Here is a 113,306-nt window from a genome sequence, read left to right on the forward strand (position 1 = left end):
GCTGCCGGCCAGGCCGCGCAAGCCCTTGCGCTGGTGGTCGGCCCGTTCGCCGCGGTAACCGAGCGCGGCGCTGTAGCTGAAGGCGCCGACCTGGCCACCATAGCCGAGGCCGCGCATGGTGCTGGCAAAAAAGCCGTTGGCCATGGTGTAGTCGAGCACGATGAGGGGCATCGCCTTGGTCCGGTCGTCGCCCGCATAGGGGCTGCCGGCGGCCACGCCGGCGCCGACGGTCAGGACGTTGCCGCTGGTGTCGCCGGCACTGTCGCCGGCCGCCAGCGCGGACAGGTGCAGGCACAGCAGGCCGGCCAGGGTCAGCAGGGTGGATGATTGCATGGTGGTTTCCTTCAGATGGAGAACCGAGTCCCGTATGGCTCGATTGACAGTGCGCATTATGAAAAGTTGCCTTGAAGTAAAGCTGAACCTTGCCTGAGGAATGCATGAAGATTGCATGAAGAACCGTTCTTTACCTGTTCTTCAGCTTGCGATGGTTTAATACCGTTCATGAAAATATTGTTGATCGAAGACGACATGGACCTGGGCAACGGCGTGCGGATTGCCTTGCGCGACCAGGGCATGCAGGTGGTGTGGGTGCGCACCCTGGACGACGCGGCGCGCAGCATCGAACACGACAGCTGCGAGCTGGTGCTGCTCGACCTGGGCCTGCCCGATGGCGACGGCCTGGACTTGCTGGCGCGGCTGCGTGCGGCGCGCTTGCCGGTGCTGATCCTCAGCGCCCGCGATACCCTGGAGCAGCGCCTGCGCGGCCTCGATGGCGGCGCCGACGATTACCTGGTGAAACCGTTCGTGCTGGCCGAACTGCTGTCGCGCGTGCGCGCGCTGGCGCGCCGCAGCTACGGTTTTGACGGCGATACCATCGAGCTGCGCGGCCTGCTGCTGCAGGTGCCGACGCGCCGGGTCAGCGTGCACGGGCGTGCGGTGGAACTGACGGCCAGCGAATATGCCTTGCTGAAAACCCTGCTGATGCGCGCCAACCGCGTCATCACACGCCGCGTGCTGGAAGAACATATCTTGCCGGGTGGCCTGGCCAATGCCAGCAATACGCTCGACGTGCATATGGGGAACTTGCGCCGCAAGATAGGCGAGGGCTATATCCGCACCGTGCGCGGGGTCGGCTATGTGATCGACCAGCAGGGCGACACGGCATGAGGGGCCTGCTGCTGCGCGGCTGGGCCATGTTGCGCCGGCCGACGCTGGTGCGCCGCCTGCTGATGGCGCAGATGCTGATGCTGACCGTGCTGTGGAGCATGGCGGTGGCTTTTGTGCTGGTCGAAGGCTCCGATGAAGACAGCAGCATCAGCCGTGGCGCGCTGCGCGCCGTGATCAGCGTGGCCGACAACCTGGCCGACCAGCCGCAGCGCCAGCACGACAGCCTGCTCGCGATCGATGAGGCGCTGCGCGAAGAATTCGTCGATGGCGAACTGCCGGAACTGGCGCCGCTGACGCTGGTGTGGCGCGATGGCCAGCTGATCTACCGCTCGCCCGGCGCGCCGGACGGCATCCGCAGCGCCGGCCCGGTCGAGACCGAAGTGGTGCGGATCAAGGGCCAGCCCTGGCACACGCGCACGCTGGCCGAGGGCGCCACGCGGGTGACCATACTGGAAGCGGGCGGACCGTGGCAGTTTTTCATCACCATCAATTCACGCGGCTATTATCTGCTGCCCTTGCTGATCAGCCTGCCATTCCTGCTGCTGCCGGCCTGGCTGTCGATCCGCCTGGCCCTGCGGCCTTGGCGCAAGGTGGCGCAGGAAGTGTCGGCCCGCGGCCCGCGCGACCTGCGTCCGCTGGCCTTCAAGCCGCCGCATGGCGAGCTGGCGGCGCTGGTCGACAGCATCAATGCCTTGCTGCAGCGGGTCGACGCCAGCGCCGCGCGCGAACGCAGTTTCATCGCCGACGCCACGCACGAGCTGCGCACGCCGCTGGCGGCGATGCGCATCAATGTGGAGGCCTTGCAGGGCCAGGCACGCGATCCGCGCCAGCAGGAATTGCTCGACGGTATCTTGAACAGCAATAACCGCGCGGCGCGGCTGGTGGGGCAGTTGCTGCAGCTCACGCGCAGCGAGGTGCAGGCCGAAGCCGGTGAGCAGGCCGCGCCGCAGGCGCTCGACGTGTTGCTGCAGGACCGGCTGGCGGCCCTGTCCTGCCTGGCGCAGGCAGGCGGCATCGAGCTGGAATTGCAGGCCGCCGTGCCCCTCTGCGTACCGGGCCAGCGGGAGAGCCTGGTGTCGCTGATCGACAACCTGGTGGAAAACGCCGTCAAGTACAGTCCGCGCGGCGGCAGCGTGACGGTGGCGCTGCATGCGCAGGGCGATCACGCCGTACTGCACGTGGCCGACCAGGGGCCCGGCATTCCGGCCGCCCTGCATGCGCGCGTGTTCGACCGTTTTTTCCGCGCGCCCCAACAAGACCAGCCCGGTAGCGGCCTGGGCCTGTCCATCGTCGCCGCGGTGGTGGCGCAGCATGGCGGCGGCATTGCGCTGCACCAGGCCGATGGTGGCCAAGGGCTGCTGGTGGAAGTGCGCTTGCCGCTGGCGCGCATGCCTGCGCCACGGATTGCATAAGTATTATTATCTGTGCTTGAAATGCAACATGTGATGGCGCTGCGCGCAGCCGCGATGCATAATGCGGAACGTTAAAAAAACACCGTTATGCGCCCATCCCTGTCCCGCCATCTGCAGTACCCCGCCTTTGTCGGCCTGTACCTGCTGTTTGACTGGGCCACTTACATCGATCCGATGTATGGCCTGAACATCACGCCCTGGAATCCCGATCCCGCGCTGGGCCTGGTATTCTGGCTGATCCATGGCCGCAAGGCCGCATTGCCCTGGTTCGTCGCCCTGCTCAGCGCCGAAGTGCTGGTGCGCGGCCTGCCGGCCGGCCTGCCATTGACCTTGCTCTGTTCGGCCTGGCTGGTACTGGGCTACGGCATGATCGGCGAAGCCCTGCGCCGCCGTTTCAGCAGCAGCAATATGTTCGACAACCGGCGCCGTTTGCTGGCCTGGGCCGGCATCGTGATGGCCGGCACCTTGTTCAATGCCGTCGGTTACATGTCGCTGCTGTCGCTGACGGGGCGTATCCCGTCCGGCGAGTGGGCCACCGCGCTGCTGCGCTTCGGCGTCGGCGACACGGTGGGCATGCTGGTGTCGATGCCGCTGATCTGGGTGCTGGTCAGCGAGCGCGGCCGTGAACGCCTGCGCAATGCCATCTGGCGCTGGGAAACCCTGGCCTACCTGGCGCTGGGCGGCTTCGTGCTGTGGAGCGTGTTCGGCTCCATTTTGCGCTGCGAATACAAGCATTTCTATTTCCTGTTTCTGCCGGTGATCTGGGCCGCTTCGCGCCAGGGCCTGTATGGCGCCGTGCTGGCCGTATTCGCCCTGCAGCTGTGCATCATTACCCTGGTGAAATGGTCGCATGCGGTGCATATCCAGTTTTACGAGTTGCAGCTGCTCGACGCCATGCTGGCGCTGGTGGGCTTTTTCATCGGCATCGTGGTCGACGAGGTGCGCCAGGTTTCGCATGAACTCAAGCACACCATGCGCCTGGCCGCCGCCGGCGAAATGGCGGCCGCCCTCGCGCATGAGCTGAACCAGCCGCTGACGGCCCTGTCGACCTACGGCAAGGCCTGCGAATACCTGCTGGAGCGGGGCGAGAGCGGACCGTTGTTGCAAAACGCCATCGGCCACATGATCGTCGAATCGGGGCGGGCGGCCGAGGTGGTGCGCCGCCTGCGCGATTTCTTCCGCACCGGCGCGATGCAGCTCGAAGTGGTCGAGGCGAGCGCCCTGATCGCCGGCATCGCGCGCCAGTTCACGCCGCAGTTCCATGAGCACGGCATCGAGCTGGTGCTGGCGCCACCGCAGCCGCTGGCCATCAACGCCGACCGGCTGCAGCTGGAGCTGGTGCTGCGCAACCTGCTGGCCAACGCCCAGGACGCAGTGCTGGGCCAGCCGCGCAGCCGGCGCCGCATCACCCTCAGTGCCGAGCGGCTCGACGGCGGCCGGCTGCGCCTGTCGGTGGAAGACAGCGGCCCCGGCATTTCCAGCAGCCTGGCGGCGCGCTTGTTCGAGCCGTTTGTATCGAGCAAGGCCAGCGGCCTGGGACTGGGGCTGGTGCTCAGCCGCAGCATCGTCGAGGCGCATGGCGGCCAGTTGTGGGCCGAAGTCGGCAGCCACGGCATTTTTCGCTTTATCCTGCCGCTGGCGCGTGCCACCGCGGCATCGCCCGGAGAGCCCGCATGAGCAGTGATTTGACCGTATTTATCGTTGATGACGACCCCGCCGTGCGCGATGCGCTCGGCTTGCTGCTGGGCGTGCGCGGCTACCGCACCGCCCTGTTTTCCTGCGCCGAGGATTTCTTGCTGGGCTGGCAGCGCGAGTGGGCCGGCTGCGTGCTGATCGATATCCGCATGTCAGGCATGGATGGCCTGTCGCTGCAGCGCCGGCTGCTGGAACTCGGTTGCCTGCTTCCCGTGATTATCGTCACCGGCCATGGCGACGTGACCCTGGCGCGCCAGGCCTTCAAGGCCCAGGCCAGCGACTTCCTGGAAAAACCGTTCGACCACGACAAGCTGCTGGCGGCCATCGCCGAAGCGTTTTCGCGCGAGGCGGCCACGCGCGGCCAGTTGCGGCGCCAGCAGGAAGGGCTGGACTTGCTGCGCAGCCTGACGCCGCGTGAAAGGGAAGTGATGCAGCTGGTGGTGACGGGCCGCCACAACCGCGACATCGCGCCCGTGCTGGGCATTTCCGTGCGCACCGTGGAAGTGCACAAGGCGCGCGTGATGGACAAGCTGGGGGTCGACAATGTGGCCGACCTGGTGCGCATCAGCATGCTGGGGACCGACTAGCCCCCACGTATTATTTGATGGCTTGCAGCACCTGTTCGACCGTAATCGCATCGACCCAGTCGTTGCGCCTGGCCACCGTCAGCACGGTGCTGTTGGCGCTGTCGAACGGCGCCCATTCCGGGTTCTTCTTGCGCATCAGCGCCACCACCGGCACGTGCACGGCATTGGCCAGGTGCATGATCGACGTTTCCACTGAAATGATCAGGTCGCACTGCGCCAGCATGGCCGGCAGCTGGAAGAAGTTGTCGACCGCGCTGAAGGCCTGCGTGCGCGCCAGACCGGCTGCCGCCACGGCGGCGTTCACCTTGGCCAGGTCGTGCGGCATGGCGTTGATCAGGAAGCAGGCGCCGGCCCATTTGGGCTGCTGCTGCATGCGCTGGATCAGCGCGCTGATGCGCTCCAGGGGCCAGCCGCGCTTGTGCGACTTGGCAAACGGATTGAGCAGCACCAGCGGCCCCTGGCGCTGGTCAAAGCCCCAGTTGGCCAGTTGCTGCCGGGCCTGCTGCAGTGCCTCTTCGGGCAGGTGCACATAGGGGTAGCGTTCGGCGACGGGAATCTCCAGTGCCGTCAGCTGGCGGAACCAGTCGGCATAGACGGCACTGATATGGTGTTCGCCCGCATCCTGGCCCGCATACGGCGTCAGCAGGGCGTCGAGCTTGCGGTAGGCAAAATAGTGCATCGGGCGCAGGATGGTCACGCGCTTGCGCATGCCGATCACCAGGCCGTCCGGGCTGATGGCGCGCGCCAGGTGGGCATAGCGCTGCGGGCGGATATGCGCCAGCGACACCACCACCGGATAATGCTCGGCCTGCGCCTCGCGCACGCTTTCCTGGTACAGGGCCGGGCTGTAGGTCTTGCGGTACACCTTGGCGAACAGCCCCGATTGCTCGACCCAGTCATACAGCGAATAGGTGCGCAGGCTTTCCCATTGCGCCGCGTCGTCGGTGCGCCGCACTTCATCGATCCACAGGTGGATCTTCAGGTGCGGATAGGCGGCGGCAAAGGCGCGAAAGCCGTTTTGCATATAGGTGTAGTCTCCCAGCGCCAAATGGGCGACAAAGAGGATCTTGTCCGACTGGGCGAGCAGTGCGGCGGGGATCAGAGGGGTCATGGTGCAATGCGGTGTGGTGGAGTGAGTCGGGCAAGCCAGGCCGCCGGCGTCCTGCGATGGCGGTGACTGGCGGTTTCATTATTTGTCGATGGGACAATACCACGACTCAGTGCACACACTCAATGGGGGATCACCGATGAGCTCTATTAATCATGTGCCGCGCTGGGCATGGCGCAGCAGCGCCCACAGCATGGCCATCGGGAACACCAGCATGATGATGCCGATATTCAAGGTGAGCGAACTGGTGGTCAGGCCGAAGATGCTGTAGCAGGTGCACAGCACCACGCCGCCCAGCGCAAACGGGTGGCCGCTGGCCGCGCCGTGGCGCAGGGCGCGCGCAAACAGGCAGAAGGGTAACAGGAGCAGGCCGAACAGGGCCAGCAGGCCCAGCGTGCCGCGCTTGACCAGCACGTCGAGATAGTCATTGTGCGCATTGGTGATGCTCAGGGAGGCTGCGTTGAGCTTGCCTTGGGCGACCATCGCCTGTTTTTCTGCCATGTAACCGTTGCGTCCCATGCCCAGCACCGGGTTTTCGGATGACAAGTGCCACGCCGTGCGCCACATCACGAAGCGTTGTCCGATCGACGTGCCGGCATTGCTGGCATCGTTGAATTTTTCCACTTGCGTCATGGCAATGGAGGCGCGCTCCTCGATCGGCGAATGGGGCAGATAATAGCCCACCGTCAGCAACACGGCCATGGTGGACAGCGTGATGGCCAGGTAGCGCAAGCCATGGACGCGGGCGTTCTGGATGGAGATGATCAGCACGCAAACAGGCAAGGCCACCCAGCCACCGCGGCTGCCGCTGAGGATGGAGCCGAATACGCCAGCCAGGCAACCGGCCAGCAGCAAGGCGCTCCAGGCCAGGGCACGGCGCCGCGCCCTGGCCCATTCCAGGCCGGCCAGCGACAACATGCCCAGCAGCATGCTGACATTGCCGTAATGGATGGCATTGCTGGTCGAGCCCTGCGGGCGCTCCATGTCCTGCATCGTGAATTGCCACAGCGCCAGCGCGGCGCCGGCGATGGCGCCGACGGCCACGCCGCTCCACCAGGCTGCGGGCCGCGGCGGATACGCCAGCAGCAGCAGCAGCACCGGCACCACCAGCAGGGCGCGCAGCGGCATGTCGAATTCGCGCCCCGGATCGCCGTGGTACAGCATGCTGGCGACAAAGACCAGGCAATACGCCAGCAGCGCCGCGATCAACAGCCAGTCCTGGCGCTGCAGCCCCAGGCGCGGACGCTGCCACAGCAGGCAGGTGCTGCTCAGTAACAACACCACGGCGCCGAGCGAGTAGCCGCTGCCGACCGACAGGGACAAGGCTGAAAAAAGAAAAACGCAGACAGAAGTTAAACGCAGCATTGCAGGTCCCTGGAAATTCCGGTAAAAATGGTTACTGTAACAACATCGAGGCAGGCGCCATTGTAGACGAAAGCCCTGCGTTGAAAGAGCGTTCCAGGCTTGTCAAAGCGCTACGGCTTGATGGTTTTCATAGGGGAGAACGCAAAAAACCATGGTTTGCACCATGGTTCTTTTTTTGTAAGCAATAGTAACTTGCCTCATTGCCGGCATGACCGGCTTGCGGCCGGCCAAGCCCGGAGACTTTATTTTGCCGGCGCGCGGGTGGCTACGCCCGTGTCGATCGCCGCTTGCGACACGGCTGGCGCGACCCAGCTGCGCAGGCGTTCGTCGAATGGCGACGGGATCAGCTGCAATGGCGTCAGGGCGCTGGTTTCGTGGCCCGGCAGCGGCTCCTTGGCCAGTGCGGCGATCGCGCGCACGCAGGCCAGCTTCATCTCTTCATTGATGGTGGTGGCGCCCACGTCGAGCGCGCCACGGAAGATGTACGGGAAGCACAGCACGTTGTTGATCTGGTTCGGGTAATCCGAGCGGCCGGTGGCGACGATGGCGTCGTCGCGCACGGCGTGCACTTTTTCCGGCGCGATTTCCGGATGCGGATTGGCCAGGGCGAAGATCAGCGGCTTGGCGGCCATCGATTCGACCATCTGCGCGCTGACCACGCCGCCTTTCGACACGCCGATAAAGATGTCGGCGCCGACCATGGCGTCGGCCAGGTCGCGGTCGCTGGTGTCATTCGCGTAGCGCGCCTTGTTCTCTTCCATGCTGGCGTCACGGCCCGGGTAGATCACGCCCTGGCTGTCGCATACTTTCAGCAGGGACTTGTTCAGGCCCAGCGAGACCAGCAGGTCCAGGCAGGCGATCGAGGCCGCGCCGGCGCCCGAGACGGCCACTTTCACATTGCCGATGTCCTTGCCGACCAGTTCCAGGCCGTTCAGGATGCCGGCCGCGACGATGATGGCGGTGCCATGCTGGTCGTCATGGAAGACGGGAATCTTCATGCGCTTGCGCAATTGTTGCTCGATATAGAAGCAGTCCGGCGCCTTGATGTCTTCCAGGTTGATGCCGCCGAAGGTCGGTTCCATGCGCACCACGGTGTCGATGAACAGGTCCGGGTCGTTCTCGGCCAGTTCGATGTCGAACACGTCGACGTCGGCGAACTGCTTGAACAGGCAGGCCTTGCCTTCCATCACCGGCTTGCTGGCCAGCGGGCCGATATCGCCCAGGCCCAGCACGGCGGTGCCGTTGGTGATCACGGCCACCAGGTTGCTGCGCGAGGTGTAGATGCCGGCCGAACGCGGATCTTCCACGATCGCTTCGCACGCAAACGCCACGCCCGGCGAATACGCCAGGGTCAGGGCGCGGGCATCGCCCAGCGGTTTGGTGGGGGTGACGGAAATCTTGCCGGCGCGGGGCTCGGCGTGATAGGCGAGGGCGGCTTCTTTCAGGTTGAAGGCTTCGCCGGTTTGCTCGGCGTGCTTGCTTTGGGCAGTAGACATAAGAATTCTTGGTGGGGCGCGAGAGCCCGAGTGGTAAGTCCGGACCATGTTATGCAAGCGTTTGCACGCTGTCAAGGCTCTATTTGTGACAATCCCATGAAAAGCGCTTTGAGCCAAGGGCAAGCGTCAATGCAAGCGTTTGCTCGGTTTTTGACGGCACACGCCGTTTGTGCGATAAAATCACGCTATTGCATCCGGAAAACCCATGACAAACAAGAACCCCACCCTAAGCGACGTTGCGCGGGCCACCGGCGTGCACTTTTCCACCGTGTCGCGCGTGATGAACCCGGAAACGCGGCAAAAGGTCAGCGCCGAAGTCGCCAAGCGCGTGCTGGCCGAAGCTGCCCGGCTCGGCTACCGCCCGAACCGCGCCGCCTCGACCCTGGTCACGCGCAAGTCGCGCATTATCGGCGTGGTCTTGCCCGACATTACCAACGCCGTGTTTCCCCCGATTCTGCTGGGCATCGAGGAAGGCTTGCGCAAGCACGGCTACCTGGCCATCGTTGCCAATGTCGGCGCCGACGAGGAAGAACAATTGTTCGTCATCAATCGCCTGCTGGGCCAGCAGGTCGACGGCCTGATCCTGGCCACCGCGCGGCGCGACGACCCCGTCATCAAGATGTGCATGGCCCAGAACGTGCCGGTGGTCACCGTCAACCGCAGCGACGAAAATGGCGTGGCTTCCTGCGTGGTCAGCGACGATGTGGTCGGCATGCGCCTGGCCGTCGGCCACCTGCTGGCGCTGGGCCACCGCCATATCGCCCATATCGCCGGCCCGGAAAACCTGTCCACCGGCCATGTGCGCCGCACGGGTTTCCTGGCCGCCATCGAAGCCAGCGAACTGGACGCTTCGCAAGCGTTCGTGTTTGAAAGCAGCGGCTATTCGCGCGAATGCGGCAAGGCGGCGTTGCTGGAACTGCTGCGCCAGTCGCCGCAGACCACGGCCGTCGTCACCGGCAGCGACCTGGTGGCGATCGGCTGCTACGACGCCATCCGCGAGCTGGGCCTGAACTGCCCGGAAGATATTTCCGTGGTGGGCCACAACGACATGCCGTATATGGACATGATCCGCCCGCCACTGACCACCATCCGCATCCGCCACCACGGCATCGGCGCCGAAGCGGCGCGATTGATCCTGCAAACCATCGACGCGCCCGATTCCTCGGTGGTCGACGTGCGCCTGAAACCGGAACTGGTGGTGCGCGAATCGACGGCGCCGCCCCGCTCTTGATGCAGTCCCGGAGGCCGCAAGGTGGTACACTGGCGGCCCTCCCTGTTTTCCTAGCCCTCATCGCCATGACCAAAACCAACACGCCTTCCCCGAAACGCCGCGAAGAGGGCGTTGCCAAGCTGACCGTCAATCCCTTTCTGGACGCCGAATTCTATGCGCGCATGCGCGACTACACCGAGCGCGACGCGGCCATCATCAAGGAACTGAAGGCGATCGCCGAAATCCGCGCCGGCAACAAGCAACCCGACCCGCGCCTGGCGCCGTCGCTGCAGGCCCTGCGCGAGACCGTCAAGAAAGGTTTGACCTTTGGCGAGATGCTGGACCGCATTGCGGCCGGCAAGGAAAAAGGCCTGTGGGAACCGTGGATGACCACCTTCGGCATCGAGATCCGCGCCGTCAACTACGGCGCCGGCCCGCGCAACGCCTGCCTGGTGCTGGACCTGGCCGCCAACGCCCCGGCCCATGCCATGTTCGCCAAGGCCGGCATCCAGAACTGGCGCAGCCTGGCCGCCGACGACTGCTCGGTGGTACGTTCCGAAAAAGCCACCGAGACGTCGCCGTTGAAAGTGTATGCCGTGTTTTACCTCGATCCGGCAGCCTGAACCAGCAGCCCTGTCGCCAACGCAATCAGCATGACGCCCGACAGCCGCTCCAGTAGCGGCAGGGCCCGTGCAAAGCGCTGGCGCAGGGTGGCGCTGCCGATCGCCAGCGCCACCGCCATATCCCACGCCAATACGGCAAATACCATCCACGCGCCATACGCCACCATCGCCCCCGCGCTGGTGTGCCGGCTGGCCAGCACGGCCGCCAGGCTGACATAGAACAGCGCGTTCTTCGGATTCAGGATGGCCGACACAAAGCCCATCATCAAACCGCCGCGCCAGTGCGCCTTGCCGGTGCCGGGCTTTGCTTCCAGGCTGCTCTTGCCCGCATGGCGCAGGAACAGCCAGCCCAGATAGAACAGATAGGCGCATCCCGCCAGCTGCACCACCATGAAGGCCACGCTGCCGGCCCGCAGCACCGACAAGCCGCCAAACGCCGCCACGATAAACACGCCATTGGCCAGCGCAATGCCGATGCAGGCGCCGCTGGCGCCGCGCCAGCCATGCGCCAGCGAACTGCGGGCAACAAGAAAGAAATCGGGACCGGGCGACAGCAGCGCCAGAAAGTGGGCGCCGGCGATCAAAAGAAAATCTTGCATGACAACGCGACTCCGTCAATAGTGAGGAAGCGAGTATGCGGATGAGCTGGCGGCGTGTATTGAAGAAAATTGCGCGGGCTATCTAACTGCGGTAGCGACCCGGCGTAATCCCCGCATGGGCCTTGAACACGCGCTGGAAATGGCTCTGGTCGGCAAAGCCCAGCTCATGGGCCAGTTGTGCCAAGGCCGTCCCTGACTGCAGGCCGCTGCGCGCGCGGTTGATATGGGCATTGAGCTGATATGCATGCGGCGTCATGCCGGTGGCGGCGCGAAAGGCGCGGATCAATTGATAACGGCTCAGTCCTGCAGCTTGCGCCAGTTGCTGCAGGCTGGCCAGGGGCTGCGCCTGCAGCACAGCAAGCACGGGTTCAAGCTGCCGCGGTACGGGTTTATATGCCGAAGGCAGCGCATCGGCAGCGGTGCCGGCGCAAGCGGCCAGAAACGCCAGCAGCGCCAAATCTTTTTCTTCTGCGCCTGCTGCTGAAAACAGCAGCGCATTCATCGCGCAGAACTGCGCATAGAGATCAGGGCAATGCAATACTCGCGCCGTGTCGCCATCGAGCGCCGGCGCATGCTGTTGCAGCCAGTGCGCATCGAGGTGCAGCATCTGGTAGCTCCACGCCATGTCGGGCAGGGGATTGCAGGCATGGACGCAACCGGCCGGCACCAGCACCAGGCTGCCCGGCGCCAGCCTGACTGCCGCATCGCCACTGCCCGTAAATACGCTGCCGCCCGCATCGACGGCGCCGATGGAGAACGTCGGGTGGCTGTGGGCCTTGTAGCAGGCGCGGCTGTGGCAGGCGCGGCGGGTTACGATGTGGGGCAAGACGGGGTCGCGCCAGAAGGTGGCAGTGCTGTCGCTGGCACGCATCTGTGTCAGCCAGCGGGTGGCCGCAGGTACAACAGTTGATGCTGGAGGTCGAATAACACGGGCATTTGCATGAAGAAGTCCGTGCCCAGTATGCCATCGGCCTGGAACTCATCTGGCAATGGCATCAGCAAGGGCGAGACACTTTTGCCACCCGGCAGCGCCAAGGTGATGCTGCGGCAGGGCAGGTCGGGCCCCAGATCGAAAGCGCATTGTGCAACCTGTGAAAACGCTACGGCAGCCGAGCTCCTGATAATGGAGATGGAGGCGGCCGTGTCGAGCACCAGGCGATAGGTTTTCTTGCCATCGGCAAGGTGCAGCAGCAGTCCTTCGTCTATCCGTTCATAGGTGACTGCCATCCAGCCGGCCGGTGGCGGACCAGCATCGCCTGCGCTGATTTGCAGCGTTCCTGCGGGCAAGTCGAACACCACTTGCTTGCCCTCGAAAAAACGCAATCCCAGCACGGACATATTGGCCGGCAAACCCTTTTGCGTTCCCAGCGACAAGCCCCACGGCGTCAGGATGACGCCTTGCAGGGCGGCGAATGGCAAGCCGTTGACATCCAGTGCGGGGATGAGAAATTCATCCGATAACTGGATTTTACCGGCCAGGTCGATGCTTTTCTGCTGTTTCCCCGTATAGGCCAGTCCCGTCAGCGATTGTGCAACCTCCGGTGTCAGATGCAGGCTGGTGCCCGCACCCGTATCGAGCACAAAGGGCACCGTCTTGCCGTCCAGGCGCAGCTGCACCATGGGAATGCCCTTGGCGAGCGTGACGGGCAGCACTGTCTGTGTAGCGGCAACGGTGGTTGATGCGCACAGCAGCAACAGGCATAAGGTAACGATTTTTTGCATATGCATGCTGCCTGGCCTACATCAGTATCACATCATACTGTTCCTGATGATAAGCATTCTCCACCTGCAGCGAAATCTTCTTGCCGATAAAGTCCCCCAGCATCGCCAGGTGCTGCGATTCTTCTTCCAAAAACAAATCCACCACTTCCTGCGACGCCAGGATGCGGAATTCGCGCGGGTTGAACTGTTTCGCTTCCCGCAGCAGTTCGCGCAGGATTTCGTAGCAGATGGTGCGCGAGGTTTTCACTTGTCCCTTGCCGGCGCAGGCGGGGCAGGGTTCGCACAGGATGTGGGCCAAGGACTCGCGCGTGCGCTTGCGGGTCATTTCGACCAGGCCCAGGGGCGAGAAGTTGCTGACCGAGACTTTGGTGCGGTCGCGCGACAGCGTGCGTTTGAGTTCGGCCAGCACGGCGTTGCGGTGCTCGGCGTTGTCCATGTCGATGAAGTCGAGGATGATAATGCCGCCCAGGTTGCGCAGGCGCAGCTGGCGCGCGATGGCGTGGGCCGCTTCCAGGTTGGTCTTGAAGATGGTGTCGGCAAAATTGCGTCCGCCGACAAAGCCGCCTGTGTTGACGTCGATGGTGGTCATCGCTTCGGTCTGGTCGACGATCAGATAGCCGCCGGACTTGAGGTCGACTCTGCGGCCCAGCGCGCGCAAAATTTCTTCTTCCACGCCATACAGATCGAACAGCGGGCGCTCGCCCGTGTAATGCTGCAATCGCGTCAGTTCGCTGGGGGTATAGATTTCGGCGAATTCGCGCAGCTTGACGTAGTTCTCGCGCGAGTCGACCTGGATGGTGGCCGTCTCGTCGCCGACGAAGTCGCGCAGCACGCGCTGGGCCAGGTTCAGATCCTGGTGCAGCAGGCTGGTGGCGGGGCGCGTGCGAGCGCCGTGGACGATGGTGCTCCAGGTCTTGCGCAAATAATCCACGTCCGCTTTCAGGTCGGCGTCGGAGGCGTCTTCGGCCATGGTGCGCACGATGTAGCCGCCTTTTTCGTCCGCCGGCAGCAGGCTTTGCAAGCGCGTGCGCAGCAGTTCGCGCTCGGACTCTTTTTCAATTTTTTGCGAGATGCCGATATGCTTGTCCTGCGGCAGGTAGACCAGCATGCGGCCGGCGATCGAGATCTGCGTCGACAGGCGCGCGCCCTTGGTGCCGATCGGGTCCTTGATCACTTGTACCGTCAGCACCTGGCCGTCGAACAGGATTTTTTCAATCGGGGCAGGGGTGGTGTTCTGGCCGTCGTGGCCGCGCGCTTCCCAGATGTCGGCCACGTGCAGGAATGCCGCGCGTTCCAGGCCGATGTCGATAAAGGCGGACTGCATGCCCGGCAATACCCTGACCACTTTGCCGGAATACACATTGCCGGCCAGGCCGCGCGTGAGCGTGCGCTCGATGTGCAATTCCTGCACCGCGCCTTGCAGGATGAGGGCGACGCGGGTTTCTTGCGGCGTGATATTGATCAGGATGTCTTCGTTCATGGAGGCGCAAAAGTGGAGGCAACGAATGACATCATACGCCCTATCAGGGCAGGGGCAAACCCGCTTGCCGCAGCAATTGCGCCGTCTCGTACAGGGGCAGGCCCATGATGCCGGAATGGCTGCCTTCGATATGCTCGACGAACAGCGCGGCGCTGCCCTGGATGCCGTAGGCGCCGGCCTTGTCGTACGGTTCCGGCGTGGCGCAATAGGCGGCGATCGAGGCGGCGGACAGCACGCCGAAGCGTACCTGCGAGATCTGCGTGCGCTGCTCGGCGATGCCGTTGCCATGCACGGCGATCGAGGTCAGCACCTGGTGCGTGCGGCCGGACAATTGCTCCAGCATGGCGATGGCCTCTGCGCGATCCGCCGGCTTGCCGAGGATAACGCCGTCGATGGTGACGGTGGTGTCGGCCGCCAGCACCGGGCGTGGCGGCAGGTGGCGCAGGCGCACCACATTGAGCGCAAAGGCCGCCTTTTCATTGGCGACGCGCGCCACATAGTCGAGCGCCGATTCGCCGGGCAGCACTTCCTCGGTCACGTCGGCGCCGCGCGGGCCGTCGCTGCGCAGCAGCAGCAGTTCGAAGTCGATGCCGATCTGGCGCAGCAGTTCGCGCCTGCGCGGGCTTTTCGACGCCAGGTAGATCTTGTTGTCAGCCGGTTTCATGGGAGGTGAAAAAAATCAGACGCGGTGATAGGGATGGTTTTGCGTGATCGACCACGCGCGGTACAGCTGCTCGGCGAGGATCACGCGCACCACGCCGTGCGGCAGGGTCATGCTGGAGATACGGATCATGCCTTCGGCCCGTGCCTTCAAGGCAGGGTCGAGGCCATCGGCGCCGCCGATCAGGAAAGCCGTGTCGCGGCCATCCTGCTGCCACGCCATCAACTGCTGCGACAGGCCGACGCTGGTCAGGTCCTTGCCGCGTTCGTCGAGGGCGATGATGCGCACGCCCTTGGGTAACGATGCTTCGATGCGTTCGCGTTCCAGCGCCATCGCGGTGGCGGCGGTCTTGCTGCCGGAACGCTCGACGGGCTTGATTTCCTTCAGCACGATGCGCAATTCCGGCGGCATGCGCTTCGCGTATTCGGCGAAGCCCGTCTCGATCCAGGCCGGCATTTTATGGCCGACCGCAGCGATGATAAGCTGCATGAACGCTTACTCTTCGACTTTTTTGATACGCTTGATGACGGTTTTCGCCGGTGCCGCATCGGCTGCCGGTTTGGCCGCGCGCGGTGCACGGACTTTTTTCTCCGGCAGCGCTTTCAGGGCCTTGACGGCGGCCGTCTCGGTCTTGGTTGGCGCCACTTTCACGGTCTTGCCGACGGCTTTGGAAGCGACGGCTTTCTTGGCCGGTGCTTTCTTGGCGGCGGTGGTGGCGGCAGCTTTTTTGGCCGGCGCTTTTTTCTCGATCACTGGCGTCGCTTCGACATTGGCCTTGCTTGCTGCCAGGTGGCCGCTGACCTTTTTCGGCTCGTCGCCTGCGGCTTTTTTCGGCGCGCGTTTGGCGGCGCCCAGCTTGACCGGCTTGTCGCCCCAGATTTCTTCCAGGCGGTAGTAGGCGCGGATCGGCGCTTGCATGATGTGGACGATCATGTCGCCCAGGTCGACCAGTACCCATTCGCCGGTGTCTTCACCTTCCATGCCGATGATTTCGCCGCCGGCTTCCTTGACCTTGTCGCGTACCGAAGCGGCCAGCGCCTTGGTCTGGCGGTTCGAGGTACCGGAAACGATGGCGATGCGGTCGAACAGGCTGGTCAGGTGGACCGTGTCGAATACGGCGATGTCTTGGCCTTTGACGTCTTCGAGGGCGTCAACGACGAGGGTTTGCAGTTTTTTGATGTCCATTTAGCTTTTGTATAAATTGTGTTGTTCAATATAGTCTAGCACTAGCGGGGAAACAAGCTCGTTTGCCGGAAACCCCCGTTGTAATGCCGCACGTATTTCGGTGGCGGAGATATCCACCGCGAAGTCTTGTGCCAGATAAGTCAGACCGTGCGGCGTGTTGCGGATGCTGCTGAGCGTGCCCAGGCGGCGCGCAAACTCCTGCGCGACTGCCGGCGGCATCGCCGTGCCATTCAACGCGAAGCCGGGGCGGGCCGCGACGCAGATATGGGCGTATTCAAATAATTGCTGCCATGCGCGCCAGGTATCGAGCCGCTGCAGCTGGTCGGCGCCCATCAGGAACACGATGGATGCTTGCGGCCCCAGTTCGGCGCGCACCTGGCGCAGGGTATCGATGGTGTAGCTGGGCTGGCCCTGCTCGCTGCGTTCGATTTCCTGCAGATCGATCATCACCGGCAGCGGCAGGCTTGAGAACGCCAGCCGCGTCATCTCGGCGCGCTGTTCGCAGGTGGCGCCCAGGCGGCCCTTTTGCCACGGCGCGCCGGCCGGTATCACGCGCAGTGTATCGGCCTGCAGCAAACGGGAAAAATACGACCCCAGCGCGACATGGCCCGTATGCACCGGATCGTAACTGCCGCCCAACAGCGCAACGCACGCCGCAGCATTTTTCGTCACGTTCGCAGCCAGTCGCGATGCACGAGAAAGTCGGTGTACAGCGCCGCCTCAGGGCTGTTCTCTTCCGGATGCCAGTCGTAGCGCCACTTGACGATGGGCGGCATCGACATCAGGATCGCCTCGGTACGTCCACCCGACTGCAGGCCGAAATGCGTGCCGCGGTCGAACACCAGGTTGAACTCGACATAGCGGCCGCGCCGGTAGGCCTGGAAATCGCGTTCGCGCTCGCCGTATTGGGTGTCCTTGCGGCGCGCCAGAATAGGCACATAGGCGTCGATGAACGCATCGCCGGCGCTGCGCATCATGGCGAAGCTGTCGTCAAAGCCCAGGGCGTTGAAGTCATCGAAAAAGATGCCGCCCACGCCGCGCGGCTCCTTGCGGTGTTTCAAATAAAAATACTCGTCGCACCAGGCCTTGAACTTCGGATGCAGCCCGTCGCCAAACGGTTCAAGGGCATCATGGCACACCCGGTGAAAGTGCTTTACATCGTCCACGTTACCGTAATACGGCGTCAGGTCCATGCCGCCGCCGAACCACCATACCGGTTCATTGTCGGCGTTCACCGTGCTGAAAAAACGCACGTTCATGTGCACCGTCGGCGCGTACGGATTGCGCGGATGGAGCACCAGCGACACGCCCATCGCTTCCCACGGTTTGCCACCCAGTTCAGGGCGCGCGGCAGCCGCCGATGGTGGCAACGCGGCGCCGGTGACGTGCGAAAAATTCACGCCGCCCCGCTCGAACACATTGCCTTCCTCGATCAGGCGCGAAATGCCGCCGCCGCCTTCCGGACGCTGCCAGCTGTCGGTCAGGAAAGGCTTGCCATCCTGCGCTTCGAGCGCCTGCACGATACGGCTTTGCAAATCGAGCAAATAGGCTTTGACAGCCGAAGGGGAGGGAGTGGACGACATCGCGTGGGCCGACGAGGCCGAAATAAAAAAGTGAGGACGGATTGTACCCTGTAACGGATTTTTGTGATAGCAAAACCGGCGATGCTGTTGCCGGTCATGCCTTACCGTGGCGGCTTGTCCTGTATCACCTGCACCTCGAACTGGGGCGCATCCGTGCCTGGCTGGCGGGCATCCTCCACCATGCTGGCCGCGCGCTGTTGCAAGTCCGTGCGTTCGACCGTGTCGGCCGGCTGCGCCAGCGGCGCCACGGGCGCTGGCTGCTCGCGCCTGAACCATGAGCGCCCCGCAAACGTCAGCATCGTCAGTATCGCCAGCAGCAGCACCGCGGCCAGGATGGTGGAAGGACGCGGGCGGGGTCGGCCATATTGGGCTGGCGGCTTGCCGGCGGCGTCGACGATCATGCGCGCCAGCGGCGCGCCGTTCGCGCGCGTGCGCGCCTGCAGCTCCTTGTATTGCAGCGGCGATAGCGTGCCCTGTTTCAGCATATGGCGCAAGGCCGCGACGGGCGTGGCGGCCAGCTGATCGGCTGGCAGGCTGTCATGGGCAGCATCGCGCTGGCACTGGTTGATCAGGTTCATGTCGTACAGCGCGTCGACCGCTTCGCGGTTCACCTGCTGCAGCGCGGCGCTGGCCAGTTCCGTGCGCTGGTCGCCGGCAGGCAGCTTGCGCAGCATCCTGAAAAAACGGTCCCCGGGCACCAGTTCGGCGCCCAGCAGCCAGGCCAGCGTCCTGACCTGATCGGCATTCATCGCCAGTTCGGGCACATCGATGTCTTCGGCGGCGTTGTGCGCGCGCTGCAGGTCGATGATTTGCAGCTCGCCCAGCGTATCGTCGTATTCGTCGCTGGTGATCAGCTCCAGCTGCCGCAGTTCGCCGAGCGGTTTGAGACGCGGATCGGTGCTCATGGCCGCAGGCCGCCGGTAGCAACACCGTACATCACGGACATCACCAGGATCATGCCCAGCACGATCAGCGCGCCTTTCCAGGCCGGCGGCCGCTTGTACGGGATGCGGTCATGGCCATGCCGCAGCCTGGACGCTGCCATGATCTCGCGCGCCAGTTCGCTGCCGTGCGCACGCACGCGCACCTCCAGCGCCTCGAACTGCTGCGTGGATAGCACGCCGTTGACCACCAGCCAGCGCATGGCGATCCAGGGGGAATACAGGATGCGGTCGCCCGGCACCGCCGCGTGCGCGGCGTCGCGCTGGAACTGGTTCAGCAAATCGAGTTCATATAAATCGTCGATCTCGCGGCGGTTATAGTGCCGCACGCCGTCGGCCAGCAGCGCCTGCTGCCCGGGCGGCAGTGTGGGCATGCGCTGGTCAAGGTCATTTTTCGGAAGCAGATCGGTCAGCAGCAGCCAGCCCAGGGTACTCGCCAGGTCGGCGTCCTGCGCCAGTGCCGGCATGTCGACCGGATCCTCGGGCGGGTGCAGGCGCTCGCAGGCGGCCACGTCGCGTTCGGCGTTGGCGTCTTCCAGTTCCTGCGCGCTGATCAGGCCGAGCCGGTGCAGCTGCTGCAGCGACGGATGCGGTGGTTCGGTATGCATGAATTTACTCTTTTATTTTGGCCTGGCGCAGCTCGCCGGCAAATTGCGGCGTGACCGACCAGCCATTGCCAGCGGCGTCACGCTGGAAGGTAAACTCGCCTTCCTGCATCACCGCCACGCCGCCGTTGAGCATGCCCAGCAGGGCGTCATTGCGTTCGATCAGCAGGCGGCAGGAATAGACGCCGGGCGAGATTTCCTTGCACGGCGCCAGCGGTTCGATTTCGGCGATTTCGCGCGTGCGTTCCATCGATTGCGTCAGCGAAAACGCCTGCCGTGGCCGGGGCATGATGCGCGCGCCGTCCATGCCGGCGCGGAAAGCCTGTTCCAGCGCTTCGCGGCCCAAGGGCTTGGCCTGCTGGGCAAAGTCGCCATCCTCGATGGTGCCAAAGCGCGCCCGGACCAGCATGGGCTGCGCGCCCGCATAGCTGATGCGGTTCTTGCTGCCGCTGTCGTCGCGCGCAACGGTATAGGCATAGTCGACCTTTTCGCCATCGAGTGCGATCGTGGCCAGGCAGCCGCGGATATTGTGCGACGAGGCGTAACCGGCTTCCTTCACGTCCTGCAGGCTGGCCTTGCCCACCCCTTCCGGCGCAGCCTTGTTGAGCATGCGCGTCACGGTGGAGATCGTGTCGGTGGCGTCGCACTCGGGGACGGAATTGCTGCTGAACAGGTACCAGACCATGCCGGCCAGCGCCAGCGGCGCGGCGATCAGCCAGGCCAGGCGCGAACCGGGAAACAGGCCATCAAGCACTACGCCGCGCACCGCCTTTTTGTGCTCATCCTGGCGCGCTTGCGTGTGCCGGACCACGCGTTTTGCATCATCGCTGCCACCGGCCTCGATGCGCTGCACCGTGCTTTTGAACTGCGCGCGCGGCAGCAGTCCCACATGGGCCATCCAGTTCAGCGCTTCGCCCGGCGTGGGCAACAGAACCTCGTCCGGCAGGTGCTGCAGCGCCTGTTGATGCAGCTCTGGCGCAATGATCGCTTCGTCGCGCAGAGCATCGAGCGACTCGCGATTGAGCACCTCCACCACCTGCTGCAGGATCGACAGGCGCAGCGCCAGTTCGTCGCCGCTGTAGTGGCGCGCCACGCTCAGCGACAGGCTCGTCACATCCTCGGACGCGATGATCTGGCGCCGGTACAGCCACAGCAGGGCATCGGGCAGCGGCGTGCCGATGGCCAGCTGGGGCAACTCGGGATGGGCCAGCGCCTGCTCGCGCTGGCGGCGCGTGAGCAGCTTGAGCACATGCAGCGCTTCGATGGAAGTATGCGGGGAAGCAGGTTGATTGCTGGTCATCGGGAGTGGGTTTATCAAGAATCAAGATGATAAACTTTACAACATAATCTCGTTTCTCCAGCGCACTATTGAAGCTGAGCCTGATCCAGTTCGTCCCTGAACTGCGGCGTGACCGACCAGTGCTTGCCATCCTTGCCGCGCTGGAAGGTGAAGTCGCCTTGCTGCAGCACCGAGAGACCCCACACGATGCTTGGCGCAATGCGCGGCAGATCGTTGCGCTCGACCAGCAGCCGGCAGGACTGGATGCCGGGCGCCACCTCGTGGCAGGGCGCGATGGCTTCGACATCGGCAATTTCGCGGTAGTGCTGCGGCGACAGCAGCGTGCCGAGATCCGGGAACAGCAGCGGTTTGCCGCGGATAGTATCCATCCCTGCCAGCATCGCCTGCAACAGTGCCTCGCGCCCGATCGGCCCTGCCTGCTGCACAAAGTCGCCATGCCAGGCGATCTGGCCGAAGCGCGCCTGTATCAGCGCCGGCTGCGCATAGTCGTGGACGATACGGCTTTTGCGGCGGCCTTCCACACGCGTCACGGTATACGCGTATGACATGGATTTGCCGCTGGTGGTGACATTGGCCAGGCAGCCACGGGTTTTCTGCGACCACGCGTAGCCGGCCTGTTTGATATCGTGCAGGCGCATATCGCCTGTCGTCATCGTGGCCACGGTTTCCTTGTCGTCGCAGCGCGGTACCGCGTAGCTGCCGAACCAGTACCAGGCCAGGCCGGCAACGAGCAGCAAGGCAAGCGTCAGCCAGGTCAGGGGACTCAGCGGCGCATCGTTGTCTGGTGCGGCAATCCCGGTTGGATCGGTCATGGGGAGGGATGGCAATGACATCAAATTGAAAACGGGCCGGGACGGATGAACTCCGCGCCGGCCCGCCGTGTGATCGTTATGGGACGATCAATGCTTCAAACCGCGCCAGCCGATATCGCGGCGGTATTGCGCGCCGTCGAAATGGATTTTCTCCACGGTTTCATACGCCTGCTTCTGCGCCATCTTGACGCTGTCGCCCAGGCCGACCACGCACAGCACGCGCCCGCCGTTGGTGACCAGGCGCTCGCCCTCGATGCGGGTACCCGCATGGAAGGTCACAGCGTCGTGGGTTTCGGCCGGGATATCGCCAATCGGCGTGCCCTTGACCGGATCGTCCGGGTAGCCGGCGGCGGCCATCACCACGCCCACGGCGGTGCGGCGATCCCATTCCAGTTCCACCGCGTCCAGGGTGCCGTTGACGGCGTGTTCCATCACGGTGACCAGATCCGTTTTCAGGCGCGCCATGATGGGTTGCGTTTCCGGGTCGCCCATGCGGCAGTTGAATTCCAGCGTCTTGGGCGTGCCCTTGTCGTCGATCATCAGGCCGGCGTACAGGAAACCCGTGAACGTGATGCCGTCCTTCGCCATGCCTTGAATTGTCGGCACAATGATTTCGCGCATCACGCGCGCATGCATGGCCGGCGTGACGATGGGCGCCGGCGAATAGGCGCCCATGCCGCCCGTGTTCGGGCCCAGGTCGTGGTCTTTCAGGCGTTTGTGGTCCTGGCTGGTGGCCAGCGGCAGGATGTTCTTGCCGTCGCACATGACGATAAAGCTGGCTTCTTCGCCGGCCAAAAATTCTTCGATGACGATGCGCGCGCCGGCGTCGCCGAACTGGTTATCGGCCAGCATATTGTCGACCGCCTGGTGCGCTTCTTCCAGGCTCATCGCCACCACCACGCCCTTGCCGGCGGCCAGGCCGTCGGCCTTGATGACGATCGGTGCGCCCATGGCATCGATATAGGCGTGGGCCGGTGCGACTTCCGAAAACGTCTGGTAGGCGGCCGTCGGGATGCCGTGGCGCTGCATGAAGGCCTTGGCGAAATCCTTCGACGATTCCAGCTGCGCCGCTTCTTTCGTCGGGCCGAAGATCTTCAGGCCGCGCGAGCGGAACAGGTTGACGATGCCGGCGGCCAGCGGCACTTCCGGGCCGACCACGGTCAGGCCGATATGTTCCTGCTGAACGAAATCGGCCAGCAATTGCGGATCGCTGATGTCGAGATTGACCAGGCGCGCATCGCGCGCGGTGCCGCCGTTGCCCGGAGCGACATACACCATCTGTATGCGTTCGGACTGGGCCAGTTTCCAGGCCAGGGCGTGTTCGCGGCCGCCAGAGCCGACTACCAGAATTTTCATAAGGACCGTTCGTTCAGTGTGGGGTTGCAGGGCGCCGGAAGCGCCCTTGAGGCGTACTGCTTGTTTTTTGCTTAGTTCTCGATCAGGGCGTTGGTAAACACTTCCTGCACATCGTCCAGCAATTCCAGCGCATCGATCAGCTTTTGCATCTTGATCGCGTCGTCGCCCGCGTACACGGTTTCGGTGGACGGTTTCATGATCACTTCGGCCACTTCGGCCTTGAAACCAGCCGCTTCCAGCGCTTCCTTGACGGCGGCGAAATCGTGCACCGGGGTCACTACTTCGAAGCCGCCTTCTTCATCGGCGATCACGTCGTCGGCGCCCGCTTCCAGCGCCGCTTCCATCAGCTTGTCTTCGTCGGTGCCCGGCGCAAACAGCAGCTGGCCGCAGTGCTGGAACATGAAGGCGACCGAGCCTTCGTTGCCCATGTTGCCGCCGTTCTTGTTGAAGGCGTTGCGTACTTCGGCCACCGTGCGCACTTTATTGTCGGTCATGCATTCGACGATGACGGCCGCGCCGCCCACGCCGTAGCCTTCGTAGCGCACTTCTTCGTAGTTGGCGCCATCGACGCCGCCGCTGCCGCGGTTGATCGCGCGCTGGACGTTGTCTTTCGGCATATTGGCGTCGGCCGCCTTGTCGACCGCCAGGCGCAGGCGCGGATTGGTGATGGCGTCGGGACCGCCCATGCGGGCCGCCACCGTGATCTCCTTGATCAGGCGCGTCCAGATTTTGCCGCGCTTGGCATCCGTGGCAGCCTTTTTATGCTTGATGTTGGCCCATTTGCTATGTCCTGCCATGTCGAATCTTCCTTAGACGGGTGTTCAATTGTGGCCGACATTTTAGCATAGTGGCACCCCCGGCCGCCTGCCGGCCAGGTCATGAAGCCGACATATTGTGTTGCTAAAGTGACGCGCATTCGGATTACTTTATGGAAAGAAAATCATGGCAAGTCAGATCAACAGGCGTCAATTCCTGAAATTGGGTGGCTTCATCACCGTGTCGGTGGCCACCGCCGGACTGACCGCCTGCGGCAGCAGCGACTACAGCGACGCCGGCGTGCCGCTGGCCTCGGGCAGCGACTGGAAGTTCCCGCAAAGCGTGGCCTCCGGCGATCCGCGCCCCGACAGCGCCATGCTGTGGACCCGCGTGGTGCCCGCCAGCCTGGACGCCGTCGCGCCGGCCCCGGCCAGCGCCGCCGAAGTGGCGGTGCGCCTGATCGTCAGCGCCACCGACAATTCGGCTTCGCTGGGCAGCAACAAGGCCTTGAGCGGCGCCAATATCGTCGACGCCAAGCTGCCGCTGAAATCCGACTTCGACAACACCCTGCGCCACAAGGTCACCGGCCTGCAGCCGGGCCAGGTGTATTTCTACCAGTTTATCGCCGGCGACGTGCGCTCGAACGTGGGCCGCTTCAAGACGGCGCCCGCCGCCACCGCCGACGTGGCGCAGCTGCAGTTCGCCTACCTGACCTGCCAGGACTGGAGCATCAACCACTGGGGCGCGCTGGGCCATATCGCCGCCAATGAAAGCCTGGACTTTATCGTCCACCTGGGCGACTACATCTACGAAACGGTCGGTGAAGCGTTCCAGAGCGGCGCCGTGGAAAGCCGCCACGACCAGCTCAAACTGCCGGACGGCACTTATAAAAGCGGCAGCAGCGGCGCCAAATACGCCACCACCACCGCCGACTACCGCTATCTGTACAAGAAATACCGCACCGATAGCCGCCTGCAGGCCGTGCACGAGCGTTTTGCCTTTATCGCCGTCTGGGACGACCACGAATTTACCGACGACGCCTGGCAGGATGCGTCCACCTACGAAGGCATCGTGGCGGCCGACGGCAGCGACCTGCACCAGCCCACGCGCCGGCGCAGCGCCAACCAGGCCTGGTTCGAATACATGCCGGCCGACGTCACGTTCGACTCGGCCGCGACCACCTTCCAGAATATCCAGATCTACCGCGATTTCCAGTTCGGTAAACTGATGCAACTGATCATGACGGACGAGCGCCTGTACCGCGCCGACCATGCGATTCCGGAAGCGTCGATCAATCCCGCCACCGGCAAGGCGCTCGGCAGCATCGGTAGCCGCTACCTGGTGCCGCAGCAGCTGTTCGACAGCGTGGAAGCGCAAAAGATGGCGGCCGCGACGAAAGCCGGCGCCGACGCCCTGGGCGCGGTCGGCATGCTGGGCACCACCCAGCGCGAATGGTGGAAGACCAGGATGAAAGCGGCCACCTCGACCTGGAAACTGTGGGGCAATGAAGTGTCGCTGCTGCGCATGGGTTTGAATGGCGTCGATGCGATCGCCACCCTGATTGCGCTGAGCGCCATGAGCACGGTCGGCGCGGCGATCGCCTCGACCCTGCCGCTGGTCGGCGGCAGCGTGCCGCTGGCGAACGCCATCGTGGCCGCCTCGACGGCCGGCGCCAGCACCAGCGTGGCACAGGCGGCGGCAATGGCGATTGCCGGCGCGGGCAGCAATACGGCAGCGCAGGGCGCGGCGGCGGTCGGCGCGGGCCTGTCCGCGGCGCAGGCCGGCATCACGGTGGCGGCCTTCAACAGCGCCTCGCCAACGGCCGCTGCGCAAGTGATCGCCTTTGGCTGGATCAAGCCCGATGTGCAGGCCAAGCAAGCCGCCTCCACCTTTGTCACCGGTTCCGGCAAGGCGGCCTCGCTGGCGCCGTTCTTTACCCGTTTCCTGCTCAATTGCGACCAGTGGGATGGCTACAACAGCGAGCGCAAGGCGCTGATGGCGCATCTGAAAACCAACGCCATCGGCAACGTGGTGGCGCTGACGGGCGACATCCACTCCTTCTTTGCCGGCACCGTCAGCGACGATTTCGATGCCACCGGCGGCGGCACGCCGGTGATGGTCGACCTGGTGTCGGCCGGCGTCAGCTCCGACTCATTCTTCAGCTATCTGAAGTCCGCTGCGGCGGAACTGGGTGATATCGGCACCCTGGTCAGCTACCCGCTCGCGATTCCCGTCACCGGCATCGGCACCGTCAACCTCGATATCAACCTGCTCGACTACACCATGGGCAAGACGGCGCCGACCGTCGACAGCCTGCTGGAACAGCTGCGCGTGCAACTGCGCGGCGCCCTGGCGGCCAAGGGCGTGCCCGAAGCCCAGCTCGACGCGACCGTGACGGCGGTGCAGGCCGGCCTGAAGGCGAGCACGGACTTCAGCGGCACCTTGCTGGGTCTGGCGCAGCAGTTGTCGGGCCTGGGCAACAACCCGTGGATCAAGCATCTGAACACCGATGCCCAGGGTTATACGGTGGTGACCCTCACGCCAGGCAAGCTGGTGGCCCAGTTCAAGCAGGTCAATAAACTGATCGGCACTGCCGCGCCGGCGACCGTGATTGCGCGGGTGACCACGGCGACCGTCACGGCGGGAGCGGCGGCGGTGGTGGTGGCGTAATTCAATCCACCGCGAGGGCCGGGGGCGGATCCTGAGGAACTAGGCGTTCCCGTCCGCCCCCAGTATTTGCCGTTGGGGTTGTAAGCCGCCTTTAGCTTTTGCCATTACAATCTGGTCATGAGCACCAGTCCCTTGCCCGCGTCATCCTCCATCCCCCGCTCCGTCTACCTCGGTGGCCTGGCCATCGCTGTCGGCGGGGCGGTGCTGTTTTCCACCAAGGCCATCGTCGCCAAGCTGCTGTACCGCTACCAGATCGATGCGGTCACGGTGATCGCCTTCCGCATGATCTTTTCGCTACCGGTGTTTGCGGTGATTGCCTGGTGGCAGATGCGCACCGAGCCGCCGCTGGCGTGGCGCGACCGCTGGCAGCTGGTGGGCCTGGGCCTGGTCGGCTACTACCTGTCCAGCTATTTCGATTTCCTGGGGCTGCAATATATTTCCGTCGGCCTGGAACGGCTGATTTTGTTCCTCACGCCCACCTTCGTGCTGCTGATCAGCACCGTCTATTTCAAGCACGCCATCAGCCGCCTGCAGTGGCTGGCGCTGCTGACCTCGTATTGCGGCATCGTGCTGGTCTTCGTGCATGACCTGCAATCGGGCGCCAGCAATATCGTGCTCGGTTCGACCCTGGTACTGGGTTCGGCCTGTTCGTATGCCGTCTACCTGCTGGGCTCTGGCGAACTGGTGAAACGCATCGGCGCCATGCGGCTGGTGTCGTACGCGATGTGCGTGGCCAGCTTTGCCTGCATCGCCCAGTTCTTTATCCTGCGCCCGGTCGGCATGCTGATCCAGCCGGCGCCCGTGTATGGCTGGTCGCTGGTGAACGGCATCTTTTGCACCGTGCTGCCGGTGTTCATGACCATGATCGCCGTCGAGCGCATCGGCGCGCCCGTCGCTTCGCAGGCCGGCATGATCGGCCCCGTCTCGACCTTGTTCCTGGGCGCCATGATCCTCGACGAAGCGATCACCGGCTGGCAGCTGGCCGGCACCGGCCTGGTATTGGCCGGCATCTACCTGCTTTCCAAGAAAAAATAATCCTTCCAACCAAAGAGACGGCACCACCATGAAAACACGCATCGCCCTGATTGCCCACGACAAGAAAAAAGATGACATGATCACCCTGGCGGGCGAATACCGGGACTTCCTTGCCAGCTGCGAGCTGACGGCCACCGGCACCACGGGCGGACGCCTGATCAACGAGCTGGGCCTGGCGGTCGAGCGCAAGCATTCGGGCCCCTTCGGCGGCGACCTGCAGATCGGCGCGCTGCTGGTCGAAGGCCTGATCGATTGCGTGATCTTCCTGCGCGACCCGATGACGCCGCAGCCGCACGAACCGGACATCAACGCCCTGGTGCGCGCCTGCGACGTGCACAATGTGGCGTGCGCCACCAATCTGTCGACGGCCCATCTGGTGCTGTCGCAACTGCAAGCGCTGGCCAAAGCCGAAGCAGTTTGATTCATCATCCGAGGAGACGACAATGAGTGAAATAATTACCACCAAGGCGATCCGCATGCACCGCACGGGTGGCCCTGAAGTGATGGAGTATGTCGACGTGGAGCTGGCGCCGCCCGGCCCCGGCGAAGCGCGCGTGAAGCATGAGGCGATCGGCCTCAATTTCATCGACGTGTATTTCCGCACCGGCCTGTATCCGCAGCTGCTGCCGGCCGGCCTGGGCGTGGAGGGCGCGGGCATTGTCGAGGCGGTGGGCGAGGGCGTCACCGACATCAAGGTGGGCGACAGGGTGGCGTATGCGGCGCGCATCAATGGCGCGTATGCCGAGCAGCGCAATATCCCGGCGGCGCTGCTGCTGGCGCTGCCCGACCGCATCGGCTTCGACACGGCCGCCGCCATGATGCTGCAAGGCCTGACGGTGCAATACCTGTTTCACCGCACGGTGGCGCTGAAGGCGGGCGACACGATTCTGTTCCACGCGGCCGCCGGCGGCGTCGGCCTGATCGCCTGCCAGTGGGCGAAAGTGCTGGGCGTGAACCTGATCGGCACGGTCGGCTCGGACGACAAGGCGCAGCTGGCGCTGGCCCATGGCGCGGCCCACGTCATCAACTACAACACGGAAAACTTTGTCGAGCGCGTGCGCGAGATCACGGGCGGCAAGGGCGTCTCGGTGGTGTACGACTCGATCGGCAAGGATACCTTCACCGGTTCGCTGGACTGCCTGGCGCCGCTGGGCATGATGGTCAGCTTCGGCAATGCCTCCGGCCCGGTGCCGGCATTTACCTTGAGCGAACTGGCGTCGCGCGGCTCGCTGTTCATCACGCGCCCGGCCCTGTTCAGCTATGCCTCGGACCGCGAAAAGCTCGAAGAGATGTCGGCCTCGCTGTTCGGCGTCGTCAGCAGCGGCGAAGTGCAGGTCGAAGTGCGCCAGCGCTACAAGCTGGCCGATATCGCCCAGGCCCATCGCGACCTGGAAGGGCGCAAGACCTCCGGTTCCACCATCATCGTGCCATGAGCGGCGACGACGACGGCAACCCGAAATTCGGCCGCCTGCTGATCGTGCTGCTGCTGGCCGTGGCGCTGGTGGGCGCGATCACGTTCGCGACCGAAGCGTATTACATGTAAATCCGCGGACGTAAAAAAACCGGCTGAACGCTTGCGCGCACCAGCCGGTTTTTTATGGATAGATGATTTATTCGACCTTGACTTCCACCTTGCGCGGCACGCCGCTGCGGCCCGGGAAATCGGCAAAGGCGCTGGCCACCATGGCCGGCATCACTTGCGGCGTGGCGCGCTTGCCGCTGGTCGAATGCACGCTCACGTCATACAGTTTCTTGCCCGTGTTTTCATTGATCGTCACGCGCAGTTCGCGTTCGAATTTATGGCGCACGGTCTCTTCCACTTCCATCGGACCACCCCAGAACGGGCTGTAGCCGAAGCGGCCATAGCCGGGCCAGGCGCCGTAGCGATAGCCATAACGGCCAGGCCAGTAGCCGGGACCGTACCAGAACGGATCGGTGGCCTGCAGCACGCGCTCAGGCACATCCATGGTGCCGAAGCGCATGCTGATGCGCAGCTTGGCGCTGTCCGGGCCCGACGCTTCGCCAAAGCCATGCTTGGCCAGTTCGGCGCGCACCAGGTTCTGGTAGCTGCGGTATTCCAGCGTGTCTTCCTCGGCGGGCGGCGCCACGAAGACATACGATTTGTCGTTCTGCTGGGCCGGCCAGTCGTGGAACGCCGTGACATCGCTGCGGATGGTGGTGGCGCAGCCGGTCAGCAGCACCGTCAGCGCAGTCATTAATATGGCCAGGTATCTCATTGCCGAATCTCCTCAATATGTATCCACCACTTGGCAGACGCAATTCATCGCTTTACAGTGTAAGACTACGCCATTCCAGTGCTGATTATTATTACAGATTGTTACCCTGTGTGTTCGCTGGCTCGCAATTGCCGATATTCATTTGCGTAAATGGCGCAAATCAAGGCCAAATCAGGCACGCCGGGGGCTGGTATTGGTAAAATAGGCTTTTGCCTCCGCTCCCATTCCATCCCTATGCGCACAGACAGCCCTCAGACGATTTACCGCCAGGACTACACGCCGCCCAGCTATCTGGTCGACACCGTGGAACTGGGTTTCGATCTCGATCCCGCCCGCACGATAGTGGCGAGCCGGATCCGCATGCATCACAATCCCGACAGCACCAGCCGCAGCATCGAACTGCACGGCGAGCATATCGAACTGGTACAGGTGCGCCTGAACGGCAAGGTACTGAAGCCCTCGCAATACAAGCTGACGGCCAGCATGCTGACCATTCCGAAAGCGCCTGACGACGTCGAACTCGATATCGAAACCATCCTCGCGCCGCAGGACAATACGTCCCTGTCCGGCCTGTATGTATCGAACCATAACTTCTTCACCCAGTGCGAAGCCGAGGGTTTTCGCCGCATCACCTTCTTCCCGGACCGCCCGGACGTGATGGCGAAATACACCGTCATGCTGCGCGCCGACAAGGAGCAATATCCGGTGCTGCTGTCGAACGGTAACCTGATCGAAGAGGGCGACCTCGGTGACGGCCGCCATTACGCCAAGTGGGAAGATCCGTTCAAGAAGCCTTCCTATCTGTTCGCGCTGGTCGCCGCGCGCCTGGTCTGCCAGGAAGAGCGCTACACGCTCAACTCGGGCCGCGAAGTGCTGCTGCAGGTATGGGTCGAAGACGGCAACCTCGATAAAACCGACTACGCCATGCAGTCGCTGAAAAACTCGATCCGCTGGGACGAAGAGCGCTTCGGCCTGGAGCTGGACCTGGACCGCTTCATGATCGTCGCCGTCGGCGACTTCAACATGGGCGCGATGGAAAACAAGGGCCTGAACATCTTCAACACCAAATACGTGCTGGCCAACTCGCGCGTGGCCACCGACGTCGATTACGCCGGCATCGAAGCGGTGGTGGGCCACGAATATTTTCACAACTGGACCGGCAACCGCGTGACGTGCCGCGACTGGTTCCAGTTGTCGCTGAAAGAAGGCCTGACGGTGTTCCGCGACCAGGAATTCTCGGCCGACATGATCGGCACCGACACCGGCCGCGCCGTGACCCGCATCGACCAGGTGCGGACCCTGCGCCAGGCGCAGTTCCCGGAGGACGCCGGCCCGATGGCGCACCCGGTGCGCCCCGACTCCTTCGTCGAGATCAACAATTTTTACACCGTCACGATCTACGAAAAAGGCGCCGAAGTGGTGCGCATGTATCAGACCCTGGTGGGCCGCGAGGGCTTCCGCAAGGGCATGGACCTGTATTTCGAACGCCACGATGGCCAGGCCGTGCAGTGCGACGACTTCCGCGCCGCCATGGCCGATGCCAACGGCCGCGACTTCAATCAGTTCGAACGCTGGTACAGCCAGGCCGGCACACCCATCGTGCAAGCCGAAACGCGCTACGACGCCGCCGGAAAAACCTTCGAGCTGACCCTGCGGCAAAGCTGCCCGGCCACGCCCGGCCAGGCCGAAAAGCTGCCGTTCCATATTCCCGTCACCGTGGGGCTCTTGGGCGCCGATGGCCGCGACCTGCCTTTGCAGCTGGAAGGCGGCGACGTCATCGCCGGCACCAGCGCCGTGCTGGAACTGACCGAAGGCTGGCAGACCTTCCGCTTCATCAATGTGGAAGAACTGCCCGTGCCGTCGCTGCTGCGCGACTTTTCCGCGCCGGTGGTGCTGGAATATGCCTACACCGACGCCGAACTGCTGCACCTGTTCCGCCACGACAGCGACCCTGTCAACCGCTGGGAAGCGGGCCAGCGCCTGGCCATGGCGCGCCTGCTGACACTGACGGCGCAAGTGGCCGCCGGCGAAACGCTGGCGCTGGACGACACCTTTATCGAAGCGCAGCGCGCCTTGCTGGCCGACGAGACGCTGGACCCGGCCTTCCGCGAGCTGGCCCTGATCCTGCCGTCGGAGACCATCATCGCCGAGCGCATGGCGCAGGTCGACCCGCAGGCGATTCACACGGCGCGCCAGTTCATGCGCCGCACGATTGCCGCCGCACTGAAACCGGAACTGCTGGCGCAATACCACGCCAACCAGACGCCGGGCGACTACAGCCCCGACGCCCTGTCGGCCGGCAAGCGCGCGCTAAAAAACCTGGCGCTCGCTTACCTCTTGATCGCGCCCGAAGCGGACGAACTGGCGCTGGCGCAGCGGCAGTTCGACGGCGCCGGCAACATGACCGACCGCGCGGCCGCGCTGGGCGCCCTGATCCACTCCGGCGCCCAGGAAGCGTCGCAAGCGGCCCTGACCAGTTTCTACAGCGACTTCCAGGGCGAAGCGCTGGTGGTGGACAAATGGTTCGCCATGCAGGCGGCCGCACCGACCACCGACCTGGCGGCCGTGCGCGAGCTGATGACGCATCCGGCCTTCACCTTGAAGAACCCGAACCGCGCGCGCAGCCTGATCTTCAATTTCACCAACGGCAATCCGTCGCAGTTCCACGCGCCGGACGGCAGCGGCTACGCCTACTGGGCCGAGCAGGTGATCGCGCTCGACGCGTTAAATCCGCAAGTGGCGGCGCGCCTGGCGCGCTCGATGGACCGCTGGCGCCGCTACCTGCCGGCCCTGCAAACCCATATGCGCGCCGCGCTGGAACAGGTCGCCGGCCAGGCCAGCCTGTCGAACGACGTGATGGAAGTCGTTTCCAAGGCGTTGGCGAACTAATACTGCAGTCATTATTAAAACAAAAGGGAAGTCATGAAACGCATCAGTCTTACGCAATATCTGGTTGAAGAACAGCGCTCGAACAACAGCATCCCGGCCGAACTGCGCCTGTTGATCGAAGTCGTCGCGCGCGCCTGCAAGACCATCAGCCACGCGGTGGGCAAGGGCGCCCTGGGCGAAGTGCTGGGCACGGCCGATACGGAAAACGTGCAGGGCGAAGTACAGAAAAAACTCGACATCATCTCCAACGAGATCCTGCTCGAAGCGAACGAATGGGGCGGCCACCTGGCGGCGATGGCGTCGGAAGAAATGGAATCGATCCACCCGATCCCGAACCGCTATCCGAAGGGCGAATACATGCTGCTGTTCGACCCACTGGACGGTTCGTCGAACATCGACGTCAACGTCTCGATCGGCACCATTTTCTCGGTACTGAAAGCGCCCGATGGCATGGGCCAGCCGACCGAACAGGACTTCATGCAGGCCGGCACCAAGCAGGTCGCCGCCGGCTACGCCGTGTACGGCCCGCAAACCATGCTGGTGCTGACCTTCGGCAATGGCGTCAACTGCTTCACGCTGGACCGCGAAATGGGTTCGTGGGTGCTCACGCAAAGCAATATCCAGATTCCGGCCACCACCAAGGAATTCGCCATCAACATGTCGAACGCGCGCCACTGGCACCCGCCCGTGCAGCGCTACGTCAACGAACTGCTGGCCGGCGAAACCGGCCCGCGCGGCACCAATTTCAACATGCGCTGGATCGCCTCGATGGTGGCCGACGTGCACCGCATCCTGAACCGCGGCGGCATCTTCATGTACCCGGCCGACCTGCGCGACACCTCGATGCCGGGCAAGCTGCGCCTGATGTACGAAGCGAACCCGATGGCCTTCATCGTCGAACAGGCCGGCGGCGCCGCCACCGACGGCCAGCAGCGCATCATGGACATCGCCCCGCACAAGCTGCACCAGCGCGTGCCGGTCTACCTGGGCTCGAAAGACGAAGTCGCCCGCGTGACCGCCTACCACCAGGAATAAGCAGGCGCTTTCCCCCACACTCTGCAAAAAAGTTCGTGTTGACACTAGCAAATTTTGTGCTTTGTTTGTAGAATGTGGGTCTTCGCCGCTTTAGCTCAGTTGGTAGAGCAGTTCATTCGTAATGAAAAGGTCGCCAGTTCGATTCCGGCAAGCGGCACCAAAGATTCATTAAAAAGCCCGTTTATCTGTAAAGGTAAGCGGGTTTTTTGTTGTTTGTTCAAATACGGCAGTCTGGCCTGATGGTGATTTCGGCTGTTTTCAAGGAGCGTGAGATGGGTAGAATTGCGGTCCTGGCAGGTGTTGCCCACGACATCGCGCATCATGCGGCCAGCAGCCTTGCCTATCTGTCGCCGCATCTCGCCCTGGCGCTGCGCGCGGCACACCAGCAAACGACGCAGATGGAACTGCTCGATCCTGCGCCTTATCCCGCGCTGGTCGCCGAACATCCGCCCTTGCGCAGTGCGCTGGCGGCATTGCATGTCACCGCAATGCAGATCTTGCAGACGCATGGTCTGCAGCCAGACAATCTGTCGGCCATGGTGTTTCATGCAACGCCGTCACCGTGGAACCAGCAGGGATATGGCCTGCATACGCGCATGGTCATCGTTGCGCGTAGTGGCAAGGTGTTTGATTCTGGGTGGTTGTCATAGCGCATCAGGCGGGCGCGCTGTGTAAGTACTGTATTGTCATCCGCTGGTCGCTTACGTACGCTAACACCCACAGCCCAAGCCAATCTCCACGTTAAGATACGTGCACGCACCGCCCCGGTGACGATGATCAAGCAACCCCGCCATGCCAACCACTGCTGTTGCACCCGACGCCCCGTTTTTCATCGCGCTCAATGCCGGCTCCGGCCATGACGAGACGGAGGAACGGCGTTCGACCATCGAGTCGGTGCTGGGCGCCGCTGGCCGGCAGTTTCATCTGACCATGATTGATGAGCCGGGCACCATCGACGAGGTCGCCGCGAGGCTGGCGCAGCAAGCTGCGGATGCTGGCGGGGTGCTGGTGGCGGCCGGTGGCGATGGCACCATCAATGCCGTGGCGCGCCAGGCGATCGCGCATGGCTGTGCGTTCGGGGTGCTGCCGCAAGGCACGTTCAATTATTTTGGCCGCACCCACGGCATACCCGAGGATTTGAGCGAGGCGGTACATGCGCTGCTCGTGGCGCGGCTGCATCCGGTGCAGGTCGGCATGGTCAATGACCGCGTGTTCCTGGTCAACGCCAGCATCGGCCTGTATCCGAAGATGCTGGAAGAGCGTGAAGTGGACAAGAAGCAGTTTGGCCGCAGCCGCCTGGTAGCGGGGCTGTCGGCCCTGAAAACCATCCTCAGCCCGCATCGCCGCTTGCGCCTGGTATTGAATCTCGACGGCAAATTGCAGCGCATGCGTACCGCTACGTTTTTTGTCGGTAATAACCGACTGCAAATGGAGCAGGTCGGCATTGCGCCACTCAGCGCCGCGCTGGAAGATGGTCACCTGGCTGCCGTGGCGCCACGCACCAAAGGCAAGCTGGGCATGTTGTGGCTGATGCTGCATGGCGTGCTGGGCCAACTGGGGCGCCTGGATCATGCCGAGCAGCTGGCCACCTTCAGTTTCAAGCACATGCAGGTGAAGGTGCGCACCTTGTCGCGGCGCCGCAAGATCAAGGTGGCGACCGATGGCGAGGTCAGCTACATGAGCAATCCGCTGGAGTTTCGCGTGCTCGATGAGCAGTTGTTGCTGTTGAAGCCTCATGCGTCACCGGTGTCCGAATCACCTCCTGGCCGGCCGCCCGCATTCGCCCCCGGACTGGTTGATATCCGTTAGCGGACGCCGCCTTGCAGCTTATTGGCACTGCAGCAGTGGTGCCCAGGTGCAGTGCTCTCGATACCATTCGGGATAAAAGATGATGACATGCTGATTCGGCGGCAAGGCAGGCAGGTTTGCTATCTGCGCTTCCATCGTCTTTCCGGTTTCGAGGTCGATCATGCCGAAATTGAAATCTGGCAAAGCCGGGTCTTGCGGAACGCGATAGTCTTTTTGCCAGAATATGGCAAGTTGGCGGCCATCGGGACTTTGTCCCATCACCGAGTAAGTGAGGTTACGGAACTTGGGCAGCATGAAGACCTCGGCTGTCCTGGTGTCGACCACGACATTCGCGTCATGATATAGCCGGTCATCCGAAAGGCGCCTTTGCTCGCCGTGGACCTCGCCGACAAAACGCGATGACCATGCCGAGCTGTCACCGCTGACAACAAACCAGCCAATATTGTTATTGCCCAGGTCCGCAGTGACCAGCCACCCGGCATTATTGCCAAGCAGATCAAGCGCCCTGAATTCCTCAATGGACCGCGTTCTGTCCCCATGCGGGTATTCTTGCTCGAACCGCAAGGCGACATGCTTGTCCTTGTGGATCAGGGTTTGATAGGTCATCGTATCCGTGCCGCCGTGTTCGTAGCGTTTCTGGCTGTAGGTCACGGTATGGTGCCTGAGGCTGTTTGCCATGCCCGGCGCCAGGCGCGGCAGCGCTACCGGCTGCGCGCATGAGAGCATGCTGCGATCCTGGTGGGCGCGGGCCAGGTTCTCGCTGTCAGTGCCTGGACGGATATCGCCGATCAGACTGGCACAGACGAAGTTGTCCGGACGCATGTAAATTTCAATAATGGTGCCATCGGCCTGCTCCACTTTTACCGGCAAGGTCGCGCGGTACCAGGTGGCGCGGCCTTCGCCGGCTATCCATTCGAGCGTGATGGAGCGTTCTTTTTTGAATGATTCCACGCTGCCAAATAGATTGGCGCTTTGATCCGGGATGCGTTCCCTTGACACGGCATGATGTCCGGTGTTGCTCAGCACCACAGGCGAGATGACTGGCTTGCCTGAATAATTATAGATGGCGTACGCACCCTTGTCGTCCGAGCTGCAGGCGCTCAATGCAGCTGCGGCGCACAGCAGCAAGATCGGGTCAGGACGCCGGGCCAGGCGCTTCATGCCAGCAACAAGCCCGCCTGATATTAAGCTCACTAACAATCCTTTCATATGGACGGCCCCGGTGTTGCCACGCAGGGCAGGTATCGTCATCAACCCCGCGACACGGCGTGCCTGGCCCATGCACATTACCCTAACACAACTCCTGTCAATGTTAATGATTGGTCAATTGTGCGGGCAAGGGGGGGTAGCCAATGCTTTAAATCCACTGATCATTCTCCACCGTCCGCTCGTCCGCCGCGCCATCGCCCGTGTTGACCACGCCGCGCGGCTCGATCAGCAGCAGCCGGGTTTCGGCGGCGGCGCCGGGCTTGTGCTCGACGCCCCTTGGTACCACCGCCATCTGGCCGGCGGTCAGCACGATGACGTGATTGTCCGCATAGCCGGGGCCGCGCAGGGCGATGTGCAACTCTCCTTTCAGCACGATAAAGGTCTCGTCAGTATCGGCATGACGGTGCCACTGGAAGTCGCCTTGCACTTTCACCACCTTGAACTGGTAGTCATTCATTTCGGCGACCACGCGCGGCTGCCAGTGGCCGTCGATCAGGTCGATTTTGGCTGACAGGTCGATCGACTGGCCCTGGCCGCGCGTGCTGGTGATAATGGACATGCTGTGCTCCGTTGAAGTGGTGATCCACTCAGAGTACGCAGGCGCCGCCAGCCCGTATTGAACGATCGTGGGTGTTTTTAAAGGGCTATGTCATCGAAAGCAGTGGGAACGCCAAGCAGTTGCTGAGGTCTAACTGATCAGGTATTTCCTTCCAGGAGCCGATCGTGGACACAGCCCAGTGGCAGATTTTCGCCCAACAATTTTCACAACTATCGCATCGCCAGCGTATTGCCAGCAGCAACTTGTTGCGCAGCGGCGCGCCGCAGGAGGCGGCTGTCTCCCTGATTGAGCAGATAGCACAAGCGCAACTGCATTGCCCCGCCTGCCAATCGACCCATTTCCACCGCCACGGCCAGGCCCACGGCCTGCAACGCTATCGCTGTGTTCCTTGTGGCAAAACGTTCAACGCCTTGACGGGCACGCCGCTGGCACATTTGCACCATAAAGAGCGATGGCTGGTTTATGCCGACTGCCTGCTCAACTCGTTTTCGGTGCGCAAGGCCGCCGCGCAAGTAAATGTCCATCGCAATACCAGCTTTCGCTGGCGCCATCGTTTTCTCGTGCTGGCCAAGACCGACCGGCCACGCTGTCTGCACGGCATTGCCGAGGCCGACGAGATGTATGTACTGGAGTCGCAAAAAGGTTCACGGCATCTGACGCGGCCGACACGCAAGCGGGGTGGGACTGCCCGCAAGCGCGGCATTTCGGATGAGCAAGTATGCATCCTGGTGGCGCGTGACCGCACCGGGCAAACCGTCGATTTCGTCACTGGCCTGGGCCAGCTGACCAAGGCCAAGCTGCACGCCTGCCTGCCGCCGGTGATCGACCGCGACATTTTGTTGGTCAGCGATGGCCATCCGGCCTATCCCGTGTTTGCCAGGGAGATCGGCATCCAGCATGAAGCCGTCAACTTGCGGGCCGGCATCCGTGTGCGCGGCACGGTGCACGTGCAGAATGTCAACGCGTATCACAGCCGGCTGCGTGACTGGCTGCGCGCCTTTCATGGCGTCGCGACGCGCTATCTGCCCAACTACCTGGGCTGGCGCTGGATACTGGACGCCAGAAGAATCTTGTCCCCCGAAAGCTTGCTCAGGGCCACCTTGGGTACATTCCCTCATTTGATGGTGACATAGCCTTTTAAAGTCTGCCGGCAAAGCGCAGCCAGCGCCCCGGCGTCAATCCATAGGTTTTCAGGAAGTGCCGGTTCATGTGGCTCTGGTCGGCAAAGCCGGCGGCCGTGGCGGCGTGGGCCAGCGTGCCGCCGGCCAGCAGCAGGCTGCGCACCAGATCGAGGCGGCGCATGGTCAGGTAGCGGTAAGGGCTGGTGCCATAAAACACGCGAAAGTCATGCGACAGGCTCCAGCGATCGCGCCCGGTGGCCGCTTCCAGTTCGCCCAATGTGACGGCGCGCGTGCAGTGCGCCTGCAGGTAATCGCGTGCGCGGCGCGCCGCAAGGTAGTCGCCTTTTTCCCGTTGCGCGGGCGTGCCGGAAACCAGCGCCAGCGCATGTGCCAGTTCGGCCAGCGCCTCGCCCTGTTCCAGCGGTTCAAGCAGCTGGCCGGCCTGCGGCAGCAGGGCGGCGGTCGCCACGGCCAGGCGCGGATCGGTCGAAATGCCGCCTTCGAGAAAGGGTAGGGCACGTCCGCCCAGCACGTCCTGGAACAGCGCCGGTTCGATATACACCATGCGGTAACGAAAGCCCTCCATGGTGCCGGCCTGGCCATCGTGCGCCTCGTCGGGGTGCAGCACCATGGTATTGCCGGGCAGGCTGTTGCGCTGGCTGCGCCGGTAGCTGAACCGCTGCACGCCGGCCAGCGTGCGGCCGATGGCGTAGGTGTCGTGGCGGTGCATGGCATAGGCTTTGCCGCTGAACCACGCTTCGATGCGTGTCATGCCTTCTACCGGTTCGGCGCACCGGACCCAGTCCTGGCGCGCTGGCGCTGCCTGCTTCATGATGGTTTCCTCTCGCTCAGGAAGACTGTACCCGCGCCACACGCGGCTGTCCACGAAAAGCCGGGACTAGGTGCGTGCGCCCACATACGCATGCCCCACCACCGGTTAAGGTAATCCTTCATGGCATGCCATTTCGCGCATGCCCACCAGCAAAGGAGCTCACCATGGCAGCAAACCTACCAGACACCCCCCTCGACGCCAAGCGTATCGCGGTATTGATGACGGACGGCTTTGAACAGGTCGAATTCACGGGACCGCGCGATTTCCTGCAGGAGCATGGCGCGGTGATCACCATCGTCTCGCCCAAGGCCAAGGGCAAGCAGGTGGTCGGCATGCATCACAAGGATGTGGGCGATTCGTTTGATATCGACCTGACCGTGGCCGAAGCGCAGGCGCGAGATTATGATGCGCTGCTGCTGCCGGGCGGCGTGGCCAATCCCGATGAACTGCGCATCGACCCGGTGTCGGTGGCGTTCGTCAAGGAATTTGCCGATGCGGGCAAACCGATTGCGGCGATCTGCCACGGTCCCTGGACCCTGATCGACGCCGAAGCTGTCAAGGGCAAGCAGATGACCAGCTGGCCAAGTCTGCAGGCCGACTTGCGCAACGCCGGCGCCGTGTGGCGCGACGAGAAAGTCGTGGTTGATGGTAATCTGGTCACCAGCCGCAAGCCGGACGATATCCCGGCTTTCAATGAGGCCTTCCTGACCGTGCTGACGCAAGCCAGGGCGGCCAGGGCGTCATGAACAACTAGTCTCCGACTTTATCCAGGCAAGCGATTCCATGAGCATCTCTCCCGACATTGAGCGCCCGCGCATCGCGGCATCCCGCAGACTGTGGCCGGTGCTTGCCATTGCGGCGGGCGCCGTGCTGGCGTGCGCCATGGGTGCGCGGGCCTGGAGCCATTGGCTGGCGCAGCCGCTGATGGTAAAAACCTGCAGCACCGCGCGCGGTGAGCAGTCCGAGGTGCAGCTGGACGATGGCAGCCGGCTGTGGCTCGATGGCGCCACCCGGCTCGAAGTGCGTTACTACCCGTATCGCCGTGAAGTGACGCTGTTCGATGGGCAAGCCCTGTTTTCCGTCGAGGACGATGCCACTCGTCCTTTCCAGGTAAGGGCCGGGCCACTGCGCGCCACTGTGACTGGCGCGCGCTTTGCCGTGCGCCATGCGCCGGATGCCGCGCACCATGAACAGGTGCGCGTCGCCGTCGAGCTGGGCAGGGTGCGGGTGGACAATGTGACGGCCAAGTCCGCGGACCATGCCGTGCAGCTGACGGCCGGCCAGCAGGTGTGGGGCACGGCGCACGGCGTGTCGTCCGTATCGCTGCTCGCTGGCGCCGACGTGGCGCCGTGGCGCTGGTGATGCCCAATTGATTGCGCACCGCCTGGCCATGCGCCATCAGTTCCGAGTCGGCTGCCGTGGCGTCGCCGTGTGGTGGGCGGGTTCGACCAGCCGGCGCGACCAGTCCTCCAGCGCGCCCGTCTGCACGCGGCGCGCAAACGTGGCGCGCCAGTTGGCCGTCAATGCGTCGATGGCCGCCGCCTCTTGCCACTCCTGCGCCAGCCCTGGCGCCTGCGGATCGACCGGGAACAGCGCCGCGATCAAGCGCCGCAGCGGCCAGCCGGGGCAGGGCCGTTCCAGCAGGTCGAAGCGGTCGCCGGGCGCCAGCCAGCCTTCCTGCAGCACGCGGTAATACCAGCCGGTGGCGCCAGACATTTGCATCGCCAGCGCGGCGCCGTCCGTGCGCAGCAAGCGGTTCAGCTTCCAGCAGGGCTGGCGGCCTTGCGACACCTGCACGATGGCCGTGCCCGCGCGGTATATGTCACCGATATGCACGTTCGCTTCCGTCATGCCATGCGTCGATACGTTCTCGCCAAAGGCGCCCGCCACCAGCGCCACCGGACTGTCGTGGTGACACGCCTGCCACCACGCGTAGTGCTCGACGGCGTAGTGATGCACGGCTTTTTCAGGGCCGCCGTGATACACCGCATCGCCCTGTTCATCGCCGGCCAGGCCATTCCTCGACAGCCACAAGGGGCTACTCTGCGCCGTCTTGACGATACCGCTGGCGACAGGCGGATAACCGTCGCGCGCCAGTGGCGCCGCGCGGCCGGTAAACAGCGTGTCGATCACGCTCACGGCGCCAGCTCGCGTAGCCAGTCTTGCAGCACGGCTTGGCCCGCTTGCACCAGGCGTGGGCCATGCTGGCGCGTGTCGGCGCGCAGCTGCGCCAGGTCGGTGCCGGCCTGCCGCAGTTCCACCGCGTGACCCGTCAGCCACTCTTCCAGCATGGCCGGATCGAATTCCACGTGACACTGCAGGCCCAGCGCATGGGTACCGATGCGAAACGCCTGGCAGGGCGTGGGCCCGGTATGCGCCTCGGCCAGCAGGGCGGCGCCGGGCACGATATTGTCGCCATGCCAGTGCAGCACCGGCACGCCGCGCAGGTGTTCCAAAGAACCGGCGCCGGGCGCGATGGCCAATGGCGACCAGCCGATTTCCATGGCGCCGCTGGCAAGCACCTGGCCGCCCAGCGCGACGGCCATCAGTTGCGCGCCCAGGCAGATGCCCAGGGTGGGCTGACGGTGTGCCAGGCGCAGGGCGATGCCGTCGATTTCGGCGGCCAGCCACGGATAGCTGGCCACGTCAGCCACGCCGATCGGGCCGCCAAGGATCACGATCAGGTCCGTGTCGCGCCACTCCTCGATGGTCAAGGGCGCGGCGCCCGCATGGCGGTAGCCGATATCGTAGCCGGCCGTCGCCAGGGGCTGGGCAAAGGCGCCCAGGTCTTCGAAGCGCACGTGGTACAGGGCGATGCATTTCATGCCGATTCCTTTGTAATGAGGCAAGCGCCATCGTCGCAGTTTGACGCAGTTGAAATTGCCGGCGTTTCGGCCACCAGCCGGGCCACCAAGGCGCCGGCCTGCATGTCGTCGACCATGCCGAACAGGCTGTGGCGCAGCACGCCGTGACGGTCGAACAGCAGCAAGGTGGGCGTGCCGCGCAGCCGGTAGTTTGCCATGGTCAGTGGCACAGGTCCCGTTGGCGATGGCTGATCGATGGCGACCGGAAAATCGATCCGGTATTCATGCAGGAAGACCTGCAGCGCCGCCGACGTCATCACCGCATGGTGCTCGAATACCGAGTGCAGGCCCAGCACTTCCACCTCGTCGCGGGCAAACGCCTGGCGCAAGCGCTTCGCTTGCGGCAAGCCGTGCGACACGCAGCCGGGGCACAGCATCTGGAAGGCGTACACCGCCACCACCTTGCCGCGCAGGGCGGCAAGGCTGACGGGACCCTTGGCGTTGAGCCAGGCCGCGACCTCGAATTCGGGCGCGGCGCTGATGCTGCTCAAGGTCCCGGCGCTCATTTGGCGCGCAGCTTGATGTGCGGGAAATCGAGCGGCACGTCGAACGCCACATTCACATAATTGGTGAACAGATTCAGCGCCACATGGGCCATGATTTCCATGATCCCGGCGTCGTCAAAGCCGGCCGCGCGCAGGGCGTCGACATCGGCCGCCGTGATCTTGGCGCGCTGGCGCACCACCGTGACGGCAAAGTGCAATGCGGCGGCGGTTTTCGGGTCGTGCGACTGGCCGGCCTGGGCCGCAGCCATCTCTTCGCTGGAGGCGCCCGCCTTGCGGCCCAGCGCCGTATGGGCAGCCAGGCAGTAGTGGCAGTCGTTCTGGTCGGCGATGGCCACGGCGATCTGTTCTCCCAGCTTGGCGCCCAAGGTGCCGCCGCCCAAGGCGCCAAACGCGCCCCACATGCTGGCCAGCGCCGCCGGGGAATTGGCGACGGCGCGGAACATGTTCGGCGTGGCGCCAAAGGCGGCGTGGATGTGCGCCAGCACGGGTTGCGCCGCGGCGCTGGCGTTCTCAATGGTAACGAGGTCGATACGGGACATGGTCATTCCTTTCAATGGGCCGTGAGAAACATGAAAAGGCTGGCCGCCCTTCCTTTTCAATAGGAGTCCTAAATATAATGCTCAAAAAAAATCAGGCAAAAATTTCCCAGTTGCGCCGCTCGGTGGCCGCATCGGTTGGCTGGTGCTCGGCGCAATCGATGCGCAGGAACGTGATCGGCAGCGGCGCCTTGACCAGCGCGCAATGGTGCGGCGTGGGCTGGCCGGGAAACTTGTTCGCTTCAAAATAACGGCATGACAGGCAGGCGCGCAGGGCGGGAAAACGTTCGCTCTGTTGCAGCTGCGCGATCAGCTTGAACAGGCCCACCAGCAACTGGCCCTGCACCTGCGCTTCCAGCGCGGCGGCGGCGTCGTCGGCAAAGCCCAGCGCCGAACCCATGCGCGTCACCAGTTCCTTACCTTGATCTGTCAGCCACAAGGCGCTGGCGCGGCCGTCGTCCGGAGCACGCGCCTTGCGCACCAGGCCTTTACTCACCAGCGCGGTGACCGAATCGCTGGCGCTGGCCGCCGACACGGACAGCTGCGCCGCCAGCCACGACAGGCGCACGCCTTCGGTGCGGTCGCTGAGCAACTGCAATATCTCGGCCTGGGTGGGATTGAGATGCTCGGCCGTGGCAAACTCCCACATGCCGGCCCGCAACACGCTCGAGACGCGGCTGATCGCGGCGATAATGCGGGCCGAGATGTCCGGAGTGCTGTCCCAAGGGGTTTCAGGTGTGATGTCCATGGAGGAATCATAGCACGGCAAAATAATAAGTAAAGAGTCCTAACTAAATTTGTGGTGAATCCACACAGCGCCTGCGCGCTAGAATATTGCCTTGTCCTTTACCCTGAACGGAGCCACGCCCATGCCCCACAACCTCCACCAGTACCTGACTTCGCTGCCTGACGACGATGGCGATACGCCGCCCGTGGTCGATCTCGATCTCTACTTTGCCGGCAATGCCGATGAAGAGTCGATCGCGCCGAACCAGTGGGGCTATGGCCGCCCGCCGATCGCGCAGCTGTATGCGATGTTCCGCGAGATCGCGGCCAGGCCGGAGGTGGAAAAAGTGCTGGTCGGCCTGCACCAGGACTGGTGCGATTATGACGAGGCGGACGTGGCCGCGAAACGCTTTCCGCCGGCGGAAAACGTGCACATTTTTACGTCCGCCAGCCAGGAAGAAGTCGAGCGCTGGATCGCCGGCATGGAAGCCGACGGCGTGATTCCCGGCTGGCCATATGGCAAGCCGGGCAATGCTGCCGAGCCGTCAACGGGCTACAGCGTGTTGTCGGTCTGCTGGGACTGACCCGGCTCAGAAATTGTGCCGCATGCCCAGCACCACCCCCGACAGGGTGGCCCCCGGCGTATCTGCTGCGCTGCCCAAACTGTTGATGGCAAAGTCGGCCACGCCGTTGCGGCCGTTGTCGAGCCGCGTGTAGTAGGCGAACAGGCTGCTGCGTTTCGACAGCAGGTAGTCGTAGCCGACTGTGGCGTGGGTGGCGCCGGTGCCCGGCCCCGCGCGCACGGTGCCGATGGTATCGACCGCGCTGCCGCTGGCGCTTTGCGCATGTGCCAGGCCGAAGCGCAGGCCGTGGCGGCCGAACTGGCGCGTGGCCGAGACATACACCGTGCGCCGGCGCAGGTCTCCCGTCGCCGTTTCATAGCGCAGGCTTTCCACCGCTGCCGCCAGCTGCGTGGCGCTGTCGACGCGCCAGGCCAGGGCCAGCTTGCTGCCACGGTCGCTCAAGCCCCGCCCCTGGTAGTCGTGATGGTCTTCATGCGCCAGGGTGGCATACCACGCGCCGCTGTCGTACAGCAGGGCGGCGGACATCAATGACGGCCGCGCGCCGCTGGCCGGGCGTTCCTCGCCCATGCCGCGCGCCACCCGCAGCGACCAGCCGGCCCAGGTGGGCGTCCAGTAATGCACGCTGTTCTGCTGGCGCCGGTCGAAGGAATACGTGTTGCTGGTATTGCTTTCGGTCGGCGCCGAGCCGTTGCCCATCAGGCTCATGTAGCCGGCCGTGGTGGGATAGAACGGATCGAGCGCGGAGGTGGCGCTGTTGTAGGGCAGGGTCCAGTTGCCGCCAAACAGCGTGCCCCACGGTCCCTGGATGCCGACGCGGGTATCGCGCGCGGCAATGCTGCCCGCGCCGGTGTCGGGCGACAGCGTGCCCTCGACCTGGAACAGCGCCTGCCAGCCGCCGCCCAGGTCTTCCGTGCCGCGAAAACCGAGCACCGAACGGTTGTTGGACAGCCGCTGTACATTGTCGCCGGTGCCGGACGAGTGCAGCGCTTCGATGCCGACGTTCAGGCGGCCATACAGCTGAACATTTTGCTGTGCGGCGGCCGGGAAAGCCACCGCCAGCGCGCCGGCGGCGAGCAGATACATGCGCATCATGCGGCGGGCCTCAGAAGGCAAAGCAGCTGCAGCCCAGCGCGCCCCAGAAGCCCGAATGGCTGGAGACGGGCACGGAACTCTTGCGCGCCACGTCGTGCGCGTGGGCGTGCACGCCGCAAGCGCCCTGGCACTGGTGCTGCTGCAGCACGCTGGTCTTTTGCGGCGGTGCGTTGCGGTAGTGGCCGGCCACGTTTTTCACCGGCGACCAGTCCGGCAGTACGGGAATCGCTGGCGGCGCCAGGGTCGTGAATTCGGACTGGCCGTAGACGATCTTGCCGCCGACGATGGTCAGCACGGATTCGATCGACTTGATCGCTTCTTCGTCGATGCTGAAGAAGTCCGCGCTCAGTACCGCCAGGTCGGCCAGCATGCCTTCCTGGATGCGGCCTTTTTTGTCCTTCTCGTTCGAGAACCAGGCGCTGCCGGTGGTCCACAGTTCCAGCGCCGTGTCGCGCGACAAACGCGACCCCGCGTCGTACAGCCGCAGGCCGCCCACGGTGCGCCCCGACACCAGCCAGTACAGCGCCGTCCACGGGTTGTAGCTGGCCACGCGGGTGGCGTCGGTACCGGCGCCGACCGGCACGCCCGACTGCAGCATGCGCTGGATCGGCGGCGTCAGCTTGGCCGCTTCCGCGCCGTAGCGGTCGACGAAATATTCGCCCTGGAAGGCCATGCGGTGCTGGATCGCGATGCCGCCGCCCAGCGCCTTGACGCGGTCGATATTACGCGGCGTGATGGTTTCGCAGTGGTCGAACATCCAGGTCAGGCCGTCGAATGGAATCTCGCGGTTGACCTTTTCAAACACGGTCAGCATGCGGTCGATCGACTCGTCGTAGGTGGCGTGCAGGCGGAACGGCCAGCGTTTGCTGACCAGATGGCGCACGACTTTTTCCAGCTCGTCGTCCATGCCGGGCGCCAGGTCGGGGCGCGGCTCCAGGAAGTCTTCGAAGTCGGCCGCCGAGAACACCAGCATTTCGCCGGCGCCGTTGTGGCGGTAGTAATCGTCGCCCTGGCCCGGCGTGACCATCTCGGTCCACTTCTGAAAATCTTCCAGTTCGCGGCCCTTGTTCTGCGTGAACAGGTTGTAGGCGATGCGGATGGTCAGCTGATTATCCTTGGCCAACTGGTCGACCACGGCGTAATCTTCAGGGTAGTTCTGGAAGCCGCCGCCGGCGTCGATGGCGCTGGTCAGGCCCAGGCGGTTCAGTTCGCGCATGAACTGGCGCGTGGAGTTCACCTGCAGTTCGCGCGGCAGGGTCGGGCCCTTGGCCAGCGTGGCGTACAGTATCATCGCGTTCGGGCGGGCGATCAGCATGCCGGTCGGGTTGCCGGAGGCGTCGCGCACGATTTCGCCGCCCGGCGGGTTCGGCGTGTTCTTGTCGTAGCCGACCACGCGCAAGGCGGCGCGGTTGAGCAGGGCGCGGTCGTACAGGTGCAAAATGAAGACCGGGGTGTCGGGCGCGGCCGCATTGATTTCTTCCAGCGTCGGCATGCGTTTTTCGGCGAACTGGAATTCGTTCCAGCCGCCCACCACGCGCACCCATTGCGGGTTCGGCGTGCGCAGCGCCTGCTCCTTCAGCATGCGCAGCGCGTCGGCCAGCGAGGGCACGCCTTCCCAGCGCAGTTCCAGGTTGTAGTTCAAGCCGCCGCGGATCAGGTGCAGGTGCGAGTCGTTCAGGCCCGGAATCACGGTGCGGCCGTTCAGGTCGATCACGCGGCTGTCGGGCGTGCGGTGGCGCATGACTTCATCGACGTCGCCGACGGCCAGGAACTTGCCGTCGGCAATCGCCACGGCGCTCGCTTGCGGGCAGCTCTTGTCGACCGTATGGAAGCAGCCGTTGAACAGGATCAGCGGGGCTTCTTTCGACGGCGCGCCGGTGGACGGGATAGTTTGTGCGGTCATGGTGCAGCTCCATGGTAGGTAAAGAGGGGCGGATCCGCGCGCAATACAGGCGCGGCAGGCGATAATCTCGTTACCCAGTGTAGTAGCGCAGCGCGGCTTTTGCACGGGCCAAAAGATCAGTAAGGCGGCAGGAACTGGACTAATGGGTGGTGTGCCGGCGCGCCGCCTGTTTTACCATGCAGGCATGCCGCAGCGGCCTTGCCGGCCGCCGCGTTTTTCACAGTATGTCAGAATGCAGGGAGTTATCACCATGGATCAACCACCACACAGCCGCCTGTTCGGCGCCAGCCTGGGCTTTTTGGCCGGCTACGTCGACACGCTGGGCTTTATCGCCCTGTTCGGCCTGTTTACCGCCCACGTCACGGGCAACTTCGTGCTGATCGGCGCGGCCCTGGCCGACCCGTCGCGCGTCTCGATTCTGCTCAAATTCCTCGCTTTTCCCGCTTTTGTCATCGGCGTGGCCGTCACGCGCCTGATGGTGCTGGCGATCGACCGCCGCGGCGGCCCGTCGCTCACCCTGGCGCTGATCCTGCAATGGGTGCTGCTGGCCGCCTTCATGGTCTTCGGCTGCCTGGCCGAGCCGATCGGCAAGGACGTCAGCGACATGGCGATGATCGCCGGCCTGCTGGGCACGGCCGCGATGGGTGTGCACAGCGCCACCAGCCGCCTGCTGCTGGCGCATCTGGCGCCGACCTCGATGATGACCGGTAACGTCACCCAGATCGTGCTCGACACGGTCGACGTGCTGCGCGGCGCGGCCGACGCCTCCACCAGCGCGCGCTGCGTGAAAACCCTGTGGCCGTTGGCGGCGTTTGCCATCGGCGCGATCGCCGCCGCGTTTGCCTATCTGGCCTACGGCTTTATCGCGCTGGCCGTGCCCCTGATCGTGCTGGGCGCCGTGATCCTGGTGCAACGCAGCGTGCGCCCGGCCTTGCCGGCGGCTTGACCATGTAAGGTGCGCGGCCATGCGTTTGTTCCTGCTGTGCTTGACCCTGATGCTGGCCAGTCCGTTCGGGCTGGCGATCGATGCCGCGCGCGGTATTCATCAGTTGCAGCACAGCAGCTGGACCGCCAGGGACGGCGCACCGGACGACATCACCGTCATGGCCCAGGGCCATGACGGTTTTTTGTGGCTCGGCACCCATGCGGGCCTGATCCGTTTCGACGGCTTGCGTTTCGAACCCCTGGCCGTGCGCCAAGGGCGCTTCCCCGATACGGTGGTGCTGGCCATCAGCCGCGCGCGCGACGGCGGCATGTGGGTCGGCTGGCAGGTGGGCGGCATCAGCCATGTCAGGGATGGCGGGGTGACCAATTACGGCGAGGCGCAGGGCCTGCGCGCCGGCACCATCTGGGGTTTTGCCATCGATGGCGCGGGCGCCGTGTGGGCCGCCGGCGCCAGCGGCGTGGCGCGCTTCGACGGTGCGCGCTGGCAGATGATGGGCCCGGGGCAGGGCTTTACGGCGCAAAAGGCTTCGGCCGTGTTTGCCGGCCGCGATGGCCAACTGGGCGTGTTTTCCGAACAGGGGCTGTTCCTGTGGCGCCCGGAAGAACGCCGCTTCGCGCCGCCCATCGGCAAGCTGGACCTGCGCGCGCCGCCGCAGCAGGGACCGGACGGGCGCCTCTATCTTCTGGAACTGCGCGGCATCCGCATCATCGACTCGCTGGCGCAATACGAACAAATCACCCACCCGTGGATCTACCGCGATACCAGCGGCACCAGCGGCAGCATGCTGGTCGACCGCCAGGGCACCCTGTGGTTCGACAGCCAGCATGGCCTGCACCGCACGCGCAGCAGCGGCACGCTGGCGCCCGGCGCGCTGGGCATCAGCGGCGACACCGAATCGTTCCTGCCGAAAGATGGCCTCGGCAATGAGCTGATCGGCAGTCTGTGCGACGACAATGAAGGCAATCTCTGGGTCGCCACCGCCGCAGGGCTGGACCGTTTTCGCCAGGGCGCGGCGGTGCCCCTGCGCGGGGGCGCCGGGCCGGGCCAGCCCGAAGTCTTTCGCGCCCAGCAGGTGCTGGCCGGGACGGACGGCGCCATGTGGCTGTCGCGGATACAGCCGTCATCGACGCTGATGCTGGTGCGGCCAGACGGCGCCAGGGTGCGCTCCTTCGCGCTGCCGCCGGTATCGAACATGATGGCGGCGCCCGGTGGCCTGTGGCTCAGCCTGTCCAGCGAGCTGCAACTGCTCGACACGGACAGCGGGCGCGTGCTGCGCCGCGTCGCCTATCCGCCGCAGGCGCGGGCGATCGGGCGCACGCGCGCCATCGCCCTGGCGCCGGACGGCGGCATCTGGGTTATTTTCAGCAGCGGCGGCCTGTTTCACTACCGCGATGGCGCATGGCGGCGCGAACCGCTGCTCGATGGCAAACTGAGCTCGCCACTGACGCTGCTGGCGGACACGGCCGGCCGCGTGTGGCTGTCGTATGCCGACGGCAGCGTGGCGATGCTGGACAAGGGCACGCTGCACCGTTACGAGGGGCAAATCGGCAAAGTCCCCGCCTTCTTTGACGATGCCGGCCAGGTGTGGGCGGCCGGCGAACATGGCGTGGCGCTGTGGCGCGCCGGCCGGTTTGTCATGTTGCATGGCCTGGACGCAGCCGCCTTCGAGGGCGTGGTGGGGATCTTGCGGGCGCGCGACGGCAGCCTGTGGCTCAACACGGCCAACGGCGCCGTGCAGGTGGCGGCCAGCGAAGTGGCGCGGGCGCTGCGCGATCCGTCCTACCGCATGCGCACGCGCGTGTACGACGCCACCGATGGCGTGGCGGGCAAGCTCGGCATGCTGCACAGCCAGTCGATCGCCGAAGCGAGCGATGGCAAGCTCTGGTTTTCGCGCCAGAGCGTGACTTTCTGGATCGACCCGCGCCAGCCACCGGCCACCTTGCCGGCGCCGCGCGTGGAGATCGGCCCGCTGTCGGTGGATGGCGTGGCGCTGGACGCCGGCCATGAGCACCTGCCGGCCGGCACGCGCGACCTGCAATTGACGTACAACGCCAGCAGCCTGGGCACGCCGTCGCGGCTGCAATTTCATTATCTGCTCGACGGCTATGACCGCCACTGGCACAGTGCGGGCAGCCGGCGCCAGGCGCAATACACGGGCCTGGGCCCGGGCAGTTATCGTTTCAAGGTGCTCGCGTTCAATGGCGACGGCGTGGCCAGTCCCGTGGCGGAACGGGCGTTCCGGGTGCTGCCCGCGTTCTACCAGACCTGGTGGTTCCGCACACTGTGTGCGCTGGCCTTGCTGGCGGCGCTGCATGCGGCGTTTCGCTGGCGCGTGCGCCGCCATGGCGCGCTGCTGCGGGCGCGGCTGGAGGCGCAGCAGGCCGAACGCGAACGCATTGCGAGGGAATTGCACGACACGTTATTGCAGGGCACGCAAGCGGTGATCCTGCATTTTCATAATGCCAGCATGGCCTTGCCGGCGCACGAACCGGCCAGGGGCGGCATGCTGCGCGCGCTCGACGCGGCCGACCGCATGCTGGCCGAAGGGCGCGACCATGTGCAGGAATTGCGCAGCGGCGACGCTGACGGTGAGCCGTGGCCGGCGGCCCTGCGGCGCGAGGGCGAGCGCCTGGCCGCGCTGCATGGCGTCGCCTTCCACTATCTTGAAAACGGTACGGCAAGCGCGCTGCCGGCGGCCACTCGCCACGAGATCGGCCGCATCGCCGGCGAAGCGCTGCGCAATGCCTTTGTGCATGCGCGCGCCGCGCTGGTGGAGCTGGAGGTGCGCCATGCGCGCGGCATGGCGCAGGTCGATGTGCGCGACGATGGCACCGGCTTGCCGCCGGCGCTGGCGGCGGGCGGACAGGTGGCGGGCCACTGGGGCCTGCCCGGCATGCGCGAGCGCGCCGCGGCAATCGGCGCCAGGCTGGAGTTGATCGAGCGCGAAGGCGGCGGCACCCACTGGCGCTTGCGCCTGCCGCGCAATTGGCTGCAATGCTGGAAGCTGCGCTGGCGCCGCCGAAGCCGATCAGGTATCGAGGATGCCGCGCCGTAGCGCGATGGTGACCGCGTGCGTGCGGTCCTTGGCGCCCAGCTTGGCCAGGATGGTGCTCATGTGAGCCTTGACGGTTTCTTCCTTGATCGAGAGCAGGGCGCCCGTCTCGCGGTTGGAATTGCCTTGCGCAACCAGCCGCAGCACTTCCAGTTCGCGGTTCGACAGCACGTCGGCGCAGGCGTAGCGCGCCATCTCGGCCTCGGCTTCGGGCGCAATATAGCGCCGGCCCGCATGCACGGCCTGTATTGCCGCCAGCAATTCATGGCGCAGCGAACTTTTCAGCAGATAGCCGCACGCGCCTGCCTGCACGGCGCGCCCGACCAGGGTGTCGCCCTTGTAGGTGGTCAGCACGATGATGCGCGCCCGGGGATGCTGCACGCGGATGGCGGCGATCGCGTCGAGACCGGTCATCACCGGCATTTGCAGGTCCATCAGGGTCACATCCGGCTGCAGCGCAAGGAACTGCTGCACCGCCTGCTGGCCATTGCCGGCCTGGCCCACCAGTTCCACCCCCGGAAAGGACTGCAGCAGGGTGGCGATGCCGTCGAGCAGCAATTGATGGTCGTCAGCAATCAACACGCGTATCGCCTGGCTGTCGCTGTGCATCGTGCTGGCCGTCATGGAGGATAAATCGATCAAGAGTCGTCAATAAATAGTGAGTGAAAGGCATTTTACATCAGGGCTTGCCACGCTGCAGCAGCGGCTTCCCGGCGTGGAAAAAATCGCCCGCCTATAACTTTAGATAGTGGTGCGCAAGGCTGGCCAGGCATACGATAGGCAGCAGTAACCCACCCCACATTTTTTATTACGGATGCCATCATGACCAACCCTAAACTCGAAGTCCTTACCCCCGACAACTGCCAGATCATCTTTATCGACCAGCAGCCGCAAATGGCCTTCGGCGTGCAGTCGATGGACCGCCAGGCGCTGAAAAACAATACCGTGGGCCTGGCGAAAGCCGCCAAGGTGTTCAACATTCCGACCATTATCACCACCGTCGAAACCGAAAGTTTTTCCGGCCACACCTACCCGGAACTGCTGGACGTGTTCCCGGGCAAGGATATCCTGGAACGCACGTCGATGAACTCGTGGGACGACCAGAAAGTGCGTGACGCGCTGGCCGCCAACGGCAAGAAAAAGGTCGTCGTCTCGGGCCTGTGGACGGAAGTGTGCAACAACAGCTTCGCCCTGTGCGCGATGCTGGAAGGCGACTATGAAATCTACATGGTGGCCGATGCGTCGGGCGGCACCTCGAAAGAAGCGCACGACTACGCCATGCAGCGCATGATCCAGGCCGGCGTGGTGCCGGTGACCTGGCAGCAAGTGCTGCTGGAATGGCAGCGCGACTGGGCGCACAAGGAAACCTATGACGCCGTCATGAAGATCGTCAAGGAGCACTCGGGTGCCTACGGCATGGGCGTCGACTACGCCTACACCATGGTGCACAAGGCGGCACAGCGCACCACCACCGAGCACACCACCCTGGCGCCGGTTCCTGCCAACAAGTAAGCCTGCAAGCAATACCCCCGCTGTCTTTGCCGCCGCGCCCGATCCCGTGCGCGGCGGTTTTTTTTATCAAGAGGATTCAATCATGAAACTGTATGTGATCTCGCTGGCCGTCGGCCTGCTGGTCGGCATTATTTATGCCGTGTTGCAAGTACGCTCGCCGGCGCCACCGGCGATCGCCCTGATCGGCTTGCTGGGCATGCTGATCGGCGAACAGATCGTGCCGAGCGTCAAGCGCCTGATGGAGGGCGAGAAGATCACCGTGTCGTGGCTGCGCAGCGAGTGCGTGCCGAAGATCAGTGGCGTGGAGGCGAAGCCGAAGTCTGAAGACAAGATTGTTTGATTGAACCCCTAACGGCGAAATGCCGGGGTCGGACGGGGACGCCGAGTCCCTGAGGGTCCGACCACAGATCTTGTTTTGGGCTAACTATGTGAAGATTAAAACGCCCCCAGCAACCCCCGCTGCGAGGCCACCGTCGCCGCCTCGGTGCGGCTGGAAACGTTGAGTTTCGACAGGATATTGTTCACGTGGAATTTCACCGTGCCCACCTCGATGCCGGCGCTGCGCGCGATCATCTTGTTGCTCTTGCCGGCCGATAAATGTTGCAGGATGTCGAGTTCGCGCTTCGACAGGCGGTTGGCGTCGATGCGCTCGGCCAGCTGGGCCGCCAGTTCGGCCGGCAGGTATTGCTTGCCGGCCGCCACGGTGGTGATGCAGTCGGTCAGCTGCTTGAAGCCCGAGGCCTTGAGCAGGTAGCCGCGCGCGCCGGCGCGCAGGCCGCGGTGCACGTTTTCCTCGCCCTGGTAGGTGGTCAGGATGACGATGCGGGCGTCGGCGTCGAAGGCGCAGATATGTTCGATCGCCTGCACGCCGTTCATTTCCGGCATGTTCAGGTCCATCAGCACCACGTCGGGGCGCAGGCGCTGGTACAGCTCGAGCGCCTGCTGGCCGGTGGAGGCCTGGCCCAGCAGGCGAAAGCCCGACATGGAATTGATCAGCGAGGCCAGGCCCGCCAGGATCAAGGGATGGTCGTCGGCGATCAGGATGGAGATCGGAGTATCGCCCGGCGCTTCGGTGTAGTCTGTGTTTTGCATGGTCGTGCTTTCCTTCAGGGTGCGCCCTTGCGGGCGCTGTGCAGCGCGGGGTCAGGGCGACGGCACGGTAAAGTGGAAGATGGCGCCGCGCCCCTTGGCCGCTTCGTGCCACAGGCGGCCACCATGCGCTTCGACGATGGCGCGGCAGATGGCCAGGCCCAGGCCCATGCCGTCCGGCCGGGTCGAATACAGGGCCTCGTAGATGCGCGCCGCCGCCTCGGGCGCGACGCCTTCGCCGCTGTCGGTCACGCTGAACCGCAGCATGGCGCCATCGCGCCGCGACGACAGCACCAGGATGCGCGGATGCTCGCCATTGGCGCGCATGGCGTCGACGGCATTCGTCACCAGGTTCATGATCACCTGCTGCAATTGCACCCGGTCCGCGCGCACGGCCTGCTGGCCCAGGGTCAGTTGTGTGTCGATGGCGATACCCTGCTGTTGCAGCTCGGTGTGCAGCAACAGCAGCACTTCCCTGGCGGGGTCGTCCGCTGGGAAGGTGGCGTGGGCGCCGTTATTCTTGCAAGCCAGGCAGCGCAGGCTGCGTATCATCGCGCTGGCGTGGTTGCCGGCGCTGGCGATAATCGACAACGCGTCGCGCACATGGTCCAGGCGCGGCGGGTCCTGCTCCAGCCAGCGCAGCGCGGCGCTGGCGTTCAGGGCGATGGCGGCCAGCGGCTGGTTCACCTCATGCGCGATCGAGGCGGCGAACTGGCCCATGCTATTGATGCGCGCCGTGCGCGCCTGCTCGGCCTGGGGCGCGCTGGCAGTGGCAGAGCGAGGCGCGGCCTGGTACAGGATGCTGGCCATGGTGTCAGGCAAGGCTATGGATGGTGGTGCTGCGGCGGCAGACTGAATGGGCGTTCATCGTGAAGGTCCTGTCGGTCGTTGCGGCCGATGCCGCGATCACACCGAGTATGCATGGACTTGCCGGCAATGCGGTTATACGAATGGGGGAAAGGTCGATGTTTTTGCGGCATATCAGCCGCAAGATGGCATCGCCGGCGGCCGCCAGCGATGCGGTCAAGCAATGATCAGGATTTGATAAAGGCCAGCAGGTCTTCGTTCAGGCGATCCTTGTGGGTGGTTGGCAGGCCGTGCGGCGCGCCTTCATAGATGATCAGCTTGGCGTTCTTGATGATCTTGGCCGACGCCTTGCCGGCGGCGTCGATCGGCACGATCTGGTCGTCGCTGCCGTGCACCACCAGGGTCGGCACGGTGATTTTCTTCAGGTCGGCCGTGTAATCGACTTCCGAGAACTGCTTGATGCAGTCATAGGCGTTCTTGATGCCGCACTGCATGCCTTGCAGCCAGAACGTGTCGCGCTGGCCTTGCGTGACTTTCGAGCCCGGGCGGTTGGCGCCATAGAACGGGCCCGACAGATCCTTGAAGAATTGCGAGCGGTCGGCCAGCACGCTGGCGCGGATGCCGTCGAAGACCGACATCGGCAGGCCACCCGGATTGCTTGGCGACTGCACCATCTGCGGTGGCACGGCGCCCACCAGCACGGCCTTGGCCACGCGTTTTTCGCCATGGCGGCCGATATAGTGGGCCACTTCGCCGCCGCCGGTCGAATGGCCGACCAGGGTCGCGCCCTTGATGTCGAGCGCGTCGAGCAGGGTCGCCAGGTCGTCGGCGTAGGTGTCCATGTCATTGCCCTGCCAAGGCTGGCTCGACAGGCCATGGCCGCGGCGGTCGTGCGCGATCACGCGGTAGCCGTGGCTGGCCAGGAACATCATCTGGTCTTCCCAGGCGTCGCCCTGCAGCGGCCAGCCGTGGCTGAAGACCACGGGCGTGCCGGTGCCCCAGTCCTTGAAGTGAATCACGGTGCCGTCCTTGACGGTGATGCTGTTGACGGTCTTGCCAGCGGCGGCGGTGGCGGCAGGCTTGGCTGCGGCGGCAGCGGCGCCGCCGGTGGCCAGCAGGCCTGCGCCGGCGGCAACGCCAGCGACACTGACCAACAGTTTGCGGCGCGAGGTGATTTCTTCGGCTTCGATTTTCTTGGACATGGTGTTTCCTTCTGAGTGGGGTGGGTTACTTTGCACAGCGTGGACCAGTGTAGTGGGCCGCCAGGCGAAAAGCTCCTGCCAAAAGGCCAGTCGCCGCGCGCTTTTTCACCCCCCGGCGCTGGCCTTTTGGCAGGGGCAGGACGTGCGGCCGCTGCCTATGATGGACAGTCATGGCGCGTGGCGCCTTTCCTGGAGCAAGACGATGAAACCATCCCCCTGGCCGGCAAGACTGATCGGCCCTTTTACGCCTGACGCCGGCCTGCTGTTCGCGCGCGTGACGGGCGCGCTGCTGGTGCTGCACGTGCACGGCCTGCCCAAGCTGCTGCATTTTTCCGACGAGCTGGCGCATATCGACGATCCGCTGCACATGGGCCGCGCACTGACCCTGTATTGCGCGCTGTTCGCCGAACTGGTGTGCCCGGTGCTGGTGGCCGCCGGCCTGTTGACGCGCCTGGCCACCTTGCCCTTTCTGTTCCTGCTGCTGGTGTCGATGCTGCTGGTGCATCCGGACTGGAGCATCGCCGACGGCCAGTTCGGCTGGCTGCTGATCATCGTCTTCGGCACGATTGCCGTCAGCGGCGCGGGCAAGTATTCGGTCGATGCGCACTGGCGCCGTGTGGCGTAAGGCTGACAACAGGATTGCCAAACATCTATCATTCATCCATAATGAGAATGACTCTTATTCACAATTCGTGATCAGGGTCGCATGTCCCGCTCTTTTCAGTGAAGGACAGCAACTGTTCCTTCTCTGACTGGGGTGTGACGTGGATGTCCGGCACTACAACGAATTACTGGGTTTTTTCATGCATGCGGTCAGGGACTGGCACGAGGCGCAGGACCTGGTGCAGCAGACTTTCGAGCGCATGCTGTCGAAGCGCCAGGCGGGCCGCCATATCGAGAATGTGCGCGCGCTGCTGTACCAGATCGCGCGCAACCTGCTGGTCGACCGTCACCGCCACCTGAGCGTGCGCCTGCACGAGGGCGAGGAAGCCTTGCTCGACTATGCGGCCTTGCCCGCCTGCCAACCGGAGATGGTGTATGCCGGCATGCAGCGCGTGCGCATCCTGATCGCCACCATCGAAGCCTTGCCGCCGCGCTGCCGGACCGCCTTCGTGCGCCATCGCATCGACGGCCTGTCGCATGCCGAAGTGGCCGAGGAAATGGGCATCAGCCTGAACATGGTGGAGCGCCATGTGATGCTGGCCGTCGCCGCCTGCCGCAAAGCGCTGGGCGAAGAGGCGCGCCGCAAGCAGGCTGGCCCTGAAGCGATGGCGTGAGCGCCTGGCCGCCGGCGTCGCCACTGGCTGCCGCTATAATCCGATGATGAGCAAGCACCCGCCCAAGCAGCCTTCCCCTTCGTCCGCGCCGGACGAGGACGAGGCCTTGCTCGATGAACTGTCGCCCCTGGAATTCGATGCGCTGCGCTGGTCGGTGCGTGTGGCCGACGGCCTGGACGACGAGGCGCAGGCGCGGTTCGAGGCCTGGCTGGCCGCCACGCCCGGGCATCGCCGCGCTTACCGGGAGATGACGGGCGTATTCGACGCCGTCGATGCGCTGCCAGCGGACGCCGCCGCGCACCTGAGCACGCGCGTGGTGCTCGATAAAGTGTCCTCGTTGCCGGCGCCGGTGGTGTCGGTCCGGCCGGCGCGGCGCGCCTGGTTGCCGCAGGCGCTGGCCGGCGCGGCGCTGCTCTTGACGCTGGGCGGTGGATGGGCCGGCTGGCAGCACTGGCAGAGCCTGCCTGTGTTCAGCCAGCATTACGCCAGCGCGCGCGGCCAGCAGCTGGCGGCCGACTTGCCCGACGGCAGCCGGCTGCAGCTCGATACCGCCACCAGCGCCGACGTCACCCTGTACCGCCAGCGGCGCCAGGTGGTGCTGGCGGAAGGCCAGGCCCTGTTCCAGGTGCGGGGCGACCGGGCGCGCCCGTTCGACGTGCTGGCCGGCGCGGCCCGCATCACGGTGGTCGGCACCCGCTTTTCAGTACGCCATACGCCAGCGAGCGGCGACCATGCGGTGCGGATCGCCGTGCTGGAAGGCAAGGTCAAGGTGCAGGGCGCTGGCGCCGCTGGCGTCGTCTACCTGGTGCCGGGCCAGACCGTCAGCGCCGACGCCCAGGGCCATCTCGGCGAGGTGACCGGCATGCCGATTGACGCCATGGCTTCCTGGCTGGGTGGGCGGCTCGGTTTCGACAACGTGCCGCTGGCCGAGGTGCTGGCGGAACTGGCACGCTATGGCGACAGCGGCCTGCGCCTGGGCGATGCCGCCGCCGGGCGCCTGCCCGTCACCGCGAATATCGACCTGGGCCATCTCGACGGTTTTGCGCGCAGCCTGCCGCTGGTGCTGCCGGTGCGCCTGCAGCGCGATGGCGATGGCAGGCAGGTGATCAGCAGCACGCTCAAATAATTTTAATCTGCACATCAGGGTTATGCATCCTGATTCGTCTTCTCCAGGCACGGTGCGCTGTCGCGCCACCACCCACTACCTTTGGAGAAGAATTCATGCCCTTGTCACGACCCCGCACGACCCTCGCGCCACTGGCGCTGGCGATCGCCATGGCGCTGGGCGCCGCCCCCCACGCCTTGGCGCAAGCAGTTGCCGGCCAGGAGGCCGTGATCGAACTGGCGATCGCCGCCCAGCCACTGGCGGGCGCGCTGGGCGACGTGGCGCGCAAGGCCGGCGTGACGCTGGTGGCCGCGCCTGCCTTGCTGGCCGGCCGGCAGGCACCCGCCGTTTCCGGCAAATTGACATTGCGCCAGGCACTGGACCGGCTGCTGGCCGGCAGCGGCCTGATGGCCAATATCGACGCCGATCACCGCGCCGTGACGGTGGTGCCCGCGCCGCGTCCTGGCGCGCCGGAAGCGACCATGGCACCCGTGCTGGTCACGGCCCGTGCCGACGCCGCCACCGAAAACAGCGGCTCCTATACGGCGCGCCAGGTCACCATCGGCAAGACGGCCCAGTCGCTGCGTGAAACGCCGCAATCGGTGACGGTGGTCACGCGCCAGCGCATGGACGACCAGAACATGGTGTCGGTGGCCGACGTGATGCTGCAGACCACCGGCGTCAGCGCCCAGGAACGCAATTTTGGCCACGTCGTCTACAATGCGCGCGGTTTTTCGATCAGTAACTTCCAGGTCGATGGCGTGCCGCGCGGCGACTACGGCGGCATCGGCATCGCGCCCGACCTGGCCATTTTCGACCGCGTGGAAGTGCTGCGCGGCGCGCCCGGCGTACTGGTCGGCAATGGCGACCCCAGCGGCACGGTCAACTTCGTGCGCAAGCGCCCGACGGCTGAAAAACAGATCAACGCCGTGGCGCGCGCCGGCCGCTGGTCCAATTACCGGCTGGACGTGGACGCGGCCGGCCCCCTGAATGACAGCGGCTCGCTGCGCGGGCGCGTGGTGGCCGCCTACGAGCGGCGTGAAACGTGGATCGAGGGCACCGACATCGATGTGCCGCTGCTGTACGGCATTATCGAGGCCGACCTGGGCAAGGACAGCATGCTGACCCTGGGCGCGCGCACCCAGGCCTATCACCAGGATGGCGGACGCTGGGTCGGCGGCTTGCCAAGTTCGTCGGACGGCAGCGACCTGCAATTGCCGCGCTCCACGTCGCTGGGGCCGTCCTGGACCAGTTTCGACGCCAGGGCGAACGAAGTCTTTGCCGAGTTGTCGCATCGTTTCAACGATGACTGGCAGTTCAAGCTGAACGCCAGCCACATGCGCAGCGAGCGCCAGGACAAGGCCCAGCGCCGGCTGGGTTATGTTGTCCCTGCCACGCTGACGGGCATGCTGCTCAACGCCGTCGACTATGGCGATGTGGATTACAGCAATAGCGGTCTCGATGGCCAGGTGACGGGCAAGTTTTCGGCGCTGGGCCGCCAGCACAGCGTGATGGTGGGCGCCAACTGGCAACGCGACAAGACCCTCAGCCACAACGAACGGGCGACCTATGCCACGGCGCTTCCCGTCAACTTCAATCGCTACAATCTGGCCGGCGTGGCCGAACCCGTGCGTCCGGCCCGGGGTCCGCTTTACCACAGCCTGACCACCACGCAGGGCGTGTACGGCAATCTGAAACTGAGCCTGGCCGAGCCGCTGAGCCTGATACTGGGCGGGAGGGTCAGCTGGTACGATTACAAGCAGGTCAACCAGACCAGCGGCCAGGTCACCAGCGCCTACAAGCAGAGCCAGGAAGTGACGCCCTTCGTCGCCGCCCTCTACAGCTTGAACCAGGAATGGTCGCTGTACGGCAGCTACACCGATATCTTCAAGCCGCAAAGCAGCAACTATACCGCCAGCGGCAAGCCGCTGGCGCCTGCCATCGGCAGCAACCATGAAGCGGGCGTGAAGGGCGAATTGTTCGGCGGCCGGCTCAATGCGTCGGCCGCCGTGTTCCGTACGGTGCAGGACGGCCTGGCCGCCACCGACCCGCAGTTTCCGGTCAGTTGCCCGGGCACGCCGGCCACGGGCGGCTGTTCGATCAATGGCGGCAAGGTCAGGAGCGAAGGCTTCGAGGCCGAGCTGAGCGGCGAAGTGCTGAAGCACCTGCAGGTCTCGGCCGGCTACACGTATACCACCGCAAAATATGTGATCAACCGCGACGCCAGCGGCAAGCCGACCCGGTACGAAGGCGCGGCCTACGGCCACGACTACAATCCGCGCCATATGCTGCGCCTGTGGACCTCGTACCAGGCGCAAGGCGCGCTGGCCGGCCTGCAGGTCGGCGGCGGCGTGTCGCTGCAGTCGGAAACCTCGACCATCGACGACTACGCGCCGGTCGGCCCCGTGCTGCGCCAGCAAAGCGGCTACGCCGTGTGGAGCGCGATGGCCGGCTACCGCCTGTCGCCGCACTGGCATGCCACGCTGAACGTGGCCAATCTGTTCGACAAGCATTACTACCAGGGAGCCTATCAGGGTTGGTACGGCGCGCCGCGCAATGTTACCCTGACCTTGCGCGCGCAGTTTTAAACTGCGCACAGCATGCTTGATGTAAATCAAGCGTGCCCTTGTTTTTTGAGCATGCTGGTATAGTCAAAGCAGCCAGCCGCCCAGTCTTGGCAGGGCGGCGCCAATCTGCGAAAGGCCATGCATGCCGACACCGTACTCTCCCATGCGGCGCACTGTGCTTGCCAGCGCCGCCAGCCTGGCGGCGGTCAGCTGCCTGGCGCCCTGGTCGTGGGCCGTCGACAAGACCGCCGCCAATACCACCGATGCCCCCAAGGGGCCGCCACCGGCGCCGGCCGAATTCCTGGCCTTGTCCAAACTGCTGATCCCGGACCTGCGCCTGGACGAACATGTCGGCGCGCGCCTGCATGCGGCCCTGCTGCGCCAGGATGGCCGGTTCCCGATTAAAACCAAAGCCCTGGCCGATGTGGCGCGCCAGGGGCCGCTCACCGAGGCCGAGGCACTGGCCGAGGCCGTCAAGGCTGATACCACGCTGTCCGCCACCTTGCGCGCCATCGTCAGCGCCTGGTACCTGGGCATTGTCGGCGACCATGTCACGGGCCAGGTCCTCGCCTACGACCTGGCGCTGATGCAGGAGGTGGTGCGCGATACCGTGGTCACGCCCAGCTATTGCACCCGGGCGCCAGGCTACTGGTCGGCGCCGCCGGGTTTGACGGAAGGAAGAGCATGACGGACAAGCTTTCTGCCGAGGTCGTCATCGTCGGTTCCGGCGTGGCCGGTGCGCTGGTGGCGCACCAGCTGGCGCAGGCCGGCGTGTCGGTGCTGATACTGGAGGCCGGTCCGTGCATCGAGCGCTGGCGCATCGTCGAAAATTTCCGCAATACGCCTGCCAAGGATGACTTCATGGCGCCGTATCCATCGACCCGCCATGCGCCCCACCCGCAGTACACGCCGCCCAACGACTACCTGATCTTCAAGGGCACGCACAAATACAACTCGCAATATATCCGCGCCGTCGGCGGCACCACCTGGCATTGGGCGGCGTCCACCTGGCGTTTCCTGCCGAACGATTTCCGGATGCAAACCCTGTACGGGGTGGGGCGCGACTGGCCCATCAGCTACGACGCGCTGGAACCGTTTTATTATCGCGCCGAGGTGGAGCTGGGCGTGTCGGGGCCGAACGACGGCACCGACCTGGGCTCGCCGCGCCGGCAGCCGTATCCGATGGATCACTTGCCGCTGTCGTACATGGACCAGCGCTTTTCGGAGGTGCTCAATGCCAGGGGTTTCAAGGTGGTGCCGGAACCGGTGGCGCGCAACAGCCGCGCGTATGATCAGCGGCCGTCCTGCTGCGGCAACAACAACTGCATGCCGATCTGCCCGATCGCCGCCATGTGCAGCGGCATCATCCACGTGGAAAAGGCGGAAAAGGCGGGCGCGCGGCTGATCGCCAACGCCGTCGTCTACCGTATCGAACTCGATGGCAAGCGGGTGGTGGCCGTGCATTACAAGGACCCGCAAGGCGTGTCGCACCGCGTGACCGGCAAGCAATTCGTGCTGGCCGCCAATGGCATCGAGACGCCCAAGCTGATGCTGATGTCCGAGGTGGGCAACAGCTCGGGCCAGGTGGGGCGCAACCTGATGGACCATCCGGGCACGGGCGTGACGTTCCAGGCCGATGAAGACCTGTGGCCGGGGCGCGGGCCGATGGAACTGACTTCCATTGTCGACATGCGCGACGGCGCGTTTCGCAGCGACTATGCGGGCAAGAAGCTGCACCTGAATAATATGGCGCAGACGGGGTCGGCCACCCGTACGGCGCTGCGCCTGGGGCTGGTGGGCAGGAAGCTCAACGACGAGATCCGCCGGCGCGCCGCGCGCACCGTCAACTTCAACAGTTTCCACGACATCCTGCCCGATCCCGCCAACCGCATCGTGCCCAGCCGCCAGCACAAGGATGGCCTCGGGATTGCCCGCCCGGAAATCACCTATGCCATCGGCGACTACGTGAAAAAGAGCGCGGTCCATACACGCGCCGCCTATGCCCGCATCGCGCAATTGTTCGGCGGCACGGAAGTGCACTTTGACGACGATTTCGCGCCCAACAACCATATCATGGGCACTTTGATCATGGGCAAGGACCCGAAGACCTCGGTGGTCGACGCCGACTGCCGTACGCATGACCATGAGAATCTGTTTATCGCCGGCAGCGCCGTGATGCCGACGGCCGGCACCGTCAATTGCACCCTGACCCTGGCCGCGCTGGCGCTGCGCCTGGCCGACCGGTTGCGGGGGCAGACATGAAGCTGGCCGCCGCCCTGCTGGCGCTGGCGCTGGCCAGTCCGCTCCATGCCCAGCAGGCCGCTCCCGCCGCGCCGCTCCCCGGCAGCGCCACCGACCAGATCCTGCGCGGCCAGTACCTGGCCACCGCCGCCGACTGCATCGCCTGCCATACGGTTGATGAAAAAAAGCCGTTCGCGGGCGGTTACCCGATCGCCACGCCGTTCGGCACCATCTACGGCCCCAACATCACGCCGGACAAGGAAACCGGCATCGGCAACTGGAGCGACGAGGAGTTCGTGCGCGCCCTGCACGAGGGCATCGGCAAGCACGGCGAACATCTGTACCCGGCCTTTCCCTACACGGCCTTCAGCAAGATGACGCGCGACGATGTGCTGGCCATCAAGGCCTATCTGTTCAGCCTGCCGCCGATCGCGCAGAAAACGCCGCCCAATCCGCTGGCGTTTCCCTTCAACCAGCGCGCCATCCTGGCCGGCTGGAAACTGTTCAACTTCCAGCCCGGCAAGCTGCAGCAGGATGACAGCCCCGCCAATGCCGTGCTGCGCCGGGGCGCCTACCTGGCCGAAGCGCTGGCGCACTGCCAGGAATGCCATACGCCGCGCAACCTCACCATGGGCCTCGATAAAAAGCTGGCCTACGGCGGCGCCAATGTGGCGGGCTGGAAAGCCTACAACATCACGCCCGATCCCATGAGCGGCATCGGCGCCTGGACCGATGCCGAGCTGATGCAGTACCTGCGCACGGGCGTGGTCAAGGGCAAGGCCTCGGCCGCCGGCGGCATGGCCGAAGCCATCGAACACAGCCTGCGCCACCTGAGTGAAGACGATCTGAAGGCGCTGGTGCGCTACCTGCGCAGCGTGCCGCCCATCCATGACAGCCTGGACAGCAAACCGCGCTTTGCCATGGGCAAACCTGCCACCGACGAGGTCGAACTGCGCGGTGCAGCCGCTGTCAGCACCAGCAATAGCACCTCCAGCGCCGCCGAATTGTTCAGCGGCAACTGCGCCAGCTGCCATGCGGCCAGCGGCGCCGGCAGCAGCGACGGCACGTATCCTTCGCTGATGAACAACTCGGCCGTCGGCGCGCGCGACCCCAGCAACCTGGTGATGGTGATCCTGCAGGGCGTCAGCCGCAAGACCGCCGAGGGTCACGCCTTTATGCCGGGCTTCGCCGGCCGGCTCGATGACGCGCAAGTGGCGACGCTGGCCAACTATATGCTGGGCCAGTTTGGCGACGAACGCAGCAAGGTCGATGCCGGCTTTGTGGCGCGGCAGCGCGCCGGTGGCCCGCCATCGCCACTGCCGAAACTGATGGCCGCCGGCGCCTTCGCCATGGCGGCTGCGGTGCTGGCGCTGCTGGCCTGGTGGTGGCGCAAACGCCGCACACGCACAGCCTGATTATTTCCTTCCAAAATTTTCCTGTGCCTCACTAGGTGAGACAACGCACGGTTATTGCTAGCGGACGGCGTTAATGTAGCAACAACAGCTCGCTGCTGATGACGTTGATACGCATCAGCCCGGCAGCGTTTAGTTGCCTCTGGTTGACTGGAGGCGAGGAAAATCATGATTCGGTCAGGCATCGAGCATGGTTGGGATTATTTATCACGAAAAGGAAACCATCATGAACGCAAACGCAATCGACAAAGCCGCCAACGACATCAACAACACCGCCCAGGATGCCCGCAAGGACGTGCATGCCGCCGTCGACAAAGCGGCTGACAAAGCCCAGCCGGTGGTCGACAAAGTCGCTGCCAGCGTACACAGCGGCGTGGACCAGGTCGGCGAAAAAATCAATGCCGTCACCGATTCCGTCAGCTCGGCATCGGAAAAATTGATGGAACGCGGCAAAGAGTGGAGCGCCGCTTGCCAGCGCGCCGGCGAAACGGGCCGCACCTACGTGCGCGAACGTCCCGCCACTTCGCTGCTGGTCGCCCTGGCAGCTGGTTATGGCCTGTCGAAACTGCTCGGTGCGCGCAAGTAAGGCGTAGATAACAACTGACGCAGTCAGACACCAGTCTGCCGTGGGCGCTGGCCCGGTTTGCCCAAGCGGCGTACCGGTCCGGCGCCCATTGTTTTTGAATACAGGATTTGTACGCAGTGAAACTGTTGGCCTTGTTCATTATTTTTGCTTTTATCTAATACCCACAGGAGATATATGGCTACCAAACAAAACACCCCATCGGTCGATGGCGCAGGTTCCGTCTTGAGCAGCTCGGGCGGCCCGTCCGACACGACGCCGCCGCAAAGCCTGGGCAGCAGCAATGACGCGGCCGACACCCTGCTGCGCAAGGTGGCCGCCAGCCAGGCCCTGGCCGACGCCATGCCCGACAATCCGAATGTCGCCGGCCAGTATGGCGAGGCGGCGCGCAGTCCGGAAGAAGGGGTGCATGTGGACGCCAGCGACCCGGCCGCCACCGGCAGCACCACCGGCGAAACCACGGCCTCGCCGAAAACCGGCGATGGCCAGCCTGCGCTGGGCGCCAATGCGGGTACCGCGCCGCTGGACCGCGCGCGCGCCGACGACAGCGGTCGCGTGCTGACCACCAACCAGGGCGTGCCGGTGGGCGACAACCAGAATTCGCTCAAAGCAGGGTTGCGCGGCCATACCCTGATGGAAGATTTCATCCTGCGCGAAAAGCTCACGCACTTTGATCATGAGCGTATCCCCGAACGCGTCGTGCATGCGCGCGGTTCGGCCGCCCACGGCTACTTCGAATGCTACAAGGAACAAAGCGACCTGACGCGCGCCTCGCTGTTTGCCAGGGCCGGCAAGCGCACGCCCGTGTTCGTGCGCTTTTCCACCGTGGCCGGCGAACGCGGTTCGACCGATACGGCGCGCGACGTGCGCGGCTTTGCCGTCAAGTTCTATACGGACGAAGGCAACTGGGATCTGGTCGGCAACAATATTCCCGTCTTCTTTATCCAGGACGCGATGAAATTCCCCGACCTGGTGCATGCGGTCAAGCCCGAGCCGCACAACGGCATTCCGCAGGCAGCCAGCGCGCATGACACCTTCTGGGATTTCGCCTCGCTGATGCCGGAAATTACGCATATGCTGATGTGGGCCATGTCCGACCGCGCGATTCCGCGCAGCTACCGCACCATGCAGGGCTTTGGCGTGCATACCTTCCGCCTGGTCAATGCCGAAGGCCAGTCCGTGTTCTGTAAATTCCACTGGTCGCCCACGGCCGGCACGCATTCGCTGGTCTGGGACGAGGCCGTCAAGATCAGTGGCGCCGACTCCGATTTCCACCGCCGCGACCTGTGGGAAGCCATCGAATGCGGCGAATATCCCGAGTGGGAACTGGCGTTCCAGGTCTTCACGGAAGAGCAGGCCGACGCGTTCGAATTCGACGTGCTGGACCCGACCAAGCTGATTCCCGAGGAAATGATTCCATTGACGCCGGTCGGCAAGATGGTGCTCAACCGTAACCCGGACAATTTCTTTGCCGAGACCGAGCAGGTGGCCTTCTGTACCGCGCACATCGTGCCCGGCATAGATTTCAGTAACGATCCGCTGCTGCAAGGGCGTATCCATTCCTATGTGGACACGCAGATCAGCCGCCTCGGTGGCGCCAATTTCCATGAGATCCCGATCAACTCGGCCATTGCGCCCGTGCACAACAACCAGCGCGACGGCATTCACCGCCAGGCCATCAACCGTGGCCGCGTGGCCTACGAGCCGAACTCGCTGGCCGGCGGCGCGCCGTACCAGGCCGGCAGCCGCGGCTTCAACAGCTTCCCGCAGCCGACCGAAGGCGACAAGGTGCGCGGCAAGCCCGAGAAATTCGCCGAGCATTATGGCCAGGCGCGCCTGTTCTTCATCAGCCAGACGCCGCCCGAGCAGGACCATATCGCCAACGCCTTCCGCTTCGAGCTGAGCAAGGTGCAGACCGTGGCCATCCGCAAGCGCATCGTCGCCATGCTGCGCAATGTCGATGAAACGCTGGCGCAGAAGGTGGCCGATGGCCTGGGCCTGGCCTTGCCGCCGGCCATGCCGACCCTGGACCTGGTGCCGATTCCGGACTACGCGCCGGCGCCGTCCTTGTCGCTGACCTTCCGTCTTGGCAAGACCGGCATCCACACCAAACGCGTGGCCATCCTGGTGGGGCCGGGCAGCGACGCGGCGCAGGTGCGCGCCATCTACGCCTCGCTGCTGGCGGACGGCGCCGTGCCGCGCCTGGTGGGCAGCGCCCTGGGCCAGGTCGATACCAAGGCCGGTGCGCCGCTGGCCGTCGAAGTGACGCTGGAAACGGCGCCGGCGGTGCTGTTCGACGGCGTCGTCATTCCCGATGGCGAAGCGGCGGCCCAGCAACTGAGCCTGGACGCCAACGCGCTCGACTTCGTGCGCCTGCAATACCGCCACTGCAAGCCGCTGCTGGTGATCGACGCCGGCAAGACCCTGCTCGACAAGGCCGGCGTGCCGTTGACCTTGCCGGACGGCAGTGCCGATCCGGCCCTCGTCATCGCCGCCGCTGGCGATGCCAAGGCGGTGGCGGCGTTCAAGAAGGCGCTGGCCGGCCAGCGTGCGTATGCGCGCGAGACGGATCCGCCGCGCGTTTAAGTTAGCGTAAAGCCAGGGTCAGTTCCTTCGGAATCGGAATGCCTCCCACTGGGAGGCATTCCCCCGACGGGACTCGGCGTCCCCGCCTGACCCTGGTTCTCCGCTGCGTCATAGTTTTACTCAGCAATCCGCACGCCTTTCCATCTTTCTGCAACATAAACAATAAAAATTCCCCGCGGTGATATGCTGCTGACTGTAGCGGTTGGTGCCTTCAGGCACGAATGAACCGCACCAGCAAACACGATCACGACAGCCGCATGGACAAGTACACACCAAGAACCTGGAATCCGGGAGAACGCCCGAACTTGCCCGGTTCGCCATCGACGCCCGAGCACTCGACGCCGAAGCGCGTCGCGTACTTTATCGTCGGCCTGATCGTGGCGCTGACGGGCGGCCTGGGCAATGGCCTGGTGACGGCCAATATCCTCAACCTGCAAGGCTCGCTGGGCGCCTACGCCTACCAGATGCAGTGGTTGCCGGCTGCTTACGTGATGACGATTGTGTCCATGAATCTGCTGCTGGTGAAATTTCGCCAGCAGTTCGGCCTGCGCCTGTTTACGGAAGCATTTTTGATCCTGTATGCGCTGGTCACCTTTGCCCATTTGTATGCGAACACCCTGTCGTCGGCGATCGCCGTGCGCGCCGCGCATGGCATGGTGGGCGGCGCGCTGGGCGTGCTGGGCCTGTATTACACCTTGCAGGCTTTTCCCGCCAAACACCGGCTCAAAGGCGTGGTGCTGGGCCTCGGTTTTGCCCAGCTGGCGCTGCCGCTGGCGCGCATCTTTACCTCCGAACTGCTGGAACTGGGCGAGTGGCACGGCCTGTATCTGTTCGAGCTGGGCCTGTGCCTGCTGGCGCTGGGCTGCGTGCTGGCCCTGAAACTGCCGCCGGGCGACCGCATGCAGACCTTCGAGCCGCTCGACTTCCTCACCTTTATTTTATTTGCACCGGGCGTGGCGCTGCTGTGCGCGGTGCTGGCGCAGGGCCGTACGGCATGGTGGATGGAGTCCGAATGGGTGGGTGTGTGCCTGGCCGCGTCCATCGTGCTGATCACGGCGGCGCTGGCGATCGAGCATAACCGCACGCGCCCGCTGCTCAATACGCGCTGGCTATCGACCGGCAAGATCGCCAAGCTGTTTTTATCCGTGCTGCTGTTTCGCATCGTGCTGTCCGAGTCGACCGGCGCGGTGGGCTTTTTGCAGGCGCTGGGCCTCAATACCGACCAGATGCAGAACCTGTTCGTGGTGGTGTTGCTGGGCAGCGTGGCCGGTTTGCTGGTCAGCGCCATCACCATCAACCCGGCCACCATCCACCGCTCGCTGATGTTCGCGCTGCTGCTGATCGCGGCCGGCGCGCTGATCGACGCGCATGCCACCAGCCAGACGCGCCCGGTCAACATGTACGTGAGCCAGTTCCTGCTGGCGTTTGGCGGCACTTATTTTCTCGGCCCCACCATGGTAGCCGGCATGGGCGCCGTGATCGCCGAGCCGCGCAACCTGGTCAGCTTTTCGGTGATGTTTACCATGACGCAGAATATCGGTGGCCTGCTGGGGTCGGCCATCGTCGGCACCATCCAGACGGCGCGCGAAAAATACCATTCCAGCTACCTGGTCGAGCACCTGACCATGCTCGACCCCAACGTGGCCGCGCGCGTGCAGTCGGGCGCCAACGCCTATGGCAGCGTGCTGACCGACCCGGTGCTGCGCAGCGCCGCCGGCGTGGCGCGCCTGGGCGCGGCCGCCACGCGCGAAGCCAATGTGCTGGCCTATAACGATGTCTTTTTGATGATCGCCGTGGTGGCCATCGTGACCTTGCTGTGGATGTTGATCAGCCAGTGCTGGACCACCATCACCAGCGGCGCGCGGCGCCTGGTCGGCCCCGTGCGCGACGCGCAGACCGCCATGTCCATCGTCCCCATTACCAATTCGGAACCGAGCAATGACAGAAAATAAGAATCCGCCGCCCGTATCGACGCCTGCCCCTGCGCCAGCGGCCACGCCCGCTCCAGCCGCTCCGGCCACCGCGCCGCAGCCTGAACGCCGCTTGCAGTGGCTGTCGACCATCGCCTTTGCCTTTGTCGCCGTGGTGGGCGTGCTGATCGTGCTGTACGCCTGGCGCTTGCCGCCGTTTACCAGCCCCATCGTGACCACCGAAAACGCCACCGTGCGCGGCCAGGTGACGGTGATCGGCACGCAGCTGTCCGGCTATGTGGTGGAAGTCAATGTACAGGATTTCATGGATGTGAAGGCGGGCCAGCTGCTGGTGCGCATCGACGACCGCATTTACCAGCAGCGCCACGAGCAGGCGCTGGCCCAGCTGGCCGCGCAGGAGGCGGCGCTGTCGAACTGGGCGCAGCAGCGCGCCAGTTCCGAGGCCGGCATCGCGGTCAGCCGCGCCGCGCTGGCCAACGCCGAAGCGCAGGCAAGGAAATCGGCGGCCGACCTCAATCGCGTCGAACAACTGGTGGCCGACGGCTCGCTGTCGCAGCGCGAATTCGACCAGTCGCGCGCGACCCAGGCGCAGATGGCGGCGGCGCTGGCGCAGGCCAGGGCCAATGTCGATATTGCGCAGCAAAGCGTGCAGTCGGTGGTGGTCAACAAGCAGGCGCTGGCTGCCGCGGTGGCCAATGCCGAAGCGGCCGTCAAGGCGGCGAAGATCGATCTCGACAACACGCGCATCATCGCGCCGTCCGACGGCCAGCTGGGCCAGGTGACGGTGCGCCAGGGCGCGTTCGTCAATTCCGGCTCGCAGCTGATGGCCGTGGTGCCGCGCCAGCTGTGGGTGATCGCCAACTTCAAGGAAACGCAAATGAACGGCGTGCAGGAAGGGCAGAGCGCCACGTTCCACGTCGACGCGCTCGATGGCGCCGTGCTGACCGGCCAGGTCGAGCGCATCTCGCCGGCCACCGGCTCCGAGTTTTCCGTGCTGCCGGCCGATAACGCCACCGGCAACTACCTCAAGATTGCCCAGCGCATTCCCGTGCGCATCCGCATCGACGCGGGCCAGGCGAACGCGCGCCGGCTGGTGCCGGGCATGTCGGTGGTAGTCAGCGTCGATACCTCGGCCGTGCTCAATGATTCGGCGGAAAACCCGGCGCCGCCACCACCGCCGAAGAAGGCCAAGCCATGAAGCATCGTCCATTGTTGATCGTCGCGGCACTGGCCTTGGCGCTGGCTGGCTGCGCCGCCAAGGCGCCGCCGCAGCCGGCATCAAGCTTGCAACTGCCGTCCGGCTGGCGCGCGCAGGCCGCCGGCGTGGGCGGCGCCCAGGTCGAGCAGCTGTGGTGGCAGGCGTTTGGCGACCCGGTACTGAGCAATCTGGTGGCCACCGCGCTGGCCCATAATGGCGACCTGCGCGTGGCGCGCGCCCGCGTCGAGGAATACCGTGCGCGCCTGGCGCAGGCCGGCGCCAACCACGCGCCCACGCTGTCGTTCGACGGCTCGCCGACGCGCACCCGCACCCTGGCCTCGAACGGCGTGCCGTATGTGACGAATGTGTTCCAGGCCGAGCTGCAGGCCAGCTATGAGATCGATGTATGGGGAAGGCTGGGCAAACTGAGCGACGCGGCCGGCGAGAGCTTTCGCGCCGAGCAGGCCAGCCTCGATGCGGCGGCCCTGTCGATCGCCGCCAGCGTGGCCACGGCCTACCTGAATTTGCGGGGCCTGGACGCCCAGCTGGCGCTGACGCAAGCGACCCTGGAACTGCGCGTGCAGTCGCGCGAGCTGGCCCGCAAGCAGTACGAAGTGGGCTACAGTTCGCAGCTGGAATGGCAGCAGGCACAATCGGAATACCATGCGGCGGCCGAACTGGTGCCGCAGCTGCAGCGCCAGATCTTCGAACAGGAAAACGCCCTGGCGCTGCTGGTCGGCGGCAATCCCGGTCCGATTGCGCGCGGCCTGCCGTTGCAGGCGTTGACGCCGCCTTTGGTGCCGGCCGGCCTGCCGTCGGAACTGCTGCGCCGCCGCCCGGACATTGCGCGCGCCGAACATAACCTGACGGCCGCCAACGCCAGCCTGGCCGCCACGCGCGACCAGCTGCTGCCGTCCTTCAAGCTGACGGCCACCGGCGGCGGCCAGGCCACCACCCTGACCGACTTTTTGCATGCACCCACAGCGTTGTGGCGACTGACGGCGCTGGCGGCCGGCCCGCTGTTCGACGGCGGGCGCGTGCAGGCGCAGACCGATGCCGCCGGCGCCCAGCGCGACCAGCTGGCCTACACCTATGAAAACGTGGTGAGGAATGCGTTTGCCGAAACCGAGAACAGCCTGGGCGCCATCTACCGCTTGCGCCAGCAGGCGGTGGAAAACGACGCGCGCCGCGCCACGTCCGCCGAAACGCTGCGCATCGCCCACAACCGCTACCGCAACGGCTATGCGTCCTACCTGGAAGAACTGGACGCCCAGCGCAGCCTGTACAGCGCCGACGTGGGCTTGCTGCAACTGAAGACGCGGATGCTGGTCGCCTCGGTGGATTTATACCGCGCCATGGGCGGCGGCTGGCGGCCGGCGCCTTAAGTCTGCGCGTATGGCGAGAGGCCATTGGCCGGTGTAACATCGGCCATCATGAACATGAATGGAGAGAGAAGGGCATGGAGATTTTTGGCGTAGGCTTGCATATTCTGGTCGCCTTGTTTTTTGCGGTGCATGCGGTGCGCAACGGCCAGCCGTTTTACTGGCTGATCATACTGTTCATCTTCCCCCTGCTGGGCAGCGTGGTGTATTTCTTCGCCATCTACCTGCCCAATTCCCGCCTGCCGCAGGGCGCGCGCAAGGTGGCTTCTGTCGCGGTGCAGGTGCTGGACCCGAACCGCGAACTGCGCGAGGCGCGCGCCGCCTACGACTACACGCCGACGGCGCAAAACCAGATGCGCCTGGCCAGCGCGCAGCTGGAAGCGGGCGACCCGCAGGCGGCCGCCGGCACCTACGAGGCTTGCCTGCAGGGCGCGTTTGCGTCGGACCTGGAAATTCGCATGGGCGCCGCGCGCGCCTACCTGGAATGCGAGCGCGGTGCCGAAGCGTTGACGCACCTGGGATTCATTCGCCGCAGCGACATCCATTTTCGTCCAGAGATCGTGTCCTTGCTGACGGCGCGCGCGCTGGCGCAAAGCGGACGGCAGGCGGAAGCGAAGGCGGAATTCGACGACGCCCTGACCCGCCATGGCAGCTTCGAAGCGCGCGCCGAATACGCCATCTGGGCGCTGGGCCAGGGCGACACGCTCCTGTCGGAGCGCCTGTGCCAGGACATCGACGGCGCCATGCAGCGCTGGAACCGCCATACGCGCGAGATGTATGCGCCGCTGCTGGCGCGGCTCGATGCTGCACGGAAGTGATATGTTGTCGTGGCATATGTCGGATTACGGTCCTGCGGACCTGATTCGACCTACGCACGTCGCACGATCGTAGGTCGGGTCAGGCCAACGGCCGTAACCCGACACCATTGTTGGCGGTAATTGCCTACACCTCCGGAACGATATTTTTTCCCTCGACCAGCTTGTACTTCTTGCCATCGAACGCATAGCGCGCGTGCCCGTTCATCTGGGTGACCAGGCGCGGCGGCTCCTGGTCTTCTTTCACTTGCACGCCGGGCTTGATCTTGCGTGAGGCGCCCGTGAAGTCGATCAGCAGGTCGTCGTAGGCGCCGCCGTCGCGCGCGGCCGCGAAGTGCCAGTTGCCGTCGACCAGCCAGCAGTTGTCCGTCTCGGGGCCGCAGGCGCCTTCGTTGTCGGAGTGCAGGTCGATGCCGCCATCGAGTTCGGTGACCTTGCCGGCGCCTATCTCGAACAGCGCCAGCTGGGTGATGGTATAGCCCTGGCCCGTGTAGCCGTGGCGGATCGCCAGGCCCTGCTTGCCGGCGCCCAGGCTTACCCAGTGCACGTCGCCCAGCTGCCCGGAAGAACCGAGGGTGGCGATATTTTCCAGCCGCGTCACCACTTGCCAGGACTCGTCGCCGGGCTTGCCCTTGGGCGCCAGGTAGAACACATTGAGCAGGCCGGGCGAGGCGTGGGCCGATTCGGCCGTGCCTTCCGTGTTGGCCGTTTCCGCGTTGGCGACCAGGATGGCGCGGCCATCGGGCAGCAGCTTGTGGCTGACGGCGCTGACCACGTAACTGAGCTTGTCGGCCTTGGCTTCCTTGCTGTCCGGGTCCGGCAGGTCGGCCAGCGCATCGTCGCTGTCGGGACGGTAGTTCTTGCCGAAGATGGCCAGCATCATGGCCGCTTCCAGTTTGCTGTCGCGCGCGCGCGCTTCAGGCGTTTTCATCTCGTCGTTTTTTGCGGCGACCGGTCCGTCGGCGGCAGGCGCGGTTTCCGTCGCCGCTTGCGGCACGGCGGGCGCTGGCGGGGTGATGGCGCTTGCCTGTGCGGGAACGGGGGCGGCCTTGTCCGAGCAGGCGCCGAGCAGGGAGCAGCCGAGAAGCAGGGCCAGTGGAATGGAGTGGTTCATGAAAGTGCCGATTGCGTAATGGTCAATGGGCGCAGTATGCCAGATAGACAAAAGCGATGGCGCAGGCTCGGGGCCTGGCCATCGCTTTGCTTGACTTGCGTGGTGTCGATCAGTGCTTGTCGAGCGCCACCTTGCCTTCCATCGCTGGCGCCGGGTGGCGGCGCAGCTTGTCCCTGACACGCTTGAGCAAATGTTCCAGGTCGTCGATATAGGTGAACACGGCCGGCACCACCAGCAGACTCAAAAGCGTCGAGGTGATCAGGCCGCCGATCACCGTGATCGCCATCGGCGAACGGAAACTGGGGTCGGCGCCCCAGCCCAGCGCCAGCGGCATCATGCCGGCGCCCATGGCGATCGTCGTCATCAGGATAGGCCGGCTACGCTTGTGGCAGGCGTCGACCAGGGCGTCGAAACGGTCCATGCCCGCCTCGCGCGCCAGGATCGCATAGTCGACCAGCAGGATCGAGTTCTTGGTGACGATCCCCATCAGCATGATCAGGCCGATCATCGACGGCATCGACAGCGCGCTGCCGGTGATGAGCAAGGCCACGAAGGCGCCGCCGATCGACAGCGGCAGCGCCGCCAAAATCGTCACCGGCTGCATGAAGTCCTTGAACAGCAGCACCAGCACGCAATAGATGCACAGCACGCCGATCAGCATGGCCAGGCCGAAGCTGGCGAACAGGGACGCCATCTCCTGCGCGTCTCCCAGTTCGGCGATCTTCACGGACGCGGGCAGGTTCTTCATCGACGGCAGCGCGCGCGCTTCCTCGTTCAGCTCACCGAGCGTGCGCGAACCGAGTTCCACGTCCAGGGTCACGTTGCGGCTGCGGTTCAGGCGGTCGATCTGGGCCGGGCCGCTTTCCATGGTCACCGTGGCCACGTTCGCCAGCCGCACCGGGCCATTCTTGCCGGGCACGGTCAGGCGTTCGATGGCGGCCAGGTCGGCGCGCACGCTGTTGGGCAGCTTGACGCGGATCGGCACCTGGCGTTCGGGCAGGTTCATCTTCGTCAAATCGGTGTCGTAGTCGCCGGCCGTGGCCACGCGCACCGTTTCGCCGATCGATGCCGCGGTCACGCCCAGGTCCGCCGCCTTGGCAAAGTCGGGCCGCACGATGATTTCCGGGCGCACCAGCGAGGCGCTGGAGTTCACATTGCCGATGCCGTGCAGGCCGCGCAGTTCGCGCTCGACTTTTTGCGCGGCCGCCATCAGCGCGACCGGGTCTTCCGAACGCAGCACCAGCTGCATCTTGACGCCGGTGTCGGGTGGCCCCACCGTAAAGCGCGCGCCGGGAATATTATCGAGCTTGCCGCGCAACTGCGACTCCAGCCCGGCCATCGATTCCTTGCGGTCGGTGCGGTGCACAGTGGTCAATGTCAGCACGGCGCGGCGCGCTTCGGCCGCGGCGCCCGGCGCGAACGCGTCGCCGCTGGAGCCGCCACCGATGGAACTGAACACGCCCTTGATGCCGGGCACCTGCATGGCCGCGTTGCGCGCCTGGGCCGCCACGGCCTGGGTTTCGGCCAGGGTGGAGCCGGGCGGCAGTTCCAGGTTGATCTGCGTCTGCGCGCGGTCGGCGGCCGGCACGAAGCCGGTCGGCAGCAGCGGCACCAGCGCGATCGAGCCGGCAAAGAACACCATCGAGGCGAGCGCCGTGATGCCGCGATGATTCAGGCACCAGCGCATGGTATTGAGGTAGCGCGTCATCAGCCAGCCGTCCTGTTCTTCCTTGTGCGCCAGCGGCTTCAAAATGTACGCCGCCATCATCGGCGTCAGGAGCCGCGCCACCACCAGCGAGGCCAGCACCGCCAGCACGGCGGTCCAGCCGAACTGCTTGAAGAACAGGCCGGGAATACCGCTCATGAAGGCCGTCGGCAGGAACACGGCCACCAGCGCAAAGGTGGTGGCGATCACCGCCATGCCGATTTCATCGGCCGCTTCCATCGCCGCCTCCATCGGCGACTTGCCCATGCGCAGATGGCGCGAGATGTTTTCGATTTCCACGATGGCGTCGTCGACCAGCACGCCGACCACCAGCGCCAGCGACAGCAGGGTCACCGTATTGAGCGTATAGCCGAACCAGTAGATGCCCAGAAAAGCCGGCATCACCGACAGCGGCAGGGCGGCCGCGGCCACCAGGGTGGCGCGCCAGTCGCGCAGGAACCACCACACCACCAGCACTGCCAGCAGCGCGCCTTCGTACAGCAGCTCCATCGAGCCGTCGAAGTTTTCCTCGACCGGGAAGGCATTGTCGATCGACTGCTGGATCACGATGCTGGGGTTTTCCTTCTGCAGGTCCGCCACCGCTGCGCGCGCGCCATTGGCCACCGCCACTTCGCTGGCGCCCTTGGTGCGGAACACTTCGAAGGCCACCACCCGCTTGCCATCCTGCTCGGCCAGCGCGCGCGGTTCGGCGATGGTGTCGCGCACGTTCGCCACCTGGTCGAGGCGCACATGGCGCCCGTCCGGCAGCGGAATATCGACGCGTGACAGTTCTTCCGCCGTTTTCACGGTGGCGATGGTGCGCACCGACTGCTCGGCGCCGCTGACGTCGCCGCGTCCACCGGGCGCCTCGCGCTGCACCAGGCGCAACTGGCGCGACACGTCCAGCGCCGACACTTTCAGGGCCGCCATGCGCGCGTCGTCGAGTTCCACCTGGATTTCGCGGTACACGCCGCCCAGGCGCGTGACGGCGCCCACGCCGGGTACTGTCAGCAGTCGCTTGGCGACCGTGTTGTCGACATACCAGGACAGGTCGGGCGCATCGAGCGGGTTGTCGACGCCGGCCTTGGGCGAGGCGATAAAGGTCAGCACCACCCGGCCGGCTGTGGAGGCCTTCGTGACGGTCGGGTCGCGCAGTTCGGCCGGCATGTCGGCCTTGACGCGCGCCACCGCATCGCGCACGTCGTTGACGGCTTCGGCGATCTGCTTTTCCAGGATGAATTCGACGGTCACCGTGGCCACGCCGTCGAGCACCTTGGTATAGATGTTCTTGACGCCTTGCAGGGTGGCGACCGAGTCTTCGATCTTGCGCGCCACTTCGGTTTCCAGCTGGGCCGGCGCGGCGCCCGGCAGCGAGGCGCTGACGGTGACGATGGGCAGTTCGATATCCGGGAAATCCTGCACCGGATTGGCTTTATAGGCCAGCAGCCCGGCCAGGGTCAGCAGCGCGAACAGCATGATGGCCGGGATCGGATTCTTGATCGACAGGGAGGAAAAATTCATGATTTTCCTTATTTCTTCGCAGATGCCGGAACCGGCTGTACAACATTGCGCACCAGGTCACCATCATTGAGGAAGCCGGCGCCATTGACGACGATGGTGGTGTCGGCCGTGATGCCCGAGACGATCTCGATGCTGTCCGCCAGGCGGCGGCCTGCTTGCACCTTGATCTGGCTGACGCGCTGGTCGCGGTTCAGGCGGAACACATAGCTGAAGCCGTCGCGCACGGCGATCGCCTGCTGCGGTACGGTGAGCGCGCCCGAAGTGCCCAGTTCAAACGCGCCGCTGGCATACATGCCGGCCTTGAACGGTGCATTGCCTTGGCTGCTTGCCGGCAGGTCCACATACACCAGCGCCGAGCGCGTCTGCGGGTCGACCGTCGGCGCGATCATGCGTACCTTGCCGGTCAATACGCTGCCATTGGCGGCCTTCACTTCGGCCAAAGTACCCGGTTTCAGATTGAGCAGTTCGGCCGCAGTCACTTCGGCGCGCCATTCCAGTCGGCCCTGGCGGATCATGCGGAACAGTTCCGTGCCGGCGCCCACCACCGAGCCGACGGTGGCCGAGCGCGACGAGATCACGCCGCTGTCGGGCGCGAGCACCTGCGTGTATTTCAGGCGCAGCTGCTGCGCCGCCAGCTGCGCCTTGGCTGAGGCGATGCGGGCGTTGGCCGTTTGTTCGGCCGTCAGGTACTGGCTGATCTGCTGGGCGCTGATGGCGCCCGTGGTTTGCAGCGAGCGGGCGCGCGCCGCGTTGGCCGACGCTTCGGCGGCATTCGCTTCCGCTTCCAGCACCGCCGCCCTGGTCTGCGCCACGTCGGCGTTGACGGTGTCGTTCGAGAACACGGCCAGCACCTGGCCGGCGCGCACCACGTCGCCCACATTGACGCGCACGTCGGTCAGGCGCAGGCCGTTCGATTCGCTGCCGATAATGGCTTCCTGCCAGGCGGCCACGTTGCCGTTGGCGGACAGCTTGATCGGCAGCCTGCTCGTTTGCGGCCTGGCCGTGGTGACGGTCAGGGCCGGCTTTTGCACGGCGCTTTTATCTTTTTCATCGGCGGCGGTGGAAGAGGGAGCGTACAGCGCCACGCCGGCGCCGGCCAGCACGCAACAGGCCGCGATGGCCACGGTAATCGGTTTGAATGTCAGTGTTTTCATGTTCTGGTCCGTCAAAAGGGGGGCGCAATATCAGGGTGCGGTGGTGTTCTGCGTGGCGTACTGGCTGGCGTTCCAGCCGCCGCCGGCGGCGCGGTACAGCGCCACCCAGGCGCTGCTGCGGTCGCGCTGCAGCGTGACCACGGTGTTTTCGGCGGCCAGGCGCGTGCGGCGCGCGTCCTCCAGTTCGATCAGGCTGGCCAGGCCGTTCTTGTAGCGGTCTTCGGTCGCCACGAACGAGACGCGGTAGCCGGCCAAAGCCGTCTGCGCGTGGCTGCTGCGCGCGTCCGTGCTTTGCAGGTTCAGCAGCGCTTCCTCCACTTCGCGCACGGCCTGGCGCACGCCGGCGCGATACTTGACCACGGCTTCGTCATAGCGCGCCACGGCCGCGTCGACCTGGGCGCGGCGGCGCCCGCCGTCGAAGATCGGCAGGCTGACGGCCAGCGGTCCGATGCTCCAGGTGCTGCCGGTGATGCTTTCGCCGCCGGCGCGGATATTGCCCTTGCCAATCGATCCGGCCAGGCTCAGACGCGGGTAGCGCTGGGCTTTCGCGCCACTGACTTCAAAGCTGGCGGCCGCCACTTCGCGCTCGGCGCTGAAGACGTCGGGCCGCTGGGCCAGGGTTTGCGCCGGCAGATTGCCGATGGCCACCGGGGCGGGCGTGACCAGCGGCGCGGCGGCCAGCCTGGCGCGCAAGGTCTCTTCCGGCATGGCTGACAGGGCCACCAGCGCCTGCACGCCCACGTCGCAGGCGGCGCGCTGTTCGATGGCGCGGCTGGCGCCTTCGGCGGCGCTGGCCCTCGCCAGCGCGGCATTGGCCGGCGCCTGGAAGCCGGCGTCGGCGCTCAATTGCGTCAGGCGCGAAGTATCGCTGCGCGAGGCGGCGTCCTGTTCGGCCACGTTTTGCAATGCGCGGCAGGCGCGCAGGCTGTAGTACTGGTTCGCCACTTCGGCCGCCACCGACACGCGCGCGTCGTGCCAGCCGGCTTGCGCGCTGTCCAGGCGCGCTGAGGCGGCGTCGCGCGTGGCGCGGTTGGCGCCGAACACGTCGATTTCCCATGACGCCTGCAGCGCCGCCTGCGAGGTGGTGCCGCCCGGCTGGGCTGACTGCTGGCTGGTGCGCACCACGCTGCCGGTGGCGTCCAGCACGGGACCCAGCGCCGCGCCGCTGGCGACGCGGTCGGCGCGCGACTGCAGGATGCGGGTGCGGGCCGTGGCAATCGTCGGGCTCACTTGCTGGGCGTCGGTGATCAGCTCGACCAGCAGGGCGTCGCCCTGCTGTTGCCACCAGCTGGCCAGGTCGACCACATTGCCGTTGTGCGGCAGCGGGGCAATCCAGTTGGCGGGGGCGCTCGCCGCCACGCTGCGTGGCGGCCCCTGCACGGCGCAACCTGCCAGCGCCAGCAGCATGCTGGCGGCCAGGGCGTATTCAGACTTTCTCATGCTGGTCCTTTTGCGGTATCGGTGGATGAATCGGAGGGAATGGGATGCAGGCGGGCGCGCTCGACTTCGGCCATCGCCAGCGCATAGTCGACCATGCGCCCCAGCCAGGTCTCGGCGGCCTGCGGCGTGGCCATCAACTGCGGGCGCAGCGTCTGGATGACTTCGGCGCCCACCATATGCTGCAGTGCCAGCGAGGCGATCGAAAAGGCCAGCCGGTGCATGTCGTCGCTGTCGGCGTCGGCGCCCAGGTGGCGCGCCAGCACCCGCACAAAGGCGTCGTGCTCGGGGCGGATATTCTGGTCGATCTCGCGCGCCCACAGGCCGGTGGGCTCGAGCATTTCGCGGCACCACAGGCGCATGGCGTCGCGCGCCATGTCGCCCTGCTGCATGGGCGCGAGCATCTGCGCATAGAAGCCCTGCAGGCTCTGGCGCAAGGTGAAGTGAGGCTGGTCGAACAGCGCGATATTGCTGTGCGGGTCGCTCGACTGCTCGGCAAAGGCGGCGCGGTACAGGCCGGCCTTGTCGCCAAAATAATAACTGATGGCGGCCGCATTGGCGCCGGCCGCCTGCGCCAGCTCGCGCGTGGAGGTTCGGGCATAGCCTTGTTCGGCAAACAGGCGGATGGCGCTGCGCAGCAGCCGCTCGCGCGACTGTTCGCCATCGGAGCGCGGCTTGCGCGCCACGCAGTGGCCGAACAGATTGCGCCAGCCAGGCTGGCACGCCGGCTCGTCGCTGGCAGTGGCTGGCGGTGCCGGCGGGTGTGAAGGTTTTTTCATGCCTGGAATTAAATCACATAACTAAAACAAATGATATAACTTAATCGTTTGATTCACTTACGAAATTCCAGGCAAAAAAAAGCCCGCGGGTTGAATCGCGGGCTGAATCCAAATGTTCGGAGAACGACTTGGAGGAGACAAGTACACTATAGCGCTAAAAATGGTGCAGTGCAATACCGTAGAACTACGGTGACGGTTTGATCATATTATCCAAACGCTTATATTGCGTTGCACACATAGCCGTCATCAGCTACGCAGGGCCAGTGTAAAAGTGCTCCCTTGTCCGTAGTCGCTGTTGAAGAACAGGGCGCCGCCGATGGCGTTGGCCAGGTTCTGGCACAGGTACAGGCCCAGGCCCGCGCCCTCCACGTGGCGGGTGGAGGTCGAATCGAGCTGCGAGAAGGCCTGGAACAGTTTGGCCTGGTCTTCTTCCTTGATGCCGGCGCCGCTGTCGGTAATGCTCATTTCGGTCACGAGTGCGCCGTCTTCCTCGCGCCGGGCCAGGCTGATGCGCACGCTGCCCTGTTCCGTAAACTTGATGGCGTTGTTGAGCAGGTTGATCAGGATTTGCGTCAGCGCGCGGCGGTCGGTGTCAATCACCACCTTTTGCTCGCCCGCGTCCACTTCCAGCAGCAGGCCTTTTTGCTGCGCCAGCGGGCGCAAGGTTTCGGCCACTTCGGCGATCAGGTCGTGGCAGGGCACGGGCTCGATCGACAGGGTCAGCTTGCCCGCCTCGATCTTGGCCACGTCGAGGATGTCGTTGATCAGGGACAGCAGATGGCGCGCGCTGGCGCGGATGGTGGTCAGCTGCTTGTCCTGGTCGGCCGTCAGCGGCCCTGGCAGTTTCATCAGCAGCGCGCCCGTAAAGCCGATGATGGCGTTCAGCGGCGTGCGCAGCTCGTGCGACATATTGGCGATAAAGGCCGATTTCATGCGGCTCGCTTCGGCCAGCTCCAGGTTCTTCAGGGCGATTTCGCGGTTGGTCGTTTCCAGCTCGGCCGCGTGGTGGGCCAGGCGCATGTTCAGCTCGATCACCTGGCGCTCGCGCGCCTGCAGCTCGCCATTGACCTGCACCGCCTGTTCATAGGTCGAGATCAGGAGGTCGAGGATCTGCTGGCGCTCGGCATTGATGAAATGCTTCTGGTCGCCCAGGTACAGCGCGATGCCGATCTCGACGTTCTGGTTCTTGCGCAGCTTCTGGTTCATCAGCATGTGGCTGATGCGGTTGAGCAGATAGTCTTCCGCGTACGGCTTGCGGATGAAATTGTCGGCGCCGCATTCGATGCCGCGGATGATGTCCTTCGGGTCGTTGAGCGAGGTGACCAGGATCACCGGGATGTCGCGCAGGGTCGGGTCGGCCTTGATGGCGCGGCACAGGTCGTAGCCATTCATTTCCGGCATGACGATATCGGACAGCACCAGGTGCGGCTTGCGCTCGCGGATGGCGGCCAGGGCCAGCTGGCCGTTGGCGGCCACGCGCGCGTTGTAGTGCAGTGACTGGATCAGGCGGCGCAAGCGCTCGGCCTGGGTCGGGCTGTCTTCGACGATCAGGATTTCGATTTCGTCGGGCTTGATCTGGTTATTGGAGTCCACGGACCTCTCCTCGCTTCATGGTATTTGAATGCCGGGCGCGGTCGGCGCCCAGTATAGACATGCTGTGACTATATCGGATTTAGCCCATTAAAAGTAACTTCAAAGTAACTTCAGGGTAACTATTTCGGCCGTCCGCGCAGGCCGTGACAGTCTGTTAGTTTTCGCCCTGGAATTGCCCGGCACGGTAGGTCAGCACCAGCGTGTCGCGGTGGCCGGCCGTGCCGATGGGCTGGATCGGCGTCGACTCGTGAATGACGGCCGCGTCGTCGAGCAGCAGCAGCGACCACGGCTCGGTCAGGGTAAAGCGCTTGCCATTGGGACCATCCGCTTCGAAGATGCGCGTCTCGCCGCCCTTGATCGACTCGCGGCCAATCAGCAGCACGGCGACGAAATCGACGCCGTCGCGGTGCGCGCCTTCCGGCGTCGGGCGGCCGATGCCGTCGGTGGTGTCGATGCGGAACTGGTGCGCCTCGATGAACCACGGTTGCGCGCCCTTCACTTGCGAACAGATGTCGCCCAGCGCCACGATCAGCTGGTGCCAGGCCGCTTGCGCGGCAATCGCCGGCTCGACCGGCTCGAACAGGCGGTGCATGCCGCCATGCAGGGCGTTGTATTCGACCGGCTGCCAGTGCGCGCGGTGCGGCGTTTGCGCCAGCGTACCGCCGTCCTGCACGAAGCAGGAGTGGCGCCGGCGGCGGTAGCGCCCGCCATCCTTCAGGTAGTTGTCGAGCGCGAGGTCGTCCCAGCTCGGTTCCAGCGCACGCAGCTCAGCCAGGGTGCAGCCGGCCAGGGCCGCCACGTCCTGCGGGCGCAGCACGGCATAGCCATCGTTGCGCAAGGCGCCGGCAAGGTGGGACGGGTCGTTGAAGATCGGTGCGGCAGTGCTCATGTCGGTGCCGGCCGCGGGGCGGCCGCTATCAGGTTGTCCAGGCAGGCATTCTAATACCTGGACGGCCATCGTGTGGCGGGGGGAGGGGATTTCTTGATATGGGGGCTGGCGGTGGTGTCGGATTACGCGCGGCTGCGCCGCGCTAATCCGACCTACCCGACCTACTTGATGGGTAACTCAACGTTTTTCTGGTCAAAGAACAGCGTCTGGATCTTCTCGCCGTCCTGCACATTGAGGGTATTGCGCTGGCCGGGCAGGAAATCGGTCAGCAGCTGGTGGTGGATGCGCGCGCCGGGTGCCAGGCGGGTGCGGGGGATTTCCTGGAAGATCACCACATTGTCGGCATTGACCTTGATGCCGACCCAGTCCAGGCGCAAGCGCTTGCCGTTGGCGGCCGTGATATGAAACTGCTTTTCCACGTAGCGGCGCAGCGCCGCTTCGCTGTCCTTCTGGCCCAGGTCGAACTGGCGCTGGTAGACCTGGGTCAGCAGCGCCTCTACGTCGTGGCCGGTATAGGTGTGGACGATTTCCGTGCTGCCGCTGGCCGGGTTGTAGCTGATGTCGGCGATGCCCATATGGTAGTTATGGGCAAAGGCAGCCGTGCTGGCCACAGCCAGCGTCAGCGCCAGCAGGGCAGCCTTGATCACGACTCGCCGTCCTTGTCGCCCGCTGCGCCTTTGGCTTTCAAGGGCGTATTAAAGTCGCGCATCAGGTTTTCCTTGGGCGACTTCTCGCTCTTGAACAGTTCCAGGCGCGACGGCGTCAGCTTGCGCGGCCAGCTGTTGTTGCTGGTGTCGATGTCGGCCGTTTCCCAGTACGGGTCCTGCACCAGGCCCACCATCGGTTCGTCCGTGATGACGACCTTGGTGATTCTCTTCGGCGAGTAGCGCCACACTTCGGCCGGCACGCGCTCGATGTATTTCTTGCCGCTTTTCAGTTCGATCTCGAGGATCAGTGGCATCACCATGCCGCCCAGGTTGGACAGGTCGACCAGGTACAGATGCTTGCCCTGTTTCAGCAGTTCCTTTTCCCACGGTTCCAGGCTGGCGATCGCTTCGGCGTAGGCGTTGCGGTCCTTGTTGGTGACGGTGTAGTCGTCGTGCTGGTTATAGAAATCCTTCAGCTCCGGGTGTGCGTCGACCCGGCGCGGCATGCCCTTGTTGGCGCGGTCGGTGACCGATTCCGGCTGGGCCGCTTTCTGCGCCTTCTTCCAGGCTTTTTCCGTTTCCGGATTTTTGCTGCTCACGCCGTATTCGCTGATGCCGTCGATGCTGATATCGACCGCGTCGGTGGTGTAGAACCAGCCGCGCCAGAACCAGTCCAGGTCGGTGCCGGAGGCGTCTTCCATGGTGCGGAAAAAGTCGGCCGGCGTGGGGCGCTTGAACTTCCAGCGCTGCGCATATTCCTTGAAGGCGTAGTCGAACAGCTCGCGCCCCAGTATGGTTTCGCGCAGGATGTTCAGGCCGGCCGCCGGCTTGGCGTAGGCGTTGTTACCGAACTGCAGCAAGGACTCGGAATTGGTCATGATCGGCACCTGGTCTCGGCTACGCATGTAGTCGACGATCTCGCGCGGCTCGCCACGCGAGGCCGGATAATTTTCTTCCCATGCCTGCTGCGCCAGGTACTGCACGAAGGTGTTCAGGCCTTCGTCCATCCAGGTCCACTGGCGCTCGTCCGAGTTGATGATCATCGGGTAGTAGTTGTGGCCCACTTCATGGATGATCACGCCGATCAGGCCATACTTGGTGCGTTTCGAATACGTCAGTTCGCCCGTTTTTTTATCCTTGACGGGGCGCGGGCCATTGAACGAAATCATCGGGTATTCCATGCCGCCCACCGGGCCGTTGACGGAGATCGCGGTCGGGTAAGGGTAGTCGATGCTGTACTTGTTGTACTGTTCGATGGTGTGGACGATGGCTTGCGTGCTGTATTTTTCCCACAGCGGATTGCCTTCCTTCGGATAGTAGGACATGGCCATCACGTCGCTGCCACCCTTCTTGTAGCCCTGCGCATCCCAGATGAACTTGCGGCTCGAGGCCCAGGCGAAATCGCGCACATTGGCGGCCTTGAAGTGCCAGGTCTTCTGCGCGCGGCTGACCGATTTTTCGGCCGCTTCGGCTTCCTTCTGCGTGACGATGATCACCGGCTTGTCGCTGGTGCGCGCCTTGTCCAGGCGCTCGCGCTGGGCCGGCGTAAGGACATCCTGCGGGTTTTGCAGTTCGCCGGTGGAGGCCACCACATGGTCGGCCGGCACCGTCAGCTGCACGTCGTAGTCGCCGAATTCCAGCGTGAATTCGCCCGAGCCCAGGAACTGCTTGTGCTGCCAGCCGGCCGCATCGTAATAGGCGGCCATGCGCGGGAACCACTGCGCCACTTCGAACAGGGCGTTCTTGTCCTCGGCAAAATACTCGTAGCCGGCGCGCCCGCCCAGCACCTTCTGTTCGTTGATGCGGTAGTCCCAGTCGATCTGGAACACGAAATCCTGGCCCGGTTTCAAGGGTTGCGGCAGGTCGATGCGCATCATGGTGCGGTTGATGACGTATTTCAAAGGCTGGCCATCGGCGCCCTTGAGCGCGCGGATATTGAAGCCGCCCTGGAAGTCGCCGCGCGCCAGGATGCCGCGCAGGCCTTCGAATTTCATGGTGTCTTCGCCGGCCGTCTTGGCCCAGGCCTGGCGCGAGGGCGCGGTGGCCATGCGGCGCGCGTCGGAGTCCGGCTTGTAGATATTCTGGTCCAGCTGCACCCACAGGTAGCCGAGGGTATCGGGCGACTTGTTATGGTAGGTGACGGTGCCGCTGCCGGTGATTTCGCGTTTCGCTTCGTCCAGCGTGGCGCGGATCGTGTAGTCGGCGCGCTGCTGCCAGTAGGCGTGGCCGGGCGCGCCGGAGGCGGTGCGGTAGGTGTTCGGGGTGGGCAGCAATTCTTCCAGCTGGCGAAATTTGTCGTCGAAGGGCTCGGCGGCAAAGGCGGAAACGGTAAAGCAAAGAGCCAGGCAGGCCGCGGAGCCGGAAAGAATGCGCATGTTCACCCTGATATTGTTGTAAAGAAATAGTGGCGACTATTCTAAACGCAGGGGAGACTCTGCCTTGTATCGATTTGTAATAAAGAAAGGCGGATTTTGTGCCAGCTTTTGGCTGGCGCCGTGCATGCCGGGATTCGCCTTATTTTGCTTGGAAAAAGCGCCGGTTTACTCACTTTTCATCAGGCTGGCACGCAACTGGTCGAGCTGTTGTTTCATATCTACAACTTGCGCCACGCTGCACTGGCTGGCCGTCAAAATCGCTTCCGGCAGCAGCGCCGCCTGCTCGCGCAACTCGCTGCCCGCGTCCGTCAGCGTGATGATGACTTGTCGCTCGTCGCTGGCGGCGCGCGTGCGGTTCAACAGGCCGGCCTGCTCCATGCGCTTGAGCAGGGGCGTGAGGGTGGCCGAGTCGAGGAACAGGCGCTCGCCCACCTCGGACACGCTCAGGCCGTCGCGCTCCCACAACACCATCATCACCAGGTATTGCGAATAGGTCAGGCCCAGCTTGCGCAGGAGCTTGCGGTACAGCTTGTTCATGGCAAGCGAGGTCGAGTACAGCGCGAAGCACAGCTGGCTGTCCAGGCGCGGCACCTGGTGCAGGGGGTTGTTGGTATCCATCTGCACAGTATATATGGCGCGCGATCTAATTACAAGCGATTTGCAATCAAGTTGCAAGCGACGCCAGTGCGGCCAGCGCTGGCGCATCGAGCGTCAGTCCACCGGCGGCGACGTTTTCACGCAGATGGGCCACCGACGAGGTGCCGGGGATCACCAGCATGTTCGGCACGCGCTGCAGCAGCCAGGCCAGCGCCACCTGCATCGGTGTCGCCTGCAGGCTGGCCGCCACCTGGCTCAAGGCATCGGACTGCAGCGGCGAAAAACCGCCGAGCGGGAAGAAGGGGACATAGGCGATGCCTTGCGCGGCCAGGCTGTCGATCAGCGCGTCGTCGACCCGGTGCGCCAGGTTGTAGTGATTCTGCACGCAGACAATCGGCGTGATGGCCTGCGCTTCGGCCACTTGCGCCGCATCGACATTGGACAGGCCGATATGGCGTACCAGCCCTTCCCGCTGCAGTTGCATCATGGTTGCCAGCGGCTCGGCCAGCGAGGAGCCGTCGGCGCCGTCCAGCCCGGGTGCGCGCAGGTTGACCACGTCGAGCACATCGAGGCCCAGGTTGCGCAGGTTGTCGTGCACGGCGTCGCGCAGTTGCTGCGGCGAGGCGGCCGGCAGCCAGGACTGGTCGGCGCCGCGCACGAAGCCGATCTTGGTGACGATGGCGAGACCGTCGCGGTAAGGGTGCAGCGCTTCGCGGATGATCTGGTTGGTGATGTGCGGGCCATAAAAATCCGAGGTGTCGATATGGTTGATGCCCAGCTCGATGGCCTCGCGCAGCACGGCCACGGCGGCGGCGCGGTCTTTCGGCGGACCCCACACGTGGGGGCCGGCCAGCTGCATGGCGCCGTAGCCGATGCGGTTGAAAACGAGATCGGAACCGGCGGGCGTGAACTGGTGCTGATTGGGAGAATAGGTGGTCATGGCTGCTCCTGTGGGGTGGATCGGGATACGGGAACAGTCATGGTAGCGCCGATGGCGCTGTGTGATAATCGGGGCAATCGCGCACAGGCTGTGCGCATTTACGCACAATCATATGCATCCATCCAGTCCTTCCATGGCCGACCTGGCCACCTTTGCCCAAGTACCCCAGCACCAGGGTTTTCGCCAGGCCGCGCGCCTGTCCGGCCAGTCGGCGTCGGCCATGAGCGAGGCGGTGCGCCGCCTGGAGCAGCAGCTGGGCATCCGCCTGCTGCTGCGTACCACGCGCAGCGTGACGCCGACCGAGGCTGGCGCGCTGCTGCTGTCGCGCCTGCGGCCCGCCTTGAGCGAGGTGGCCGGCGCGCTCGATGTGCTGAACGATTTGCGCGACAGTCCGCGCGGCAGCTTGCGCCTGAACGTGCCGGTCAACGCGGCGCGCTTCTTCCTGCAGCCGATGGTTGACCAATTCCTGCGCGCCTACCCGCACATCGTGCTGGAACTGGTGGTCGATAATAATTTCGTCGATATCGTCGCCAGCGGCTGCGACGCCGGCATCCGCTATGGCGAGCGGCTGGAACAGGACATGATCGCCATCCCGATCGGCCCGCGCACGCAGCGTTTCGCGGTGGCGGGCGCGCCGTCCTACCTGGCGCGGCGCGGCGTGCCGGCGCATCCGCGCGACCTGCTGCAGCATGACTGCCTGCTGGGGAAATTCTTGAGTGGCGCGATTCCGGCGTGGGAATTCGAGCGCGACGGGCAGAAGGTGAGCGTGGAGCCCGGCGGACCGATTATCGTCACGCCGACGGCCTTCGATTTTGCGGTCAGCATGGCCATCGCCGGCCATGGCCTGGTGTATCTGTTTGAAGAATGGCTGCAGCCGCATATCGATGCGGGCCAGCTGCAGCCGGTGCTGGAGGACTGGGCGATGCCGTTTCCCGGCCCGTTTCTATACTATGCGGGCCGGCGCCATCTGCCGGCGCCGCTGCGCGCGTTTATCGATTTCGTGCAGGCCAATTTTGCTCAATCGGCGTAGCGCTGGCGCAGCAGGTGCAGCATCGCCACATTCTGCTGCCACGCATCGGCAACCGGCTGCTGCGTCCAAGGCAGCGTTTGCAGATACGGCGCCGGGCCGAATTCGGGCGTAAACGTCAGCAGTTCGGCGCCGGCCGCGCGTCGCAGCGCCACGATCTGGTCCCACCAGGACAGGTGGGCGTCCAGCGCCTCCCTGGCTTCCGGTGCGCGGAAGTCGGCCACCTGCGGCCCTTGCGCATGGCCCACGCGCGCATGGATATGGCGCACCTGGGGCAGGGTGCGGGCCAGCGTGTGCGGTTGATCGGCCAGCAGCGATTCGCAGGCGCAGCACCAGTGCGACAGGTCGGCCGTCAGGGGCAACTGCGGGAACTGGTCCAGGTAGGGCAGCAGCAGCATCGGGTGGCCGCTGAAACGGCTGCGGTGGATTTCATGCACGATGGGCACGCCGTGCCTGTCCGAAATGGCGGCTGCCAATTCGATCAGTTCGGCGTTTTGCGCCTGGCTGTAGTAATCCTTGCCCGTGTGCGTGTTGACCAGCACGGGGCGCGCCAGGCAGGCGTTCTCCAGCAGTTCGGCCAGCGCGGCGCGATGCTGCTTGAAATCGCTGTGGAACACGGTCTCCCACTGCGCGGCGATCAGGGCCAGGCCGGCGTCGGCGATGCGGCCGGTCCACTCCTCGCGCAGGGCCACGTCCAGCGGCAGCGACATCTCGATGCCGTCGAAACCGGCCGCCAGCACCTTGTCGATAAACACGGCGGCCGGCAGCTCGTTATTGCCCCACTGCGGCGCAAAAATCTGGATACGCATTACTCGAAACCCCGCACCGGCAACGAGGCGTCGCGCTGTATCCAGTTATGCGCCGCGTATTCGGTCTGGCCGTCGGTGGCGTGTAGCGTATAGGCGTGGCGCGAGACGGGCGAGCGGTTCGGCGCGCTGTAGTGCGGCAGCAGGCCGTGGAAGCAGACCAGGGCGCCGGCCTTGACTTCCAGTGGCACGGCGGTGCTGTCGTCGGGCCAGGGCGTCGCATCGAGTTTTTCCACGCGTACCTGGTCGCCGTTGCGGATAAAGCGTTCGCGCAGCGGGCCGCGGTGGCCGCCCGGTTCGGCCCACAGGCAGCCGTTGTCCAGGGTCGCGTCTTCCAGCGCGAACCAGAAGGTGGTCACGCTGATCGGCGTGGTTTCAAAATAGGTGGCGTCCTGGTGCCAGCGCACTTCGCCGCCGATGCCGGGCTGCTTGAAGATATACATCGATTGCCACACTTGCGCGTCGGCCAGGCCCAGGTCGCGCGCCACTTGCGCCAGTGCCGGATCGGCGGAAAAAGCGCGGAACACGGGGTCCAGGTCGTGCATGGCGTGGCCGATCTTGTTGATCGACAGCGACTTGGCCTGCTTCAGCTGGCCGTCCGGGCCGAACGCTTCTTCTTCAAAAAAGCAGCGGATGGTGTTGTCGGAGGCGAGAAAATAATCGTTGGTGTTTTTCGCCTGATCGCGCGTGGTGAAAATCGACTGGCTGACGCTGGGATCGAATTCGTTGACAATCTGCTCGGCGCGCGCACGCAGGGCGGCGATTTCATCGAGGCTCTTGAAGCCGGGCAGCACCAGGTAGCCGTCGCGTTGGTATTGTTCTTTTTGTTCAAGTGTCAGCATGGCGGCGGCTCCGGAAGGTGATGGAAGACGCCATTGTAGGATGGGTGTGCATGGCAAACAATCGATCATCGGTTGACAGATTGTCGCCAAAACGCAGACAATCTTTGATATGGATCAATTGCAAGCGATGGAAATTTTCGTGGAAGTGGCGCAGCAGCGCAGCTTCACCGTGGCCGGCCAGCGCCTGGGCCTGTCACGCGCCATGGTCAGCAAGACCATCATGCAGCTGGAAGACAAGCTCAACGCCCGCCTGCTGCACCGCTCGACGCGCGAAGTGAGTTTGACCGATGCGGGGCGGGCTTATCTGGCGCCGTGCATGGCCACCGTCAGCCAGGCGCAGGAAGCGGCCCGTTCGGTGGCGCAGGTGGTGCAAACGGGCGCGGCGCTGGCCGGGCCGCTGCGCATCCAGGCGCCGTCCAGTTTTGGCAGTGCCTGGTTGGCCGACGCCGTGGCCCGCTTCAGCCTGCTGCATCCGCAACTGCGTGCCGAGCTGTTTGTCGACGACGCGCTGCTCGATCCGATACGCCACGGCTTCGACTTGACCATCCGCGTTGGCGGCATTCCCGACAGTAGCGCGCTGGCCATGCGCCCGCTGGCGCCGTGCCGCGCCGTGCTGTGCGCCAGCCCCGCCTACCTGACGCAACAGGGCATGCCGCAAACGCCGCAAGATTTATTGAATCACCAGTGCCTGCATTTCAGCCACCTGACCGATGGCACCAACTGGCATTTTCAACGGGGCGAGGGAGAGCAGCGTGAAGAGGTCAGCGTGCGCGTGCAGGCGGGCTTTACGGCCAATAACGGCCTGGTGCTGCAGCAGGCCGCAAAGCAGGGCCTGGGCATCGTCTACAGCACCACGTTTCTTGCCTGGCGCGCGTTGCTCGACGGCAGCCTGGTGCCGGTGCTGGCCGGCTGGTCGCTGCCGCTGAACTATCTGAGCGCGCTGTATCCGGCCAGCCGCCAGTTGTCGCCCAAGGTGCGCGCCCTGATCGACTTCCTGGTGCTTGAGTACCAGCCGGCGCCGCTATGGGACCGCGAGCTGGCGGCGGCCGGGATTGTGTAGCTACGCCGCCAGACGCTGGCGTTCGCGCCGTGGCGGCGCCGGCCGCTGCAAGGCCGGCGTGCCGGCCGCACCGGTCTTGAACACCGCCATCGCCTGCGCCAAGGTACCCGCCTGCTGCTGCATGCTTTCGGCCGCCGCCGACGATTGCTCGACCAGCGCCGCGTTCTGCTGGGTCATTTGATCCATCTGCGTGATGGCCATGTTGACCTGCTCGATGCCGGCGCTTTGCTCGGCGCTGGCGGCCGTGATCTCCGCCATGATGTCGGCCACCTGGCGCACGCTGGTGACGATTTCTTCCATGGTCTTGCCCGCCTCGTCGACCAGTGCGCCGCCTTGCTCGATCTGGCTGACGGAGTCGCCGATCAGGGTCTTGATTTCCTTGGCCGCGCCGGCGCTGCGCTGGGCCAGGTTGCGCACTTCGGTGGCGACCACGGCAAACCCGCGCCCTTGCTCACCGGCGCGCGCCGCTTCCACCGCCGCGTTCAGGGCCAAAATATTGGTCTGGAAGGCGATGCCGTCGATCACGCCGATAATGTCGGCGATCTTGCGCGAGCTGTCCTTGATGCCGTTCATGGTGGTCACCACCTGCTCGACCACGCTGCCGCCGCGACCGGCCACGCCGCTGGCCGAAATCACCAGTTGATTGGCCTGGCGCGCATTGTCGGCATTTTGCCGCACGGTGGACGTCAGCTCTTCCATCGAGCTGGCGGTTTCCTCCAGTGAACTGGCTTGCGATTCGGTGCGGCTCGACAGGTCGGCATTGCCGGCGGCGATTTCCTGCGAGGCCGTATTGATGGTGTCGCTCGAGCCCCGCACCTCGCTGACCATGCCCGATAGCTTGCCGTTCATCTCGCCCAGCGCGCGCAGCAGTTGCCCCGCTTCGTCGCGCGCCGAGCTGGTGACGGTGGAGGTCAGGTCGCCATCGGCCACCTGGCGCGCCAGCTGCACCGCTTTTGCCAGCGGTACCGTGATCGAGCGCGCCAGCAGCGACGCGCATACCAGCACGAACAGCACCATCAGCACCGTCAGGGCCAGCATCAGGTTGCGGCTGGTTTCATAGATCTGCTGGATTTCCTGCGCGCGGCGGTTGAGGTCGTCGCGTTCGTATTGCAGCAGCTCTTTGATCTTGTCCGCATAGTTTTTTGCTACCGGAGAAAATTTGCTGTCGACCAGGGTCGAGGCTTTTTCGGATTCGCCCTGTTTTTTCAGCGCCAGCACTTCGTCGCGCGACGACAGGTATTGCTTGCGCAGTTCACCGAGCTCGCCCCATATCTTTTGTTCTTCCGGCGTATTGATGGATGGCTCGATCAGTTTTTGCAATTCCGACGAGTTGCGCGTCGATTCGGCGATATCGGCGGCGAAGAATTCGTTGAGCGAACCGTCGCTGCTCTTGGCAATCGCCAGGCTGCGGCGCACGCCGGCAAAGACATTGCGGTACCAGTCGCTGATATGGCGCTCGCTGGCCAGCGGCTCGTCGAGCAACTGGCGGGTCGACTCGGCCACCGTATGCAGGCGGGCAATACCGATGCCGATCGCCAGCAGGGAACACAGCAGTACCACGGCAAAGCCCAGCAGCAAGCGCCTGCCGATGGTGATGTTATTGAGAAAAGAACGCATTGCAGCTGACTCCAAAATGAGTTTGTTCGGGATGCAGTGCGCCTGCCTGCTCCTGAAGGGGGCTGGCGCTGGATAGACGGGGGTGGGGTCATCACTGCGGAGCGCAGAATATATATCAACTATTTTCCGTGCGGAAAATTTTATGTAATTAATATCTCATTTTGATACGCAGGTGTTGTATCAATGTTGAATATCGGCGCAGAAGAGAGTTTTTCCCTGCCTTTTGGCAGGGAAAGCGGAAGATGGAAGGGCCGGAAGGGTGGCTCAGACTTGCCAGGCGCCGTCGGCGTAGACGCGCTCGTCGTCGAGGTAGACGGCTTCGGTGACGGCAAAGATATCGACGTGGTAGCGCGCGTCCTTGCGCTTGAACTGCGGCTTGGCGTAGACGCCGTGCTTGGCGCCCAGCGACAGGTGGATGCCGCACATGCGCTCGTAGGTGCCGATATCATTGACCAGCTGTTCGCGTGTAAAGGCGCGGTTCATGCCGAAGCCCAGTTCGCGTACCCAGACCTCGCCTTCGTGGGCGCGGATAATTTCCAGCATGTCGAGGAACTCGGGCGTGGCGTTCTCGGTGCCGGCCACGCGGCCTTTCTCGACGATCAGGGTAATCGGCGTAGCGGGGCGGTTGACCATGAATCTGGTATCGCCGAACACGAAAATGCGCACGCGGCCGTTGACGGCTTCCAGGTCTTGCGCCTCGGTAAATACCTCGCCCAGCGGAAACTGGCCGCCGATATTGTTCATGCCGCTGTAGTCGCCGATATTGAGCTTGGCCGATTCGAACGGCGAGGCGAACACCAGCTGCTCGCCGCCGCTGTCGACCATGCCGTGGCGGGCGCGGTCGATGCGCTGTTTCAAGGCGTGGCCGACGCCGCGGTAGTAGGCGGGGTCGTAGGCCAGCGAGGCGATATAGTGCAAGCCCTGCACGCCAGGCATGCGCGACAGGTGCACGTGCTCGATCACCTTCAGGCCGCGCTTGAACAGTTCGATGCGGATGCGGAACGCTTCCAGGCGGAAGCTGGTCGACTGGATCAGCACCACCAGGCTGCCGGCCGGCAGCGCGGCAAACGCGGCCAGCACGGCGTCGGGCGTGACCTCGTCGAAATCGATCAGGGCCGCCTCCGGCAGGGCTTGCCGGTAGGCGTCGGTCAGCACCAGGTTGAGCCAGCTGCGCTTGTCGCAGACCAGCAGCGCCGGTTCGTCGGGCCGGTGGCAGATGGCCATGGCCAGCAGGTCGGCCACGTTTTGCGCGGCCACTTCGGTGGCGGCGGCGCTGATGGCGTCTAGCCGGCTGGTGTCATTGTCTGGAAGCGTCATGGTGGGAAAGTCGGGGCAGGTAAGCTGGAACTGCGCATTATAAAGCGCCGGCTGCCTGCCTTGCCATTGGCCATCGGAACCATGGCCGCCGACTGATTACCTTGTGTAGTGCCTAGTGGCAATGTATTATTTGTAAAACAGCCTGCCGCCGACGGTGGCAGTGCGACATCAACAGAGTAATGTTAAGAGTGCTGCGATGAGCTTGATTGGACAAGATATTCCGATGGAACGGCCCGATACCGATGGCCGCGCTGCCCTGCTGGTGCCCGTCACCGGCGTCAAGGAAGATGTCCTGATGACGATACGCAAGGGCGCCGCCATTGTCGGCTTCGCCAACCACGACCGTACCGTCACCGTCTATTTCGAGAGCAACCGCTTCGACGACCCGGTACTGGCCAAGTGGGAACACAAGGCGCGCAAGGCCTACGACCGCCTGGTCGAGAACGCGCCCACGGTATCGAAACTGACCACCAGCCAGACCAACTTCGAGCAGATCGGCTATATCAACGGCAAGGGCATCACCATCCGCCGCATGGACAGCCTGAAACGCTGGCTCGAATATTCCGATGCGATGGCGTCTTGCCCGGAGACGGAGATCGTGCCGAGAACGGTCATTGCCAAGGTTGATGTTGTCAAAGCCTAGGGCGGTTGATAAAAAGCCCATGGCGGCGTTGCGTTCGCCTCGCCGTACTGGCGTACTGTCTTCGGCGACGCGCCTTGCCCTGAGCATTTTCTCAAGCGCCCTTGATAATGCAGCTTAGGTTTCCCTAAACAACAACGATACTTGCCTGCGCCTTGAGCGGACAGGGCAGGCTGTCGTCGAAGGTCAGCTCGATGGCGCTGGCGACGAACATGCCGCCGATGTGCTGGGCGGCGATCTCGGGCGGGGTGCCGGGCTTGGTCAGGTTGACGTCCTGGGCGAACACGAACACGCGCCAGGTGCCGACCACTTGCTGGCCGTATTTCAACAGCAGGCGGTATGCTTCCTTCAGGTTCAGGCTGGCCGCATAGACGCCATCGTTGGCGCCGGGGTCGAAACCGAGGCCGTCGTCGACCAGCGGCTGGACGAAATACAGGCCCTGCGGCGCCTGGAACAGGGCGAACGCATACAGTTCGTTGCCACGGAATAAATCGTTGTTCTCGCGCCGGAAGCTGGCGCGCAGCCATAGCGGCTCGAACGCCTGCACCACGGCCGGCGTATCGGTTTCCACCGGGCCGGCGACATGGATATTGACCTGGGTTTCGCTGACGGCATGCTGATAGGTGCCGCCGCTGGTAAAGCGCTCATATTGCCATTTGATGTCGGCCGTGTAGGGCCGGCCCGCGTTCGGCGCTTCCGGCAAGACCCATTGCGCCACCACCCGTTCGCCCAGGGTCAGCTCGCCGGCGGCGGGTGGCGTGGCTTCCTGGCCGCGCCAGAACGGATCGGCGGCGTCCGAGCAGGCCACCGCAATCGCGCCCGAGGCGATGGCCGAGGCCACGCCCGCCACCGTGAACTCCGGTTCGCCCGAGCCGGCCCCTTCGAGCGAGCAGCAATTGACGCTGGGGTCGGTTTCCTCGAATTCGCCGCCCACGCTGAAGCTGGCCTGGCCCGCCCCCTGGGCCGCCGCGATGATGGCCACCAGCGCGGCGATGATGGCGATGATAATCGCCAGCACCTTCCACCACGGATCGGAAAACGGCAGTTCGCCATGCGTGCCCGCATAGGCGGGATTCGGCGCCCAGGCCAGGGTAAAGCCGGTCGGCACCACCGGCCCCAGCCCGGGCGGACAGCGGCATTCCTTGCCGTCGGAGGCGCCCCAGCCCTTGCCGGGCAGGTGGCCCTGCGGCTTCGACAGGGTCAACGTGCCTTCCTCGATGGCGCAGGTATAGGTATTGCTGGTGTTGTCGAAGCGTGTCTGCGACACGAAGATCTGCTGGATCGAACGGCGCGGCGTGTGGCCGTCGGCCTTGGCGACAAAGCTGACCAGGCGCTTGCCGGGCGCCGCATGCTGGAAGTTGGCGTCCCACATCACCAGCATGGCGGCGCCGGCCGGGATGCTGGCAAAGAAAAAGGTGCGCGCCACGGGAACGATGCCGGGGTCGCCCACGCTTTCCAGGTAGACGGTGACGTTCGTGAGCGCCGTGCCGGACATGTTCGTGACGTGGGCGGCGATGCGCAGATGGTAGAGGGCGTTGTCGAAGATGCCATCGGGCATCATGATATTGGTGACGGGCTCGATCGCGAAGGGCCGCGTCAAGACCTGCATCGGTGTGTCGCTCATGATGGAGTCTCCTGTTTGTCATCGCCGGCATCGACCAGCACATGGGTGACGCCGCCCATCACCTTGCCATCCACGGTTTCCAGCACCCGCAGCAGCGCGTATTCACGCGGTGCCAGTTCGCCGGCGCGCACGCTCAGGTAGACCGGCACGGCGCGGCCGCGCGGCACCTCGACTTCCAGCTTCTGTTCGCCGGGGCGGTCGCCGTCGCAATACGGCGTGCGCGTAAGGCCGGCCTCGATCTTGGCCGCCTTTGCGGGACGCCACTTGTCCAGTCCCAGGGTGGCCAGCACGGCGTCGGGCAGCTCGCCGCCCTGTTCCAGTTGCAGCACCACGCGTTTGCCCTGGCGCGGCAGGGCCGCCACGCTGATGGCCAGCAGCTGCGCGCGCCGCGCCGCCTGCACCACCGTCACATTGCGCTGGGCGATCTGTTCGTACAGCTGCGGCTGGAAGGCGAAGCCGATGAGGAGCGGGTCGGGCAGGGGATTGACGTCGCCCGGTCCGTGGGCCACGGCCAGCAGGCATTCGTGGCCGCCATTGACGATGACGGGCAGCCAGGGCACCAGGCACAGCACTTCCTGGGTGGCGCCGGGCGCCAGGTCGGCAAACGCCGAGCCGATTCTGGTGGCAAAACCGACGGCGATCTGGCCGGATGGATCGGCCCAGTAAAAATCCACGCGCACGCCGTTCGAGCTGCTGTTGCCGATATTGTGCACGCGGCCCCACAGGAAGTTATTGGCGCCGGCCACCGGTGCGCCGGGCGCGCCGTTCGGGTCGTTGCCGGGCACGACCCAGATATCGGCGCTGTCCCACCACCAGGGCTGGCCGTCTTCGATGATCAGGTGGGCTGGCATGGCGTTCTCCCGTTCTGCTTGTCCGAGTGCTACCAGCTTAGGCCGCAACGCCGGGTGGCGATTGATCAGTGTCAAAGCGCGGCAGGGTGCGGGCTGGTGCAGTGGTGGCGTCGCCGCCATGCCTGCGTAGGGTAATATTGCAAGGGAGCGCAGCCGGGATCTGGCGACAGTATTGGCCGCAGCGTTCGCCACGATGGATGTCTAAAAAGGTAGTAACGTGCTTGAACCCGTAAATGATCGTTGTATCGATGCCGCGTGCGGCAAGGAACTGCCGCTGCGCGTGGCTTATTGCCCGTTTTGCGGCACTTCCCAGTCGGCGGCAATGCCGGAACCGGTGGTCGCTGCCGCGCCCGCCGCGCCGGCCGTGATGCCGCCGCCGGTACCGCCGCAGTGGCGGCCCATGCCGCCCGCCGCCGTGACGCCGGCACCCGCCGCCGAGCCGGTAACGGCGGCCGCACCCGTTGCGCCGCAGCCGGCCAGGCCAGCCCCCGCCAAACCCGCCGTGGCCCGCTCCGTGCCGCCACCGCGCGCGCCCGTGCGCCTGCGCACCTGGCTGCTGGCCGTGGCGGCCCTGGTCGGTATCTGGTTCGTCAACAAGCCCGCCGACAAGCCGGCCAGCGTGGCCGAGCAGGTACAGGCGGGCACCGTGCTGGCGCAGCAGTGCGACCTGGACGGTGCGCGCAGCGCCCTGGCCGTGCTGAAAAGCGCCAAGGCGCCGGCCGCGCAAGTGAAGCGCTTGCAGGCCAGCATCACCAGTGCAGCCGTCACCTGCGACAAGCGGGAGAAGCGCGCGCAGGCCTGGGAGCAGGTGGTGCTGGCTTCCGGTCAGGCGTTTGATGCCGGCAAGCCCGAGCAGGCCGCCACGCGGCTGGCGGCGTATGTGAAACGCTGGGGCGAGGATGTCGATACGATGGCACTCGACGCCCGCATCAAGGTGGCGCTGGCCAGCCGCGAACTCGACACGGCCGATGCCTGCCTGGCCAGGCGCGACCATCGCTGCATGGAAAAGAGCCTGCTGGCGGCCGAGCGTTATCAACGGCCTGAACTGGCGGCGCGCACCAGGGTCTTGCGCGCCTCGCTGTCGCAGTTGCTGGAACGCGCCCTGCTGGACGGCGAAACGCCTCCCTGAGCGCCTGTTGACGACTGAAACCATTGCTTACAACTGCATGCGCAAAGGCCCATGCTTATGTGCGTTGGCGTACGCTGGAAAAGAATTCCCGGGTGTATATTACAGACTGATCTGTTTGTTTTGATAACAATGAAAGGGAATATCATGAAAGCAACTAAACACCTGATGACGATGTGTGCCGCCGGCATGATGGTCGTGGCGCTGGCCGCTTGCCAGAAGAAGGATGACATGTCGACCAAGGGCCCTGCCGAGACGGCTGGCGCGCAAATCGACGCCACCGCCGCCAAGGCCGAAGCCGATATCAAGGCCGCCGCCGCCAACGCCGATGCCAAGATGAGCCAGGCCGCCGCCGATACCAACGCCAAGATGGACCAGGTCGGCGCCGACGCCAGCGCGAAAATGAATGAAGCGGCAGACGCGGTCGGCAAGAAAGTCGAACGCGCGGGCGAAAAGATGCAAGAGTCCGCCAAAAACTAAGCTTTGATACGATGGCCGGCATGCCCGGCCATCGTGGCTGCGCTCAGGCGGCCGCGCGCGGCTGCCCGTTCTGCGGTCCCGGCACCACATTCAAGTCGACCACGCCGTCGCGCCAGGCGCGTTCCAGGTCTTGCTCCACCACTTCCAGGGTCGTGCCTTCCATTTGCTGAAATCCCCGCACGCCATACGCGCGGTTGCGTCCGTGCGCCTTGGCCAGGTACAGCGCCATGTCGACCAGGTTGACGCTGCGCTCCCAGGACAGCGGCTGGCCCAGCGGCGCCAGGGGGTAGGGCGCAAAGCCGATCGACACGTGGACATGGATGGCCTGGCCCTGGTAGACCACGCCTTGCGCCGCGATGCCGTCCAGTACTCTTGCCGCGATATGGTCCAGGCTGCCGCGCGTGACCGATGGCAAAAAGGCGAGGAACTCTTCGCCGCCCCAGCGCACGATCATGTCCGTTTCGCGCAACACCTCATGCAGGGTGGCGGCGATGGTGGTCAGCACCAGGTCGCCCGCCGCATGGCCGTGCTGATCGTTGATCTGCTTGAAATGGTCGACATCGAGCAGGAACATGGCGCCCACCAGGTCGCTGTCCTTCTGCACGCCAGGCACCGGCGGCACGCCCGCGTGGCGGCGCATGAAGTCCTGGAAGTGGCGCCGGTTGTACAGGGCGGTGAGGGGGTCGCGCGAACTCTGGTGCGCCAGTTCCTGGTTCTTTTCCTTCAACTGCACATTCGCGTGGCGCACCTTGCGGTACAGCAGGCCGACGATGACGGCCGCCAGCGCCATCACCAGCGCCAGCAGCCACCAGATGCGCTGTTGCAGGCGCCGGTTGTCCAGTTCGGCGCTCTTGACCTGGTTCTCTCGGCTCAGCAGTTCAATCTGGCGCTGCTTTTTTTCTGTCTGGTATTTTTCCTGCAATTCATACACGGCTTTTTGCCGCTGCTGTTCGAACAGCTGGCTGGAAATCTTGCGTTCGCGGTGATAGGCCGTCACGGCACCCTTCATGTCGCCGGCCTTTTCCAGCACCATGCCGTATTCCAGCAGCACCGCTTGCAGGTCGGGCTTGTTGTCCATCAGATCGTAATAGGCCAGCCCGGTTTCCACGCTGCGCTTGCCTTCCTCGTGACGGCCCAGGCCGATCAGGGCCTGGCCGATATTCAGGCGCGCCGTCGCTTGCACGTCGTCATTGCGCACCAGGCGCGCAGCGGCGATGGCCTCGTTGGCGTAGCTCAAGGCGCGCTGGAAATCGCCTTGCTTCAGGTAGCTGTCCGACAGGTTGACGAGGGTGGTCGCCACCATGGTCCTGGCGCCCAGCTGGCGCTCCAGCGCCAGCGCTTCGAGCAGGGCGCGCTGGCCGCGGCGTGGCTGGCTGGCGTCCAGCGCCAGGCCGTATTCGGTATTCTTTGCCTGCGCCAGGCGCCCGGGCGACTCCAGCTTGCCGGCCACGGCCAGCAATTCGTCGAGCACCTTGAAGCCCTTGTCATAGTCGCGCATCTGCGTGTACAGCAGGGTCAAGGCATTCAAGGCGGCCGCCAGTGTGGCGGGCGATTTGCTCAGGCGCGCCAGGTCGACCGCCGTCTGCAGCTTGGCCAGCGCGGGCGGAAAATTGCCTTCCTCGGCCCAGGACTGGCCGGCGCTGATGGTGGCCTGCACGCGCACTTGCAAGTCGTCGGTACGGTTGGCGATGGTTTCCGCCTCGAAGGCGAACAAATGGGAGGCGCGCCGCTCGCTCAGGGCAAAACTGATATACGCCTTGCTGAGCATGGCCTTGGCCAGCGCCACGTCATTCTTGTGCCTGGTGGCATCCAGAATCAGGTCTTCGGTCAGCTGCAGGGCAATATCGTTCTGCCCCAGCCGCATATGGGCATTGCTGAGCTGGGTGATATATTCCGCGCGCAGCGCCAGCGGCGCACTGAAGGCCTCGATTTCGATCTCTTTCAGGTGCTGCAGGGCGCGTTCCGGCACGAAGCGGCCTTCCTCGCGCAGGGCGTCCAGCCGCTGCTGCAAATGGGGGCTGGCACCGGCCGGCACGGGCAACAGGCAGCCCAGCGCCAGCAGCCACTGTGCTGCGCGCCGGCTACCTTGCCATGCTGCCCCATTCCGTATGCCTGCCAATGCCCGCTCCCGACTTGCTACTTGTTTGCAAGTAATTATATTCTGTTGCAATCAAGAAATTCCGAGCGCTCTCTACATTTTCCGCAAAGTGCACACTTTTGCTGTCGGCAGGTAAACTTCTATTGAGCCAGCTGCTGCAGCAGATAAAGACGCTGGTACAAGCCGCCGTCGACCTGCATCAGCTGTTCATGCGGCCCCGCTTCCGTGATGCGGCCGTGGTTCAGCACGATGATGGTGTCGGCATCGCGGATGGTCGACAGGCGGTGCGCAATGGCGATGATGGTCACCTTGCCGCGCAATTCGTTCAGCGCCAGCTGCACGATCTGCTCGGTCTGGCTGTCGATGCGCGAGGTCGCTTCGTCCAGCAGCAGGATGCGCGGCTGGCCGGCCAGCGCGCGGGCGATCGCGATCAGCTGCTTCTGGCCCGACGACAGCCGCGAACCGCCTTCGCCCAGCGGCGTGTCGTAGCCGTGTTCCAGCGCCGCGATAAAGTCGTGCGCATGGGCCGCGCGCGCCGCCTGCTCGATCTGCGCCTGGCTGTAGCCGCGCCCCATGTCGATGTTGTCGCGCGCCGACGCCGCCAGCAGGAAGGGGTCTTGCGGCACCAGCCCGACGTCGGCGCGGAAGCGCTCGTTGTCTATGCTGTCCAGCGCCATGCCGTTGATGGCGATGCGGCCTTGCGCCACCGGGTAGAAGCGCAGCAGCAGGGAGAGCAGGGTGGACTTGCCGCTGCCCGTGTGGCCGACGATGCCGAAGAAGGCGCCTTGCAGTATCGTCAGTGACAGGTCGTGCAGCACCGGCTGGTTTTCCACATAGGCGAACGTCAGGTGCTCGATGGCCACCGCCGGCGTGCCTGCGGCGATTGCGCTGTCAGGCGCGCCGGCGGCCTTGCCCGGCGCATGTTCCAGCGCCTGGCGCTCGTCGAGCAGGGCCGAGACGCGGGCGGTGGCCACCACCGACTGCTGCAGCTGGCTGAACTGCATGGTGATCTGGATCAGCGGCTCGATCACGCGCGCGATATAGCTGATGAACGCATACAGCACGCCCACTTCCACGGCGCCCATCTCGCGCTGGCCGAAGCTGAAGATGACCACCGCCAGCAGCACGATATTGAGCATGTCGAGCGCGGGGCGCAGCAGCCAGGCGTTGGCCCGCAGTTCGTGCATGCGCGCCGCGTAATGGTCCTGGTTGATGCCGGCAAAGCGCTGGCCGAAGCGGCGCTCGGCATTGTTCGCCTGCAGCACGCTCATGCCGCCGATCGATTCGGCGATCTGGCCGTTGATCTCGCTGCGCAGCGCGCGCGCGCGGGTCACGGCCGGCGCGCTCCAGCGCTGGTACAGGAAGACGATCACCAGCACCGCCGGCAGCAGCGCCAGCACGATCAGCATCAGCCGCCAGTCGAGAAAAGCCATGGCGGCCATGGTGCCGATCAGGACGATCGAGCTGTCGAGGATCACGAACAGCACCTGCACGTACAAGGACTTCACGGCTTCGGTGTCGTTGGTGACGCGGCTGACCAGCTGGCCCGTGATGGCGCGGTCAAAGAACGCCATCGGCAGGCGCAGCACGTGCTGGTACACGGCTACACGCAGGCGCTGCACCGAACGCATCGCCAGGCCGGAGAGTCGCACCAGCTGCAGGTAGCGCAGGCCGGAAGCGATCCAGCCGGTCAGCAGGCATCCGCCCAGCAGCAGCGACATGCGGGTCCAGTCCAGGTTGCGCGGCAGCAGGTGCTGGTCGATCAGGGCCTTGCCCAGGATCGGGCCCGTCACTTCCAGCGCGGCGGCGATGATCAGCCAGAATGTCGCCCAGTACAGGTGACGCAGGTCGGGCGCGGCGGCGCGGCGCAACAGGCCGATCGCCTGCATCGCCTGGCGGCGCACATTGTCCTGCGGGTTGGCTTGCACGGTGTCAGTTGGCGTCAAGGCTGGCCTCCAGTTGTTGATAGCGCCACTGGCTGGCATACCAGCCATCGTGCTGCAGCAGTTGTTCGTGGTTGCCCGCTTCCGTGATGCGCCCGTCGCGCAGGACCAGGATCAGGTCGGCGTTGACGACGGCGCTCAGGCGGTGGCTGGCGATAATGGCGCTGCGCTCGGGGCGTGCGCGCCGCAGTGTTTCCAGGTGCTGCAGGATGCGCGTCTCGGTGCCCGTGTCGACGGCCGACAGGGCGTCGTCCAGCAGCAGCAGGTCGTTGTCGGCCAACAGGGCCCGGGCGATCGCCACGCGCTGGCGCTGGCCACCAGACAAGGTAATGCCTTTTTCACCGACATGGGTTTCATAGCCGTCGGGGAACTGCAGAATATCGGTGTGGATGTCGGCCAGTTCGGCCGCATGTTCCACTTCGGCGCGCGTGGCGCCGGGGCGGGCCAGCGCGATATTGTCGGCGATCGTCGCCGAAAACAAAAACGATTCCTGCGGAACCCAGCTGATCGCCGCGCGCAGCGCATGCAGGGTATAGTCGGCCAGCGGCTGCCCGCTCCAGGTGGCCTGGCCTGATTGCGGCGTGACCTGGCGCAGCAGCACGCGCAGCAGGGTCGACTTGCCGCTGCCGGTGGGGCCCACCAGGCCCAGGGTCTGGCCCGGTTCCAGCCGCAGCGCGATGTCGGCCAGCGCGGGCGTGGTCTGGCCCGCATAGGCAAAGCCGACCTGCTCCAGCAGCAAGGGGCCGGGTGGCAGCGTGGCGATGGTGCCGTGGTCGTCGATGGCCAGCGGCGCGTCCAGCATCGGCTGCAGGCGCTGCCAGGCGGCGCGGCCCCGTTCGATCAGCGACAGCACCCAGCCGGCCGCGAACATTGGCCAGATCAGCTGGCCCAGGTACATGGAAAAACTGGTCAGCGCGCCGATGGTCAATTGATCGTGCCAGACCAGGTAGCCGCCCAGGCCCAGGGTCAGGGCGGTGGCGGCGGTCAGGGTCAGGCCGACGGCCGGTTCATACGCCGCTTCCCAGCGCTGCGCCGTCAGGCTGGCGTTGGCCGCGTGGCCGGCCAGGGTGGAAAACTGCGCGCTGCTGCGCTGTTCCAGGCCCAGCGCGCGCAAGGTGCGCACGCCCGACAAGGACTCCTGCACATGGTCGTTCAGCGCCGAAAAACGTTGCAGCGAATCGGTCGATGCCGTATGGATATGGCTGGAAATGCGCCAGAAGGCCAGTCCCATCAGCGGAAAGGGCAACAGGGCGATGCAGGCCAGGCGCCAGTCCACGCCCAGCAGCATGATGCCCAGTACCATGAGCAAGGTCAGGGTGCCGTCGAAGCCGGCCAGCATCGCTTCGCCGGCCGCCATTTCGATGGCGTCGATATCATTGGTGGCCAGCGCCATCAGGTCGCCCGTGCGCTGGCCCTGGTAGAACGAGGCACCCTGCTGCGACATGCGCGTGTAGAAACGCGTGCGCAGCATCACGCCCAGCTGATAGGCGGCCTTGAACAGGGTGATGCGCCAGCCCACGCGCAGGAAATAGATGGCCACGCCGACCGCGAGCAGGGTCAGCAATTCCAGCCACAGCTGGGACATGCTCATCTGGTGGGCGGCCAGCGCGTCGATGATGGCGCCGATGCGGCGCGGTATCCAGACGGTCAATGTGGCCACGCCGGTCAGCATGACGGCGGCGGCGGCGTAGGCCGGCCAATGCTGGCGCACGAAGCCGGCGATGAGCCTCGATAAACTCATGGTTACCTTTGTCTTGTGTTGGTTTGTTAGCGGGGTGTCGCGGGGCGGACGGAAGAGGCGCGCGGACGGAAAGTTCGCACAGGATACAACAAGGCGGGAAAACGCGCTGCGCGCCAAGGCGCATGTAGCGTGCAAAAAACACAACAAAAGCGCGCAAAAAACGGGCCGTAGCCCGTTGCGGTCCTGCACCAGGGTTGACTGGTGACTACTTGCGCTTGCCTTTCGGCGCAGGCTGGACCACGGCCTTGCTGGGGCCGCCTTGCTTGACGGCCGGTTTGCTGCTTGCCGGTGCCGGCGCCGCCTTGGCCGTGGCTTTCACGGCGGCAGGCGCTTTGGCGGACGCTGGTGCGATGGCGGCCGGCGCCGAGGCGGCGATCGGCAAGGTGGCGGTCAGTGGCAATGGCGCTGGCGCGGCCGCTTCCGGCTCGGCGACGGGGGCCAGGAGGGCGGCCGGGGCCGGGGCTGGTTCCGGTACCGGTTCCGGAGCGGGCGCCGCGACGGCGGCGGGCACCTCGACGATGGCCTCGACCTCGACCTGTGCCGGCGCGCTCGCGGGCGCGGCCGCTGCTGCTGCCAGCGGGCTGGCGCCAGCGATACTCGCCTTGGCCGCTTCCAGCAATTGCGCCTGGGTGCCGGAGGCGATGCCGAACAGCTGGCGGCTGTAGGCCAGCACGCTCTCGATGCCGGGCTGGGCCTGGCTGGTGCTGTAGCTGAGGAATTCACGCGCATCGTGCGCCGCCAGCAGGTGCTGCGCCGTGTCCGCCGTCCTGGCGATGGCGGCCTTGCTCGCATCGAGGTGAAGGGCGATGATTTTTTCGGCGCCATCGAAGGCCTGATGGCTCAGGGTATTGAAAAGTTGCAACTGCGTTTCCCATTGCGATTTCGCCGCGCTGGATAACTGTTCTGGAAGCGGAAACATATTTACTCCTTGGTCCGGATTAAAATGCTGGCAAAACGCTGGTCACATCCTGTCCGCGTTTTGTAGAGTTTTGATGATGATTAAGCGTTGTGCCTGCCTGTTTTGATGCAACGCAATATGAATATTCTAGCGGTGATTCGTGTTGGTTGAAAGCTATTTCGAATGGTGCGGTGGCCGTGCCACATGACTATCCATCGGCTTTTGCCTTATTCAGGGATATTTGCGGCCGCGCAACATGCTTGTTTTATGTTTATGCTGTTGCCTTGGTTTTAATTTATATTCGTGCAGTGCAACATCGTGCTCTGCCGCCGCCTCATCCCGCCACTCTCTTGCCAGGAAAACCATGGACCTCGTTATCCGCAACGCCAGCCTGCCCGATGGGCGCAAGTCGATCGATATCGCCATCGAGCATGGCCGCATCGCCGCCGTCGGGCCCGCCTTGCCCATCACGGGCGGGCGCGAAATCGATGCGCAGGGCGACCTCGTCACGCCGCCGTTCGTCGACGCCCACTTCCATATGGACGCCACGCTCAGCTACGGCCTGCCGCGCGTCAACGCGTCCGGCACCTTGCTGGAGGGCATCGCGCTATGGGGCGAGCTGAAGCCCGAGCTGACCCAGCAGGCGCTGGTCGAGCGCGCGTTGCAGTATTGCGACTGGGCCGTGGCGCGCGGCCTGCTGGCCATCCGTTCCCACGTCGACATCTGCGATCCGCGCCTGCTGGCGGTCGAAGCGCTGCTCGATGTCAAGCGGCAAGTGGCGCCGTATCTCGATCTGCAGCTGGTGGCGTTTCCGCAGGACGGCATCCTGCGCAGCCCGAACGCTTTCGATAACCTGAAACGGGCGATCGCCATGGGTGTCGACGTGGTCGGCGGCATCCCGCATTTCGAGCGCACCATGGCCGACGGCGCCGAGTCGGTGCGCCTGCTGTGCGAATACGCCTGCGAGCAGGGGCTGATGGTCGACATGCATTGCGACGAATCGGACGACCCGCTGTCGCGCCATATCGAAACCCTGGCCTTCCACGCGCAGCGCCTCGGCATGCAGGGCCGGGTGACCGGCTCGCACCTCACCTCCATGCACTCGATGGACAATTATTATGTGAGCAAGCTGCTGCCCCTGATCCGCGAAGCGGGCGTGGCGGCGATCGCCAACCCGCTGATCAACATCACCCTGCAGGGCCGCCACGACAGCTATCCGAAACGGCGCGGCATGATGCGCGTGCCCGAGATGCTGGCGGCCGGCATCCCGGTTGCCTTCGGCCACGACTGCGTGATGGACCCGTGGTACAGCCTGGGCTCGGGCGACATGCTGGAAGTGGCGCACATGGGCCTGCACGTGGCGCAGATGACGGGCCAGCAAGCCATTCACGACTGCTTCCTGGCGGTGACCGAAACGCCGGCCGCCATCCTGGGCCTGGACGGTTACGGCATCGCGCCCGGCTGCCATGCCGACCTGGTGATCCTTGATTGCGGCTCCACCGTGGAAGCGCTGCGCCTGCGCGCGGCACGCCGGCTGGTGCTGCGCCGCGGGCAGGTCATCAGCGAGTCGCCGCGCGCCGGCGCTAGATTGCAACTGCCGGGCCGGCCCGAAACGGTCAACTTCCGCCTGGCGCGCTGATACAATCGGCCATGACTTGTTATCGGGAGCAGCACCTTGAAAGAAATTGAACTCCGCCCGGCCGTCGAGGCCGACTTCGACGCCATGTGGGCAATCTTCCAGGTCCTGGTGGCCGCCGGCGACACCTACACCTTCGATGCCGGCGCCACGCGCGAGGACTGCCACGCCTACTGGTTCGGCCCCGGCGTGCAAAGCTTCGTTGCCGTGATGGGCAGCGAGCGCCTGCTGGGCATGTACAAGCTGGTGGCCAACCAGATCGGCCACGGCAACCATGTGGCCAATGCCTCCTTCATGGTCGACCCGGCCGCGCAGGGCGTGGGCGTGGGCCGCATGATGGGCGTGCACTGCATGCAGGAAGCGCGCCGCGCCGGTTTCCTGGCGATGCAGTTCAACTTTGTCGTCAGCACCAACCTGGCCGCCGTCACCTTGTGGAAAAAGCTGGGCTTTACGGTGGTCGGCACCCTGCCGATGGCGTATCGCCACGCGCAACTGGGCTATGTGGACGCGTATGTGATGTACCAGCTGCTCAGCGATCCGATGCAGTGGCCGGCATGACGATCATGGAAACACCGCGTTTGCGGCTGCGCACCGCCAGCGTCGACGATGCGGCATTCTTCCTCGGCCTGGTGAACGAGCCGACCTGGCTGGCCACCATCGGCGACCGCCAGATCCATACGGTGGACGCCGCCCGCGCGGCGCTGGAGCAGGGCCCGATCACGCAGCAGCGCGAGCTGGGCTACTCCTTTTATATCGTCGAACATCGCGCTGACGGCGTGGCGATCGGCATGTGCGGCCTGATCAAGCGCGCCACCATGCCCGGCCCCGATATCGGCTACGCCCTGCTGCCCGCGTATTGCGGCCAGGGCCTGGCCTGGGAAGCGGCATCCGGCGTGCTGCGCCATGCACGCGAGGTGCTGTGCCTGCCTGCGGTGTATGGCCTGGTGTCGCCGCAGAACCAGCCCTCGATCAATCTGATCAACAAGCTCGGTTTGCGCTTCGAGCGTTTTTCGCGCCAGCCCATCGCTGGCAAGGATATCAATATCTATCGCAAGAGTTTTTCTTAATCCCTGTAGAGAACAACGCGACAGGACCTTTACTTGAGGAACAGGTCGCGGTCCGGCGCGAAATGCGCGTACAGGGGCAGGAAGGCGCCGCCGACGGCGCGCGCGTCGGAGCCGACGGTGCCGCCGAGCACCTGCGGCCGGGCGATGCCTTCCCAGCTATAGCATTCCAGCGCGCGCTCGACCTGGGCCAGCAACTGATCGAGCAGGCCGCGGTCAAAGGAGCCGTCGATAATCACCCCCTCCAGGTCGAGCAGGCAGGTGGCGCTGTTGATGCTCAGCGCGATGGCCCGCGCCGCGTCGTCGAGCCAGGCCGCGGTGTGCGTGACGAACGGTTCCTGCAACGCACGCTCGTCGTGGGCGGCGGCCGGGTCCAGCCCGGCCAGGGTGAACAATTGCTCGAGGTTGAACAGGGAGGCGTCGCCCAGCAACTGGCCCGGCGGGTTTTTGGCGCCGGGCGTGGCCATGCCGAGCGGCAAGGAGCCGACCGCGCCGGCGTTGCCGTGCAGGCCGCCGTGCAAATGGCTGTTGATGACCAGGCCGCCGCCGATAAAGATGTCGATGAATATGTACAGGAAGTTCTTGATGCTGCGCCCGCGCCCGAGCACCAGTTCGGCGACGCAGGCGGCGGACGTGTCCTTGGCGAACTCGACCGGCAACGCCGTCATCGCCTGCACGCGCTGGCGGATGTCGATGTGGTCCCACTCGTTGGCTTGCTCCGGCGCCATCTCGAGCAGATTCTGCCAGCCGCCCAGGCCCAGCGGCGCGGCGATGCCGACGCCGCACAGGCGCGGCAGCAACTTCGGTCCCAGCCGCGCGGCCATGCTGTGCAGCGCCGACGCGATCTGGCCGAACACGGTGTCGGCGACGGGAAATGGATAGGACAGCGACAGGCGCTCGCGCGTCTTGCCGACGAAGTCGACCAGCAACACGTCGAGGCTGCGCCGGCCGATCTTGATGCCGATCGAGAAGGCGCCGTCCGGATTGAGCATGATCGGCACCGACGGCTGGCCGACCTTGCCGCGCACCGGCGCGCGCTTGCTGACCAGGCCCTCCCCGAGCAGGCGGTTGATGATCAGGGAAACCGTTTGCGTGCTCAGGTTGGTCAGCCGGGCCAGGTCGGCCTTGGGCATGCTGCCGTGCAAGCGCACCGCCTGCAGCACCACCCGCTCGTTGAACTGGCTCATGCCCATCTGGTTCGAGCCGCGCGGCTGCAGCCATTGAACATCGTCGATGGCCGCTGGCGGCGCGGACGATACGGTAAAGCTGTCTGACATGGTGGGGGTGGGTCCGATTTCTACAGGCGTAAGAAGGATATTTTATTACAGATCCGACGCCCCGCCAGTGAAACAGGTGTAAAGCGCGCAGCCAGCCGGACTCAGGCCGCCAGCGCCTCGCTGATCACGCCCTTCTTGAACAGGAAATTGGCGTACGGTTGCATTTCCCCGGTCTGCACGATGGCGTAGGCGCCCTTGACGCGTTCGTAGAAGGCGAAGCGTTCGACCGCCTCGCATTGCTCCGGCGCGGCGCTGCCGGTGGCGGCGATCTGCTCGAGCATGGTGCGCTGCAGCGCCGACAGATAGCCGTCGGGGGTATGGCATACCTTCATGAAGGCGACCGGCTGGTCGACCATGGCGTCGAGCGGAAACACCGACAGCAGCGCCGCGCTGGCGCGTTGCAGGCCGATGCCCGGCAGGCGCACCAGCGGCTTGCCCTGGCCCAAGGTCTGGCTGGTGAAGTTGGCGTCGACCAGCACGATTTCCTCGCCATGTCCCATTTCGCACAGGATCTTCAGCAATTCAGGGCTGAGCAGAGGATCGATTCCCTTAAGCATGGGCTTCCTCCGGAAATTCGGCGGCGCTCTTGGCGCCCGTCATCACCGCCACCGTGTCGGACATGCTGATGTGCTTCGGATCGAGGACGGCGACGCGCTTGCCCAGGCGCTGGACGTGGATGCGGTCGGCGATCTCGAACACGTGCGGCATGTTGTGGCTGATCAAGATCACCGGCAGGCCGCGGTCGCGCACGTTGCGTATCAGTTCCAGCACCATATTGCCCTCCTTTACGCCGAGCGCGGCGGTTGGTTCGTCGAGGATCACGACGTGCCTGGCAAACGCCGTGCTGCGCGCCACGGCCACGCCCTGGCGCTGGCCGCCCGACAGGGTGCCGACGGCTTGCTTCATCGAACGGATGCCGATCTTCAGATCGTGCATATGGGCTTCCGCCTCGGCCAGCATGCGCTTCTTGTCAATCAGGCGCAGGAACCGTGACAGCATGCCCTTGCGCAGCAGTTCGCGGCCGAGGAACAGGTTCTCGGCGATCGTCATGGCCGGCGCCACCGCCAGGTCCTGGTACACCGTTTCGATGCCGTAGCGGCGGGCGTCGATCGGTGACTTGAGATGGACCGGCTTGCCGTCGAGCAGCATCTCGCCCGCGTCGGGTACCAGGGCGCCCGACAGGGCCTTGATCAGCGAGGACTTGCCGGCGCCGTTGTCGCCGATCACGGCGAGTATCTCGCCCGGCAACAAATCAAAATCGGTGCCGTCGAGGGCGGTCACGCTGCCGTAGCGCTTGACCAGGCCGCGGGCCTGGAATACGGGTTGTACATGTGTCGTCATGCTCATCAACCTTTCTTGTGTGTCAGTTGATCGGTTGCCACTGCCAGAATGACCAGGATGCCCGTCACCAGGATCTGGTACACCGAGGACACGCCCATCAAGGTCAGGCCGTTGCGGAACACGCCGACGATCAGCACGCCGACCAGGGTGCCCATGATCGAACCGCGCCCGCCGAACAGGCTGGTGCCGCCGAGCACGACCGCGGTGATGCTGTCGAGGTTGTCGGTCTGGCCGCCCTGCGGGTCGCCCACGCCCATGCGCGCCACCGACATCAGCGCGGCGATGCCGTAGCACATCCCGGCGATCATGTAGACGCCCAGCAGCACTTTATTCGTGGCGATGCCGGTCAGGCGGGCCGCCTCCGGATTGTTGCCGACGGCATAGAGGTGGCGGCCGGGCGCCGTCTCGCGCAGGTACAGCCAGGTCAGCACGTACATGCCCAGCATCAGCACGGTGCCGTAGGTGAAGGTGGCCTGGCCGAGCTGGAAGGTGTTGCCGAAAAAACCCATCGCTTCCGGCAGGCCGGTGACGGTCTGGGCCTGCGAGTACAACTGCGTGACGGCGAAGGCAATGTTCATCGTGCCCAGCGTGACGATAAACGCCGGCAGCTTGATCGAGGTGACCAGCGCGCCGTTGATGAAGCCGATCAGCACGGTGACGGCGATGCCGCACAATACCGCGAGATACGGGTTCATGCCGAGGTCGACGGCGAATTTGGTCATGATGACCGAGCCCAGCGCCATCGCCATGCCGCAGGACAGGTCGATGCCGGCGGTCAGGATGATCAGGGTCTGGCCGATGGCGATGATGCCGACGACCATGACCTGCTGCAAAATCAGGGAAAAATTCTGGCTGCTGAGGAAGCGGTCGCTTTGCGACGCGAAGAATGCGCAGGCGGCGAGCAGGGCAATGACCGGGCCCAGTTTCGAGAGTGGCGGCATAAATGTTGGAACGGTGGAACGCATCTGTTATCCATATTCAAAAGGGGAAAAGAGGGCGCGCCGGCGGCCGCACTCGGCAAGGCCGCCGGCGTGGGCTTATTTACCCCAGCAGGAGTTCAGGCCGAACGCCGTGTCGCGGCTCTCGACGCCTGGCTGCTGCTTGTCGCTGATCAGGGTGACGCCGGTGTCGACGTAGCCGCTGGCCTTCTTCCCGTTCTTGGCGTACTCGACGCCGGCCTCGACGCCCAGGCCCGCCATGTTCAGCGGATATTGCTGCGAGGTCGCCGCGATGACGCCGGCCTTGACGTCGCGCACGCCGGCGCAGCCGCCGTCGACCGAGACGATCATCACGTTCTTTTCCTTGCCCAGCGCCTTGAGCGCCTTGTAGGCGCCGGCGGCGGCCGGTTCGTTGATGGTGTACACCAGATTGATGTCGGGATTTTTCTGCAGGCAGTTTTCCATCGCCGTCTGGCCCTTGCCCTGGTCGCCGAAGCTGTCGGCCATGCACACCACGTCGGCGGTTTTCGCCGGTGCGACCGTCTTGGCGCTGATGCCCGGCGCGCCGAAACCGGCCAGGAAACCGTTGTGGCGGGCAATCCCCACCGGATGGCCCGGGAACAGGTCCAGCATGGCGATCTTGGCGGGCTTGCCGGCGAAGGCGGCCTTGGCGTATTGGCCGATCAGCGTGCCGGCCTTGTAGTTGTCGGTGGCGAACAGCGCGTCGGTCGCGTCCTGCGGCTCGGTCGGGCTGTCGAGGGCGATCACCAGCACGCCGGCGGCGCGCGCCTTCTTGATGGCCGGCACGATGGCTTTCGAATCGCTGGGGGTGATCATGATCGCCTTGGCGCCGGCGGCCACCATGTTTTCAATCGCCGTGACCTGGCCGGCGTTGTCGCCGTCGGCGCGCCCGGCCGCCGTCAGCAGCTTGGCGCCCTTCAGTTTTGCGCGTTGCTGCGCGCCTTCCTTCATCTTCACGAAGAAGGGGTTGGTATCGGTCTTGGTGATCAGGCCGACGATCGGTTCTTCGGCCATGGCGGCGCCGCCGGCCGCCGTCAGGACAGCCAGTGCGATGCATTGTTTGACGTTCATTGTGTTGTCTCCAGAATCTCTTGTTTTTTACCGGCAGGGCGTATGCCTCGGCCTGGGGGCGGCCGCCAAGTGGCGGTACCCGAGGCAAATATACTCTCGGTTAATTGATAAATCAAGCGGATTTATATATTGTTCTGGCCGAAAAATATCAGTACGGCGCGG

At 64.7% G+C, this 113,306-nt stretch carries 103 protein-coding genes, 1 tRNA gene and 1 pseudogene (1 of these 105 running past the window's edge); 45 read left to right on the forward strand and 60 right to left on the reverse strand.

Going from position 1 to position 113,306, the window contains the following annotated elements; all coding sequences use genetic code 11:
• On the reverse strand, window positions 1–333 hold the start of the coding sequence (locus Q8L25_RS09835; RefSeq protein WP_308924645.1) for a MipA/OmpV family protein. Its footprint begins 486 nt before the window's first position; only the first 333 of its 819 coding nucleotides appear in the window; the start codon lies at window positions 331–333; the stop codon falls past the left edge of the window.
• 168 nt (window positions 334–501) lie between these two features.
• Here Q8L25_RS09835 and Q8L25_RS09840 point away from each other — a divergent pair, with 168 nt between their 5' ends.
• From Q8L25_RS09840 to Q8L25_RS09855, 4 genes are all read left to right on the forward strand, one after another.
• Window positions 502–1,167: a response regulator gene (locus tag Q8L25_RS09840; RefSeq protein ID WP_308924646.1), complete on the forward strand. Its 666-nt coding sequence runs from the start codon at window positions 502–504 to the stop codon at window positions 1,165–1,167.
• A complete protein-coding gene (locus Q8L25_RS09845; RefSeq protein WP_308924647.1) occupies window positions 1,164–2,579 on the forward strand; it encodes an ATP-binding protein in 1,416 nt (471 codons plus the stop codon). Before Q8L25_RS09840 ends, Q8L25_RS09845 begins: the two co-directional genes overlap by 4 nt.
• A gap of 87 nt (window positions 2,580–2,666) precedes the next feature.
• Entirely contained in the window at window positions 2,667–4,256 is a 1,590-nt protein-coding gene (locus Q8L25_RS09850) for an ATP-binding protein (RefSeq protein ID WP_308924648.1), read from the forward strand.
• The gene (locus Q8L25_RS09855; RefSeq protein ID WP_308924649.1) at window positions 4,253–4,861 is read left to right on the forward strand and encodes a response regulator; all 609 of its coding nucleotides are present in this window, start codon (window positions 4,253–4,255) and stop codon (window positions 4,859–4,861) included. Before Q8L25_RS09850 ends, Q8L25_RS09855 begins: the two co-directional genes overlap by 4 nt.
• A gap of 10 nt (window positions 4,862–4,871) precedes the next feature.
• Here Q8L25_RS09855 and Q8L25_RS09860 read toward each other — a convergent pair whose 3' ends face one another.
• The 3 genes and pseudogenes from Q8L25_RS09860 to Q8L25_RS09870 form a co-directional block, all read right to left on the reverse strand.
• Window positions 4,872–5,972: a glycosyltransferase family 9 protein gene (locus tag Q8L25_RS09860; protein WP_308924650.1), complete on the reverse strand. Its 1,101-nt coding sequence runs from the start codon at window positions 5,970–5,972 to the stop codon at window positions 4,872–4,874.
• Between the two features lie 150 nt (window positions 5,973–6,122).
• Window positions 6,123–7,334 (reverse strand): O-antigen ligase family protein, encoded by a 1,212-nt coding sequence (locus Q8L25_RS09865; protein ID WP_308924651.1) that lies wholly within the window; start codon window positions 7,332–7,334, stop codon window positions 6,123–6,125.
• 257 nt (window positions 7,335–7,591) lie between these two features.
• Window positions 7,592–8,830: pseudogene (locus tag Q8L25_RS09870) on the reverse strand (malic enzyme-like NAD(P)-binding protein); the annotation flags it as partial.
• Window positions 8,831–9,035: 205 nt separating this feature from the next.
• Between Q8L25_RS09870 and Q8L25_RS09875 the strand changes: the two are divergent.
• Complete coding sequence (locus Q8L25_RS09875; protein ID WP_308924652.1) at window positions 9,036–10,061, forward strand: LacI family DNA-binding transcriptional regulator; 1,026 nt, start codon at window positions 9,036–9,038, stop codon at window positions 10,059–10,061.
• A gap of 65 nt (window positions 10,062–10,126) precedes the next feature.
• Window positions 10,127–10,663, forward strand: coding sequence for a hypothetical protein (locus Q8L25_RS09880; protein WP_308924653.1), 537 nt, complete (start codon window positions 10,127–10,129; stop codon window positions 10,661–10,663).
• On the opposite strand, the gene Q8L25_RS09885 is transcribed toward Q8L25_RS09880, so the two are convergent.
• From Q8L25_RS09885 to Q8L25_RS09955, 15 genes are all read right to left on the reverse strand, one after another.
• The gene (locus tag Q8L25_RS09885) at window positions 10,642–11,262 is read right to left on the reverse strand and encodes a LysE family translocator (protein WP_308924654.1); all 621 of its coding nucleotides are present in this window, start codon (window positions 11,260–11,262) and stop codon (window positions 10,642–10,644) included. The two genes, Q8L25_RS09880 and Q8L25_RS09885, sit on opposite strands and share 22 nt — an antisense overlap.
• A gap of 82 nt (window positions 11,263–11,344) precedes the next feature.
• Window positions 11,345–12,133, reverse strand: coding sequence for an AraC family transcriptional regulator (locus Q8L25_RS09890; protein WP_308924655.1), 789 nt, complete (start codon window positions 12,131–12,133; stop codon window positions 11,345–11,347).
• Between the two features lie 5 nt (window positions 12,134–12,138).
• Window positions 12,139–12,990: a retropepsin-like aspartic protease gene (locus tag Q8L25_RS09895; RefSeq protein ID WP_308924656.1), complete on the reverse strand. Its 852-nt coding sequence runs from the start codon at window positions 12,988–12,990 to the stop codon at window positions 12,139–12,141.
• 10 nt (window positions 12,991–13,000) lie between these two features.
• Window positions 13,001–14,464: a ribonuclease G gene (rng, locus tag Q8L25_RS09900; RefSeq protein WP_308924657.1), complete on the reverse strand. Its 1,464-nt coding sequence runs from the start codon at window positions 14,462–14,464 to the stop codon at window positions 13,001–13,003.
• Window positions 14,465–14,507: 43 nt separating this feature from the next.
• On the reverse strand, window positions 14,508–15,128 hold the full coding sequence (locus Q8L25_RS09905; protein ID WP_308924658.1) for a Maf family protein: 621 nt from the start codon (window positions 15,126–15,128) through the stop codon (window positions 14,508–14,510).
• A 15-nt stretch (window positions 15,129–15,143) separates the two neighbouring features.
• Window positions 15,144–15,614, reverse strand: coding sequence for a 23S rRNA (pseudouridine(1915)-N(3))-methyltransferase RlmH (gene rlmH, locus Q8L25_RS09910; protein ID WP_308924659.1), 471 nt, complete (start codon window positions 15,612–15,614; stop codon window positions 15,144–15,146).
• Window positions 15,615–15,620: 6 nt separating this feature from the next.
• On the reverse strand, window positions 15,621–16,310 hold the full coding sequence (rsfS, locus tag Q8L25_RS09915) for a ribosome silencing factor (protein ID WP_308924660.1): 690 nt from the start codon (window positions 16,308–16,310) through the stop codon (window positions 15,621–15,623).
• Window positions 16,311–16,982, reverse strand: a complete 672-nt coding sequence (locus Q8L25_RS09920) for a nicotinate-nucleotide adenylyltransferase (protein WP_308924661.1) — start codon at window positions 16,980–16,982, stop codon at window positions 16,311–16,313.
• The gene (gene hemF, locus Q8L25_RS09925) at window positions 16,979–17,893 is read right to left on the reverse strand and encodes an oxygen-dependent coproporphyrinogen oxidase (protein ID WP_308924662.1); all 915 of its coding nucleotides are present in this window, start codon (window positions 17,891–17,893) and stop codon (window positions 16,979–16,981) included. The genes Q8L25_RS09920 and hemF overlap by 4 nt, the downstream gene beginning before the upstream one ends.
• A gap of 101 nt (window positions 17,894–17,994) precedes the next feature.
• Entirely contained in the window at window positions 17,995–18,798 is an 804-nt protein-coding gene (locus Q8L25_RS09930; protein ID WP_308924663.1) for a hypothetical protein, read from the reverse strand.
• Window positions 18,795–19,442 (reverse strand): hypothetical protein, encoded by a 648-nt coding sequence (locus tag Q8L25_RS09935; protein WP_308924664.1) that lies wholly within the window; start codon window positions 19,440–19,442, stop codon window positions 18,795–18,797. The genes Q8L25_RS09930 and Q8L25_RS09935 overlap by 4 nt, the downstream gene beginning before the upstream one ends.
• A 4-nt stretch (window positions 19,443–19,446) precedes the next feature.
• Window positions 19,447–20,739: a hypothetical protein gene (locus Q8L25_RS09940; protein ID WP_308924665.1), complete on the reverse strand. Its 1,293-nt coding sequence runs from the start codon at window positions 20,737–20,739 to the stop codon at window positions 19,447–19,449.
• Between the two features lie 65 nt (window positions 20,740–20,804).
• On the reverse strand, window positions 20,805–21,551 hold the full coding sequence (locus tag Q8L25_RS09945) for a hypothetical protein (RefSeq protein ID WP_308924666.1): 747 nt from the start codon (window positions 21,549–21,551) through the stop codon (window positions 20,805–20,807).
• Window positions 21,552–21,638: 87 nt separating this feature from the next.
• A complete protein-coding gene (purD, locus tag Q8L25_RS09950) occupies window positions 21,639–22,907 on the reverse strand; it encodes a phosphoribosylamine--glycine ligase (protein ID WP_308924667.1) in 1,269 nt (422 codons plus the stop codon).
• Window positions 22,908–22,978: 71 nt separating this feature from the next.
• On the reverse strand, window positions 22,979–23,704 hold the full coding sequence (locus Q8L25_RS09955) for a YebC/PmpR family DNA-binding transcriptional regulator (protein WP_308924668.1): 726 nt from the start codon (window positions 23,702–23,704) through the stop codon (window positions 22,979–22,981).
• Between the two features lie 145 nt (window positions 23,705–23,849).
• On the opposite strand from Q8L25_RS09955, the gene Q8L25_RS09960 reads away from it, so the two are divergent.
• From Q8L25_RS09960 to Q8L25_RS09975, 4 genes are all read left to right on the forward strand, one after another.
• Window positions 23,850–26,333 (forward strand): alkaline phosphatase D family protein, encoded by a 2,484-nt coding sequence (locus tag Q8L25_RS09960; protein ID WP_308924669.1) that lies wholly within the window; start codon window positions 23,850–23,852, stop codon window positions 26,331–26,333.
• Between the two features lie 117 nt (window positions 26,334–26,450).
• Window positions 26,451–27,368 (forward strand): EamA family transporter, encoded by a 918-nt coding sequence (locus Q8L25_RS09965; protein WP_308924670.1) that lies wholly within the window; start codon window positions 26,451–26,453, stop codon window positions 27,366–27,368.
• A 28-nt stretch (window positions 27,369–27,396) separates the two neighbouring features.
• On the forward strand, window positions 27,397–27,789 hold the full coding sequence (locus tag Q8L25_RS09970; RefSeq protein ID WP_308924671.1) for a methylglyoxal synthase: 393 nt from the start codon (window positions 27,397–27,399) through the stop codon (window positions 27,787–27,789).
• A gap of 22 nt (window positions 27,790–27,811) precedes the next feature.
• Window positions 27,812–28,801 carry a quinone oxidoreductase gene (locus Q8L25_RS09975; RefSeq protein ID WP_308924672.1) on the forward strand — a complete coding sequence of 330 codons (990 nt, stop codon included), beginning with the start codon at window positions 27,812–27,814 and terminating at the stop codon, window positions 28,799–28,801.
• Between the two features lie 177 nt (window positions 28,802–28,978).
• Here the strand turns inward: Q8L25_RS09975 and Q8L25_RS09980 are convergent, their stop codons facing one another.
• Window positions 28,979–29,584, reverse strand: a complete 606-nt coding sequence (locus Q8L25_RS09980; RefSeq protein ID WP_308924673.1) for a DUF4136 domain-containing protein — start codon at window positions 29,582–29,584, stop codon at window positions 28,979–28,981.
• A 255-nt stretch (window positions 29,585–29,839) separates the two neighbouring features.
• Between Q8L25_RS09980 and pepN the strand changes: the two genes are divergently transcribed.
• The 5 genes from pepN (at window position 29,840) to Q8L25_RS10005 (ending at window position 35,338) form a co-directional block, all read left to right on the forward strand.
• Entirely contained in the window at window positions 29,840–32,494 is a 2,655-nt protein-coding gene (gene pepN, locus Q8L25_RS09985) for an aminopeptidase N (RefSeq protein ID WP_308924674.1), read from the forward strand.
• Window positions 32,495–32,527: 33 nt separating this feature from the next.
• The gene (locus tag Q8L25_RS09990; RefSeq protein ID WP_308924675.1) at window positions 32,528–33,529 is read left to right on the forward strand and encodes a class 1 fructose-bisphosphatase; all 1,002 of its coding nucleotides are present in this window, start codon (window positions 32,528–32,530) and stop codon (window positions 33,527–33,529) included.
• Between the two features lie 84 nt (window positions 33,530–33,613).
• Window positions 33,614–33,689 (forward strand) — tRNA-Thr (locus Q8L25_RS09995).
• Between the two features lie 46 nt (window positions 33,690–33,735).
• Window positions 33,736–34,179 carry a hypothetical protein gene (locus tag Q8L25_RS10000; RefSeq protein WP_308924676.1) on the forward strand — a complete coding sequence of 148 codons (444 nt, stop codon included), beginning with the start codon at window positions 33,736–33,738 and terminating at the stop codon, window positions 34,177–34,179.
• Window positions 34,180–34,321: 142 nt separating this feature from the next.
• A complete protein-coding gene (locus Q8L25_RS10005; RefSeq protein ID WP_308924677.1) occupies window positions 34,322–35,338 on the forward strand; it encodes a diacylglycerol kinase family protein in 1,017 nt (338 codons plus the stop codon).
• Window positions 35,339–35,356: 18 nt separating this feature from the next.
• Here the strand turns inward: Q8L25_RS10005 and Q8L25_RS10010 are convergent, their stop codons facing one another.
• Window positions 35,357–36,619, reverse strand: coding sequence for a hypothetical protein (locus Q8L25_RS10010; RefSeq protein WP_308924678.1), 1,263 nt, complete (start codon window positions 36,617–36,619; stop codon window positions 35,357–35,359).
• A 76-nt stretch (window positions 36,620–36,695) separates the two neighbouring features.
• Window positions 36,696–37,106, reverse strand: a complete 411-nt coding sequence (locus tag Q8L25_RS10015) for a cupin domain-containing protein (protein WP_308924679.1) — start codon at window positions 37,104–37,106, stop codon at window positions 36,696–36,698.
• Window positions 37,107–37,270: 164 nt separating this feature from the next.
• Between Q8L25_RS10015 and Q8L25_RS10020 the strand changes: the two genes are divergently transcribed.
• Complete coding sequence (locus Q8L25_RS10020; RefSeq protein WP_308924680.1) at window positions 37,271–38,239, forward strand: IS1595 family transposase; 969 nt, start codon at window positions 37,271–37,273, stop codon at window positions 38,237–38,239.
• A gap of 4 nt (window positions 38,240–38,243) precedes the next feature.
• Here the strand turns inward: Q8L25_RS10020 and Q8L25_RS10025 are convergent, their stop codons facing one another.
• Window positions 38,244–39,059: an AraC family transcriptional regulator gene (locus Q8L25_RS10025; RefSeq protein ID WP_308924681.1), complete on the reverse strand. Its 816-nt coding sequence runs from the start codon at window positions 39,057–39,059 to the stop codon at window positions 38,244–38,246.
• A gap of 164 nt (window positions 39,060–39,223) precedes the next feature.
• On the opposite strand from Q8L25_RS10025, the gene Q8L25_RS10030 reads away from it, so the two are divergent.
• Together Q8L25_RS10030 and Q8L25_RS10035 are read left to right on the forward strand one after the other, a co-directional pair.
• Window positions 39,224–39,805, forward strand: a complete 582-nt coding sequence (locus Q8L25_RS10030; RefSeq protein WP_308924682.1) for a type 1 glutamine amidotransferase domain-containing protein — start codon at window positions 39,224–39,226, stop codon at window positions 39,803–39,805.
• Between the two features lie 37 nt (window positions 39,806–39,842).
• Window positions 39,843–40,421 (forward strand): FecR domain-containing protein, encoded by a 579-nt coding sequence (locus Q8L25_RS10035; RefSeq protein WP_308924683.1) that lies wholly within the window; start codon window positions 39,843–39,845, stop codon window positions 40,419–40,421.
• Window positions 40,422–40,457: 36 nt separating this feature from the next.
• Here the strand turns inward: Q8L25_RS10035 and Q8L25_RS10040 are convergent, their stop codons facing one another.
• The 5 genes from Q8L25_RS10040 to Q8L25_RS10060 all read right to left on the reverse strand — a co-directional run bounded on the left by Q8L25_RS10040 (window position 40,458) and on the right by Q8L25_RS10060 (window position 43,713).
• Window positions 40,458–41,198, reverse strand: coding sequence for an MOSC domain-containing protein (locus Q8L25_RS10040; protein WP_308924684.1), 741 nt, complete (start codon window positions 41,196–41,198; stop codon window positions 40,458–40,460).
• Complete coding sequence (locus tag Q8L25_RS10045) at window positions 41,195–41,884, reverse strand: glutamine amidotransferase (protein WP_308924685.1); 690 nt, start codon at window positions 41,882–41,884, stop codon at window positions 41,195–41,197. Before Q8L25_RS10045 ends, Q8L25_RS10040 begins: the two co-directional genes overlap by 4 nt.
• Window positions 41,881–42,429 (reverse strand): peroxiredoxin family protein, encoded by a 549-nt coding sequence (locus Q8L25_RS10050; RefSeq protein ID WP_374694255.1) that lies wholly within the window; start codon window positions 42,427–42,429, stop codon window positions 41,881–41,883. Before Q8L25_RS10050 ends, Q8L25_RS10045 begins: the two co-directional genes overlap by 4 nt.
• Complete coding sequence (locus tag Q8L25_RS10055) at window positions 42,426–42,968, reverse strand: carboxymuconolactone decarboxylase family protein (protein WP_308924687.1); 543 nt, start codon at window positions 42,966–42,968, stop codon at window positions 42,426–42,428. Before Q8L25_RS10055 ends, Q8L25_RS10050 begins: the two co-directional genes overlap by 4 nt.
• A gap of 91 nt (window positions 42,969–43,059) precedes the next feature.
• Window positions 43,060–43,713, reverse strand: coding sequence for a MarR family winged helix-turn-helix transcriptional regulator (locus Q8L25_RS10060; RefSeq protein ID WP_308924688.1), 654 nt, complete (start codon window positions 43,711–43,713; stop codon window positions 43,060–43,062).
• Between the two features lie 121 nt (window positions 43,714–43,834).
• Here Q8L25_RS10060 and Q8L25_RS10065 point away from each other — a divergent pair, with 121 nt between their 5' ends.
• Window positions 43,835–44,275: a hypothetical protein gene (locus Q8L25_RS10065; RefSeq protein WP_308924689.1), complete on the forward strand. Its 441-nt coding sequence runs from the start codon at window positions 43,835–43,837 to the stop codon at window positions 44,273–44,275.
• A 6-nt stretch (window positions 44,276–44,281) separates the two neighbouring features.
• On the opposite strand, the gene Q8L25_RS10070 is transcribed toward Q8L25_RS10065, so the two are convergent.
• A complete protein-coding gene (locus Q8L25_RS10070; protein ID WP_308924690.1) occupies window positions 44,282–45,367 on the reverse strand; it encodes a porin in 1,086 nt (361 codons plus the stop codon).
• 10 nt (window positions 45,368–45,377) lie between these two features.
• Entirely contained in the window at window positions 45,378–47,270 is a 1,893-nt protein-coding gene (locus tag Q8L25_RS10075; protein WP_308924691.1) for an amidohydrolase, read from the reverse strand.
• Window positions 47,271–47,520: 250 nt separating this feature from the next.
• Between Q8L25_RS10075 and Q8L25_RS10080 the strand changes: the two genes are divergently transcribed.
• Complete coding sequence (locus Q8L25_RS10080; RefSeq protein WP_308924692.1) at window positions 47,521–48,216, forward strand: YoaK family protein; 696 nt, start codon at window positions 47,521–47,523, stop codon at window positions 48,214–48,216.
• 19 nt (window positions 48,217–48,235) lie between these two features.
• On the forward strand, window positions 48,236–51,271 hold the full coding sequence (locus tag Q8L25_RS10085; protein ID WP_308924693.1) for a two-component regulator propeller domain-containing protein: 3,036 nt from the start codon (window positions 48,236–48,238) through the stop codon (window positions 51,269–51,271).
• Here Q8L25_RS10085 and Q8L25_RS10090 read toward each other — a convergent pair.
• Window positions 51,245–51,877, reverse strand: a complete 633-nt coding sequence (locus Q8L25_RS10090) for a response regulator (protein ID WP_374694297.1) — start codon at window positions 51,875–51,877, stop codon at window positions 51,245–51,247. The genes Q8L25_RS10085 and Q8L25_RS10090 overlap by 27 nt on opposite strands.
• A gap of 213 nt (window positions 51,878–52,090) precedes the next feature.
• Here Q8L25_RS10090 and Q8L25_RS10095 point away from each other — a divergent pair, with 213 nt between their 5' ends.
• Entirely contained in the window at window positions 52,091–52,780 is a 690-nt protein-coding gene (locus tag Q8L25_RS10095) for a hydrolase (RefSeq protein WP_065307589.1), read from the forward strand.
• Between the two features lie 82 nt (window positions 52,781–52,862).
• Window positions 52,863–53,120 carry a XapX domain-containing protein gene (locus Q8L25_RS10100; protein ID WP_308924695.1) on the forward strand — a complete coding sequence of 86 codons (258 nt, stop codon included), beginning with the start codon at window positions 52,863–52,865 and terminating at the stop codon, window positions 53,118–53,120.
• Between the two features lie 95 nt (window positions 53,121–53,215).
• Here Q8L25_RS10100 and Q8L25_RS10105 read toward each other — a convergent pair whose 3' ends face one another.
• Together Q8L25_RS10105 and Q8L25_RS10110 are read right to left on the reverse strand one after the other, a co-directional pair.
• A complete protein-coding gene (locus tag Q8L25_RS10105) occupies window positions 53,216–53,872 on the reverse strand; it encodes a response regulator transcription factor (RefSeq protein ID WP_308924696.1) in 657 nt (218 codons plus the stop codon).
• A gap of 51 nt (window positions 53,873–53,923) precedes the next feature.
• Window positions 53,924–54,691, reverse strand: coding sequence for an ATP-binding protein (locus Q8L25_RS10110; RefSeq protein ID WP_308924697.1), 768 nt, complete (start codon window positions 54,689–54,691; stop codon window positions 53,924–53,926).
• Between the two features lie 8 nt (window positions 54,692–54,699).
• Between Q8L25_RS10110 and Q8L25_RS10115 the strand changes: the two genes are divergently transcribed.
• Window positions 54,700–54,903 carry a hypothetical protein gene (locus tag Q8L25_RS10115; protein WP_308924698.1) on the forward strand — a complete coding sequence of 68 codons (204 nt, stop codon included), beginning with the start codon at window positions 54,700–54,702 and terminating at the stop codon, window positions 54,901–54,903.
• Here the strand turns inward: Q8L25_RS10115 and Q8L25_RS10120 are convergent, their stop codons facing one another.
• Window positions 54,904–55,878 (reverse strand): alpha/beta hydrolase, encoded by a 975-nt coding sequence (locus tag Q8L25_RS10120; RefSeq protein WP_308924699.1) that lies wholly within the window; start codon window positions 55,876–55,878, stop codon window positions 54,904–54,906.
• Window positions 55,879–56,080: 202 nt separating this feature from the next.
• Here Q8L25_RS10120 and Q8L25_RS10125 point away from each other — a divergent pair, with 202 nt between their 5' ends.
• From Q8L25_RS10125 to Q8L25_RS10185, 13 genes are all read left to right on the forward strand, one after another.
• On the forward strand, window positions 56,081–56,503 hold the full coding sequence (locus tag Q8L25_RS10125) for a DoxX family protein (RefSeq protein ID WP_308924700.1): 423 nt from the start codon (window positions 56,081–56,083) through the stop codon (window positions 56,501–56,503).
• A gap of 178 nt (window positions 56,504–56,681) precedes the next feature.
• Window positions 56,682–57,155, forward strand: coding sequence for an RNA polymerase sigma factor (locus Q8L25_RS10130; RefSeq protein ID WP_374694256.1), 474 nt, complete (start codon window positions 56,682–56,684; stop codon window positions 57,153–57,155).
• Window positions 57,156–57,198: 43 nt separating this feature from the next.
• A complete protein-coding gene (locus Q8L25_RS10135; protein WP_308924702.1) occupies window positions 57,199–58,281 on the forward strand; it encodes a FecR domain-containing protein in 1,083 nt (360 codons plus the stop codon).
• A 95-nt stretch (window positions 58,282–58,376) separates the two neighbouring features.
• Window positions 58,377–60,848 (forward strand): TonB-dependent siderophore receptor, encoded by a 2,472-nt coding sequence (locus Q8L25_RS10140; RefSeq protein ID WP_308924703.1) that lies wholly within the window; start codon window positions 58,377–58,379, stop codon window positions 60,846–60,848.
• Between the two features lie 121 nt (window positions 60,849–60,969).
• Complete coding sequence (locus tag Q8L25_RS10145) at window positions 60,970–61,515, forward strand: sugar dehydrogenase complex small subunit (protein ID WP_308924704.1); 546 nt, start codon at window positions 60,970–60,972, stop codon at window positions 61,513–61,515.
• Window positions 61,512–63,089, forward strand: coding sequence for a GMC family oxidoreductase (locus Q8L25_RS10150; RefSeq protein ID WP_308924705.1), 1,578 nt, complete (start codon window positions 61,512–61,514; stop codon window positions 63,087–63,089). Before Q8L25_RS10145 ends, Q8L25_RS10150 begins: the two co-directional genes overlap by 4 nt.
• Window positions 63,086–64,483 carry a cytochrome c gene (locus tag Q8L25_RS10155; protein ID WP_308924706.1) on the forward strand — a complete coding sequence of 466 codons (1,398 nt, stop codon included), beginning with the start codon at window positions 63,086–63,088 and terminating at the stop codon, window positions 64,481–64,483. Before Q8L25_RS10150 ends, Q8L25_RS10155 begins: the two co-directional genes overlap by 4 nt.
• 223 nt (window positions 64,484–64,706) lie before the next feature.
• Window positions 64,707–65,066 carry a hypothetical protein gene (locus Q8L25_RS10160; RefSeq protein WP_308924707.1) on the forward strand — a complete coding sequence of 120 codons (360 nt, stop codon included), beginning with the start codon at window positions 64,707–64,709 and terminating at the stop codon, window positions 65,064–65,066.
• A gap of 174 nt (window positions 65,067–65,240) precedes the next feature.
• Window positions 65,241–67,649 (forward strand): catalase, encoded by a 2,409-nt coding sequence (locus Q8L25_RS10165; RefSeq protein WP_308924708.1) that lies wholly within the window; start codon window positions 65,241–65,243, stop codon window positions 67,647–67,649.
• A 221-nt stretch (window positions 67,650–67,870) separates the two neighbouring features.
• Complete coding sequence (locus Q8L25_RS10170) at window positions 67,871–69,601, forward strand: MFS transporter (protein WP_308924709.1); 1,731 nt, start codon at window positions 67,871–67,873, stop codon at window positions 69,599–69,601.
• A complete protein-coding gene (locus Q8L25_RS10175) occupies window positions 69,588–70,778 on the forward strand; it encodes an HlyD family secretion protein (RefSeq protein ID WP_308924710.1) in 1,191 nt (396 codons plus the stop codon). Before Q8L25_RS10170 ends, Q8L25_RS10175 begins: the two co-directional genes overlap by 14 nt.
• Window positions 70,775–72,163, forward strand: coding sequence for an efflux transporter outer membrane subunit (locus tag Q8L25_RS10180; protein WP_308924711.1), 1,389 nt, complete (start codon window positions 70,775–70,777; stop codon window positions 72,161–72,163). Before Q8L25_RS10175 ends, Q8L25_RS10180 begins: the two co-directional genes overlap by 4 nt.
• A gap of 95 nt (window positions 72,164–72,258) precedes the next feature.
• Window positions 72,259–72,978 (forward strand): hypothetical protein, encoded by a 720-nt coding sequence (locus tag Q8L25_RS10185; RefSeq protein ID WP_308924712.1) that lies wholly within the window; start codon window positions 72,259–72,261, stop codon window positions 72,976–72,978.
• A 124-nt stretch (window positions 72,979–73,102) separates the two neighbouring features.
• Here Q8L25_RS10185 and Q8L25_RS10190 read toward each other — a convergent pair whose 3' ends face one another.
• From Q8L25_RS10190 to Q8L25_RS10240, 11 genes are all read right to left on the reverse strand, one after another.
• Window positions 73,103–74,089 carry a hypothetical protein gene (locus Q8L25_RS10190; protein ID WP_308924713.1) on the reverse strand — a complete coding sequence of 329 codons (987 nt, stop codon included), beginning with the start codon at window positions 74,087–74,089 and terminating at the stop codon, window positions 73,103–73,105.
• Between the two features lie 109 nt (window positions 74,090–74,198).
• On the reverse strand, window positions 74,199–77,315 hold the full coding sequence (locus tag Q8L25_RS10195; protein ID WP_308924714.1) for an efflux RND transporter permease subunit: 3,117 nt from the start codon (window positions 77,313–77,315) through the stop codon (window positions 74,199–74,201).
• A gap of 8 nt (window positions 77,316–77,323) precedes the next feature.
• On the reverse strand, window positions 77,324–78,469 hold the full coding sequence (locus Q8L25_RS10200) for an efflux RND transporter periplasmic adaptor subunit (RefSeq protein WP_308924715.1): 1,146 nt from the start codon (window positions 78,467–78,469) through the stop codon (window positions 77,324–77,326).
• Window positions 78,470–78,499: 30 nt separating this feature from the next.
• Complete coding sequence (locus Q8L25_RS10205; protein WP_308924716.1) at window positions 78,500–79,909, reverse strand: efflux transporter outer membrane subunit; 1,410 nt, start codon at window positions 79,907–79,909, stop codon at window positions 78,500–78,502.
• A complete protein-coding gene (locus tag Q8L25_RS10210; RefSeq protein WP_308924717.1) occupies window positions 79,906–80,685 on the reverse strand; it encodes a CerR family C-terminal domain-containing protein in 780 nt (259 codons plus the stop codon). Before Q8L25_RS10210 ends, Q8L25_RS10205 begins: the two co-directional genes overlap by 4 nt.
• Window positions 80,686–80,931: 246 nt before the next feature.
• Window positions 80,932–82,278 (reverse strand): response regulator, encoded by a 1,347-nt coding sequence (locus Q8L25_RS10215; RefSeq protein ID WP_308924718.1) that lies wholly within the window; start codon window positions 82,276–82,278, stop codon window positions 80,932–80,934.
• Window positions 82,279–82,432: 154 nt separating this feature from the next.
• Complete coding sequence (locus Q8L25_RS10220; protein ID WP_308924719.1) at window positions 82,433–83,167, reverse strand: 2OG-Fe dioxygenase family protein; 735 nt, start codon at window positions 83,165–83,167, stop codon at window positions 82,433–82,435.
• Between the two features lie 161 nt (window positions 83,168–83,328).
• Window positions 83,329–83,814, reverse strand: coding sequence for a DUF6702 family protein (locus tag Q8L25_RS10225; protein WP_308924720.1), 486 nt, complete (start codon window positions 83,812–83,814; stop codon window positions 83,329–83,331).
• Window positions 83,811–86,189, reverse strand: coding sequence for a M1 family metallopeptidase (locus Q8L25_RS10230; protein ID WP_308924721.1), 2,379 nt, complete (start codon window positions 86,187–86,189; stop codon window positions 83,811–83,813). Before Q8L25_RS10230 ends, Q8L25_RS10225 begins: the two co-directional genes overlap by 4 nt.
• A gap of 165 nt (window positions 86,190–86,354) precedes the next feature.
• Complete coding sequence (locus tag Q8L25_RS10235) at window positions 86,355–86,807, reverse strand: MarR family transcriptional regulator (protein ID WP_308924722.1); 453 nt, start codon at window positions 86,805–86,807, stop codon at window positions 86,355–86,357.
• Between the two features lie 46 nt (window positions 86,808–86,853).
• Entirely contained in the window at window positions 86,854–87,726 is an 873-nt protein-coding gene (locus tag Q8L25_RS10240) for an oxidoreductase (protein ID WP_308924723.1), read from the reverse strand.
• A 112-nt stretch (window positions 87,727–87,838) separates the two neighbouring features.
• On the opposite strand from Q8L25_RS10240, the gene Q8L25_RS10245 reads away from it, so the two are divergent.
• On the forward strand, window positions 87,839–88,756 hold the full coding sequence (locus Q8L25_RS10245) for a LysR family transcriptional regulator (RefSeq protein ID WP_308924724.1): 918 nt from the start codon (window positions 87,839–87,841) through the stop codon (window positions 88,754–88,756).
• Here Q8L25_RS10245 and Q8L25_RS10250 read toward each other — a convergent pair.
• Together Q8L25_RS10250 and Q8L25_RS10255 are read right to left on the reverse strand one after the other, a co-directional pair.
• Window positions 88,744–89,562 carry a TIM barrel protein gene (locus tag Q8L25_RS10250; protein WP_308924725.1) on the reverse strand — a complete coding sequence of 273 codons (819 nt, stop codon included), beginning with the start codon at window positions 89,560–89,562 and terminating at the stop codon, window positions 88,744–88,746. The genes Q8L25_RS10245 and Q8L25_RS10250 overlap by 13 nt on opposite strands.
• Complete coding sequence (locus tag Q8L25_RS10255) at window positions 89,562–90,401, reverse strand: phytanoyl-CoA dioxygenase family protein (RefSeq protein ID WP_308924726.1); 840 nt, start codon at window positions 90,399–90,401, stop codon at window positions 89,562–89,564. Before Q8L25_RS10255 ends, Q8L25_RS10250 begins: the two co-directional genes overlap by 1 nt.
• 109 nt (window positions 90,402–90,510) lie before the next feature.
• Between Q8L25_RS10255 and Q8L25_RS10260 the strand changes: the two genes are divergently transcribed.
• On the forward strand, window positions 90,511–91,461 hold the full coding sequence (locus Q8L25_RS10260) for a LysR family transcriptional regulator (protein WP_308924727.1): 951 nt from the start codon (window positions 90,511–90,513) through the stop codon (window positions 91,459–91,461).
• On the opposite strand, the gene Q8L25_RS10265 is transcribed toward Q8L25_RS10260, so the two are convergent.
• Window positions 91,462–93,078 carry a methyl-accepting chemotaxis protein gene (locus Q8L25_RS10265; protein WP_308924728.1) on the reverse strand — a complete coding sequence of 539 codons (1,617 nt, stop codon included), beginning with the start codon at window positions 93,076–93,078 and terminating at the stop codon, window positions 91,462–91,464.
• 264 nt (window positions 93,079–93,342) lie between these two features.
• On the reverse strand, window positions 93,343–94,395 hold the full coding sequence (locus Q8L25_RS10270; protein ID WP_308924729.1) for a hypothetical protein: 1,053 nt from the start codon (window positions 94,393–94,395) through the stop codon (window positions 93,343–93,345).
• A 196-nt stretch (window positions 94,396–94,591) separates the two neighbouring features.
• Here Q8L25_RS10270 and Q8L25_RS10275 point away from each other — a divergent pair, with 196 nt between their 5' ends.
• Complete coding sequence (locus Q8L25_RS10275) at window positions 94,592–95,038, forward strand: hypothetical protein (RefSeq protein WP_308924730.1); 447 nt, start codon at window positions 94,592–94,594, stop codon at window positions 95,036–95,038.
• Between the two features lie 124 nt (window positions 95,039–95,162).
• Here Q8L25_RS10275 and Q8L25_RS10280 read toward each other — a convergent pair whose 3' ends face one another.
• Together Q8L25_RS10280 and Q8L25_RS10285 are read right to left on the reverse strand one after the other, a co-directional pair.
• On the reverse strand, window positions 95,163–96,659 hold the full coding sequence (locus tag Q8L25_RS10280; protein ID WP_308924731.1) for a choice-of-anchor X domain-containing protein: 1,497 nt from the start codon (window positions 96,657–96,659) through the stop codon (window positions 95,163–95,165).
• Window positions 96,656–97,510, reverse strand: a complete 855-nt coding sequence (locus Q8L25_RS10285; protein WP_308924732.1) for a hypothetical protein — start codon at window positions 97,508–97,510, stop codon at window positions 96,656–96,658. The genes Q8L25_RS10280 and Q8L25_RS10285 overlap by 4 nt, the downstream gene beginning before the upstream one ends.
• Before the next feature lie 217 nt (window positions 97,511–97,727).
• Between Q8L25_RS10285 and Q8L25_RS10290 the strand changes: the two genes are divergently transcribed.
• Entirely contained in the window at window positions 97,728–98,639 is a 912-nt protein-coding gene (locus tag Q8L25_RS10290) for a hypothetical protein (protein ID WP_308924733.1), read from the forward strand.
• 144 nt (window positions 98,640–98,783) lie between these two features.
• Window positions 98,784–99,116, forward strand: a complete 333-nt coding sequence (locus Q8L25_RS10295) for an apolipophorin (protein WP_308924734.1) — start codon at window positions 98,784–98,786, stop codon at window positions 99,114–99,116.
• A gap of 43 nt (window positions 99,117–99,159) precedes the next feature.
• Here Q8L25_RS10295 and Q8L25_RS10300 read toward each other — a convergent pair whose 3' ends face one another.
• The 4 genes from Q8L25_RS10300 to Q8L25_RS10315 form a co-directional block, all read right to left on the reverse strand.
• Window positions 99,160–101,235, reverse strand: a complete 2,076-nt coding sequence (locus Q8L25_RS10300) for a tetratricopeptide repeat-containing diguanylate cyclase (protein WP_308924735.1) — start codon at window positions 101,233–101,235, stop codon at window positions 99,160–99,162.
• A gap of 119 nt (window positions 101,236–101,354) precedes the next feature.
• The gene (locus Q8L25_RS10305) at window positions 101,355–103,103 is read right to left on the reverse strand and encodes an ABC transporter transmembrane domain-containing protein (RefSeq protein WP_308925698.1); all 1,749 of its coding nucleotides are present in this window, start codon (window positions 103,101–103,103) and stop codon (window positions 101,355–101,357) included.
• Window positions 103,104–103,146: 43 nt separating this feature from the next.
• The gene (locus Q8L25_RS10310) at window positions 103,147–104,898 is read right to left on the reverse strand and encodes an ATP-binding cassette domain-containing protein (protein WP_308924736.1); all 1,752 of its coding nucleotides are present in this window, start codon (window positions 104,896–104,898) and stop codon (window positions 103,147–103,149) included.
• A 205-nt stretch (window positions 104,899–105,103) separates the two neighbouring features.
• Complete coding sequence (locus Q8L25_RS10315) at window positions 105,104–105,817, reverse strand: phasin family protein (RefSeq protein ID WP_308924737.1); 714 nt, start codon at window positions 105,815–105,817, stop codon at window positions 105,104–105,106.
• Window positions 105,818–106,160: 343 nt separating this feature from the next.
• On the opposite strand from Q8L25_RS10315, the gene Q8L25_RS10320 reads away from it, so the two are divergent.
• The 3 genes from Q8L25_RS10320 to Q8L25_RS10330 are packed head-to-tail and all read left to right on the forward strand — an operon-like array spanning window position 106,161 to window position 108,499.
• The gene (locus tag Q8L25_RS10320; RefSeq protein ID WP_308924738.1) at window positions 106,161–107,435 is read left to right on the forward strand and encodes an amidohydrolase family protein; all 1,275 of its coding nucleotides are present in this window, start codon (window positions 106,161–106,163) and stop codon (window positions 107,433–107,435) included.
• Between the two features lie 36 nt (window positions 107,436–107,471).
• Window positions 107,472–107,990 (forward strand): GNAT family N-acetyltransferase, encoded by a 519-nt coding sequence (locus Q8L25_RS10325; RefSeq protein ID WP_308924739.1) that lies wholly within the window; start codon window positions 107,472–107,474, stop codon window positions 107,988–107,990.
• Window positions 107,987–108,499, forward strand: coding sequence for a GNAT family N-acetyltransferase (locus Q8L25_RS10330; protein ID WP_308924740.1), 513 nt, complete (start codon window positions 107,987–107,989; stop codon window positions 108,497–108,499). The genes Q8L25_RS10325 and Q8L25_RS10330 overlap by 4 nt, the downstream gene beginning before the upstream one ends.
• Before the next feature lie 29 nt (window positions 108,500–108,528).
• On the opposite strand, the gene Q8L25_RS10335 is transcribed toward Q8L25_RS10330, so the two are convergent.
• The 5 genes from Q8L25_RS10335 to Q8L25_RS10355 all read right to left on the reverse strand — a co-directional run bounded on the left by Q8L25_RS10335 (window position 108,529) and on the right by Q8L25_RS10355 (window position 113,144).
• Window positions 108,529–109,773, reverse strand: a complete 1,245-nt coding sequence (locus Q8L25_RS10335; protein ID WP_308924741.1) for an ROK family transcriptional regulator — start codon at window positions 109,771–109,773, stop codon at window positions 108,529–108,531.
• Window positions 109,774–109,874: 101 nt separating this feature from the next.
• Complete coding sequence (locus Q8L25_RS10340) at window positions 109,875–110,330, reverse strand: RbsD/FucU domain-containing protein (RefSeq protein WP_308924742.1); 456 nt, start codon at window positions 110,328–110,330, stop codon at window positions 109,875–109,877.
• Complete coding sequence (locus Q8L25_RS10345) at window positions 110,323–111,120, reverse strand: ATP-binding cassette domain-containing protein (protein WP_308924743.1); 798 nt, start codon at window positions 111,118–111,120, stop codon at window positions 110,323–110,325. Before Q8L25_RS10345 ends, Q8L25_RS10340 begins: the two co-directional genes overlap by 8 nt.
• Entirely contained in the window at window positions 111,120–112,079 is a 960-nt protein-coding gene (locus Q8L25_RS10350; protein ID WP_308924744.1) for an ABC transporter permease, read from the reverse strand. The genes Q8L25_RS10345 and Q8L25_RS10350 overlap by 1 nt, the downstream gene beginning before the upstream one ends.
• A gap of 72 nt (window positions 112,080–112,151) precedes the next feature.
• Window positions 112,152–113,144 (reverse strand): sugar ABC transporter substrate-binding protein, encoded by a 993-nt coding sequence (locus Q8L25_RS10355; protein ID WP_308924745.1) that lies wholly within the window; start codon window positions 113,142–113,144, stop codon window positions 112,152–112,154.
• Window positions 113,145–113,306: the final 162 nt, after the last annotated feature.

The sequence above is a fragment of the Janthinobacterium sp. J1-1 genome (assembly GCF_030944405.1).
Taxonomy (GTDB): domain Bacteria; phylum Pseudomonadota; class Gammaproteobacteria; order Burkholderiales; family Burkholderiaceae_D; genus Janthinobacterium.

Excerpts from the sequence above, each read along its gene's own strand:
- Q8L25_RS09840 (WP_308924646.1), top strand. The coding sequence starts at position 502 with ATGAAAATATTGTTGATCGAAGACGACATGGACCTGGGCAACGGCGTG.
- Q8L25_RS09845 (WP_308924647.1), top strand. The coding sequence starts at position 1,164 with ATGAGGGGCCTGCTGCTGCGCGGCTGGGCCATGTTGCGCCGGCCGACG.
- Q8L25_RS09850 (WP_308924648.1), top strand. The coding sequence starts at position 2,667 with ATGCGCCCATCCCTGTCCCGCCATCTGCAGTACCCCGCCTTTGTCGGC.
- Q8L25_RS09855 (WP_308924649.1), top strand. The coding sequence starts at position 4,253 with ATGAGCAGTGATTTGACCGTATTTATCGTTGATGACGACCCCGCCGTG.
- Q8L25_RS09860 (WP_308924650.1), bottom strand. The coding sequence starts at position 5,972 with ATGACCCCTCTGATCCCCGCCGCACTGCTCGCCCAGTCGGACAAGATC.
- Q8L25_RS09865 (WP_308924651.1), bottom strand. The coding sequence starts at position 7,334 with ATGCTGCGTTTAACTTCTGTCTGCGTTTTTCTTTTTTCAGCCTTGTCC.
- Q8L25_RS09875 (WP_308924652.1), top strand. The coding sequence starts at position 9,036 with ATGACAAACAAGAACCCCACCCTAAGCGACGTTGCGCGGGCCACCGGC.
- Q8L25_RS09880 (WP_308924653.1), top strand. The coding sequence starts at position 10,127 with ATGACCAAAACCAACACGCCTTCCCCGAAACGCCGCGAAGAGGGCGTT.
- Q8L25_RS09885 (WP_308924654.1), bottom strand. The coding sequence starts at position 11,262 with ATGCAAGATTTTCTTTTGATCGCCGGCGCCCACTTTCTGGCGCTGCTG.
- Q8L25_RS09890 (WP_308924655.1), bottom strand. The coding sequence starts at position 12,133 with ATGCGTGCCAGCGACAGCACTGCCACCTTCTGGCGCGACCCCGTCTTG.
- Q8L25_RS09895 (WP_308924656.1), bottom strand. The coding sequence starts at position 12,990 with ATGCATATGCAAAAAATCGTTACCTTATGCCTGTTGCTGCTGTGCGCA.
- rng (WP_308924657.1), bottom strand. The coding sequence starts at position 14,464 with ATGAACGAAGACATCCTGATCAATATCACGCCGCAAGAAACCCGCGTC.
- Q8L25_RS09905 (WP_308924658.1), bottom strand. The coding sequence starts at position 15,128 with ATGAAACCGGCTGACAACAAGATCTACCTGGCGTCGAAAAGCCCGCGC.
- rlmH (WP_308924659.1), bottom strand. The coding sequence starts at position 15,614 with ATGCAGCTTATCATCGCTGCGGTCGGCCATAAAATGCCGGCCTGGATC.
- rsfS (WP_308924660.1), bottom strand. The coding sequence starts at position 16,310 with ATGGACATCAAAAAACTGCAAACCCTCGTCGTTGACGCCCTCGAAGAC.
- hemF (WP_308924662.1), bottom strand. The coding sequence starts at position 17,893 with ATGTCGTCCACTCCCTCCCCTTCGGCTGTCAAAGCCTATTTGCTCGAT.
- Q8L25_RS09930 (WP_308924663.1), bottom strand. The coding sequence starts at position 18,798 with ATGAGCACCGATCCGCGTCTCAAACCGCTCGGCGAACTGCGGCAGCTG.
- Q8L25_RS09935 (WP_308924664.1), bottom strand. The coding sequence starts at position 19,442 with ATGCATACCGAACCACCGCATCCGTCGCTGCAGCAGCTGCACCGGCTC.
- Q8L25_RS09940 (WP_308924665.1), bottom strand. The coding sequence starts at position 20,739 with ATGACCAGCAATCAACCTGCTTCCCCGCATACTTCCATCGAAGCGCTG.
- Q8L25_RS09945 (WP_308924666.1), bottom strand. The coding sequence starts at position 21,551 with ATGACCGATCCAACCGGGATTGCCGCACCAGACAACGATGCGCCGCTG.
- purD (WP_308924667.1), bottom strand. The coding sequence starts at position 22,907 with ATGAAAATTCTGGTAGTCGGCTCTGGCGGCCGCGAACACGCCCTGGCC.
- Q8L25_RS09955 (WP_308924668.1), bottom strand. The coding sequence starts at position 23,704 with ATGGCAGGACATAGCAAATGGGCCAACATCAAGCATAAAAAGGCTGCC.
- Q8L25_RS09960 (WP_308924669.1), top strand. The coding sequence starts at position 23,850 with ATGGCAAGTCAGATCAACAGGCGTCAATTCCTGAAATTGGGTGGCTTC.
- Q8L25_RS09965 (WP_308924670.1), top strand. The coding sequence starts at position 26,451 with ATGAGCACCAGTCCCTTGCCCGCGTCATCCTCCATCCCCCGCTCCGTC.
- Q8L25_RS09970 (WP_308924671.1), top strand. The coding sequence starts at position 27,397 with ATGAAAACACGCATCGCCCTGATTGCCCACGACAAGAAAAAAGATGAC.
- Q8L25_RS09975 (WP_308924672.1), top strand. The coding sequence starts at position 27,812 with ATGAGTGAAATAATTACCACCAAGGCGATCCGCATGCACCGCACGGGT.
- Q8L25_RS09980 (WP_308924673.1), bottom strand. The coding sequence starts at position 29,584 with ATGACTGCGCTGACGGTGCTGCTGACCGGCTGCGCCACCACCATCCGC.
- pepN (WP_308924674.1), top strand. The coding sequence starts at position 29,840 with ATGCGCACAGACAGCCCTCAGACGATTTACCGCCAGGACTACACGCCG.
- Q8L25_RS09990 (WP_308924675.1), top strand. The coding sequence starts at position 32,528 with ATGAAACGCATCAGTCTTACGCAATATCTGGTTGAAGAACAGCGCTCG.
- Q8L25_RS10005 (WP_308924677.1), top strand. The coding sequence starts at position 34,322 with ATGCCAACCACTGCTGTTGCACCCGACGCCCCGTTTTTCATCGCGCTC.
- Q8L25_RS10010 (WP_308924678.1), bottom strand. The coding sequence starts at position 36,619 with ATGGGCCAGGCACGCCGTGTCGCGGGGTTGATGACGATACCTGCCCTG.
- Q8L25_RS10015 (WP_308924679.1), bottom strand. The coding sequence starts at position 37,106 with ATGTCCATTATCACCAGCACGCGCGGCCAGGGCCAGTCGATCGACCTG.
- Q8L25_RS10025 (WP_308924681.1), bottom strand. The coding sequence starts at position 39,059 with ATGAAGCAGGCAGCGCCAGCGCGCCAGGACTGGGTCCGGTGCGCCGAA.
- Q8L25_RS10030 (WP_308924682.1), top strand. The coding sequence starts at position 39,224 with ATGGCAGCAAACCTACCAGACACCCCCCTCGACGCCAAGCGTATCGCG.
- Q8L25_RS10035 (WP_308924683.1), top strand. The coding sequence starts at position 39,843 with ATGAGCATCTCTCCCGACATTGAGCGCCCGCGCATCGCGGCATCCCGC.
- Q8L25_RS10045 (WP_308924685.1), bottom strand. The coding sequence starts at position 41,884 with ATGAAATGCATCGCCCTGTACCACGTGCGCTTCGAAGACCTGGGCGCC.
- Q8L25_RS10050 (WP_374694255.1), bottom strand. The coding sequence starts at position 42,429 with ATGAGCGCCGGGACCTTGAGCAGCATCAGCGCCGCGCCCGAATTCGAG.
- Q8L25_RS10055 (WP_308924687.1), bottom strand. The coding sequence starts at position 42,968 with ATGTCCCGTATCGACCTCGTTACCATTGAGAACGCCAGCGCCGCGGCG.
- Q8L25_RS10060 (WP_308924688.1), bottom strand. The coding sequence starts at position 43,713 with ATGGACATCACACCTGAAACCCCTTGGGACAGCACTCCGGACATCTCG.
- Q8L25_RS10065 (WP_308924689.1), top strand. The coding sequence starts at position 43,835 with ATGCCCCACAACCTCCACCAGTACCTGACTTCGCTGCCTGACGACGAT.
- Q8L25_RS10070 (WP_308924690.1), bottom strand. The coding sequence starts at position 45,367 with ATGATGCGCATGTATCTGCTCGCCGCCGGCGCGCTGGCGGTGGCTTTC.
- Q8L25_RS10075 (WP_308924691.1), bottom strand. The coding sequence starts at position 47,270 with ATGACCGCACAAACTATCCCGTCCACCGGCGCGCCGTCGAAAGAAGCC.
- Q8L25_RS10080 (WP_308924692.1), top strand. The coding sequence starts at position 47,521 with ATGGATCAACCACCACACAGCCGCCTGTTCGGCGCCAGCCTGGGCTTT.
- Q8L25_RS10085 (WP_308924693.1), top strand. The coding sequence starts at position 48,236 with ATGCGTTTGTTCCTGCTGTGCTTGACCCTGATGCTGGCCAGTCCGTTC.
- Q8L25_RS10090 (WP_374694297.1), bottom strand. The coding sequence starts at position 51,877 with ATGCACAGCGACAGCCAGGCGATACGCGTGTTGATTGCTGACGACCAT.
- Q8L25_RS10095 (WP_065307589.1), top strand. The coding sequence starts at position 52,091 with ATGACCAACCCTAAACTCGAAGTCCTTACCCCCGACAACTGCCAGATC.
- Q8L25_RS10100 (WP_308924695.1), top strand. The coding sequence starts at position 52,863 with ATGAAACTGTATGTGATCTCGCTGGCCGTCGGCCTGCTGGTCGGCATT.
- Q8L25_RS10105 (WP_308924696.1), bottom strand. The coding sequence starts at position 53,872 with ATGCAAAACACAGACTACACCGAAGCGCCGGGCGATACTCCGATCTCC.
- Q8L25_RS10115 (WP_308924698.1), top strand. The coding sequence starts at position 54,700 with ATGGTGGTGCTGCGGCGGCAGACTGAATGGGCGTTCATCGTGAAGGTC.
- Q8L25_RS10120 (WP_308924699.1), bottom strand. The coding sequence starts at position 55,878 with ATGTCCAAGAAAATCGAAGCCGAAGAAATCACCTCGCGCCGCAAACTG.
- Q8L25_RS10125 (WP_308924700.1), top strand. The coding sequence starts at position 56,081 with ATGAAACCATCCCCCTGGCCGGCAAGACTGATCGGCCCTTTTACGCCT.
- Q8L25_RS10130 (WP_374694256.1), top strand. The coding sequence starts at position 56,682 with ATGCATGCGGTCAGGGACTGGCACGAGGCGCAGGACCTGGTGCAGCAG.
- Q8L25_RS10135 (WP_308924702.1), top strand. The coding sequence starts at position 57,199 with ATGATGAGCAAGCACCCGCCCAAGCAGCCTTCCCCTTCGTCCGCGCCG.
- Q8L25_RS10140 (WP_308924703.1), top strand. The coding sequence starts at position 58,377 with ATGCCCTTGTCACGACCCCGCACGACCCTCGCGCCACTGGCGCTGGCG.
- Q8L25_RS10145 (WP_308924704.1), top strand. The coding sequence starts at position 60,970 with ATGCCGACACCGTACTCTCCCATGCGGCGCACTGTGCTTGCCAGCGCC.
- Q8L25_RS10150 (WP_308924705.1), top strand. The coding sequence starts at position 61,512 with ATGACGGACAAGCTTTCTGCCGAGGTCGTCATCGTCGGTTCCGGCGTG.
- Q8L25_RS10155 (WP_308924706.1), top strand. The coding sequence starts at position 63,086 with ATGAAGCTGGCCGCCGCCCTGCTGGCGCTGGCGCTGGCCAGTCCGCTC.
- Q8L25_RS10160 (WP_308924707.1), top strand. The coding sequence starts at position 64,707 with ATGAACGCAAACGCAATCGACAAAGCCGCCAACGACATCAACAACACC.
- Q8L25_RS10165 (WP_308924708.1), top strand. The coding sequence starts at position 65,241 with ATGGCTACCAAACAAAACACCCCATCGGTCGATGGCGCAGGTTCCGTC.
- Q8L25_RS10170 (WP_308924709.1), top strand. The coding sequence starts at position 67,871 with ATGAACCGCACCAGCAAACACGATCACGACAGCCGCATGGACAAGTAC.
- Q8L25_RS10175 (WP_308924710.1), top strand. The coding sequence starts at position 69,588 with ATGACAGAAAATAAGAATCCGCCGCCCGTATCGACGCCTGCCCCTGCG.
- Q8L25_RS10180 (WP_308924711.1), top strand. The coding sequence starts at position 70,775 with ATGAAGCATCGTCCATTGTTGATCGTCGCGGCACTGGCCTTGGCGCTG.
- Q8L25_RS10190 (WP_308924713.1), bottom strand. The coding sequence starts at position 74,089 with ATGAACCACTCCATTCCACTGGCCCTGCTTCTCGGCTGCTCCCTGCTC.
- Q8L25_RS10195 (WP_308924714.1), bottom strand. The coding sequence starts at position 77,315 with ATGAATTTTTCCTCCCTGTCGATCAAGAATCCGATCCCGGCCATCATG.
- Q8L25_RS10200 (WP_308924715.1), bottom strand. The coding sequence starts at position 78,469 with ATGAAAACACTGACATTCAAACCGATTACCGTGGCCATCGCGGCCTGT.
- Q8L25_RS10205 (WP_308924716.1), bottom strand. The coding sequence starts at position 79,909 with ATGAGAAAGTCTGAATACGCCCTGGCCGCCAGCATGCTGCTGGCGCTG.
- Q8L25_RS10210 (WP_308924717.1), bottom strand. The coding sequence starts at position 80,685 with ATGAAAAAACCTTCACACCCGCCGGCACCGCCAGCCACTGCCAGCGAC.
- Q8L25_RS10220 (WP_308924719.1), bottom strand. The coding sequence starts at position 83,167 with ATGAGCACTGCCGCACCGATCTTCAACGACCCGTCCCACCTTGCCGGC.
- Q8L25_RS10230 (WP_308924721.1), bottom strand. The coding sequence starts at position 86,189 with ATGCGCATTCTTTCCGGCTCCGCGGCCTGCCTGGCTCTTTGCTTTACC.
- Q8L25_RS10235 (WP_308924722.1), bottom strand. The coding sequence starts at position 86,807 with ATGGATACCAACAACCCCCTGCACCAGGTGCCGCGCCTGGACAGCCAG.
- Q8L25_RS10240 (WP_308924723.1), bottom strand. The coding sequence starts at position 87,726 with ATGACCACCTATTCTCCCAATCAGCACCAGTTCACGCCCGCCGGTTCC.
- Q8L25_RS10245 (WP_308924724.1), top strand. The coding sequence starts at position 87,839 with ATGCATCCATCCAGTCCTTCCATGGCCGACCTGGCCACCTTTGCCCAA.
- Q8L25_RS10250 (WP_308924725.1), bottom strand. The coding sequence starts at position 89,562 with ATGCGTATCCAGATTTTTGCGCCGCAGTGGGGCAATAACGAGCTGCCG.
- Q8L25_RS10255 (WP_308924726.1), bottom strand. The coding sequence starts at position 90,401 with ATGCTGACACTTGAACAAAAAGAACAATACCAACGCGACGGCTACCTG.
- Q8L25_RS10260 (WP_308924727.1), top strand. The coding sequence starts at position 90,511 with ATGGATCAATTGCAAGCGATGGAAATTTTCGTGGAAGTGGCGCAGCAG.
- Q8L25_RS10265 (WP_308924728.1), bottom strand. The coding sequence starts at position 93,078 with ATGCGTTCTTTTCTCAATAACATCACCATCGGCAGGCGCTTGCTGCTG.
- Q8L25_RS10270 (WP_308924729.1), bottom strand. The coding sequence starts at position 94,395 with ATGACGCTTCCAGACAATGACACCAGCCGGCTAGACGCCATCAGCGCC.
- Q8L25_RS10275 (WP_308924730.1), top strand. The coding sequence starts at position 94,592 with ATGAGCTTGATTGGACAAGATATTCCGATGGAACGGCCCGATACCGAT.
- Q8L25_RS10280 (WP_308924731.1), bottom strand. The coding sequence starts at position 96,659 with ATGAGCGACACACCGATGCAGGTCTTGACGCGGCCCTTCGCGATCGAG.
- Q8L25_RS10285 (WP_308924732.1), bottom strand. The coding sequence starts at position 97,510 with ATGCCAGCCCACCTGATCATCGAAGACGGCCAGCCCTGGTGGTGGGAC.
- Q8L25_RS10295 (WP_308924734.1), top strand. The coding sequence starts at position 98,784 with ATGAAAGCAACTAAACACCTGATGACGATGTGTGCCGCCGGCATGATG.
- Q8L25_RS10305 (WP_308925698.1), bottom strand. The coding sequence starts at position 103,103 with ATGCAGGCGATCGGCCTGTTGCGCCGCGCCGCCGCGCCCGACCTGCGT.
- Q8L25_RS10310 (WP_308924736.1), bottom strand. The coding sequence starts at position 104,898 with ATGAGTTTATCGAGGCTCATCGCCGGCTTCGTGCGCCAGCATTGGCCG.
- Q8L25_RS10315 (WP_308924737.1), bottom strand. The coding sequence starts at position 105,817 with ATGTTTCCGCTTCCAGAACAGTTATCCAGCGCGGCGAAATCGCAATGG.
- Q8L25_RS10320 (WP_308924738.1), top strand. The coding sequence starts at position 106,161 with ATGGACCTCGTTATCCGCAACGCCAGCCTGCCCGATGGGCGCAAGTCG.
- Q8L25_RS10330 (WP_308924740.1), top strand. The coding sequence starts at position 107,987 with ATGACGATCATGGAAACACCGCGTTTGCGGCTGCGCACCGCCAGCGTC.
- Q8L25_RS10335 (WP_308924741.1), bottom strand. The coding sequence starts at position 109,773 with ATGTCAGACAGCTTTACCGTATCGTCCGCGCCGCCAGCGGCCATCGAC.
- Q8L25_RS10340 (WP_308924742.1), bottom strand. The coding sequence starts at position 110,330 with ATGCTTAAGGGAATCGATCCTCTGCTCAGCCCTGAATTGCTGAAGATC.
- Q8L25_RS10345 (WP_308924743.1), bottom strand. The coding sequence starts at position 111,120 with ATGAGCATGACGACACATGTACAACCCGTATTCCAGGCCCGCGGCCTG.
- Q8L25_RS10350 (WP_308924744.1), bottom strand. The coding sequence starts at position 112,079 with ATGCGTTCCACCGTTCCAACATTTATGCCGCCACTCTCGAAACTGGGC.
- Q8L25_RS10355 (WP_308924745.1), bottom strand. The coding sequence starts at position 113,144 with ATGAACGTCAAACAATGCATCGCACTGGCTGTCCTGACGGCGGCCGGC.